This window comes from Rheinheimera soli, assembly GCF_021290985.1.
GTDB lineage: Bacteria > Pseudomonadota > Gammaproteobacteria > Enterobacterales > Alteromonadaceae > Pararheinheimera > Pararheinheimera soli.
Window position 1 is genome coordinate 57,672 of the sequence record NZ_JAJOYU010000005.1, and the last position, 115,343, is coordinate 173,014.

Here is a 115,343-nt window from a genome sequence, read left to right on the forward strand (position 1 = left end):
TTTACCCAATACACAACAGGCCAGATTTTCTGACGAGTCATAGTGACAGGCTGACAGAGATTTATTTCCCAGCCAGATACTGACCCTGTCGGGTTCTGTCTGATAATTGACTGCAGGTTTGGGCAACTGAATATCGTTATGTTGCCCTAAGGTCGGGAAATGGGTTTGCAGTAAATTAGAGGCTATATAAACAGAAGGGGGCTGTTCCAACTGTTGCCACTGCAAAATTTGTTTCAGCACCTGATCGACCTGGCCCATTCGGGTGTCAAAATTGAGTTTGCTGCAGCTTTCATCATAAAAATAGCGGCCGTTCAACGCAGGCTCGCCATAAAAAACCTGGGTGGCTTTGCCGTTGTAGTGGCTACAGAGATAATCCACCACAGCAGCAGAACCTTGTTGACCCAGTTGCACCAAAGGCCAGTGACTGACCAGACCTTTGAGGATCACAGGTTCAGCGCCTGACAATACTTCAGGCGGGATCACGCCGCTTTGGCAGTAGACAGTTTTGGTCTGACGGGTAATTTGCTGCATAGCGTTATCCGTCATTGCTGGCTCTGCAGGCTATTTTTGCGCTCGATTAAATGGCGAATATTGCCCATTGAAAACACCATGGCGTAAATCAGCGCTAAAAAACCGGACTGCTGCAGCTTGGCAAGGGCATCCGCAGGTAAAGTTGCCAGCCGTTGTTCATTAATACAGTAGTTCCCCAGCAGACGGATTTTGTCGCCGTTCTGCAGAGCAAATTCAATAGTCACGCTCTCCACCAGCTCCAGTTGTTCCAGAGCAGAATAAAAAATGGCAGCTAAAGCTGTACCTTGGTGGATAGTTTGCAGCCGGGCGGAAATATGTTCCAGATAAGGGCTGTTGCCACCTTGGGATAAAAATAATTGCTGGCCTTGTGCTGTGCTGACTTTTGGGTGACTCATATCAATATGCACCACAGCATTGGGTTCTTCGTCCTGCATCCCCATGGATCGCTGGAAGCCAATCAAAAATGGACCTTTCTCAATACTGGCCGGAATATAACGGGCATCCCAACCTATAGGGTGCTGCTCGTTCAGGTAGAGGTTTTCTTCTCTGGAAAAACCTAACAACGCTATGGCCTGGTAGGCCCCTTGTGGGTCATCTTTGCGAAGCAGTATGGGATATTCTTTTTGCAGTTCAATAAATTCAGTGGGAAACACCAGAGCGCTGGGTAAATTGTCGCCAAACTCAGGCCCAAAGTAGTGGATAACGCGGCTATTTTGATGATCGATATTATTCAGTAACACATGCCTGGTCATATTATTAATCCTGTGACTTCTTAGGTATCAGCATGTACAGCAGAGCAGGGAAAAGCTGCATAAGCAACTTTTCCCTGTAAAACAACATAAGTTTATGACAGGTTAAAAGTCATAACGCATACCAATCTGGTAGCGCGCACCTAAGTCAGTCAGATACCACAACATAGCTTCGTTGCGGGCATGAGAGCGACTGTTTTCACCTGTCAGGTTCAGACCTTCAACAAAGACGGTCAGTTGCTCATTCACATCATAGGCGAGGTTGACGTCCAGTTGCCAGTAAGCTTCTTCAAAGCGTGGGTTGTTAGAGCCACCTTTGTTCACTTCAGCCAGGTATTTGTCGCGCCAGTTCCACGCTACCCGGGCAGTCCAGCCTTCTTTCTCATAGATACCAATCAGGTTGGCTGTATCGCTCAGACCTAACAATGCAAACTGAGATTCGCCTGGGTCAGCCGCGACGTTAAAGCCGATATCACCTCGTACTAAGGTATAGTTAGCCTGCACACCAAAACCTGTTTCACCGAAGAAATGCTGAATAGCTAACTCGGCACCATGTATTTTGGCAGCCCTGTTGTTATCAGGTGTACTGGTACGAAATTCCATTTCCGGATCATCAGGATTGGCAATTAAATCAAAACCTGCATTGTTGGCCAGGAAGTCTATTTGTTCAGGTGTACCGGTAAACTGAGGATTTGCGCCAAACTCGGCAATCATATCCGGATGGTTACGGTATTCAGTGAAGACCATCATCGCATAAAGATGAGTGTCATCCACCGGGAAACCAGCATCGCGAATAGCCTGCAGTGCGGCAATAGCGCGTGGGCCTCCAGTCACGTCAAGAATGCCAAGCAATGGCTGATCAACCTGACGGCTACCGATAAAGTTCACTACATCCTTTTGGAACAAACCAGCGGACATATAGCTGCCATTGTCGTAATACCATTCCAGCGATAAATCGTAGTTAGACGATTCCAGCGGCAACAGCCCAGGGTTAGAAGCGTTGGCTGTAGGTTGAGCACCCAAAAGTGTTGAACCACCACCGCCACCAAAGTTCGAAGCGGATACACCTAAACTACCTAAACCGGCACGGGCAATAGTTTTACTAAAGGAGAAACGGCTGATGACATCATCACTCAGATGTAAGGTAAAATCTAAGCTTGGCAACAGGTAGTCATAGCTATTTTCGGCATTGAAAGGTTGTGCCGGAGTAGTGCTGTCTGCATAAGCAACAATATCATTGTTGTCTTCCCAGCGGAAAAAGGTTCTGCTGACCAGCGAGCTGGACTCAGACTCAGTTTTTTCATATCGCAAACCCGTTAACACATCAAAAGGCATCTTGCCGATTTCACCGGCCAAAGCCACCTGGAAATAAGCCGCCATAGTGTCTTCTTTGACAATATTGTCAGCAGAATAAGTTGTTTCAGAGGCTGTTGGAATACCAGGGTATAAAGCCAAAGCTGCAGTGTACAAAGCGCGTGGGTCGGCAATAAAACCGTAACCACCCGGTAAGGTGTTGTAGTCATCAAATTCACCCGGTAAATCAAAGGGTTGGATCAGATCACCAAACTCACCTGGATTGCCAACGTTCCAGTTACCTAAGGTTATATTATTACCAGCGGTTTGCAGAGTGCGGGATTCCATATTACGGATTTCCACACCAAAGTCGAAATGGCCATCGTCCAGCGCATATTTTGCATCCAGCTTAAATTGCTGAATATCGCTTTCCTGACTGGCGTTACGAATACGGCCAATAGAAGAACCTACATCACCCGCATCGACCATACCGTTGGCATTGGCACCTTTACCCGGAGCTGCATCGTTATATACGTTCAGATAAGTAGGTAAATCCATACCCCAAAACCATTCACGGGATTCGACGATAGGAGCACCCAAACCTACGGCTAATTCACCAGAATTACGTGGGCCAGTGCCGCGGCTGTGCATCTTGGAGTCGTGAGCATCAAATTCCAGAGTCAGGTCATCACTAACCAGATACTCAAAATTTACACCCACAGATTTCAAGGTATTGGTTTGTTCACGCCATTGCTGCTCGTAACCTTCATCGACAGTACTTGCATACTCTTCTTTAATGTAAGTAGGGGTTTTAACAACATTGTTATCAAATTCAACTTCTTTGATATTGCTGCCAGTTTGCACCCAGTTGGTGATCTCACCACGGTGTTCAACTATGTTATTTTCGGCGAAAGTATAGTCGCCAGTTGCGGTGAATCGTTCTGAAGGTCTGAATTGTAAAGTCAGTTGTGCATTGTCACGTTCCCGTTGTGAATCTGAAAATGCATAACGAATGTCATTGGGACGTGTATACAGTTGGCCTTGAGCCGGCGCGTTTGTCACCTCTGTATCGGCATTGTTCCAGAGTCGGCCTGGAGCATTGAGATCGTCCCAGTAGCCAACCTGCCAGTCATTGACTGTAGCACCAGTGTAACCTGAGTCCCGTTTCTGATGGCTGGCAGAGACACTGACACCAAATTTATCGTCTGCAGTGACATGGCTGAAAATACCTGATACTTCAGGGGTAATATCGTCGCCCGCTCTGTTGGTGGTGTCATGTGCTGCTTTGACACCTATGCTGGCTGCACCACCCGGATTCTCTAGTGGGCGGGCCGTTTTGATATTCAGAGTGGCACCTATACCACCTGTGGCTATATTGGCTTTGCCAGTTTTATAAACTTCAACGCCACTGATACTTTCAGAAGCCAGATTGGAAAAGTCAAAAGCGCGGGAACTACCACCACGGCTGGTGCCGTCAGCACCTGAACCTGCAGCATAAGTATTGGCAGCAGGCATAGTACGGCCATTCAGAGTGACCATATTATTGTCAGCACCAAAACCCCGTACTGTTACTTCAGAACCTTCACCGTTGGTGCGGCTGATGGACACACCTGAGATCCGCTGCAGAGATTCTGCCAGGTTAGTATCCGGGAACTTACCTATATCCTCAGCAGAGATGGCGTCTACCACCCCCATCGAATTCCGTTTAATTTCCGCTGCTTGTTGCAGACTGGAACGTACGCCATAGACAGCAATGATTTCCACCGGTGCTGTCTCTGAAGCTTTAGTTTCTTGTGCTTGTTGCGTTTCCTGCGCATAAAGTGGCAGAACTACGCTGCCACTCAGTAGCAGGGTGACAGCCCTTGCTACTGCGGTTCTGGTAAATATCTTATTATTGTTCATCTATCCATACCCTCTTGATTTATATTAGTCACCTGAATCAAGGATCTGGCCAGCTATACAGCCAAAAAGCTGTAGTCACTGAAAACCGCCAAATTCTCTTTTTGTTAAGGTGCTGAACTTACCGGCTTCCTCCACGTCAATGCCGAATTGCCAACTCCCCCAAAATTCATTGTAGTGATACAGTCAGAAGCTTGATTTTGCCAAAATGCGTTACCCTCTTGCTTTTTTTTATATTTTTTCTTGAACAGAAAATAGCCAGCACTTTTTTTCAGATAAAAAGCAGCTGGCATAGTGGCTGTATTTGATTGCTTCCTGTTTGAACTTAACCCGATTGAAGTATTCTTAGAAGTAACTCTATGAATTAAATTACTTTTGTGAGGATGTCATTTGAAACTTGTACAGATATCTCTGTTGTTAGGCTTAGTCAGCGCAGCGCTGCCTGCCGCGGCAACAGCTGCTGTGTATGGCCCACGACTGGAAGGTTTTGACTATCCTTACCCTGTGCAGCAATTTGGTGTGAACAGCCAGCAACAACAGCTGGAGATGGCTTATCTGGATGTTCCCGCCGCAAAACCCAATGGCAAAGTGGCGTTACTGCTGCATGGCAAAAACTTTTGTGCCGCCACCTGGCAAGGCAGTATTGAAGCCTTAACTGCAGCGGGTTACAGAGTGATAGCGCCGGACCAGATTGGTTTTTGTAAGTCCAGCAAACCAAAGCAGTACCAGTTTAGTTTTCAGCAACTGGCGGTTAATACCAAAGCTTTGCTGGACAAGCTTAATATCAAACAAGTGACAGTGATGGGCCACTCAATGGGCGGCATGCTGGCGACTCGTTTTGCCTTGTTATACCCAAACGAGACAGAGCAGCTGGTGCTGGTGAATCCTATAGGGCTGGAAGACTGGAAAGCTTTAGGTGTGCCTTATCGTACTGTGGATCAGTGGTATCAGCGTGAGTTAAACACCTCTGCTGCTGGTATCAAACAGTATCAGCTAAGTACTTATTATGCTGGCAAGTGGCGACCAGAGTTTGACCGCTGGGTGGAGATGCAGGCCGGTATGTACAATGGGGAGGGCAAAGAGCAGGTGGCCTGGAATTCAGCTTTAACGGCAGAGATGATTTTCACCCAGCCGGTGTTGTACGAATTTGGTCAATTGAAGATGCCTGTGCTACTGATGATTGGCGAGTTGGATAATACCGCCATCGCCAAAGATATAGCGCCAGCTGAACTTAAGCCCAAGCTTGGCAATTACGCCACACTTGGTCCTGCGGCAGTAAAAGCTATGCCGAATGCGTCTTTGATTACTTTTGCTGATTTAGGCCATTCGCCGCATATTCAGCACCCGGAGCGTTTTCATCAGCAGTTGATTAAGCAGCTACAACCTAAGTAGCTGCTGGTGTTGCTATTGGTTTTACTGCATAAGTTTATTCGGCAGCTAAGTGGTCCTTTGGTTTAGCTTCGGTGGTTTTGCCGCTGCTATAGATAAAATACAGCGCTATACCCAAACATAAAATAGCGCCCAGCCGCTGCTCTGAAAGTGGCATGGCGCTGTTGTCCAGCCAGCCAAAATGATCAATCAACATACTCATGGTCAATTGACCAAAAATCACCGCAACTGTGGCTATAGCTGTGCCAATACGTTGTACTGCCAGCACCATAATCACTATGTAAGGCACACCCAGCAGTGCTCCGAGCAATTGCCATTTAGGCACATCCAGCAAAGTGACACTGTATTTAGGTTCAAAGAAAAAGATTAATAAAGCCGTGATTAATGCGCCTAAAGCAAAAGTCAGAAAAGCACAGCGAAACACACCTACCTGAGCGCCCAAGCGGCCATTAATAGCGGCCTGAATACTTAATACTGCACCTGCAAGCGCAGCCAGAATAATCATTAAAATCGTCATGGTTTTTCCTTAGAACTTGTTTATTAGCTGCTGGCCATCAATACCAATGCAATCACTATGAAAAATAGTGCGAGCAGACGTTTGGTATCCATTCTGCGGTGCGGCACCCCAAACCAGCCATAGTGATCAATGATCAGGCTTTTAAATACCTGACCGGCCAAAATGCCGACCATGGTCATAGCTATGCCAATAATGGGCGCAGCCAGAGTCAGAATAACCACATAAACAGGCCCTAATACGCCACCGAGCAGTTGCCATGAAGGCTGGCTAAAAAAGGATGGGCTGTTGCGTGGGCTAAAAAACAGCATCAGCATAAAAGTGATGGCAGCACCCACAGCAAAAATACTGAAGGTGGCCCATAACTTACCCACTGCAAGCCCCAATGGCCCTAGTAAACCGGCCTCTACCGACAACCCCATTCCACCTGCTACCACCAGTAGCAATAACAACATCTGCATAACTTTTCTCCACTGCTGCAGGGCTGATTCAAGCGGCGCAGCATATAGCAGTGCTTGGTTGCGAAAAACGCTATAATTCAGAAATCACCTTTGCAGGATTTGCACGAATGAATGACTTAAATGCAATTAGTATCAGAAATCTGCTGTTTTTTATCAGCGTGTTTGATGCACAGAGTTTTTCAATAGTGGCGCGAAGGGAAGAAGTGTCAGCTTCTATGGTGTCGCGTTCTGTGCAGCAGTTAGAAGACGCACTGGGTCAACAACTGTTTTATCGCAATACAAGGGCTGTGATCCCTACTGAAGCGGGGCGGATTTTTGCGGACTATGCGCGCGCCATGGCTGAGCAGTTGAGCGAAGCGCAAAAAGAGTTACAGGATAAAACACTGCAGCCAGCCGGTGTGGTTCGGGTCAATGCGCCAGTGTTTTTTGGCCAAAAACATATAGCGCCCTGGTTAGCCGAATTAAGCAACAGATACCCAAAACTACAAATAGAACTTAGTCTAACCGACGATTTTATTTACCCTCACCGTGAAGCGGCCGACCTGATTTTCCGTATTGGTGCTTTGGCTGATTCCTCTTTTCATGCGCGGGTGATTGGAACGCAAACTTATTATCTGGCGGCTTCTCCTGACTATATAAACAAACACGGCGAGCCAAAAACACCTGCCGATCTTCCTCAGCATCAGGCTTTGGTGTATCGCGGCTCTTCAGGGCCAAATCGATGGCTGTTCAAAGAAAAACATGATGGAGAAAAACAAGCCAGTTGGGTTCATTCGCCAGTCAAGGCTGTTTTAACCTCCAACAATGCCGACAGCTTATTTACAGCAGCATTAACAGGTATGGGGCTGGTGCTGTTTCCCGACTGGCTGATTGGCGACAGCCTGAAACAAGGTAAGCTGGTTCTATTATTACCCGACTATGAAGCTGCCATTAAAACGGAGCCACAATGTATAGCTGCTATTTACCCTCATGTTCGGCATCCACCGCTGAATGTGCGAGTGCTGATTGATTATTTTATTGAAGTCTATGGTTCGCCGCTGTATTGGCAGTTGGAATAAATGGGCAACTGGAATAAACGGGCAGTTGGAGCCATAAAGGCAGAATATAAAGATACAACAATCCATAGGTCTATCCTGATTGCCCGAATAAACGCAGTGCTTTATGGTACTAGCAGAAGCAGATAAAAATGATGGATAAAAGATGCTGAATGTCGTTGCTAAACCGCTGGTTAAACTGGTGGAACGTTACCTGCCTGACCCTTATATTTTTGTGTTGTTATTGAGTCTGTTGGTGTTTGTTGCCGCCATAGTTTTTGAGCAACAAAGCCCTTTGGCTGTGGCGCAGCAATGGGGTGACGGCTTTTGGGGCTTGCTGAGTTTTTCAATGCAAATGCTGTTGGTGCTGGTGACAGGTTTTATGCTGGCCAGCACCCCTTTAGTCAGCAAACTGCTGGACAGGCTGGCAATGCTTGCTAAAAGTGCAGGTCAGGCCATAGTGTTGGTGACGCTAGTGTCTTTAGCTGCGAGTTGGCTGAACTGGGGTTTTGGTTTAGTGGTTGGCGCTTTGTTTGCTAAAGCTTTGGCGCGGCGCATTCAGGTCGATTACCCCTTGCTGATTGCCAGCGCCTATTCAGGTTTTGTTATTTGGCATGGTGGCTTGTCGGGTTCAGTGCCTTTAACTATTGCCACGTCCGGCCATTTTGCTGAAGCCCAAATCGGCATTATTCCAACATCCGACACTATTTTTTCGTTGTTTAATCTGCTGTTGCTGGCTGCTTTATTTATCTCTGTGCCGCTGCTGAATTACCTGATGCGACCTAAAGCTGAAGATGCAGTTTATATAGACCCCGCTAAGTTAAAGCCTGAAAGCCTGCCTGATTTAACCACCGAACGTCCTGCCGATAAGCTGGAAAATAGCTTTGTCATCACAGCTTTAATTGCTGTGGCCGCCGGAGCTTATTTGCTGCAGTATTTTGCCAAAGCAGGTGGGCTGAATCTGAATATAGTGAACTTCTTGTTTTTATTTCTGGCGATTTTGCTGCACGGCACACCAAGGCGTTTATTGCATAGCTTGCAGCAGGCTATTCAGGGCGGAGCTGGCATTATTATTCAGTTTCCGTTTTATGCCGGTATTATGGCCGTGATGATGCAGTCGGGTTTAGCTCAGTCTTTATCACAGTGGTTTGTTAGCTTTGCCACGGCAGAAAGTCTGGCGTTCTGGACCTTTTTGAGTGCTGGTTTAGTCAATATTTTTATTCCATCCGGTGGTGGTCAGTGGGCCGTGCAAGCTCCAGTGATGATACCTGCGGCTTTGGAATTAGGAGCTGAAGTCAATCGTATAGCTATGGCTGTGGCCTGGGGCGATGCTTGGACTAACTTAATCCAGCCGTTTTGGGCTTTGCCTGTTTTGGCGATAGCTGGCCTTAAAGCCAAAGATGTAATGGGGTATTGCTTGCTGCAGTTGCTGGCGACAGGTGTCATTATCAGTCTGGTTTTGAGTTTTATCTGAGTCAGGCCTTCGCTGCCGACAGGAAGGACGCGATAGTAAAACGGCCGGAAAATGGGTTCAGATCGTAGCTGTAATCAGGCTTGATATCGCCTGAGTGCAAAGATGAGCAGCGGTACAACACCAGACGGTTAAAACGGGCTGGTACAGTAGCAATCACCTCAAAGAGTGGCGTGTTACCACAAATGTAACCCTTTGGCACACCATGCTTTTGAAAATCAGCCTGCAAAGCGTGCTGATAATTGACCTGACACTCTGGCGTAATAGCCTCATAGCCTGTGCTGCGGTGGCGATAAAAACTGGTGCCGCCGTGGCGTTCATCACATAAGTAATAGATGGCCGCCAGTTCGTCAGGGTAAGGCCGGTCAAAGTGGGGAATAGACTGCATAGGCGACAATGTTGCCGCCGGGGTACTGACCAGGGAAAAATAGCTTTCAATCTGCCGCAGTTGTGTTGGCGCCAGGCCAAAACAGTCCTGAACAGCTTGTGCTAACTGCTGTAGCAGGAAAGTACCAAAGGCGGCTGGCGCAGCAGAGCGTAAGCCAGGATACAAACCCCCAGCTTGTTTCACCTCTCCTTGTTGCAAGGCATACTGGAGCAGTTGCTCTGGCTGTGGAATAAAATCATCCACCACCAGCAGCGGCTGTTGCTGCTGGCCTATCCGGCTAAACCTTACTACAGGCTGCCTCATTAATAGACTTTTCCGGCTTTGCAATGCAGGTCGATAAAGCTTTGATGAGACGGCATATGGTCGACAGATTTGCGGATCACGCTGCGAATTCCCTCCAGCCGCTTTGCCAGCTCAGCTTCAGGGAACAAATCGGCCATAGGGTGATAGCCTTGTGGTGTTATGCCTTGCCCCAGCATGACTTCAAACCAGCTCAGATCGCTGAACATTTCATTGTTAAAACGGAATATGCGGCCATTGGCTTTAAATTGTTGGATTTTTTGGCTCAGTTCATCCGGCACTGGCATAGTGCGGCAATAATTCCAGAACTCTGAATCAGTGCGATCTGTGGCATGGTAATGCAGGATCAGAAAATCCCTGATCTTGTCATAGTCAAAGTGCATCTGACGGTTGAATTCGTCTATGTCACTTTGGGCAAAGTTACGGTCGGGGAAAAAACTAAAGAGTTTAGAAATAGTGGCCTGTACCAAATGCAAACTGGTGGATTCCAGCGGTTCCATAAAGCCACCAGCCAAGCCAACAGCCAGACAGTTTTTATTCCAGAATTGTTTACGTTTGCCAGTAACAAAGCGGATGGGCCTTGGTTCTGCCAGCGCTTCACCATCCAGATTCTTCAGCAAAATAGCCGTAGCTTCATCTTCTGACATAAAACGGCTGCAGTAGACATGGCCATTACCCACTCTGTGTTGCAGTGGAATACGCCACTGCCAGCCAGCTCTCTGGGCTGTGGCTCTGGTAAAAGGCCAGGGTTCAGAGGTGGTTGCGCTTGGCACTGCAATAGCTCTGTCGCACGGCAACCAGTGGCTCCAGTCTTCATAGCCGGTTTTCAGGGTTTGCTCAATCAGCAGTCCACGAAAACCGGAGCAGTCGATAAAAAAGTCAGCTTCGTGTTCAGTGCCATCGGCCAGACGTAAAGAGCGAATAAAGCCATTATCCAGCTGACGTACTTCAACTACTTCACCTTCGGTGCGCTGCACGCCCCATTGTTCGGCTAATTCACGTAAATACTTGGCAAAAAGCCCTGCATCAAAATGAAAGGCGTAGGCGATATTCGACAGAGGCGAGTTGCCTGCATCCATGGATCGCATAAAGCGCTGTTCAAGGCAGGCCATTGAACTCAGGGTATATTCATCCAGCGGTGCGGCTTTGCCCAAAGCGCGCATTTTTAACCAGTAGTGATAAAACTGCAGTCCTTCCATATTTTTGCCGACATCGCCAAAAGCATGGAAGTAGCTACTGCCCTGTTTTTGCCAGTCCACAAACTGAATACCCAGTTTAAAGGTGGCCTGAGTGCGGCGCATAAAGTCGTTTTCGTCCAGCCCAATCAATTCGTTGTAGAGCATAATCTGCGGTATGGTGGCTTCACCTACACCGACAGTGCCTATCTGTTCTGATTCTATGACCTGGATCTGACAATACTGGTTTTTTAATACTTTCCCTAAAGCAGCTGCTGTCATCCAGCCGGCAGAGCCTCCACCTAATACGATGATTTTTCTTATTTTTTCTATCATAACAACCTCAATGTGAAAGCTGCTGCAGGCAGCGATTCAGGGTATCAATCTGAGAGGGCATAGCGGCAACTAATCTGGCTATCTGTTGCTGTACTTGCCTTAATCCTTGTTGTATTTCTGTTTCTGTCCGCTTTGCCAGCAACATACTGCGAAGTTCGGGTGTGAGACCAAGACCTTGCATCAAACCAAACCATTGGCCCGCTTTAATGGCATCGGTTTCTGTACTCAAAACGCGGCCTAAGCGGGCAAAAGCCTGGCCAGTTTTAGTCGCCAGCGGTTGCTGATGCAAGTGCAAAAAGTCCTGCACCTCAGACTGATACTGTTGCCAGTGCTGGTTATACATCAGCGCAGTGGCCGGGCAACTGCTTTGGTTTGGCAACAAATCCAGCCAACGTATCAGCAGATACTGCAAGGCGGTCAGGCCGTTGTACAGAGGGCAATCCAAAGCCGCTGCTGCTTGTCCAAAACGCAAATGATTATGCTGCCAGGGTTGGCATTCTACAGGCTGCTGTTTGGTGTAGTTTTGCCAGTCGGTTTGGCCTGTCAGCTGTTGCAGTTCGTGCTTGATCTTTGGTAAATCAGCAGTCGGATCTGTGCATTGGCTAAACCAATGACTACCTTGCTGCAAGGGCAGCCGCACTAACCAGCCCCATGAGGTCTGGATCACAGAGCTGTAAGGCTGCTGCAATAGCACAGTTGTGTCCTGAGCAGAGAAAAGCTGTACAGTGCGGCTTGCCTCGTCTGCTGTGGGTTCTGCTCTGCAATCCAGGCAATAACCCACAGGGATAACAGCGCCATTGTCCAGCTGCAGGCTGCTGATCTGGCCTTGAGCGCTGTAGTCAATCTCCACTGTTTGACTGCTGAGGAAGGTCACACCAAGCTGTTGGTTAAAGTGCTTCAGGCAAGCTGCGAATTCAGCGCTCTGTAGATGCAGGCCATAACTTAATGCTTCGGCCAGATCGGGTCTGTTTGCAGGGGCCAGAGCAAATTTACCCTGATGGGCTGCCTGGGCCGCTATGCTAAACAGCTCAGCCTTGCTGTCTGGCTCCTGTTGCAACAGCTGCAGTATAGCTTGCTCAAATTCAACTGCTGAGCCGTTCAGGCCATAGTGACCAAAAGGCACAAACCAGCGGTTTTCGCCGCTTTGATACTGACTGCCCAAAGAAAAAGTAGCTTGGGCTTTAGCCAGCACCAGTTGCAGCGGTAAACCTAACATCTGACAGAGTGTTGCGAGTTCAGGTCCGCATGCTACAGCAGCAGGTTCTTTGATCTTTGCTGGTAACTCCAGCGCTATACAGCGATAACCAAAAGGCTGTAGATGCCTGGCTACTATGGCTGTTGCCATCTGTAACCAGAGGCCATGGCCTATTAACACCAGAGGTTGTTGCATCCTTTTACCCCCTGTGTCCGTACAAACTAAAGGCGGGGGCAACTGCGGCACCTACCAGTTCAGTATGCTGTAATACCTGATGGTGGTCTGGCATAGCGTTCACCATCTGTTGCAGCTGGTGCTGATAGCTGCTGAACCAGGACTGCAACTGGTTTGGATCCAAAGCGCCAAGGCGGGCATCCAGTTGTTGTGGCTGTAGGCCGTGGCCCAGATAAAGTGCCAGCCAACTGGCAGGCTGAAACAGCCCTTGCCGGTATTCCAGCAGATGGCCAGTTTCCTTAAACATCTCCAGTCGCTGCGCCAGACTGTCAGGTATCGCCATCTGGGCGCAATACTGCCAAAAAGGTTCTGGTCTGGAATTTAGCTTGTAATGCAGTATTAATAAGTCGCGTACCCGCAGGTATTCAAGCTGCATTTTTTGGTTAAACAGCTCACGCTCTATATCTCCTACCGGGTTGGATGGGAAATACTGCAGCAGACTTTCAATGGCAATTTGCACCAGATATAAACTGGTGGACTCCAGCGGTTCCAGGAAACCAGAGGATAAGCCTATCGCAATACAATTTTTAACCCAGCTTTGTTTACGTCGCCCTGTAACAAACCGCAATGCTCTGGCTGGGGCTAAAGCTTTTTCCTCTAAGCCTGCCATTAATTCCTGCTCTGCGGCGCTGTCAGTCAGATAAGAGCTGCAATACACCACGCCATTGCCGGTGCGGTGCTGCAATGGAATACGCCATTGCCAACCTGCAGCTATAGCTTTTGAGCTGGTGTAAGAAGGTGGGGTTGGGTCTTTTTCGCTGGGTACAGCCAAAGCCTTGTCGCAAGGTAGCCAATGCTGCCAGTTGTCATAACCAGTCTGGAGCGTTTTATCTATAAGCAAAGCGCTGAAACCTGAACAATCAATAAAAAGATCGCCATCTATCTGCCGGCCATCTTCCAATATCAGTTGAGCAATATCGCCGTTGTTATGTTGTGCCACAGCCGTAACTTTGCCATCCAGCCATTCGACGCCCTGAGTGATTGAATGCTGACGTAACAAAGCGGCATACAGAGTTGCATCCAGATGATAGGCGTAGTTAAAAGCCGAGGCGGGGTCTTTCAGATCAGCCACTGGACGGCTGAACTTGCCTTGTTGGGCCATCAGTACGGCGAGCGAGTACTGACCATAGTCTTCTAGCCTGGCTGCTTTTTGCTGCTGTAACCAAAGCCAGTGTTGATGAAAAGGCAGGCCATATAAATCCTCACCACTTAAACCAAAAGGGTGGTAATAATCGCTGTTTGCCTGGCCCCAGCCACGAAAACGAATAGCCAGTTTATAACTAGCCCCTGTGGCCTGCATAAACTCAGTCTCGTCCAGGCCAACCCACTGGTTAAACTGGCGGATATGCGGAATAGTGGCTTCACCCACACCAACAGTACCTATCTGAGCCGATTCAATCAGTTGAATATTGTAACCATGTTGGGGTAAATATCTGGATAATGCCGCTGCTGTCATCCAACCCGCAGTGCCACCACCCAAAATAACAATACGTTGTTTAGCTTCCATAATGACTAATGTATAGCTCCTGCATAACAAGGTGCACTTTGGCGTTAGCCACCAAAGTGCACTTTGAATACTACAACCTCATAGCTCTACTGAGTAGCAACTTTAGAAGTTGCCACGCATCACTAAAGCGATACGACGGTCAGCAACAAACCATGAACGACCCGCTTCCAGACCTTCATCATTCAGCAGCATCAGAGTTTCTGATTGTGAGTTTGTCAGGTTAGTCGCCTGCAAACCTATGCTGAAATTATCTGTCATGTTGTAAAACACTGAGCCATCCAACTGACCGCTGTCGTCATACCAAAGTGGTGCTTTACTGATCACATCTCTGGTGGTTAACAGGTACTTGGAACGCCAGTTATAAGCCAGGCGCGAGCTCCATTTGCCTTTTTCATACATAGCAACCAGGTTAAAGGTGCGATCAGACTGCCCCTGTAAAGGCACATTGTCTAAGTTGACCCGTATACCTGTATCTGAGTTTTCATCTCCGTTCCAACTTTCATCTTCAACGTCTACGGTGTTATTGGGGACACCACTGGCATCTATATAAGTAAAGCTGGCTTGCATACCTAAACCATTCCAGGGTTCAGGCAACATGTCATAAAACTGTTGATAAGACAGTTCTAAACCATCCATTTTGCCATCGCCACCATTGGTTGTGGTGCTAATGAGTGAGGTTTGGGTTACCCCAGTGTCAGGGTTCGTCATGGATTGCGGAAATGCACCTTGCACAAAGTAATTTTTCAAATCTTTGTGGAACAAAGTGGCACTTAACTGACCCACATCAGCGAAATACCATTCCAGAGAAATGTCGTACTGTATAGACTCCATAGGTTTCAGGTAGGGATTGCCACCACTGCCTGTCCAAGCCGGAACAAAGGCGCGCTCTATCATATTATCCTGTGGTGGAGGCGGATTATCCGGGTCAATAACGCTAATAGGCCGCACCGACTGCACAGATTCATTGCCTAAAGTCACTCTGTTTTGTACATCACCCATATCAGGTAAAGCTACAGCTTTAGAAAAGGCAAAACGTGATACCAATTCGTCAGTCAGCTCCACTTTAATGTTGAAGCTGGGCAACAGCATGGTGAACTTAGTTTCTGCTGTCAGGCGCTGTTCGCTGTCATTACCAAAGGCTCTGTCGTTGTCTGGCAGGTAGTTGATCGGATCGCCCGCCCAGCGATTTTCAGGAGCTTCCAGTGCAGCTTCCAGATCAGCATAAGTACCTGCTGCTATCTGCTGATTCAGGTAATCCAGCACCACAGGTTGAGTCAGCTGTTGGTTTCGCAGTGATTCTGGTGGCAGAAAATCCGGTAGCAGATCCGGGAAAGTGACAAAACCATTGGCCTCACGGTCCAGTACCACATAACGTAAACCAATGTTACCACCATAACGCAGTTCGCCATCTCCTTCGAAATTCAGTCGGAAATACACGGCTTTGTTGGTTTCAGTGGTGTCATTGACTTCACCTGGTGTGAAAATGCCAAATTCTGAATCCACACCAGCGCGTTGTGGATAAGGAGTCCAACTGCCGCCAGCGGATTGGAATGGCTGTCGGGCTGGATTTGCTCCCATAATAGAACGGACATAAGCTTCAGTGGCATGTATGGTCTGGTTACCCGGTATATTGGCGATGCCGCCACCATGGAAATCTGACCAATCAACCAATTCAAAATCAGTCTCTGAGCCTTCCAGTGTATCCAGCCAGCCAGCGGGAGCAGCGCTACTGAACTCTGGTGCTAAAGCGCCCCAGTTCCAGCTGGTAGTCCGCACTGTTTGCTCACGTTTGGCATAACGAATACCAGCCTGAATGGAGGTCATAATGCCTTTGTTTTCCAGATGGTAAGTCGCGTCCAAACGAGTGGCAAAAGAATCGCCCTCTGAGCGTTCATAGTGATCCATGGCACTGCGCAGCAAATAGGAGCTTGGATCCTGGAAGTAATTACTATCTCCCGCCGGGTCACCGCTAAAGCCAGGATAACCATTGGCAAATAATTCCGGATTGGCATCACGATAACCAAACCAGGGGTCAATTAACGACATAGTAGGAGTGCTGCCTGTAACATCATAAGACTGACCAGCAAAAGCGCCGGTATGGACTACCACGTCATCGTCACTGGTTTCAGCCTTCACCACCTGGAAGTCGCTGGTTAATTCCAGGCGCTCATTCGGTTTCCATTTGAAATTCAGCGAGAAATCTTCAACCAGAGTTTCGGTATCTTTGACCCTGCTATCAAACTGCGTCATATAACCAAACTGGCTTCGGGCATTATCTCCCCAGGCTCTTGGGACTCTGTCAGCGTTGCCGTCGGCGGCGCGCCAGCCGTCTACACCCTGAGTGATAATACCTGATTCAAACAAGCCCTTGTCGTCGAACTCAAACTCTGTACCTTCAAGCGGACGGGTACGACGATTGTCTATGTTGTAGTAGCCCCCTTGATATTTCACCGCCTGCTCATGCCAGGATAAACGTGAATCAGAGCGGATATATTGAAAAGTACCAAGGAAGCTGTCATCGCTGTTTTGCCACTGCAAAGCCGTTGACATACCAGTACGTTCACGGTCATCAAATTTTTTCAGTAAGTTGGATGCATTGGGTAACCAGACTGTACCCTTGCCATCTGTTCCAACAAAATCTTCCGCACCTGGCAGAGTATTGGCGTAGAACGGCACATAAGCATCAGACTGAATACCGTGAGACTCGCCATACTGCTGAGAATGTGCGGCGTTTATCAAAAAGCCAAATTCGCTGCCACCATCAAGCTGATATCTGTCGCTAAAAATAGCGGACAGGGTGGGGCTGCCTTTTTCTGCCAAATCGCCATAAGAATAGTCGCCGCTAATGGAAAACAAGCGGCTGCTTGCGTCAAAAGGCTTTCTGGTTCTCAAACTGACTGTGCCACCAATACCGCCTTCAATCATATCGGCAGTCTGGTTTTTATAGATATCCACGCCACCCATTAACTCAGGTGATACGTCCTGAAAGGATAAGCCACGTCCAGAGTTGGCGGTAAATGAATCACGACCATTAAACTCACTGCGGGTTTGCGTCATACCCCGAATAATGGCGCCGCTACCTTCCACACTGAAGTGATCCGGGTCGTCTGGGCCGGCGAAACGCTCTATCGACACGCCTGGAACCCTCTGTATGGCTTCCAGCACGCTACGATCCGGCAGTACGCCAATATCTTCAGCGGAAATACCATCTACTACCGTATCAGCCAGGCGTTTGACATTCTGAGCGCTTTGCAGGTTCGCTCTGGTGCCTTTCACCTCTATGATCTCTACACCTTCTTTGACTGCTTCCTGCTCAGCTGTTTTGTCTGTTTCCTGCGCCTGAACAGAAACCGACATTCCCACTATGGCCATCGCCAGCAGCGACTTTCTGAATATGGGCCTGTCAGACCTTTTGTGTATTGCACTTCTTGTCGGTGCCATCAGCACTCTCCCCTTTTTGTTTTTGTCTTGCCACTCAACAGCAGTCAGTTGCCTCCCCCGTCTGTCCCTGTGGCGCTGTTTGCCAGCTATTATTATTTCCTGCACTTCTAGGCTAACGTACCGCTTTTTATACCGTTATTCATCGTCATAGCTGCCCATGTTGATACTGAGTCGTGTGAGTCTGGACGTCAAACCGTCTCAGAAAAAACGAAATAGCGAAAACAGAATTCGCACCTTTTTTGAGCGGTGATGCATTAACCTGGTGCAGATGGAATTTAACGAGATGAGAGGGAATACTGGCAGGGTGAAGAACCCATTGAGCGATCAGTTTGACTGTGAGTTCAGAATGGAGTTTGTAACATAGAACAGTGCTGATGATGCACGGTAGGCAAGGCAGCCAGACTGCGATGATGAAACCTATAGTTATAGATATTTATCTGTTTTACCTACAACCGACAGTCTTTGTAAGCAGCCTGATCCCTGTATTGATCGGACAGACCAGACGAATGTCCGGCCTGTCCGTATGAAATTACTGCACTTTGTAGCTGTGCAGCTGATCTTTGGCAAAATAATGCACCCCAAATAACAAGCCGCCGGAATGGGCATCTTCTGTGGGTTTACCTGAGCAGCGCAAAATCACGTGGTCTGCTTTTTCTTCCACCAGATCTTCGTTTGGGAACACCATAAAGTCTGGTGAAACTAAACCCGCCATTTTGCTGCCTACTATGTAATAACTGCCAAAGTTGACCTTTTTGCCGCTGGACTCCAGTTGTCCTGCTTTATCCCGCTCAATTAATCCAAGCAAAATTTGCGCACCTGCTGTCAGTTCAGCTTTGAATTTTTCAAGCTCAGCCTGGGATGGTTTTTTAATATCCTTTACCGGGATTTTGGTTGGTAAATGGTATAAATAACGACCTGTCCAGCTTGGCTCTTCCAACTGGAATATCAAGGACATACGATACACATCATCTGCCCCTTCCTGGATCACTACATAAGGATAAAGTGATACCGCTTTGCCATTGCTGCTACTTGAACTATTGAACAGAGGCCTGCTTTTGCTAAGGTCTGCAGTGATCTGATAGGGGTCTATGCCAATAAACTCATCTTTGTAATGTGAGGTGGTGGACTGGTTGTAAGCATCCACAGCCAGCTCACCGACAAAAGGAATAGGGTTCAGCATCAGCGCCGCACTTTCTGCCTGGACAAAAATATACTGTGAACCGGCAAAGCTGCTGCCTTCAGACGGAATAGCTTTAGGTAATGCATGCACCACTGTAATTTGACCAACAGGAGTGGCTTTTGCCAGCGACGTGCTGGCCGTTGGACTGCTGCAACCCTGTAGCAACAGAGCACAAGTACCGAGCATCAACACCAGAGTTTTACTTTTTATCTTCAGTGAATTCATAACCTTCCTTAGCTGTTTTGAGAACAACACAATTTGTAGCAAATTTTCAGACTGACGACTACAGCTTGCCCTGAAAACGAGCCCGGAATTCGTCTTTAAAACGCCTGGATAAATTCAGCCGCTCGCCGCTGTTGAGTAAAATTTCACCATCACCGCTGGGCTCGTAACTGATGCTGTTAATGGCATGGTGATTGACAGCAAAACTGCGGTGAATACGGCTGAAACCTTTGTGTTGCAGGGTTTCAACTGTTTTGGCAAGGGTAGCTCGCAGCGGGTAAATCCGCCCTTTGCTGTGTAAATTGACATAGTTACCGGATGACTCCAGCCAGTCGATATCGTCCACTTTCACCAGAAATTCTTTATCCAGTTTACGCACCAGAAAATGTTCGGGTGAGGAGTTGTTGTGGTTGGCTGCTGTGCTGTCTTCGTTTTGCTCAGCACCAATCAGCATAGCGTCACCTTTTAACCGCCGATAGATAAAATCTGCACTATGGAACACCGCAAGCAAAAACAGATAACCCCAAACATCTTTGCGGTATTCATAAAAGAACTCACGGGCTAAAGGCCCAAAATCATAGCCTCTGCCGAGTAGCCCATACACCAGCTTCCGCAGCGCTACCATCAGGCTGACATGGCCAATACAAAACAACAAACTGGCGACAAAATGCTGCAACAATTGCCAGCGCAGCGCACTAAAGCGGGGCGGTACCAGTCTGAAAAACCAGACTAAAACCGGCAGCATGATTAAAGTGCCAATAGCGCTGCTGTATTCCCACAGCAATGGCTCCCACCATTGCAGGGTAGAAAGGGCATCCCTCTGGTGCTCCATCCAGACTGAACTGGCGTTAATACCGTTATTTAATAGCAGGTAAAAGGCAAAGGCCAGATAGCTATACAGCACTTTGTGTTGGTCAAAACGTTCAAACCAGTTTTTAGTCACAGCATTGGTCCCCACAAGCCACCTTTTATCCCTGAAATCCACCACAAACCTATTCAGCGCTGTGCGCTCGCGTTCGCAGCGGACAGAATCAAATACAACACCCTACCAAAGAGGATTATTAGCATGACACGAACTGACACTGGCCGTCGATATGAACTCGATTGGTTACGCACCCTGGCTTTTGCGTTACTGATTTTGTACCACATTGGTATGTATTATGTCGCCGACTGGGGTTGGCACATTAAAAGTGAGCAAACCTTTGAGGGCTTGCAGGAACTGATGATTTTGACCAACCCATGGCGTATGTCCTTGTTATTTTTACTGGCAGGTATGGCGCTGAGTTTAGTTTTGCCGCGTATCAGTCGATTGAAACTATTAGGGCTACGTTCCAAGCGTTTATTGATCCCTTTGCTATTCACCATGTTTGTGGTGGTGGTACCACAAGTCTATTACGAGGCCTTAAGCCAGCAACTGATCCAGCCGGGTTATCTGCAGTTCTGGTGGCAGTATGTCAATCCTGTTACTGACTTATTGCCCGATCATCATAGCCCTATTGGTTTACTCACCTGGAACCATGCCTGGTTTATTCCGTATTTATGGTGTTACAGCCTGCTGGTGTTGTTGTGTTACCCGCTGCTGAATGCAGTATCAGAAGCAGGCTGGTTGCAACAGCTGCAGGGCCGGTATGCTTTGGCACTGGTTTTTGGCTTGATGTTATGGGCCTGGTGGATGTTAAAGGCGGATTTTCCAAGCACTCATGCCTTAGTCGATGATTGGTATAACCATGCTAAATATTTTCTGGTGTTTATTGCGGGTTTTTTATTGGCGCGACAGGATCTGTGGTGGCAACAACTGGTAGCGAACAGAAGGGTATGGTTGGTGATAGCACTGTGCTGTTACTGCCTGATTATTGCTGAACGCAATGATGTGTTTGATTATTACTCAGGCCCGACAAATAGTGAAACGTTGCACAATATGCTGTTTGGTTCTGTACTGGTGATCAATCACTGGGTGTGGTTACTGGCCGTATTGGGTTATGCCGGAGCTTATCTGGCAAAAACAAATAGCCCGTTGTTAAGGTACTGCAACGATGCTGTGTTGCCCTGGTATATTTTGCACCAAACATTAATTATTCTGTTTGCAGCCTGGTTAAAACCTTTGGCTATACCTGCAATTGCAGAGTTTCCATTATTGTTGGCTTTGACTATTGCAGGCTGTTATCTGGGCTATGAACTAATACGCCGTGTTGCATTGTTAGGTTGGTGTTTTGGGTTGGGCAAAGCCCATCAGAGCATTCAGAATTCAAACTCCACTGAGCCATTATCGGTGACAAGGCCTGTAAGTTGAGAAAAAGGCCTAAGCAGCTAGAGTATTTGCAATCGGCCTGTTTTGCCTTTACCACTTATCGAATCAATAACACCAAGTATGAAGGGGATGATACCCTGATGCGGCTTGTTTAGATTGAGCTGACAGGTCGGATAGTTAAGTCTGACAAGACGGCCAGTAAACGACTGGCCATTTTTTATAAAAATAACCTGATTAGGCTGTTTCAGCCCTGAACTCAGAAGGAACACACATAACATGACTGATAGAGTTGCATCCACCGAACAGACAGCAAGCAAGACCTGGTATCTGGGTATAGACGGTGGGGGCAGCCATTGCCGCGTGATGTTACAGGACCATACCGGCCTTTTACTTGGCGAGGGTTTTGGCGGACCGGCTAATCCTGTTTACGGCACAGAACAAGCTATCCAGTCTATTCTCACTGCAACAGACGAAGCTTTGTTACGGGCGGGCTTGACTCCTGCGGATAAAAACCAACTGATAGTTGGAGCTGGCCTGGCTGGTTTACATTTGCCCTTGATGCAACAGGCAATGCAACAGTGGCAACATCCGTTCAAAGCCTTGTACCTGACCACAGATTTGCATGTAGCTGCAACAGGAGCCCATCAGGGGCTGGATGGGGCAGTGATTATTCTGGGGACTGGTTTTAGCTCTTTAGCTGCCCATCAGGGTCAACTCACCCAAATTGGCGGTTATGGTTTTCCTATTAATGCAACTTGCAGCGGTGCATGGTTTGGCCTTGAAGCTGTTAAAGCCGTATTACTTGATGCTGATGGCGTAGGTTTGTCCACCAAGCTAACCTCTATTTTGCTAAAAGATAAAACGGCCACAGCATTAGCAGAGCAGTATATGAATGCTTCTGCCACTGATTATGCCAAGCTGGCACCACTGGTGTTTGAGCTGGCCGATCTGGGAGACAACGTTTGTCTGTCTTTTATTCAGCATGGCGCTGCTTTTATCAATCAGGTGATCCGCAAACTTCTCACCACTCAGGTGTCCAGAGTCTCGATGATAGGGAGCATCTCTGAACGTATTAAGCCCTGGCTGGATCCGCAATTATCTGTATGTATCAATCCTGCATTTTCTTCACCGGAGCAGGGTGCCATTTTATTTGCCAGACAGTCGCATCAGGCGGCTCTGCGTGTTGCTAAGGAAAACTAATGCGCTCAAGACGTGATTTTCTGAAATTATCTGCACTCTTAGGTATCGCAGGCCTGACAAAAACAAAACCAGCTTTTGCGGCAGCTAAAAAACAACCCGAAGCCATAGTGGTTTCTACCTGGGAACATGGTTTGGCAGCGAATGAGGCCGCCTGGCAAGTACTGGCCAAAGGTGGCCGTGCTTTAGATGCGGTGGAAACCGGAGTTCGGGTGCCTGAAGCCGACCCTAAAGTGCGGACTGTAGGTTATGGCGGTTATCCGGATCGGGACGGAATAGTCACACTGGATGCCTGCATTATGGACGAGCATATGAACTGTGGTTCAGTGGCCTTTTTGCAAAATATTAAACACCCGATTTCGGTAGCCCGGCTGGTGATGGAAAAAACACCTCATGTGATGCTGGTCGGCGAAGGCGCAAAACAGTTTGCCTTGCAGCAGGGTTTTAAAGAAGAAAATCTGCTGACCGCTGAATCCGAAGCCGACTGGAAAGCCTGGTTAAAGGATCAAAAAATCCAGCAAATTAATATCGAAAATCACGACACCATCGGCATGCTGGCGATGGACGCTGCCGGCAATTTAAGCGGAGCTTGTACCACTAGTGGTGCTGCTTACAAAATGCATGGCCGGGTTGGAGATTCACCGTTGATTGGGGCGGTTCTGATGTTTTTGTGTCGATGATTACACAAAACAGCTACATCGCTAGCAATCAGGGTGGCTCTGAATTGGATGTCAAAGCGAACTCAGGCGATACAGTACGCTGGACTGCCAGCACTTTTGACGGTGATACAGACTACACAGCCTTTTTATACAGTGGCAGCTTTAATCCTTCTTCTGGTATTACAGCTTTAAGTTATTTTAATATGCACACCAGTGTTTATCTGCCAAGCGGCTCAGATCCGGTGAATGGCACGCCAGCCTTATTCCACAACAACGCCTATGCCACTCAGGGTACTGTGATTGAAGCTGGTCAGAAAATTCAGTACACCTTAAGCTTCAAACTGGTGAACAACAGTACTGGTGCTGTTATTGGTTACTTCAGCTGGGATCCGTTTATCAGCATTGCTAACTAAGATAATTCTCCATCCAAAACAGGCCTGAAATTCAGGCCTGTTTTTTTGGTCTCTATTTAGTGTCAGTTTGGTGTCAGGTTAATCATTTGTAAAATCCACACTGGACTAAAAAGACAGCGGCGTTCATAATTTTGTCTCTTTTTTGAAAACAAAGCCTTTTACAATGTGGTCTGGCTTTGGTTCTGCCATTTCTCTTTTCTGGTCCATGGAGTGAACGCCTTATGCAAGAAGCTCTGGTATTAAAAGTTGAGTTACTTAAATCATTAAGACAACAACGCTTTTTAAGTCAGGAGGATTTGTTTAACGCTTGTCAGCAGCGGTCATTAAGAGTGTCGCTGGCGACAATCAAAAGAGCGGAGACAGGTAAAAAAGTGAGTTATCGTACAGTGAGGGAGTTGTCCGCCTTTTATGCAGTGCCTGCGGCGTCTTTGGTGGTGCCGGAGTCGGTAAACTCCGGTGTATGACGCACTGAGCTGTAACTATTTTTCAGGAAAACGCTGTTTCTCAGCTATGCATTTTGCTTTGGTCAGTACAAAAACCTGATCTGATTTATTGTGTCTCAACTGGCATTGTCCCTGGTCAATTTGCAGCACAAAGAGGTTGGCTAAATCTATATGGCGGCCGTCCAAAGGGCGGCCTTTATCGTCTTTTAGTACAACAGATTCAATCCAGATTTGGCTTTCAAACAAATAAGCATTATCGGCCAGCCGGACTAAAGGCCCACCTATGGCTTTTTGGATCTGTTGTTGTAACTCCAGCTTTACCTCTGGTGATGTCTGTGTCAGCACAGCAGGTTCGGCCACCGCCTGAACCTGCTGACAGGCGCTGATCCCCAGCAACAGACCACTTAACAGGCTGTACTTTAAAAACATCAATTTGGTCACTCTTGTTGATCCTTCACTGGTAAACGAATGCTGTTGGTTAAAGGTTTCTCTGCTGGATTTCTGACCGCTGGGCCAGAACCTGCAGTAGCGTCAGACAACGCTGCGCCTCTAGCAGACAGAGAGCCGACAGCAGTACTGACTCCTGAACCTGTTGAGCTCAGGCAGCTGTCAGTTTCGATGTAATGCAAGGCTGTCTCCAGCATTCCCTCTTCAGGATCTCCAAGCTGTTTGGAAAAGTCGTCCGTTGCCGTACAACCTTTGATATCTGCAGCAAATACAGGCGCAGTGGTTGGTTTAAAACCATCAGCATAGTCACCAAAGCCTTTGGAGTTTATGCCGCTGAACTGGATCGTGAAGTAGGTGGTACCACAGTTATCTGTAGGATAAAAACCATATGGTTTACCACAGGTTTTTCCGCCTATCTGGATCACTTCGACATCTATACCACGCAGACCATTCATAAAAGCTTCGCTGGCAGAGCAGGTGTTTTCTGTCGTTAGAACATAGATACGGCTTAAATTTAAATTAGGCAATACTGCGCTGGTTAAGGTGCCGGATTCATAGTTAATTTCGCGGTTATAAAAAGGCGTTGGGCTTAAACTGTCGCCTGTGACCGGATTGGTATTGGGGTATTTATCGTTGAACTGTAAGCGTTCAAAAAACCTGTTCTGAATAATATCAGGGCCTGTCACCATATAACCCAGCTGACCAGCCAACGCCAACAAGCCTCCACCGTTATAACGTAAATCCACTACCAGTTCAGAGATAGCTGTATCGCGGAATAGTTTCACTGCATCAATCAACTGGCGCTGTGCCGGCACTATATAGCTATTAAACTGAAAATAACCTACAGGACCAGTGCTTGTGTTGATAACCTTGGCATTTTGCACCGGACTTGAGGCGACATCTGCAGAGCGCAGCTGATAGCTGACTTCCGTATTTTCCACAGTGCGGAATCTAAAACTGTGCTGTTCTCCGGTATTGGCAGGGAACAGGCCCGCATTGATAGTGTTGACCCCTGAGCTGCTGCTGTCATTGACAAAATCAACGCCGTTCACTTCCAGCAGGAAGTCGCCCCTTTTCACGCCAGCCAAAGCTGCCGGCGAGTTTGGTTCAGTGTAGGCCACAATAAAAGAGCGGGGAGCCCGGGTAGAAGCTACAGACCATTCTATGCCATAACCTGAACTAACACCGGATTGAGATTGCTGCAGATAATCCGCAGTATTTTGGGTGAAATGGAACTGATCTTTGGCTACGCCTGAATCAGTGACGGCTGTAGTTTTTAATAAATTAAAGTACGCTGAAGTGCTGTAGCTGGTTGGGTCTATATCTGCAACTTCCCGGTACCACAAATAAGTTCTGTTGTTCCAGGAACGTAACCACATTTTCTCGTGCATGGCGGTTCCGGCTTTATCCGGATAAAAGCCGCCATTAAATGGATCGGCTCCTGAACGGGGAGAAACGCAAAAGTTTTTAAATTGAGATTCGTCACGGAACTGGCCTGCAGTCCAGGTCGGAGCTGCTGAGCCGCCACTATTTCCGCCACCACCTGAGCCACCAGTGTCAGAGCCGCCTCCGCCTCCACCTCCGCCGCATGCGGAGAGCAACGTGAGGCTGGCGAATAGTGTGAAGCTTGATTTTAAGTTCAATTGCATCGAGTTTCTCCATTTTACTGCGTTGCCGGTCTTGTCTGACGGGCCAGATAGCTTAAAAATTGGCGGGCAGTGTCCCCGGGTAATTATTGAAGAACTTCATAAAGTTTAGTTTTTGTTAGCCTCTGTGCAACCTTTCGGCGCTGTAGCTATGAACTCAGGTTAGCCCCTAGAGCGCACAGCGAAGGAGCAAACTTAACGCTCAGAGCCAGAGTATTTACGTTTTGCCGCACAAACAAAAGCAAAATTGCCTGGCATCACTAATTCCGGATGTCGGATTTTATTAAACAAGGCCCAGCCGCCTTTGTAACGTCCAGGCTCAATACGATGCATGTACTGGCCACCTTTTTGGCCATCAAGCATCGCAATCACTCTGTTTCCTTCGACTACAAAACCATCACCAAAACTATCGATGAAGTTTCCTTTTGTCAGCAACACTCTGTCATTACACAACTGAGCAGTAAATTGTAGCCTACGCTGAAGGTCTCTGATTTTTAGAGTGTTAATTTCATAGGTATAGTCCCATAGCTCCGGGCTTTGTATCAACTCTCCCCGCTCCACCCGGATCAAGGGCTGGCCTGTGTTATCGGACAAACTAAAAGAAAAACAAAGCCAACCCGATTCCGCATGCAAAGTAAAAAATTCCTGCCCATTGACCCAGATGCAATACTGCTCTTCGCTATCTGCTACAAAGTCAGCATAGACCGTATTCATCCCAACAGAGACTTGTACTCTGCGGTTTGGGTCAAAACTAAAACCTGGTTTATTAATGCGTTGTTGGTTAAAAGGCTGACGGATGCGTTCAAGCAATGTGCTGGGGCTTAGCAAAGTGGTACGCAGTTGTTTGGCATGTAAATGACAGATCAACACAGCGCCAGCGCTATCGGGCTGAAAATAGTAGCGAAACACCGGAGAGCCGCAAAATACGCAGCCATAAAAACAGTGCTGACGCGCGTTTAGCTTTTGCTGTTCGGTCAGATCTGTTGCTAGACTGAAGTCTGGTTTATGTGCCTCAATTGGCTGCATATCGATAAAACCTGCATAAAATGCGTTGTAAATCCGAAGTCTCTAAATTAACTGAGGAGCACAGCTTTTCACAATGGCTGAAAAGCGAAAAAGTGAAGAAAGTCCAACCAGTACGTATTGGTTCTGGTGGTTAGACTACTGCTATTGAAAAAATCTGCCGTCAGAATTAAAACGAAGTACCAAATACCTGATTGTAAAGCCGGGTCAGCTGTTCTTTGTCTGCAGTGTCGACCCAGCCTAAATGGGCATCCAGATAGCGCCTTTGTTGGCTGATATGCTGCAGGCGTTGTTCAAAAAATTTAGTGAGTTGTTGCCCTTCCGCTGTTTTACTACAGAGGATGTAGCCCAGCATGTAAGGTTCAGCTTCTTCAATGCTAAAACTGGTTAACTCTGTGGTAGCACTGTATTGCGCCAGATAATGTTGCATGACATTAGGGTATTCAATCAGCAGATCGACCCGGTCTTGCACCAGCATATCAATCAGACCTGCGGACATATCCAGAGAGCGGCGTTGCCATAATTTATGCTGCCACTCTGGCCGTTGCAGCAGCGTATCCAGTTGCACACCATAAGAACGACCTCCCCCTACCGCAAAATGCAATTTGTTGTCGCCTTGAAGCAATTGCATTAGGCTAATTTGCTGCTGGCTGTTCAGTTGTTGTTTGAGCCATGCTGTGGTTTGGGAGTTGGTTTTACTGTAAAGCCTTAATCCCGGGAATACGGTGTGGGGAATGGCTGTGGCATAGCTAAAGGTTAAACGTTCAGTATTTTTTAGTCTGTTGCCTGCACAAGCTGAGGGTTTGGCCTTCAGCATCGCCATAGCGCGTTCTGTGGTCGTTTGTATGGGTTCAGCCCGGAAGTCTGTGACATCCTGCATCAATAACTTTAAGGTTAAACCATTGACATCCAGTGCCTGACGGTACTGCTGTGGTTTTGTCTGGCTGCTGTTATCTGTCAGCCAGACAAAGGTTTGCACTGCAGCGCAAGGCAAAGCCAGTAGTGCACCAACCAATGTAACCATCAAGGATTTAAGCATGCGCATCGGGGTCCTGCTGCGTATCTTCAGGATCTCAGCATAGAGCAGTCGTATCCGGAATCAAAAGCTATTTTATGAAACCATCTCAGGTGCCGGTGTTTTTCGGGCTGTCAGGCTGCTCCCCAAAGAGGCTGCGATCACCGAAAAAATAGCCAGCCATTGCAACAAACTCAATTGTTCGGTCAGAATAATTAAACCTGCCAAAGCCGCTATAGCAGGTTCCAGGCTCATCAGAATACTGAAGCTCTGCGCGGGTAAACGTTTTAACGCGACCATCTCAAGGCTATAAGGAATGGCGCTGGATAACAGGGCCACCGCAAAAGCAAAAGGAATTACAGCCCAACTGAATAAAGTGCTTCCTGCTGAGGCTAAACCTATAGGAAATAAAAATAAAGCGGCCACAGCCATACCTAAGGCCACGGCTGTACCACCATGCACAGCACTGCCAGTTTTTTGGCCAAAGATAATGTAACCAGCCCAGCAGGCTCCGGCACCAAGAGCCAAAGCTACGCCTGCCGGGTCTAAAGCCGTTGCTTCGGTTTGCCATGGTAATAATAATGCGATGCCAGCCATCGCCAAAGCGACCCAAAGTAAATCCAGCTTACGTTTAGACGATAACAAAGCGACGGCTAAGGGACCTGTGAATTCTAATGCGACAGCTATACCCAGAGGAATACGCTCAATCGCCAGATAAAACATCAGGTTCATACCGCCTAAGCTGATACCGTAAAACCACAAGGCTTTTTGATCCTGTTTGGCTGGCCATTTTTTCCAGGGTTGAAACACTAAAGATAAAATCAAAGCTGCAAAACCAACCCGCAATGCTGTAGTGCCTTCAGGACCAATGATGGGGAATAGAGTTTTAGCTAACGACGCACCCGACTGGATCACCACCATAGCAACCAACACAGAGGCAATGGCCCACCAAAACGTGGCGTTACGGCTTTGTGGCATAAGATTCTCACAACAGGACTAAATAAAACGCATTTTACCACTCAAGTTCAGTGCCGGGCGACAGGAAATATCAGATCTTTCGTGGTCTTTATCTGGTGAGCTTATGCAGTTTGCGATAGTCTGCTGCATTACCTCAAACCGCTTGTCAGGATTTTTATGAAGTTATTCCGTATTCCACTTTGGCTTTGGTTGGTCTTGATTGTTGCAGGCCTTGGTTACGCTTTTCATCCTCATTTGCTGGAAAAGCTGAATCAACTGGAACAAAAACGCTTGCTGTCTCAGCCCTTGCCTACGGTCAGTGCGATGCCACAGCGGCTGGATTTTCAGCAGCAAATGGCTGATTTAACTTACCTGGCCTCTGATGAGCTGGCGGGTCGTGGAACAGGTCAACCAGGCGGCTTAAAAGCCCAGCAATGGCTAGTGACTCAGTTCACCGCTATTGGGGTGGTCGCAGCGGGTACAGAAGGTTATTTACAGCCTTATCAGCCGAGATCTGGCAAAGCCCAGTTGATGAAAGGGTCTGCTAATGTGTTGGGCCGGATTGAAGGCTCGGATCCCACCTTACCTTTGCTGGTGCTGACAGCTCATTATGATCATTTAGGTTTGCATCAAGGTAAGATTTATTATGGAGCTGACGATAATGCGTCCGGTGTGGCAGCTTTGCTGGCCATAGCGCGTTATTTTAAACAGCATCCACCTCGTCACCCTATGCTGTTTGCTGCGTTGGATAACGAAGAAAGTGGTATGTGGGGCGCTCGTATGCTATTTGAGCAAGAGCTGCTGAATCCTGAAAAAATACGGCTGAATATTAATATGGATATGCTTAGTCACGACACCAATAAGCAACTCATAGCGGTCGGCTCTTATCATTATCCGCAGTTGGAACAACCTCTGCTGCAACTGCAGCAACAAAGTTCAGTACGCTTGTTACTTGGGTATGACAGACCAGCATGGCGGGTAGGCACTCATCAGGACTGGACCTTAAGTTCAGACCATAGAGAATTCCACAAACGACAAGTACCTTTTGTGTATTTTGGTGTGCCGGATCATGCGCATTATCACCAGCCAACAGATACCATAGACAATGTTGATCAGGAGTTTTATCGGGAAGTCAGTGAAACAGTGCTGGATGCAGTGCTGTTATTTGATGCCAGTTGATACCAGCTTCTGAGCAACTTATGAAAGTGATAGCCCTGTGCTATGCTGGCCTTATTCCGGCATAGCGCAGCGTATCCAAGTTTTTATGCGTATTCTTCATAGCTCCGACTGGCATTTAGGCCAGCATTTTATTGGCAAAAGCAGAGCCGACGAGCACAAGGCTTTGTTTGGCTGGCTAAAGCAACAAATTGAATTGCATCAGGTCGATGCCTTAATAGTGGCTGGAGATATTTTTGATACCACTACTCCTGCCAGTTATGCCCGCGAGTTGTATCATCAACTGATTGTTGACTTACAACCCACTGGCTGCCAGTTGGTGATGCTGGGTGGCAATCACGATTCAGTCGCTGTATTGCAGGAAAGCAAAGAGTTACTGGCTTGTTTGCACACCCAAGTGGTACCAGGTTGGCTGGGCGCTGCAGAATCTCATCTTCTGGTACTGAATAACAAAGCGGGCGAACCAGGCGCTATTCTGGCGGCTTTGCCTTTTTTGCGTTCCCGCGATTTACTGCAAAGCCAAAGTGGTCAGCAGGCCAGTGATAAACAGCAGCAATTGCAGCAAGCCATAGCCGACTGTTATCAGCAGTGTTTCAGTCAGGCTCTAGCACTGCGCTCTGAACTGGCTTTGGAATTGCCTTTGCTCGCGACAGGGCATCTGACTACAGTAGGCGCCAGCAGCAGCGAGTCGGTACGGGAAATTTATATAGGCTCTTTGGAGGCCTTTCCGGCCAGCGCTTTTCCGGATTTTGACTACATAGCTTTGGGCCATATTCATCAGCCTCAGTTGGTTGCAGGCAAAGAGCATATCCGTTATAGCGGCTCACCTATTCCTTTGAGTTTTGATGAAGCAAAACAGCAAAAATCCATGGTCTTGCTGGATTTCAGCAGCGCTGAAGCCAGGATTGAGCTGCTGCCCATTCCTTGTTTTCAGCCACTGTTAAGCCTGAAATGCAGCTTAACTGAACTCCATACTTTATTGCAGCAGCCACTGGCAAGGCTACAACCCGGACAAAAACTCTGGCTGGAGCTGGTGTTGACGGGCAGCGACGGTTATCTGAGTGATTTGCAAAGCCAGGTGCAACAGCATCTCGAGACTTTACCGGTAGAATTGTTAAAACTACGTCGGGCACGCCAGGCCGCTGTTGGTGTTTTGCAGGTTGATCAGCAAGAGTCTTTGCATGAAATGACACCGGATCTGGTATTGCAGCGACGGCTTGCCGCTGAAGAGTTAACCGACAGCGAACAAGCAGAATTTCAGCAGATGTTGCAGCAAGTGCTGACACAGCTGCAGCAACCAGAACCGCAGGTGTTGCCATGAAAATTCTATCGGTGCGGCTGCAAAATTTAAATTCACTAAAAGGCGAGTGGAAAATTGATTTTACTCAGCCGCCTTTTGATCAAAGTAACCTTTTTGCTATTACAGGCCCGACTGGCGCGGGTAAAAGCACCATTTTGGATGCCATTTGTTTAGCTTTGTATCACCAGACGCCGCGCTTAAAACTCTTGTCGCAAAGCAGCAACGAGCTGATGACCCGCCATACCAGCGAGTGTCTGGCTGAGGTAGAGTTTCAGGTGCGCGACCAGCGGTATCGTGCCTTTTGGAGTCAACGTCGTTCCCGTGGTGCAGTGGATGGCAATTTACAGGCCGCCAAAGTAGAACTGGCCAAAGCAGATGGCGAAATACTGACAGATAAAAGCAATGAAAAGCTAAAGCTGACGGAGCAGATCACAGGTTTAGATTTTGGTCGCTTTACCAAATCGATGCTGTTGGCTCAGGGTGGTTTTGCTGCCTTTTTAAATGCGCCTGCTAACGAGCGTGCTGAACTGCTGGAAGAGCTGACGGGCACTGAAATTTATGGCCAGATTTCGATGCAGGTGTATGAGCAAAACCGCCAGCACAAAACGGCGTTGGAGTTATTACAGGCCAAAGCCTCAGGTGTAGTCTTGCTGGATTTAGAGCAACGCCAGCTGTTACAGCAGCAGTTAGCTGATTTGGAACAGCAACAGCAGCAACTGAAAACGAAACAGCAGCAACAAGCGCCGTTATTAGCCTGGCGTCAGCAGCAACAGCAGACAGCGGTGCAGCTGCAACACGCAGAGCTGAAGCAGCAACAATTTGAGCAAGAGCAGGCCATGCAACAAAGTGCATTGGTCAAATTGCAAAGTTATCAAAAAGCCGCAGTGTTGTTGCCATTGTACAAAGAGCTGCAGCAGCAACGTTCGGCTGTGACTGAAAAACAAGAACAGCAGCAACTTCAGTGCCGTCAGTTGCATGATTTAAACTATCAGCAACAGCTGCAGTTACAGCAAGGTCAAAGCTTAGCCCTGCAAATACAACAGCAGGTGGAGCAACAGGTTCAGCAACTGCAGCAACAGGGTCAGACTTTAACAGCGCAACTGGCACAGCAACCTCGGGGTGCAGATCTGGCTGCAGCAGTCGCAGGCTGGAAACCTTTATTGCAGCAACGTCAGCAGGGGTTAGATCAACAAAAAGCTCTGCGAAACCAGCTTGCTCAGGCTGACACTCAGCAAATAGAGCAGCAGTTGCAGCAGGTAAGCGTCGAATTACAGCAACTGGATCTTCAATTGCAACAGAGCACTCCGGCTTTCGCCATTGAACTGCCACAATTGCAACAGCAAGTACAAGATTGCAAAAATCAGCTGCACACTTACCCGTTATTGCTGAGGGTTGCCGCCGGGTTACAACAAAAACAGCAACAACAGCAAAAAGAACAGCAGGAACTGCAACAAAAACAAAGCGACAGCCAGCAGTTGCAGCAACAAGTCTCGGCTCTACGTGAGCAGTTCAGGTTGTATAGCGACAGAGTAGCTGATAAACAAAAACTGGTGCAGCAAGAGCGGCTGATTGCACAACTCAGCAGTCACAGAGCCAAGCTGCAACCAGGCGACGAATGCCCGCTTTGTGGCAGCACCACACATCCTGCTATCACTAGTTATCAGGCACTGGATTTAAGCCAGACCGAAACAGAATTGGCGGCTTTAACGGCTGAACTGAAGCATGTTGAAGAGCAGGGCAAAGCCTTACGTGAGAAGCAGCTACAACTGGAAGAGCAACAAAAAGCCCGGCACTATCAGTTGGAACAACTTGCCGCAGATATTAAGCAGCAAAGTGAACAATGGACTGAATTATTGCACAACCTGCCAGAGACAGAGCAGCAGCAATTGCAGCAGGCCAGCTTAAAAAAAGCCTTACTGCAGCAGTTCCAGCAGCAGGCTCAGCAGGGACTGGAGCAACAGCTGCAGACAGAGCAACAGCTGCTGCAACGTCAACTCTGGCAACAGCAGCAGCATGAACTGGCACATCAGCAGCAACTGCTGCAACAACAACTGACGCAGCAACAACAACAACAGCAGCAGTTCACTGCAGCGCTGCGGCAAAACCAGTTGCAGTTACAGCAACTGGAACAGCAGTGGCAGCAAGAGTTGCTACCTTTTGGTTTTGCTCTGCCAGCCGCAGAGCAACAACAGCAGATCTGGCAGCAGTGGGCAGAGCAAGCGAAGCAATGGCAGCAGTGGCAACAAGAGTTGCAACGACAGAGTCAGCAACTGGATAAAGCGCTGATGCAGCAGCAACAGGCTGAGCAGCAGTACCAAAGCTGGTTAGATAAATTGCAACAAGCGGATTTAGCGCACCTATCGGCCAGTCAGAGTGCAACACCACAGCAAGAACTTGAAGTTGTGTTGCAACGGCTCAGTGTATTAAGCAATGAACTGCAGCAAAAAACCGGGCAGCAGCAACAAAGTGAAACTCAGCTACAGCAACTGCAATTGAAGTTAACGGCATTGCAGCAAGAATGGCAAAAACAACTGGAACAACAGCAGTTTGGCAGCGAAACCAGCTTCTTAGCCATGTTACTGACAGAGCAACAAGTGCAGCAACTGACAGAACTGAAAGAAAAGCTGGCAGCAGAACGCATTCGTTGTCAAAGCCAGTTAGAGCAAGTGCAGCAGCACATCGAGGCCTTGGCAAAGCAGCAACTGACAGAACAAAGTCTGGAACAATTACAGCAGCAAAGCACAGAGCTGGAACAGCAGTTATTTGCTGTACTGGAACAGGCAGGTCAATGCCGACAACAGCTGCACAGCGATCAGCAACATCAGCAGCAGCAGCAAGAGCTGTACAACCAGATTGAACAACAGCAACAACTGGTGCAGCAATGGCATAAATTTAACAGCTTAATAGGCTCAGCCGATGGTGCTAAATTCCGTCGTTTTGCGCAGGGTTTAACTTTACTGCAACTGGTGGGGCTGGCCAATCAGCAACTGGATAAACTGCACAGCCGTTATCAACTCGCTCGTAAAGCCGATGCTGAACTGGAGCTGCAAGTGCTGGATAGCTGGCAGGCTGATACTGCCAGAGATACTAAAACCTTATCTGGTGGCGAAAGCTTTTTGGTCAGTCTGGCATTGGCCTTAGCACTGTCGGATTTAGTCAGCCACAAAACCCGCATCGAATCCTTATTTTTGGATGAAGGTTTTGGCACTTTGGATCCAGACACGCTGGAAACCGCGTTAGCCGCTTTGGATCAACTCAATGCCAGTGGCAAGATGATCGGTATTATTAGCCATGTTGAAGCCTTAAAAGAGCGTATTCCGGTGCAAATTAAGCTGGAAAAACAGCAGGGTCTGGGGTACAGCAGTTTAAGTTACTGAGGTTGGATTGATGACAAAAGTCATGCTCAAGTCATGACTTTTGTGCCTGATGTTTTTCTATGGATTTTCCGATACTGGCTTCACACCAATAAGGTGAAACAGCAAAAGGACTATCAAGATGAAAACTTTACTCATTGCTTTAAGCACTTTAACTTTTACCCTGGCTCAGGCCGCTACTATTGAACAAATTGATGCTGCGTCTAACATCATGGACGTAAAACAACTGGCTGCTTACGCTGCTGAAAATCCGGCAGATTACAACAAAGCTTATGCCAGCTACCGTTTGTCTATTGTAGCGGGCTTAACAGGTCAAAAAGATCAGGCAGAACAAGCCTTAGACTCAGCTCAGTCTGTGTTGGAGCAGTTAACAACAGCGCAACCACAGGCCGATAGTCTGGCTTTGTTATCCAGCGTTTATGGTATGCAGATTGGCAATAACCCGGTAAAAGGCGCGTTGTACGGCCCCAAAGCTGGTAAAGCTATCGAGAAAGCGACAGAGCTGGAACCTTCGAATCCACGCGTGTCTTTGATTAAGGCTATCACCGCCTACAATACGCCAGCGGTCTTTGGTGGCAGTAAACAAAGTGCGGTTGACCTGAGCAGCAAAGCCATTGAACTTTATGCTCAGCCTTGTCAGCAGATTTGCTGGGGTCATGCAGAAGCGTACACCTGGCGAGGTTTAGCCAAGCAGGAACTGGGTGATAAAGCTGGTGCTATTGCCGACTGGACTAAAGCTATGGAAGTGGATCCTTCCTACGGCTGGGCTAAGTTCTTGCTGGATCAGCAACAAAGTTACAGTCAGAATCGTTAATAATTTTATGGCCAGGGGCTCTTTTGAGCCCCTGTTGCTGCTGAGGGAGTAGGTGATGTTAGAGCTGGAAAAACGTCTGTCCTGGGTTTACCTGGTCAATTTGGTGTTCTACATAGCCCCATTTTTTTATATCAATTACAACCTGATCCAGTATTTCTGGATGACACTGGCTTTAGCGGCTTTTATTGGCTGTTACTACTGGATTGGCCGCAGCCATACCACAGAGATGTTGTTACCTATAGTGCTGATGGCTTTGATTGCGAGCGCCATTACTCCGCTGAATTATGGCTCCATTTCGATGTTTGCTTATGTCAGCTTCTTTATCGGTTTTGCTTATAACTTCCGCCAGTTTTTAGCTGGTGTTGTTGTATTGGTCGCAGTGCTGGCGCTGCTGGACCATTTCTTTATCAAAGGTGCGCCTTATTTCTTGTTGTATGGTTCAGCTCTGGTATGTGCTATCGGAGTGCTCGGAGTGCTCGACCGGATCCGGCGCTTAACTATGCTGAAAGAGCAGCGTAGTGCCGAAGAAATTAAACAGCTGGCCACTATGGTAGAACGGGAGCGTATAGCGCGGGACTTACACGATATTATGGGACACAGTTTATCTGGCATAGTGCTTAAAGCAGATTTAGCCGATAAGTTGGTGCAACAGCAGCAATATCAGGCGGCCAGTCAGCAATTGCAGGAGCTGGCGTTTATTGCCCGTGAAAGTTTAAGTCAGGTGCGCCAGACAGTCTCAGGCTATAAGCATAAAGGGTTAACAGGTGAAGTGCAGTCATTAAGTAGCAAACTGCGTGAAGCGGGTTTTGCTGTGGAGGTTCAGGGGGAAGTTCCTGTTCTTTCTGCCCGGGAGGAAACAGCAGTAGTGCTGATCCTGACGGAATTGGTGACCAATGTGTTAAAACATAGCAATGGGGATGAAGTGCAGATCCGTTTTAGCGAAACTGAGCAGGGAAATCAGCTGATGGTGTCGGATAATGGCAAGGTCAGTGAATTGGCTCAGGGTAATGGTTTAACAGGTATACAAGAGCGTTTAGCTGCGCTGAACAGCACTCTGGAATGGCAACTGTCGCCCAGTAGTTTTAGTTTTACTTTGCCAAAGGAGTCCTGATGCGTATTTTACTGGCAGAAGATCAGGCCATGGTCAGAGGGGCTTTGGCTGCCTTATTGGGGTTAAACAAAGACTTTCATATTACTCAGGCTGCAGACGGCGATCAGGCACTGCAGCTGTTAAAGCAGCAGAGCTTTGATGTGCTATTGACCGATATTGAGATGCCAGGCCGCAGTGGACTGGAATTAGCGCTTTCTCTGCAACAGCAGCAAAGCAAAATCAAAGTGATAGTGATCACTACTTTTGGTCGGGCTGGTTATATTCAACGCGCTATCGCCGCTGGGGTGCAGGGCTTTTTACTCAAAGACGCACCTTCTGAACAACTGGTACAGGCTATTTATCAGGTGATGGCCGGTAAAAGAGTGATAGATGCTGAACTGGCATTATCAGCTTTGGGAGAGCACGACCCTTTAAGTGATAAGGAGCGCAGGGCTTTACGATTAGCGTCCGAAGGAAAAAGCACGGCCGAAATTGCTGCTGCACTTTATATAGCGGAGGGCACAGCCCGGAATTATTTGTCGGAAGCTATTAGCAAGTTAAACGCAGCCAATAGAGTGGATGCTGCGCGCATAGCCCGACAAAAAGGCTGGTTGTAATAGTCGTACTTGAAGCTGTAGCTTTGTTGCTGGCGGCGCGGTTAAACCGCGCCCCGCAGTATTAAAAACAGGCTGATTAAAACGAATACACAAAAGTTAAAGAGGTTTGGGTATCGGTTTTCTTCTTACCTACTGGTACTTTGGAGTCGTTTTGTACTAAAAAAGCGGCTTTCATTTGCATCCGGCCGTTAATTTTTGCGGTCAGCGAAGACTCAGCAATAGAACGCCTGTTGTCTTCACCGTACTCCAGACTGACGGTTTGTTTAAAGCGGGCAGACTCACTGATTTGCCAGCGATAGGTGGCAGCACCACGCACTATCATGCCATTTTCAGTTGCTTCCAGATCGGTTTTGCCTCTGTAATAACCAGGACCTACTTCACCTTCCAGCGACATAGTCTCGGTTTTAAATAGTTCATCGCCATAACCTATAGCCACTGTAGTGTATTCGGTGTAAGCACCAAAACGGTCGCTCACATGTGAGCCATAGACGAATAATCGGGCAGACTCTTTATCCAGCTTATAACCGCCTTTGGCTGAAGCCGCGTATTTTTCAGCTGAGGTTTCCACCAGTGTCTGACCGTCGTCTGCTGTAGTTTCGTCACGCTTAAAAAAGGCGCTGAAAGTGTAGTCGTTCGACCACTGTTCCAATTCTTGTTTGGCATCTACTTTCCCTGTGATAGAAGTACCTTTGGTGTTACCAGAGGTCGTAATAGCACCGAGTTCCGCAGAGGTACTCCAGCCCAACTTTGCCGTATTGGACGAGCTTTCGTCGGCCTGTACTGTCAAAAGGCCACTCAAAACCAACAGACTGCCCAGAGCTGACAGGGAGCAGAGAGTTTTTTTCATACCTTACTTTTCCTTTTTGAGGTGCAGGTCCATTTGTGGAAAGGGGATCACAATCTGATGTTCATCAAAGGTCAGCTTGATTTTTTCCAGAGTGCCCCAGTACACAGGCCAATAATCGGCTGCATTTACCCATGGACGTACTAAAATATTGACTGAACTGTCGGCTAAAGCACCAACAGCAATGACTGGGGCTGGCTCAGCGAGAATACGACTGTCTGATTTCAGGATTTGTTCCAGCAGTTCTTTGGCCTTTTTCAAATCTGAGTCGTAACTGATGCCGACAGTTAAATCCACTCTGCGGGTTGTTTCGGCAGAGTAGTTGATAATGGCTGAGCCGGTAATTTGAGAGTTGGGCACAATAATGCGTTTGTTGTCTGCACTTTTTAGTACAGTCTGGAAAATCTCAATTTTTTCTACCACGCCAGAAACCCCGGCGGCATCGACAAAATCTCCAGCACGGAAAGGCCGGAATAAAATGATCAGTACACCAGATGCAAAGTTAGATAAAGAACCTTGCAAGGCCAAAGCTATAGCTAAACCTGCAGCACCCAAAATGGCGATAAAAGAGGCGGTTTGAATGCCCACTTGTGACAGGGCAATCAGAACAGTGGCGACCATAATGGCGGCCTGAATAATGCCACTTAAAAAAGACACGACAGCTCGGTCTACTTTTTTGTGCAGTAAGGCTTTTTCCAGCATGCGGGTCAGGCTTTTAGCCAGCCAGCGACCCAGATATAAAATGACTAAAGCAACCAGTACTTTGACGCTGTAACTTAAAATCAATTGCTGATTTTTTTCCAAAAAATCCAGAAATTGTTGCATATCCTTCTCCATTTTCGAGCCACTGCTTAGATAACTGTCAGCTGGTCTGACGGCCATACCCTAGCACAGCCAGTGCTCCGACCCAAGCCAAACAAGGCTTAGGGCTTTGTTTTGTAAAAATAGCTTTGCTTCAATCAGGAATTTCGCTAGAATTCGCGCCGCTTGTGGTGACTGTAGCTCAGTTGGTAGAGTCCCGGATTGTGATTCCGGTTGTCGTGGGTTCGAGCCCCATCAGTCACCCCAATTTCTAAATCTCAATTTCCCACTTTCCTCCGGAACCTCGGGTTCGAGCTTCATCGTTAGTCACCCCAATTTCCTACTTTCCTCCGGAACCTCGGGTTCGAGCCCCATCAGTCACCCCACTTTTCCAATTTCCTCTGGAAGCTTGGGTTCGAGCTTCATCAGCAGTCACTCCAATTTCCTCTGTCGCCATTCTGTTGTTATGCTTTGTTTGTCTTTCCCTTGTTAGTTGCAACATTATGGATTTGAAACAACTGCAGTTGTCTTTACAACAGCCTCATTTAGCCCCTGTTGAACTTTGGGATCCAGCTTTTTGCGGTGATATCCCTATTCGTATCGATCGACACGGTTTTTGGTTCTATCTGGATTCTAAAATCCTGCGGCCAGAACTTATTCAACTTTTTGCTTCTGTGCTCACCCGACAACAACAAGAGTATTTCCTGCTGACTCCTGTTGAAAAAGTCCGTATTCAGGTGGAGGATGCTGCCTTTGTCATAGTGGCTATAGAGCCGCAAACCGATGATACACCTGTGCTTATTGCGACCACTAATTTAGGCGAACAAGTATTAATTACCGCTGAATATCCGTTGTTTTTGCAGGCTCAGCCTGATGGTCAGTGTTTGCCTTATGTGCAGTTGTGGCGAGGTTTAACGGCGAAATTCAGCAGAGCGGCTTATTATCAGTTGGTTGATTTGGCTTTGCCTGTCCAGGTAGAAGGAAAAACTACACTGCAGATCGATTCCGCTGGTATGAGTTTTGTGCTCGGAACTCTGGATTAGCCGTTAATCTCGGATCTAAGGCTCTGTATCGCATTCATTTTTTCTGCTCTTGCTGCTTTAGCATTCCTGTTTCATAGTCGTTGCACAAGCAGCTGGAAAAAGCTGTGTTTATCCAACAGGAGAGCGAATGAAATTCCAATTGACCCTCGTTGCCAGCGCGTTACTGATCGCTGGAACAGCCCAGAGTGCCACCCTGATCCACGCCGGCAAACTGATCACAGCAGACACTGATAAAGTATTGACACAACAGACAGTCATCATTGAAAACGACAAAATTATCGCCGTGGAGTCAGGTTATAAAACCCCGGCAGCCGATGATCAGGTCATAGATTTGAAAAGTCATACGCTGATGCCTGGCTTAATGGATATGCATACTCATTTTTCCACTCAGATGAACCCCGGTACTTATACTGAAGCTTTTTTGTTGAATGAAGCTGATGTTGCCTTACGTGGTGCTACTTATGCCGAAAAGACTTTATTGTCAGGCTTTACTACAGTGAGAGAGCTGGGGACCAGTCATCACACCAGCACAGCTCTGCGTAAAGCTATCACAGCGGGCTATGTCATAGGCCCTCGTATTTATACCGCGGGTAAATCTATTGCCACTACAGGGGGGCATGCAGATCCAAGCAACGGCATAGCTTATGAGCTGATGGGCGATCCAGGTCCAAAAGACGGCGTGGTGAATGGCCCGGATGAAGCACGTAAAGCGGTGCGTCAGCGCTACAAAGAAGGTGCAGATCTGATCAAAATCACTGCTACAGGTGGCGTACTGAGTGTGGCAAAAAGTGGCTCGAATCCACAGTTTAACAGAGAAGAGCTGAAAGCTATTGTCGAGACAGCCAAAGATTATGGCATGACAGTGGCAGTGCATGCGCATGGTAAAGAAGGCATGGACAGAGCCATCGAAGCCGGTGTGGACTCGATAGAACACGGTACTTTAATGGATAAAGCCACCATGAAACTGATGAAAAAACATGGCACTTATTATGTGCCAACCATCAGTGCAGGTAAGTGGGCCGCAGAAAAGGCTGCGATTCCGGGCTTTTTCCCAGAGCTGGTTCGGCCAAAAGCTGCAGCTATAGGTCCAAAAATCCAGCAAACCTTTGCTACAGCTTACAAAGAAGGGGTTAAAATTGCCTTTGGTACTGATGCCGGAGTGGGAGCTCATGGTGATAATTGGCGTGAATTTGTCTTTATGACAGAGGCTGGTATGCCTGCTTTGGAAGCTATTCAGTCGGCTACTATTACAGCGGCTCGTCTGTTAAAGGTGGACCAGGAGCTGGGTTCTGTCACTGTAGGTAAAATTGCTGATTTAGTGGCTGTACCAGGTGACCCGCTGCAGGATATTCAACTGATGGGGAAAGTCAGTTTTGTGATGAAAGCAGGTGTGGTCTACAAGCAATAGCCATTGATTTAAAACAGTAAGGCAGCCAGGGGCTGCCTTTTCTCGTTTTATTTTTGGTTCTGGAAAAACGCCAGTAGTTTATGCACGTCAGCCAGTATATCGGCTTTTAAGTCAATTTCAGCCTGTTCACGAATATGATCCAGATGCCGGATTTCTTTTTTATCACGCTCTTTGCGAGCCTGATGGGTCGGCATGTCTTTGACTACATCATACATTTTAAACAAACCAGGGTAGGTTTGAACCGCGTCAGGCTTTTCAGGCAGTTGCAGATGGTCCAACAACACCCAAAGGCGCAACGCACCTTCGGACAGCTCGCACTGTTCTTCCCGCATGGCTTTGGCGATTAACACTATACTTTCAGTGAGGTTGGCATTTTTTGCCTCAACCACTTGTTGCTGTTTCAACTGTTGTTGTTTGATCAACCACAACAAGCGGCCAAGATAAAAACTAAGACCACCAAGAATCAAAACAGCCGCTAAAGTGGCCAGTATCCAGCTTAAGGTCAAACCATATCCCCTATTCGCCTAAAAACTCTTTACGCCAGTCAGTACGTTCTAACTTGGCTAATGGATCCAAATCTTCCTCGTCATCCTGATCAAGGCCTAACAGAGCAACCAGCTCTGCATGACGTGCCGTTTTGGCATTAAAGTACTTAGCGTCTTTACCTGTCAGTATTTCGCCTTTATCCACTTGATCCAGCAATTCCAGCAGCTTCTCATCATTCTCGAGCAATGCTAATTCCTGCTCTGGAGGCATTTCCGGCTCTTTGGCTTTGCTCAGCTGAACCACAGGCTTGAACTGCTTCGGCTGAGCCATCAGCTTTTGTTCTGCTTCTGTTACTACTAAAGCAATAGGCTTTTTGCTGCCGTGGCGTGGATCTTTAGAGCTTTTGCCTGATTGTTTTTGCTTGTCTTCTGCTGAAGGAGAATGGCGACTACCGGATTTTAAGCCTGCACCTTTCTTTTTGGTTTCAGGCGCGCGTGTGCGATCCTGACGGGCTTCTTCAGCCGGTCTGTGCCTGGTACCAAGTGGGCCTGAGGTGCGTGTTTTTTTAATCCGGGTCATATTTGTTACCTACAAAAAAGGGCGCGTATTTTAACCAGTTTATCTTAGAAAACCTAGGTATTTCGTTTTTTAAATATCACCACATCATCGGCCGGAAAATGTAGTGCAAAATTATCCCGGTTCGCCAAAAACTCAAAAGTACGCTGGTGGAAAAAACTGATATGGGTTGGATCGTTTTTATAATGCCAGTTGTTAAAGCTGCTCTGCTCTGTATAGCGTTTGGTCATCAAAGCCAGCACACCTTCGGGCAAGAGTAAATCCAGCCATAAGGACCATTCTTTCGCTGGGTTGATAAAATGTTCTATGGCTTCAGTACAACTGACAAAATGGTATTTTTGCTGCAGAGCATGAGGCTCCGGCGCATAAAATGGATCCCAAACCTGCATTTGTTTACCCGCTTCGCTGAGCATTTGTGCCAATAAGGGCCCAGGGCCACAGCCAAAATCCAATCCGGTATGTTGCTCAGGTTTAAGACTATTGATCAGAGGCAAAGATAAACGGGATAAAAACTGACGGTAGCCTGGATCATCCAATTGGTTTTGGTGTAAATCGTATTGGGCTTTTTCCTGTTCGGCAGTCAGCAAGGTGGAACGGTCAGCAAATACCAGAAAACACTGCTGACATTGAAAGTAAGCACGTCTTTTATCGCTGCAAAAAGGCTGTATTTCTGATGCTGAACAAAGTGGGCACGCTGAATTCATGGTAAGGATAAATAAAAAGGGCGGTGTAAGATGTTACCGCCCTCTATATAAGGTGTCTAGCGCGACACATAATCTGCTTGAAGTCGTCCTGACGGGAGTTCAACACCCTGTCTGCACAAATTCCCTATATTTTTACGCAAATTCCCTATGAGAATAATTATTCGCGATCATCCTGATACTTAGTGGTCCGTCCTTGCGCTGTGTAAAATACACACTGTCATCATGGTGATGCTGTAAAAAACGTACTGATGCACTGCTGCTTTCCGTGCCTGCTTTCCGTGTTTTTAATCGTTACTAAATGTAACGGACTTCAATCTACTCCAATTTTTCAGAATGGCAATACAGCCGTATAAAAAAACTACAAAAAAAATGAACTTTTTTGTAATGTACATATTAATCAATAAGTTAAGCGCTGCTTTATGCTGTTGCAGCACTTTGTAAGCGATGTCTTACAGCGATGTGAGATATATCTCACAAAAAATTTGATGACTTCAATTTTTAACAATGCCCGGCGTTGACTTGAGAGGGGAGCGCCATGGAAGGTAGCGAATAAAACAAAAAACCAGGCATAAAGCCTGGTTTTCCTGCAGAGAAAAAAGAGCTGTTAGTGTAAACCACCCACATATTTAGACAGCACTTCAATATCTTCGTCAGTCAGCTTTTTCGCGATGTCGCGCATCATGCCGTTCATATCATTGGCACGTGCACCACTGCGGAAGGCTTCCAATTGAGCTTTGGTATAAGCTGCGTGCTGGAACGAAATTTTTGGGAAACCTGCTAAGCTGTGACCTACGCCACGTGGACCATGACAAGCGATACAGGCGGCTATACCACGTTCCATATCGCCACCACGAAACAATTTTTCGCCTTTAGCAATCACATCTTCAGGTGTGCTGCCTTCTTTCATGGTCTGGCTTGCATAAAAAGCCGCCAAATCTTTCATATCCTGTTCAGATAAAGCAGCGACCATTGGTGCCATCAGGGCGTTGTAACGACCTTCTTTACCACCGGTTTTGCCACCTAATTGAAACTCTTTTAACTGCTTAAATAAATAACCAGCATGTTGACCAGCAATTTTTGGATATAAGTCGGTAGGGCTATTCCCGTCCATGCCGTGGCAGGCAGCACAAGTAGCGGATTTAGCTTTACCTGCTTCAGCATCCCCATCGAATGCATAAGCTGTACTGATTAACCCTAAAAAGAGCGTGAGTGGAAGTGCGAATTTTTTCATTTTTTTCCGTCTCTGTCCGCGTTGAACCGCCAGAAATCTGGCAACCAAGTTGAATAACCCTATATTTTATGTCTATTTTACACGAATCTTGCACAGATAGAATCCCATAAATCACAGTAAAGCTTCTGTGGATCTTCAGGATCCGTTACACTATAGCCAAATTTACAGCCGGAGCTGACAGTGTACAAAGCGATCATCAATTATCAGAAAGCAACTTTTCTGACCAGTGCCCCTGATATTAAGGCTCTGCCCGCAGATACAGGTATCGAAGTTGCCTTTGCTGGTCGTTCTAACGCCGGCAAGTCTAGTGCATTAAATACGCTGACACGGCAAAATGGTTTAGCACGTACCAGTAAAACACCTGGCCGTACTCAGTTAATTAATACGTTTTCTTTAGCTGAGAATCAACGCCTGATCGATTTACCTGGTTATGGCTTTGCCAAAGTGCCTTTAGCGGTCAAAGAAAAATGGCAAAAAGCCCTGAGCGAATATCTGATGAAACGCGAAAGCCTAAAAGGCATAGTGATTCTAATGGATATCCGCCATCCGTTAAAAGATTTGGATCAGGATTTAATTCATTGGGCAGTGCAAAGTAATCTGCAGGTTTTATTGCTGTTGACTAAAGCTGATAAGTTAAGCCCTGGCCCGCGCAAAAAAGTATTGATGGAAGTCACAGAAGCTTCTATGGCGTTTATGGGTGATGTGACAGTACAAGTTTTCAGTTCACTGACTAAATTGGGTTTGTCTGAGTTAGAACAAAAACTGGACCAATGGTACAGCGCAGAACAAGAATAAGTTTTTGTATAGTCTTTAAATTCTGAAAAGCAGAGCATTGAAGTGACCCCATAAAGTTGGACTCATTTTTAAGCGGCTATCAAGGCCTGATTTCGATACTCAATCGGACTCAGGCCTTTTAATTTCAACTTTATCCGTTTGTGGTTGTAATAGTCGATGTACTCTTTGATGGTCTCAATGAGTTCATCTGCATTTTTAAACACTTCGTTGTGGTACATCTCTGTTTTTAATAGGCCAAAGAAGTTTTCAGCCATGGCGTTATCTAAGCAGTTTCCTTTCCTCGACATGCTTTGCTTTAAACCTTTCTCTTTCAGCTGCTGCTGATACTTCCTGTTTTGATACTGCCAGCCTTGGTCAGAGTGAACAATCGGAGTTTCATGTCGCCCAAGTTTAGCCGTCGCCTTTTTGAGCATGTCGGTGACCAATGATAATCTGACCGACGTACCGACTTCGTAGCTCACGACTTCCTGATTAAAGAGGTCTATCACAGGAGATAGGTAAACTTTCTGCTCACCCACTTTGAACTCTGTCACATCGGTGACCCACTTTTGGTTTGGCTTGTCTGCAGTGAATTTTCTTTGGACTAAATCGGGGGCTATCCTGCCCACATCACCTTTATATGATGTGTACCGCTTGGGCCTTACCTTTGATTTTAAGCCAAGCTCACTCATCAGTCGTTGAACGCGTTTATGGTTAATGCTCATCCCCGATAACCGCAACGACATGGTTATCCTGCGGTAGCCATAACGCCCTTTATGCTCGTGATAGAGCTGTGCTATTTGCGACTGTAGTGCCTCATCAGAGGCCGTCAGCCTTAACACCTTACAATGGTAGTAGTAGACACTTTTTGCTAATCCAGTCGCTTTGAGTCGATGCTGTAAGTTAAATATCGCCTTGAGCTCATTGACCACTAGGGCCTTTTCTTTGCTTTGTTCTTTTTTGCCTGAGCCAAGGCTTCTAACTTTTTTAAAACAGCATTCTCTGCTCGTAAGTAATCCAACTCTTCTCTCAATTCTTGTTCTGTCATCTGCGATGACGGTTTGGGTTCAGAAGAGTGGTGGTTCATACAAGGTCTGCCTTTGTTCTTTGGGGTAAGTCTGGATAGACCCTCGCAAGAATAAAGCTTTAGCCACTGAAATAATATACCTGGAGTCGATAAGTCAAAGTAGGCGCTGGTAAACCCAAGCGACCACTTATTCTCACGCATCGCGGTGATGACCTGAAGTTTGAAATCAGAGGTATAAGGATAGTCTTTGTGGAGAAAACTATCTGAGCCATGAAGTTGATAAACGGATGACCAGTAGCGGATTTGCCCGCCTGATATATCGAATCTGCGACTGAGTTCACGTGAACTTTCGTACTGAGCACATTTTGCTAATTCAAGCTTAAATGCTCTTGGATGTTTGGACATAAAAAGACCCCCAGTAATTGGAATGTCCAACTATTGGGGGTCACTTCACATCGGCTCTGCTTTTTTTGGGCTGTTAATCAGGACAGCAAACTTGAGTCTCCTAAAACAGCCAGTTCAGTTGTTCATCAGCCAGAAAAAAGAAAACCGGCCCTTTTTGAGGAGGCCGGTCATAGCAAACGGGGAGAAGCTATTCAATAATTTCAAATCAACAGGGTGTCTTGGATTAACAAGACACCGCCATTATACATAGAATTATGAATGTTTGAAGTATTTGCTCTAAAAAATCTAGTTTTATTTCAGTTTTTCTGATCAACAGACAAAAAAAACGCCCCACTGCAAGCAGTGGGGCGGCTAAATAAGCCTTTCTTTCTGGCCACTAAATAAGCGGTTAAGCTCATTAGTGCTGAAAGATAGAACATCTTACCTCTGTACCCTACGAATTTGATTCTACAAGTGTTGATTAAAAATGCAAGCAGAGAGCTGTAATTAAACTACAAATATTTAGTTAAACTGTCATTATTCTGAAAAAATGTAGCTTTATTACCAATGCAAGTTGCGGGTTTTGTCGGTTAATTCTACAATTCAGCGATAAAATAGCTGCTCATATATAAAAAAGCCCCAAACAAGTTGGGGCGAAAAATCAAACTACCAGGAATGGGCATATACACACTTGGTAAGACTGGGTGTTTTTTACAAAGTTCAGCCTTATTGCATTTTTTTTAATGCGCCTGATCCCAGTTTGGGCCTGAACCTGCTTCAGCCAGTAAAGGCACGTCCAGCGAAGCAGCAGATTGCATAATGTCGACCAGCTCTGCACTGACCCTCGCCAGCTCTTCAGTTTTCACTTCAAACACTAGTTCATCGTGCACCTGCATAATCATGGCGACAATGCCTGCTGGTTGTTTTTCCTGCCAGGCTGCTACCTTAATCATGGCCATTTTGATGATATCGGCGGCAGTACCTTGCATCGGAGCATTGATTGCTGCGCGTTCAGCGCCTTTTTTCCGAGCCATGTTTTTGGCGTTAATTTCTGGCAGGTACAAACGACGACCAAACAGAGTTTCCACATAGCCCTGCTCATGCGCCTGAGTGCGGGTGCGTTCCATATAATCCAATACGCCCGGGAAACGTTCAAAATATAAATCGACATATTGTTGAGCTTCAGAGCGGCTGATGCCCAGTTGGCGTGCCAAACCAAAAGCCGACATTCCATAAATCAGACCAAAGTTTACCGCTTTAGCGCGGCGGCGTTGTTCTGAACTGACCTCGTCCAGCTTTACACCAAAGACTTCAGCTGCTGTGGCTCTGTGAATATCTTTGCCCTGCGCAAAAGCGTTGAGCAGAGCCGGATCGCGCGACAAGTGCGCCATAATGCGCAGTTCAATTTGTGAATAGTCGATCGCCAGTATGGTTTTGCCTGTCTCAGCAATAAAAGCCTGACGAATGCGACGGCCTTCCTCACTGCGAATTGGAATATTTTGCAGGTTAGGTTCAGTGGAACTTAACCGGCCCGTGGCGGCAACAGCCTGATGATAAGACGTATGTACGCGGCCTGTAGCCGGATTGACCGACAACGGCAGTTTATCGGTGTAAGTGGATTTCAGCTTACTTAAACCCCGGTGCTCCGTAATAAGTTTTGGAAACTCATAATCAAGCGCCAGCTCGGCTAATACTTCTTCAGCGGTGGATGGTGTGCCTGTAGGTGTTTTTTTAAGTACAGGCAAGCCCATCTGTTCGAATAGGATTTCCTGCAGTTGCTTTGGAGATGACAGGTTAAATTCTTTACCCGCCATCTGATAGGCTTCCTGCTCAATCTCACCTATACGTTTGGCTAAATCCATGCTTTGTTGCGCTAACAAATTGCCATCAATTTTAACGCCAGTACGTTCCATTTTGGACAAAATAGGCACCAGCGGCATTTCGATATCGCGGAACACTTTTTGTAAGCCTGAATGTTGCGCAAGCATCGGCCATAAGGTTTGATGCAAACGTAAAGTCACGTCAGCGTCTTCAGCCGCGTAAGGCGAAGCTTGCTCCAGCGCTATTTGGTTAAAGGTGATTTGTTTCGCCCCTTTACCTGCAATATCTTCAAAAGCTATGGCTTTATGCCCAAGGTACTTCAGTGATAAAGAATCCATATCGTGGCGTGAGGCCACGCTGTTGACGATGTAAGACTCCAGCATAGTGTCAAAACGAATGCCACGCAGTGCAATACCGTGACGCGCCAAAACACTTTGGTCATACTTCAGGTTTTGGCCAACTTTGGCTTTAGTTTCATCTTCCAGCCAGTCTTTCAACTGAGCTAACACCCATTCACGATTAAGCTGTTCAGGTGCGCCAACATAATCATGCGCCAACGGAATATAGCAGGCATCGCCAGCAGCTAACGCCAGCGAAATACCAACAATATCGGCCTGCATATAGTCCAGGCTGGTGGTTTCAGTATCAAAAGCCACCAGTTCAACCTCAAGCAAGCGTTCCAGCAATTGCAGAAAATCAGCTTCGGTTAAAATGCAGGGGTAGCTACTGGTGTCAATGCCACTGGCTGGAACTTCAGCTTCTTGTTGTTCATTCTGTTTTGCTGCTTCTGTCGCTACAGCTGTCGCAGCATCTTTGCCTGCTAAAACTTCGTTTAACCAGCGTCTGAATTCGCAAGCGGCAAATAGCTCTGCCAATTTGGTCTGATCAGGGGTTTTGATATCTAAGCTATCTGGCTGTAACGATAATTCCACATCTGTTTTGATGGTGGCGAGCTGATAAGACAGCATCAACTGATCTTTAAATTCTTCCATTTTGGCGGCTATGGTTTTGCTACCACGAAAGTTCAGCGCCGCAATTTGATCCAACTGCTGGTACAGCTTTTCTATTGAACCAATGCCTTGCAGTAAGGCCATCGCCGTTTTTTCACCCACACCTGGCAGGCCCGGAATATTGTCGGCTTTATCACCCATCAGCGCTAAATAATCGACAATCAGCTCTGGGCCGACGCCAAACTTTTCGGCAACTCCTGCAGGGTCCAAAATGGTATCAGTCATGGTGTTAATTAAGGTGACATGTTGATCAACCAGCTGGGCCATGTCTTTATCGCCTGTGGATATCAACACATAGCGGCCCTGTTGGCTGGCCTGCACAGCCAAAGTACCAATCACATCGTCCGCTTCGACACCGCTGATACAAATCAGTGGTAAACCCATAGCCTCAATGATTTGATGCAAAGGTGCAATCTGGCTACGCAAATCATCCGGCATAGGAGGGCGATGCGCTTTGTATTCGCTGTACATTTCATTACGGAATGTCGGACCTTTGGCATCAAACACCACTACCATCTGGCTGGGTTTATACTGGCGTAACAAACTTTTCAGCATGTTGACCACACCATAAATAGCGCCGGTTGCTTCTCCTTTGGAATTGGTCAGGTGTGGGGGCGAATGATAAGCACGAAATAAATAAGAAGAACCGTCGACCAGAATAAGAGGATTGTCCGGTATAACAACCATGATAAGGATCCCTAAATGTTTTGCTTAAGCATGCCACAACAGGCCTGTTTCAGCCAGCTGTAGCTGCATTTCCGAAGTGTTCGGATGATACTTTTTTATACGAAAAAGCTGTGGATAACTTTGTGGACAGACAATAGATAACGACCAGATAATCTCTGCGAAGAGTCCGGTGGCGTGAGTATAAGTTGCTGTATTTAAAAGAAAAAGAAGGGTAATGCTAGAGGTTCCCTTATTGTTTTTCTTATTATTCCATTTTGTGGAAAATTATCTCACTTTGGTTTCCTGTCAAATAGGCGACAGCGTAAGACAATCAAAGTGGGGGAAACAGACTACCACAAAGATTTTCTTTGCACAGTGCTGATTTCAATTTTTTTTGACTCAAAAAAAAGTCATTAAGATTGATCAGTTATAAGGCATTATTTCCTGCAAATTTGACTGAACTTAGTCTGGATTATGGGCTAAGTTAAAAGCCAACAAATACAGGGGCTTCCACTATGAAGGATCCCAGCGTTATAATACCCTAACTTTTGTATGGCTTATTGACAGGATTATCCAGATGAAAAAACTCACTCTCGCCTTAGTGCTGATGACAACTGCCGCAATAGCCAACGTTGCTGCACAGGACACAGACAACGAAGCAATTAAAAAACGTCTTGAGCCTGTAGGTCAGGTTTACCTGGCTGGCGCTGAGGTTGCAGCAGATACCGGTCCTAAAGGTCCACGCACTGGCGAGCAGGTGTATCAAAGTTCCTGTTTTGCCTGTCATGGTACAGGTGCTTTAGATGCCCCTAAAAAAGGCGATGCAGCCTGGAAGCCTCGTATAGGACAAGGTGCTGATATCTTGTTAAAACACGCCATAGAAGGTATCCGTGCCATGCCTCCTCGTGGTACGTGCATGGACTGTTCTGATGATGAAATTGCTGCAGCTATCGAATTTATGATTGAAGGTGTGTAAAATTTTTGTAAGTCAAAACGCTGCTTTGGCAGCGTTTTTTGTCCCTGAAGATTTATAGATCTAATAGTTATTTACATAGTTCAATTGCTTATAAGAAGATCTGACCAGCTACCTCATTTGACCTTCCATCTGCTCAAGCTTTGTGCATAATAGAGGTGCTTAAACATCAACCAGCTTTGGTTGCCTTGCCTCAGATAAGAATAAGAGAAAAAGTTGAAGGATATAACGACTCTGGATAAAGCCTACCACGTTGCGGTTAGTCAGCTACGCCGTTTGCGTAAGCTGGCTGCAGGCTATAAACAGGCTTATATCATTCAAGGCGCCTTACTCAAATTGTCAGAATTAGCATCTGGCATCAAAGATATGCGTGAGTTTTATCCTGCTATTCACCGTTTATTAAACCAGCAGCTCAAAGCTGATAATTTTTATGTGGTGCTTTGTGATCAGGATCAGCAGTTTTCGCTGGAATACTTCGCAGACGAAAAAGACCAACAAGTTCTGTTAGACGCGCCTTCAGACGCTTTTGCTTCAGGCCTGACAGGTTATGTGGCCCGCACTAAACAAGCACTGTTGTGTGATCAGGATGGGTATCGCCGACTTGTGGAAACAGGCGATATTACGGCTCAGGGTACAGCGTGCCAGTATTGGTTAGGTGTGCCTTTATGCCGTGGTGAAAAAGTTATAGGTGTGATGGCACTTCAAAGCTACGATCCGGACTGTCACTATAACCAGCATGATTTGGCCTTGATCAGCAATATTGCCATTCATACTGTGACTGCCATAGATAGAGTCAGAAGTCGTGAACTGCTGGAGCAAACAGTACGAGAGCGCACTCAGCAGTTACGAAATACCAATCAATCCTTGCAAAAGGAGATCCGCGAGCGCTCCAATGCGGAGCAACTGCAATCAGCTTTGTATAAGATTTCTGAGATGACAGCCAAAAGCACCGACATGATGAGTTTTTATCATGAGGTGTATCAGATCCTGGCCGAATTGATGAAAGCAGACAACTGCTACATTGCCTTGTTGAACGAAGCTGGTGATCGATTACATTTCCCTTTCTATTTAGATCAATACACGCCAACCCCGAGAGAACGTGCCCTGCAAAGCGGTTTAACTGAATATGTGATCCGTTCTGGCGAAGCTAAATTGATCAGTCAGGCAAAGTTGCTGGATTTGGTCAAAGCAGGTGTGGTGGACCGTGTTCAATCCAGTTTAGGCCACAATGCTATTTCGACCAGTTGGTTAGGCGCACCTTTATTAGTTGGAGAGCAGGTACTTGGTGTAATTGCGCTGCAGTGTTACGACAATACCTACAGTTACAGCGAGCAAGAACTAAATTTATTGCGTTTTGTGTCCCAGCATATAGCGGTGGCCATTTCCCGCAAACTGAGCACAGAACAACAAAAACAACAGCACGAAGAGCTGGAAAAACGTATTTTTGAGCGTACCCGCGAGTTAAGACAAACCAATTTATTCCTGCGTTTACAGGTAGAAGAGCGGAAAAAAGCCGAAGAAAAACTCTTTCACGAAGCCAATCATGATGCATTAACAGGTTTGGCAAATCGCCAGATGTTTTTGATGCAGTTACGCCAGCGTTTTTCCTACCGTAACCGTGAAGCCACTCCACGTTTTGCTTTGCTTTTTATCGATTTAGACCGCTTTAAACTGATCAACGACACATTAGGCCACCATATCGGCGACCTGTTTTTAATTGAAGTCAGTCAGCGGTTACAGCAAACAGTACGAGAGCATGATTTAGTCGCCCGTTTGGGTGGTGATGAGTTTGTGATTTTATTAGGTCAAATTCAAAGTGATGTGGATGCTGAAGAAGTCGCAGAACGCTTGATTGAGTCGTTACGTCAGCCGATGATACTTGAGGGGCAGCAGGTCTGTTCAGGTGCCAGTCTGGGCATCGCTTGTTATCAGCCTGAATACCAGAATGCTGATGAATTACTGCGTGACGCGGATGCCGCTATGTATCAGGCTAAGTCCTTTGGCCGCAATCGTTTTGTTATTTTTAATGATTCGATGCGCCAACAAATGCTGCAAGAACTGGGGCAGGAACAAGCCTTGCAACAAGCTGTTGATCAACAACAATTTGTGCCTGCTTTCCGGCCCTTATTACAAGCTGATGCTGAAGTTCTGGGTTATCAGGTTGTGCTGGACTGGCAGCAGGGAGACGCAGAGCACAAAGCTGAGTTAAGTCGCCAGGCTGCTCAGGCGGGTTTGATGCCTGATATTGAACTGGAACTGGTGCGTCAGCTTTGCCAGAAAAATGCCAGCACAGAAGTGTTCAGTATTACGCTAAGCAGTGGCCATTTGAACAACACTGTACTTTTTGACAAGCTTTGCGGTGTATTGCGTCATTCGGTACTGCCTTTACATCAGCTTTGTCTCGGTTTTAACGAAGCGGATTTGTTGCGTTTAACCAGTACTCAGTTGGCTAATTTACATCAGTTAAAACGGCTTGGGATCCGGTTGCTGCTGGATCAGTTTGCGGCTGAAGTGGCTGCTTTAGGTTTAGTTGTGCAGTACCCGTTTGATTTTGTTGTGTTAGATAAGGCTTTTAGTCGCAGTTTACAGCGCAGTGATCAGCGTAAACAGCTGTTACAGGTGTTATTAAGTCTGGCGCAAACCCATAAATACCGCTTGGTTGCTGCAGTGGCTGAAAATGATGAAAGCCGCTCTTACCTGACTCAACTGGGATGCTGTTATTTTGCTGACAGCAGCCCACTGAGTGAAACCCAATCAGGGCTTTTTCAACAACTGGCGTAATCGGTCTATATGCGCTAAGCCTGTTTCCTGGCGTTGCTGTTCAGTTTTCACCGGAGCCGCTTTACTCCATTCCAAATCATCAGACGGTAATTCATATAAAAACCGGCTCGGTTCAGGTTTAATCACTTCACCATACTGACGGCGCTCACGGGCATAAGTGAAAATCAGCTCACGTTGTGCTCTGGTGATACCTACATAAGCCAGACGGCGTTCTTCTTCCACATTGTCTTCATCTATGCTGCTTTGATGTGGCAATAAACCTTCTTCCATACCCACCATAAAGACATAAGGGAACTCCAAACCTTTAGAAGCGTGTAAGGTGAGAAGTTGCACCTGGTCGGCATCATCTTCCTGCTCCTGCCGCTCCATCATATCGCGCAATGTCAGTTTGGTGACCACTTCATTTAAACTCAGTGGCTCCTCATCGTCTTTGCCTTCAAGCATTTCACTGATCCAGCGGTACAGCTCATTGATATTCTTCAGTGCCATTTCAGCCGCTTTGGGGCTGGCGCTGCTTTCAAATAACCAGGCTTCATACTGGCTTTGCCGGATCAAGTCTTTTACTGCTTCCTTGGGATCAGCACGTAGCGCATTGTCTGCGACATGATTAATCCAATTGGCAAAATTCTGCACCGACTGCAGGCCACGGGCGGGCAAACGTTCTGTCAGTTCTGGTTCAAAACAGGCTGCAAATAAACTGATATGTTTTTCGTTGGCCAGGCTGCCGACTTTTTCTAAAGTAGCTGCACCTATTTCACGTTTAGGCGTGTTGATAATACGCAAGAACGCATTGTCATCGTCCTGATTCACCAATAAGCGTAAATACGCCATGATGTCTTTGATTTCAGCCCGGGAAAAAAACGAGGTGCCGCCTGAAACTTTATACGGAATTCTGTTAGTGATCAGCGCCTTTTCAAATACCCGCGCCTGATGGTTGCCGCGATACAGCAGCGCATATTCTTTGTATTGAGTGCGGTTAATAAAGCGGTGCGAAATAATTTCAGCCACCACTTTTTCTGCTTCATCTTCTTCGTTACGGGTCGGTAATACCCGCAAAGGCACGCCGTAACCCAGTTCACTGAATAGCCGTTTATCGTATTCATGGGGATTATTGGCGATCAGAATATTGGCCGCTTTCAAAATTCGTTCGGCCGAGCGGTAGTTTTGCTCCAGCTTTATCACTTTTAAATTCGGAAAATCTTTGCCCAACAACACCAGATTTTGCGGTTTTGCACCCCGCCAGGAGTAAATCGACTGGTCGTCGTCTCCTACCACAGTAAAACGCTGGCGCTCACCGACCAGCCATTTCACCAGTTCGTACTGACTGGTGTTGGTGTCCTGATATTCATCCACCAACAGGTATTGGATTTTTTGCTGCCACTTCTGCCGCACTTGCTCATTCGAGGCAAATAATAAGGTAGGCACCATAATTAAATCGTCAAAATCCAACGCATTGTAGGCTCGTAATTGCTGAGCATATTGTTGGTAGAAGTTGGCAAAGCTGATACTTTGGGCATCCGTAGCTCGGGACAAGGCTTGACCTGGCAAGGTTAAATCGTTTTTCCACGACGATATTTTGCTTTGTAGCGCTTTGAGTAAATCTTTATCGCCTTGCAGCTCGTCATCGGTCAGCTCTTTTAACAGCGCCATGCTGTCCTGATCATCAAACAAGGTGAAATTCGGCTTATAGCCGATAGCACGGTATTCCTTTTTCAGGATTTCTAAACCTAAAGTGTGAAAGGTAGAAACAGTTAAACCCCTAAGCAAAGGGCGCTCCAGCTGATGTTTAATCCGCTCTTTCATTTCGCGGGCGGCTTTATTGGTAAAGGTCACAGCCGCTATATGTTTGGCAGGCACCCCACATTGCTGAATTAAATAGGCAATTTTATTGGTGATCACCCGGGTTTTGCCGCTGCCAGCGCCAGCCAGCACCAGGCAGGGCCCGCTGATATAATGCACAGCATCGTTTTGTTGAGAGTTAAGTTTCATCAGACACCTTTCACAGAAGGAGCTTAGTTTAACTCAAATTTACCGGGCAGAGGCGCGCTGATTTCTGCACAAAACGAGCAAGTCCGGTAAATATGCGGCAGAATAGATCCAGCCAGAGTCTAAAGGCTCGTAGAATAAAATAACTCTAAAGGAGCTCCATCATGATAGATCCAAAAAAGATTGAAGAAATTGCTAAACAGATTGGCGCCGCTATCCCACCTAAAATGCGTGAGATGGCTGATGACGTCGAAAACAAAGTAAAACAAGTGCTGCAGCAAAAGCTGAGTCAGCTGGAGTTTGTTTCGCGTGAAGAGTTTGATGTGCAAACTCAGGTGCTGGCGAAAACCCGCGCCAAATTGGATGAACTGGAACGTCGTGTCGCTGAATTATCCGTTAAAGGCGATTCCGCAAACTAACAAGTGATGCAGATAAGGAAGGGTATGAAGTTAACTCAGGTATCGGTACTGCTGGCCGGGCTATTCAGCACTGTAGTTGTGGCTCAGGTGGAACAGGTGATTCAGGTGGGGCATCTGCTGGATGTTCGCACGGGCAACTATCAGAAAAATAAGGCTATTCTGGTTGAGGCTGGCCGGATTAGCGCTATTGTTGATGCAGATCAGGCACCAAAAGGTGTGCAGCTGGTTGATTTATCACAACACTATGTTGTGCCCGGTCTGATTGATATGCACGTGCATTTAACTTCAGATCCACAAAAACATGGTTACCGTGGTTTAGTAGAAACGCCCACCCGCGAAGCCATATTTGGTGTCAGTGCCGCCAAAGCGACCTTAAACGCCGGTTTTACTACAGTGCGAAACTTAGGTGCTGCAGGTTACGCCGATGTGTCTTTACGTGACGCTATTAATGATGGCGAAATTCAGGGGCCACGGATGCGGGTGGCGGCCAATACCATTTGTATCACTGGCGGACATTGCGATAATAATCTGCTGCCTCATATCTACAATTCCAGAAGCGCTGGTGTGGCCAATGGTCCGGATGAGGTTCGGTCAAAAGTGCGGGAAAACATCAAATACGGTGCTGATGTGATTAAGTTTGCTGCAACTGGTGGTGTCATGTCCAAAAACACTGATGTGAATGCCAGTCAGTATAATTTTGATGAAATGAAAGCTTTAATAGATGAAGCACACGACAGAGGCCGCATAGTAGCGGCTCATGCTCATGGTTTGCAGGGCATTAAGCGCGCTATTGCAGCTGGTGTGGACTCGATTGAACATGGCAGCTTTATCGACGATGAGGCCATTAAACTAGCGAAAAAACACGGCACTTATTTAGTGATGGATGTGTATGTCAGTGACTTCATCTTAAGTGAAGGTGAAAAAGCCGGTATCCTGCCTGAGTCCTTAGCCAAAGAAAAAACCGTAGGTTTATTGCAGCGACAAAACTTCCAAAAAGCGGTCAAAGCCGGAGTAAAGATGGCCTATGGCACTGATGCCGGAGTTTACACTCATGGTTTAAATGGTCGTCAGCTGGCTTATATGGTGCAGTGGGGCATGACTCCTTTACAAGCGATTCAGGCTGCAACAGTCAATGCTGGCACTTTATTAAACTGGAAAAATGAGCAAGGCCAACAAAATGTCGGCGTGCTTGAAGTGGGAGCTTATGCCGATTTGGTGGCAGTGCCAGTGGATCCGCTGACTCAAATAAAAACACTGGAGCAACCTGCTATGGTGGTGAAATCCGGTCTGCCGGTGTTATAACCTCTTTTACATAAGCATTAGATTTTCTAATGCTTATGTTCTGCTTTTTCTCGTCTTTCTTACACAGAGTTGTCATGGCTTTGCTGAATAATTGCCCGCAGTTAATCAACTTAAAGCCGAGGAAGACTCAATGAAACTTATTACTGCTGCTGTATTTGCTACTGTTACTCTACTGGCAAGCCAGGCTCAGGCCGCTTCAACCTATACCTATTCAAATGTTGAATACTGTGAGCTTGCGACACAAAATGCGCAAGATAACTTATTAAAAGCTTATGCGAAAAAATTAGGTTTCACACCTGTTCGCAGCGCTTGTGTACAGTTACTGAATCCGATGACTGCGCAGTTAACACAAGATGCGGACGCGCAAATTCGTGCCTATTCACGTGGCTCAGCCCGTAAATTACCAGCTTCTTTAATTCAGCAATTAAAGGCTATGCCTGAACAGCAACGTCTGGCAGCTTTAGCTGAAATCTACGGTTAATTCACCGCTTATCCCTGTGCTCCGGCTTGAAAATTGCGTAGAGTAACCCAAGTAAAGGGCAATACTCAGCAATACGGAGCACAGTTATGAGCGAATTTGACTTTGATTTAGACCATCTTGATTTTGATGGTGCCGAGAAAAAAACAGCGCAAAAACAATTGGCTGCAGATCAGTTAGCAGCAGAACAAGCCGCTATGCAGGATGATGAATCAGACGATTGTGCTGGTGGCGCTTGTAAAATCTAATTTGTTTTTTAGATTGATGTGATAGTTTTATTTCGTTTTTTTAAATGACCTTTGGAGTCTACTCTGTGTTGGCAGGATAGAGCACACTCCAAGAGGGTCATAATAATGTTTAATAAATCAGCCTTAGTTTTAGCTTTAGGTCTGTCTTTAGCCGTACAAGCGAATACTTTAACCAGAGACAACGGTGCTCCGGTAGGTGATAACCAGAATTCCACTACAGCAGGAGCCAACGGCAGTGTTTTACTGCAAGACGTGCACCTGATCCAAAAGTTACAACGTTTTGCCCGTGAACGTATTCCTGAGCGTGTTGTGCATGCCCGTGGTACTGGTGCTCATGGCGAATTTGTTGCTACTGACGATTTATCCGATTTAACCATAGCTGCGCCTTTTGCGAACCAAGGCAAAACAACACCTGTTTTTGTGCGTTTCTCCACTGTGATCCACGGCAATCATAGCCCTGAAACATTGCGCGATCCTCGTGGTTTTGCGGTGAAGTTTTATTCTGATCAAGGCAACTGGGATTTAGTAGGGAACAACCTGCCGGTATTTTTTATTCGTGACGCGATTAAATTCCCGGATATGGTGCACTCGTTAAAACCGTCACCAGTTGACAATATGCAAGACCCAAATCGCGTGTTTGACTTTATGTCACATGAACCGGGTTCTACCCAAATGCTGACCTTTGTGTATTCAGATTTAGGCACGCCAGCCAGCTACCGTGAAATGGATGGTTTTGGTGTACATGCTTATAAATTCATCAATGGCCAAGGTCAGGTGCATTACGTCAAGTTCAACTGGAAGAGTCAACAGGGCGTGAAATCTCTGGATGCTGAGGCTGCGACTAAAACTCAGGGCATGGATTTTAATCACTTGACCCGTGATTTGTATCAGAACATCAATGCCGGCAATAACCCGAAATGGGATCTGTATGTGCAGGTGATCACACCGGATCAACTGGATGACTTTGACTTTAACCCTCTGGATGCCACTAAAACCTGGCCTGGAGTGAAAGAGCGTAAAGTCGGCACTATGACGTTAAACCGTATGCCAGATAACTTCTTTGAAGAAACTGAGCAATCGGCTTTTGCGCCAGCCAACCTGATCCCAGGTATAGAACCGTCTGAAGACCGGTTGTTGCAAGGCCGGATTTTCTCTTATTCCGATACCCAGCTGTATCGCTTAGGCGCAAATCACAGCCAGTTGCCAATCAATAAAGCCAAAGTGATGGTGGATAACCACAATCAGGATGGCGCTATGAACTTTGGTAATAGCACATCCAATGTGAATTACGAGCCAAGCCGGGTTGAACCTAAAACTGTAGTGGCTGCAGCCCGAGCTGTGGAAACACAACTGGATGGTACTGTGATGCAAAAAGCCATCAGCAAGCAGGATAACTTCAGTCAGGCCGGTGCTTTGTACCGCAGTTTTGATAAGCAGCAACAAGCCAATCTGATCCGCAATTTGTCTGGTGATTTAGGCGCAGTAAAAGACAGTGCCATCAAACACAAAATGCTGGCGCACTTCTACAAAGCCGATACGGACTATGGCAGTCGTTTAACTAAAGCCGTCAATGGCGATATTAAACAAGTGCAGCAAATAGCGAAATCTTTGTAATACCTTTCTCTGGTGCAGGCCAGCTGGCAATGGCTGTCAGCTGACCTTTTTTTAAAGCCCTGCGAAACTCGTATGCTCTGTCCTGCACCCAGGGTGAGTTTCGCAGGCACCAATTCCCCTGCGTACTTGAAGCCGCAGCTTTGTTGACTACGCGCTCTCATTCCGGTACCGGATTGAACACGAGACGGGCAGGGTAAACCCTGCCCCTACAACATCGCCTCGCTGCAACTCCAATTACTTTGGGGAACCCATAACTCTATATTTGAGGCATTTATCTGATGCGATTACTACTACTGAGTTTGATGTTATTAAGCGCTCTGGTGCACTCTGAAGAACAAGCCGCTGCTCCATTGGAACAACTCACGTCTTACTTTTTTGCTGCTGCCCGCACTGGTGATGTTGTCGTTTTGAATGAGTTTTTACAGCAGGGGTATCCTGTGGACCAGCGTAATAACCAAAGTTATACCGCTCTGATGGTGGCCACTTATGCAGGGCAGCAGGCCGCTGTTGAATTACTACTGAAACAAGGTGCTGACGCTTGTCTGCGTGATAAAAGAGGTCATACCGCCATGATGGGGGCCATAGTCAAAGCCGAGTGGAGTATAGGTAAGATTCTCTATCCAATTGATTGCAATGAAGACAGTTCAGTGGATGCAAAAGCGCCAGTAACAGATAAAGAGAAAATGACAGTAGCGCAGTTTGCTGAAGTTTTTGGTCAAAGCGAAAAGCTGCAACAACTGGCAAAGGCCGTTGCAGCGAAACAAAGCACCAGAACAGACTCAGCTCAAGATTAAAGCGCAGCTGTGACTTTAATTTCTACTTTCCAAAGCGGATTCGCCAGGCGAGCTTCCACCGTAGCACGGGCAGGAGCCTGGCCTTCTTCAACCCATAAATCCCAGGCTGTATTCATAGCGTTATAGTCCGCCATATCCGCCAGATAAATAGTGGTATCGACAATACGACTCTTGTTAATACCCGCTTCCGCTAGTATTGCATCAATTTGTGCCAGCACATGAGCGGTTTGAGCTGTCGCATCATCATCCAGATTGTCCGGCACCATACCGGATAAAAACACTAAACCATTGGCTATCACTGCTTCGCTATATCTTTTGCTTGGTTGTATACGTTGGATCATTGGGTTTCCCTTTGTCAGATCACAGGTTTAAAGCCTTCGCTCTGGCCATCGATCAGATCATAAGGCGACATGGCCGGGATCTGTTGCTGAATTTGTTGTTCCAGCTGATCCAGCGTTTTTAACTGCTGACAAATCTGCTGGCCTCGTTGTTGTAAGTTTGTACTGTTTTTTTGCATATCAGTTTTTAGCTGACTGCCAAAGTTTTGCATTTTAGTACGAAAGCTTTGCATTTTTTCTGTGGCAGAGCCCGGGCTTTGCAGTACATTCTGGCCTAAGGTCAACATCATTTGGCCACTGATTTTAGCCACAGCCTGCTGAATGCGTTGCTCTGCTTCTTTGGCTAAATTTTTATCAGCTGAACGCAGCTGACTGCCATAGACATAAATCGTATCGCCCTGGCGCTGAACCAGTTGATTCAGTTGCTGCTCGAGCTGGTCCACAGGTTGTTGCAATTCAGGGTTGTCCTGCAGGCTTTGGCCTGTGGTGGCCTGAACATTTTGATCAAGCACTGTACGTGCCAGTTGCAGACTATCATCCATTAAGGCGGCAGAGGCTGTAACCTGACTACGAATCCCTTGCTGATAGGCTTTGAGGTGCTGCCGGGTTTCCGGTGTGCTGTTGTTTTTTTGCTGAGCCAGCCACAGCTGACCTGTAGTATCAATGCGCCACAGTTCCTGATCATCCCTCAGAATACTGACCACAGAAGGGCTGACTTTTAAATCGTCTTGCAAGGTCAAAGCACACTGATCACTGGCGTAACTCAGGCCACTTAACAGCAGCAATGTACTGACACAGATATACTTCATAACAACCCCAATAAAGTGAAAACAACCATGCTGCCGGAAAAGTAATGAATCACCACTGAATTCCCCTTCAAACTATTTATTGCTTGAGCCGCTTTGGTTATAGCGTTCTAACAATAGCATAAGAGCCTGTTGGCTTTGTTGTATACAGAGGTGCAGTTGGTTGTTTAACCATGGCTCTGGCTTGTTATCCTGATGCAGCTGTTGCTCCATTAGTCGGCATAACTGGCTTAAGCGCATTAGTCCCAGTTGTCCCATGCTGCCGATCAGACGATGAAATACTTTAGGATCTGGTGTTGCCTGTGTTAGTTCGTGCTGCAAAGCGCTCAGTTGCTGCTGCACATTAGTACAGAGTGCCTGACGTTGTGCCGGGTTTAACGCCAGCAAAGCCTGCTGCAAATAGTCGGTTTGATACAAAGGGCTTAGCGGCGGCAACTGTGCCAATTGGGCGATTAGAGCCTGCAATTGTTCACGCCGCCAGGGCTTAGACAAAACGGCGCTGACCGCAGCTATGGTTTGGTTTGGCGCTGAACCACTCACCAGTACAAAACGGCTTTGTTCATTCACCTGACGCTGCTGTTGTAACTGCTGTATGGTTTGCAAAGCATCAGCGTCTTCTAACTGGCCATCTAAGAACACCCAGGACCAAAGCTGTGCAGGTAATTGTCGGACCTGCTGCAGGCTGGACGCCGTGGTCACTACAAAGCCTAACTCTGTCAGCACTTGTTCCAGGCTGACACGACATAACTCATCATCTTCAACGACCAGGGCATGATGTTGTTCTGCCGCAACTGATGCTGTTGCCGGCAATAAAGTGGACGCCTGACACTTAAGACTAAAACTGACTTCGGTACCAATACCTGGCACGGATTGAATGTTCAGTTCTGAGCCCAGTTGTTGCAACAATCTTTGGCACACCAGCATGCCAAGGCCTGGCCCGGCCTGCAAAGTGCGTTGCTGATTCAGGCGCTCGCCCCGTAATAGCTGGCTTATTTGCAATGTTGTTAAACCTATACCTGTATCCCGCACTTTAAATAACAGCTGTAGCGAGGAGTCAGTTTGGTTTAACAACTCCACTCTGACTTCAATTTCCCCTTGTTTGGTGTATTTCACTGCATTAGAAATCAGATTGGTCAGCAACTGGGTTAACAGATTCTCATCCAACAACAAAAGAGCTGGCAGATTAGAGGCCAGTGAATAGCTTAATTTCAGCCCTTTGTTAGTGGCCAGAGGTTCGAGTAAGTCGTGCAGGCGGCCCAACAACTCGATCAACACCACTGGCTGATCGACGGGCTGGTAGACGCCATAATCCAACCTGCTGCTGGTCAGAATATTGTTAATAATATTATCCAAAGACCAGACAGAGCGGCGCGCCAGTTGTATTTTCTGTTGGCTGCCAGGGTGTTCAATTTCTGGCAACACCTGTGCCAGCACTGCATCTATACCTTGTAATGGCGTGCGGATTTCATGGCCTAAAGTGGCAATAAACTCATTTTTTACCGCGATTTTCTGCTGCGCCATTTCCTGCTGTTTTTGCAGCAGCAGGCGGTTACGCCGTGATTTGTGATAAAACAGCGACAACAACAAAGCCAAGGCTAAGCAAGCACCTACGGACAACAACATCAGCATATTTTTCTGATGCTGATGCGTCAGTTGATCCAGTTGGTTTTGTTGAGAGGCTTGCTGCAGATTACGCTCCAGTAAGCTTTTGTGTTGCTCACTGGCAATCACCAGCGCCTGTTTATGGCTTTTATCATCAAATAAAGATTGTTGTAACTGGCGTACCTGCTCCAAAGCGCTGTAAGCCTGTTGGTATTGTTGCTTAAAGTTTGCAACCTGTGCTGTCACCTGCCAATAGTCCAGCAATTGCTGGGGCTCGGTAAAATGGGAAGCTTTCAAATTCAGCTTTGTATACAAAGCTGCAGCTTGTTGCTGTAAAGAAAACTCAAGCAAATCGCTCAGATGCCGCAAGCTGAAACGTCTGAAACTGGCTTGATAGTCCTCTGTTTGCAGTAGTTGGGTTATCTGCTGATATCTGTTATTGGCTTGATCAACACGGCCAAAATGTAAATCCAACCAGGCTAAGCTTTGCAGTGCATCGGCTTGTTCAATGTTATTACTCACTTGTTGGGCGGCAAGTAATGCCAGCTGCAACTGTTGCTCACTTTCCTGATATTTCTGCTGAGGCAATAAACTGCGGGCCAGACTTAAATGATACAAGGCAACTAACGCTTGCTCTTGCCGGCTCAAACGTAATTCCAACGCGTTACGGGCAAAATCTTCAGCAGCCTGATACTGTTGATACAAGCGGCTGGCTTCAGCCAGCAGATGTAAAAAGTTAGCCTGACGGTTGCTGTCATCTCCTGTCATCGCCAGATTCAGGCCATCGCTGGCAATCTGAATAGCTTGTGGGTAGGCATACAGGTTCAAATAGATAAAGGCCAGATCATAACGGATGATTTGCAATGGCACGGCGTTATTGGCATCTACAGCAATTTGCATAGCTTCCAGCGCTTTGGGCAGGGCTTTGTCGGTCTGGCCTAAACGGTTCAGGTTATCCGCTTGTCGTCGGAGTGCATTAAATAATTGTCTGGTATCGTTTTGGAGCCGGGCTAAACGTTCGGTTTCAAGACTGGTTTGGTAAGCTTGTTGATAATTACCCAACAGCATATAAGCTGTGGTTTGCTGCAGCAGTACTCTGTGATAATCGGCGCTTTCCCTGTCTGTGCTGAGTTCCAGCCACTCTGTGGCGTAGCTCAGGCTGAGTGTTGGGTCTTGGGTAACAAATACTTCGGTTAGCCGAACCAACAGAGTCAGTCGCTGGGTGGGGTCTGTACTTTGTGCAAGTTGTTGCACTAATTGCTGACGCTCAGCCGCAGTAGCCACTTCCACCTGCTGTTGGCTTTGTGCCATCAGAGGTAAAAGCAGCAGAAGCAGATTCAACCAGAAAAAAAGCCACTTCACAGACACTGCACCACTCCCTGAACAGATTCAAGCCATGCTAACAACCAGTTCTGATAAGGGCAAGAAGTCATATGATTTTGTGGTTATTAATGAAAAACTTATTTTAATAACTAAAAAGCATAAAGCAGAGAGAAGGGTTATTTACTTTTTATCCATTTAGACGGCTAAAATGGCGATAACTTAGCTTATTTGTGGTGTTTTTATGCTATTCGCGTCTTTAGCTGCTCAGGCCAGTCCTTTGTCCGCTCAACAAATCAAGGATTTACAGTCGCTAGTCAGCCAGCTTAATCCTATTCAGCAGGCCTGGGTGAGTGGTTATCTGGTCGCAGCTGCTCAGTTAGCGGGCAGCCAGTTGCCAGCAACTGCGCAACAGAGCCATGAAAGTGCGGTGCTGACTATTTTATATGGCTCACAAACCGGCAATGCCAAAACTGTGGCGAACAAAATTAAAGCGGCTGCTGAGCAACAAGGCATAGCTGTGAAGCTAACAGATATTGGCAGCTACAAAACCACTCAATTAGCCAAAGAAAAATACCTGCTGATTGTCACCTCGACTTATGGCGAAGGGGAGCCACCAGAAAGTGCTGTGGCTTTCCATAAATTCTTATTCAGTAAAAAAGCACCTAAGCTGGATGGCCTGCAGTTTGCTGTGCTGGGTTTGGGTGATACCAGTTATGAATTTTTCTGTAAAACAGCCATAGATTTTGATGAGCAACTGGCTGCTTTAGGTGGCAAAAGATTACACGCCCGTGCCGATCTGGACGTAGATTATGCCGCTCAGGCGGCCAGTTGGATTGAAACCGCAGTGCAGGCTTTTGCACCAGAGTTAAAGCAGGCTGCAGGTTCTGCCCAGGTCATTGCCTGGCCTGGCGCTACAGCCACTGCGAGCCACGACAGTGCTTTTACCAAAGAAGCGCCTTATAGCGCAGAGTTATCCGTGAATCAGAAGATCACTGGCCGCGATTCGACTAAAGATGTGCGTCATATCGAAATTTCCTTAGCAGATTCAGGCATCGTCTATCAGCCGGGTGACTCGCTTGGGGTGTATTTCCTTAATGACAACAACGCAGTGGATGCTATTTTGGCGGCAACAGGGCTTGATGGCGCTACTGAAGTGCAGTTAGCGGGTCAGACTTACAGCTTAAAAACTGCGTTAACTGAACAACTGGAGTTAACTCAGTCTTACCCGAGTTTTGTCGAAAAATATGCACAAGCCACAGCCAACAGTGAATTGCTGGAGCTGGTCAAAGATAAAACCGCTTTGCGTCAGTATCTGGACAACCGTCAGACACTGGATGTGATTTTACAAAACCCTGCGCCTTTAACAGCTCAGCAATTAGTGGATGCGCTGCGTAAACAGCAACCGCGTTTGTATTCTATTGCCTCTTCACAGGCTGAAGTAGGTGATGAAGTGCACTTAACTTTGGGCGTAGTGCGTTACGACGCTTTTGGCAGTACGCATTTAGGTGGCGCTTCGGGCTTTTTGGCGGAACGACTGGAAGAAGGCGCTGCGCTTAAAGTTTTTGTTGAACACAACGATAACTTCCGTCTGCCGGACCATGAAACGCCAGTCATTATGATAGGGCCAGGTACAGGTATAGCGCCGTTCCGTGCTTTCCTGCAAGAGCGTGATCAAGCCGGTGCTACAGGTCAGAACTGGTTGTTTTTTGGTAACCCACATTTTACTCAGGACTTCTTGTATCAGGTGGAACTGCAGGATTATTTAAAACGTGGCGTGCTGAGCAAGCTGGATGTGGCTTTTAGCCGTGATCAGGCACAGAAAGTTTATGTGCAGGACAAGCTGCGGTTAAAAGCAGAAGAAATATGGGCCTGGTTGCAACAAGGCGCTTATCTCTACATTTGTGGTGATGGCAATAAAATGGCCAAAGATGTGCATCAGGCGCTGCTCGATATAGCGCAACAACAAGCTGGCTTCAGTGCAGAAGAAGCAGAACAGTATTTTGACGACTTACGTCAGGCCAAACGTTATCAGAAGGATGTTTATTAATGACTCAGCCAATTAACCCGGATTTACAGGTGCAAGGTCAGCTGTCTGATAACGAACGACTGAAAAAGGACAGTCATTTATTACGTGGCACTATCACCAAAGATTTAAAAGACGAAATCACCGGCGGCTTTAACGGCGACAATTTTATGTTGATCCGTTTCCACGGTATGTACCAGCAGGATGACCGTGATATCCGTGCTGAACGTGCAGAACAAAAACTGGAACCTCTGCATAACGTCATGTTACGTGCCCGTATGCCGGGCGGTATTATCACGCCACAACAATGGCTGGCGATTGATGAGTTTGCTGCAGATAATACGATTTACGGCAGTATTAGGTTAACCACCCGTCAGACTTTTCAGTTCCACGGTGTGTTAAAACCGAAAATTAAAAGCATGCATCAGATGCTGAACAGCATCGGCATTGACTCCATAGCGACAGCTGGTGATGTCAACCGTAACGTGTTGTGTACTTCCAACCCAGTCGAGTCTGTACTGCATCAGCAAGCCTATCAGTGGGCGGCAAAAATTTCTGAGCACTTACTGCCAAAAACCAAAGCCTACGCAGAGATTTGGCTGGACGAGCAAAAAGTAGAGACCACAGAAGTCGAACCTATTCTGGGCGAAACTTATTTACCACGGAAGTTTAAAACTACTGTGGTGATACCGCCGCAAAACGACGTCGACGTGCATGCCAACGACTTAAACTTTGTCGCTATTGCCGAAAATGGCCAGTTGGTGGGCTTTAACGTCTTAGTCGGTGGTGGTCTTGCTATGACTCATGGCGATAAAGGCACTTACCCACGTAAAGCCGAAGACTTCGGTTTTATCGCTCTGGAACATGTATTGGCTGTGGCTGAACACGTAGTCACAGTGCAGCGTGATTATGGCGACAGGGTGAATCGTAAAAACGCCAAAACCAAATACACCATAGACCGCATTGGGGTGGACGTATTTAAAGCCGAAGTGGAAAAACGTGTTGGCGTGAAGTTCCAGCCAAGCCGTGCCTATGAGTTCACTGGCCGTGGCGATCGTTTTGGTTGGGTTGAAGGCATAGATGGTAAACATCACCTCACTGTATTTATCGAAAACGGCCGCATTCTGGATTATCCAGGTAAAACCTTAAAAACAGGTGTGGCTGAAATCGCCCGTATTCATAAAGGCGACTTCCGCATGACAGCGAATCAAAACCTGATTATTGCTGGTGTGGCCGCCGAAGACAAAGCTGATATTGAAGCTTTAGCCCGTTTGCATGGCTTGATTAACGACAGCGTGACAGAGCAGCGTAAAAACTCTATGGCCTGTGTGTCTTTACCTACTTGTCCACTGGCTATGGCAGAAGCAGAGCGCTATTTGCCGACTTTAGTCACTCATGTTGAAGAGTTGCTGACCAAACACGGTGTACCTGATGACCACATTATTTTACGTGTGGTGGGCTGCCCTAATGGCTGTGGTCGCGCCATGCTGGCCGAAGCTGGTTTAGTGGGTCGTGGTCCTGGTAAATACAACCTGTATTTAGGTGGTAATACTCAGGGCACTCGTATACCTAAGCTGTATTTAGATAACGTGGCGGAAGCCGACATTCTGCAAGCGCTGGACGGCCTGATTGGACGCTGGGTTGCTGAACGTAATAACAACGAATGTTTTGGTGATTTTGTCGTGCGTGTAGGTGTTGTCGCCGAAGTGAAAGTATCAAAAACCGACTTTCATGCCTGAGTTCAGTCCATTAAGGGGCATATCATGAGTCAGTATAAACAGCTGTTGCAGCTGGATACAGAGCAGCAACAACAACTGCTGGCGGAAGCCAATCAGCTGTTGTTGCCTTTAACGCCAGCCGAACGGGTGAAATGGGCACTGGATCATTTGCCGGATCAGCAGATCTTAAGCTCCAGCTTTGGTATTCAATCTGCTGTGATGTTGCATCTGGTGACCAGTGAGCGGCCTGATATTCCGGTGTTGTTAACAGACACTGGCTATCTGTTTCCTGAAACTTATCAGTTTATTGATGAGCTGAAAGATCGGTTGCAACTGAATCTGAAAGTGTACCGCGCCCATTTAAGCCCGGCCTGGCAGGAAGCACGTTTTGGTAAGTTATGGGAAAACGAAGCTGGTATTAAACAATACAACCATATGAATAAAGTGGAGCCTTTACAGCGCGCTTTAAAAGAGCTGAATGTAGGCACCTGGTTCAGTGGTTTACGTCGCAGTCAGTCCAGCACCCGAGCTGATAAAGATATTATCGAAATCAGCCGAGGCACTGTGAAAGTGCAACCTATTATCGAATGGTCAAATAAAGACGTGTTTTATTATCTAAAAGAACACAACTTACCTTACCACCCTTTGTGGGAGCAAGGTTATGTCTCTGTGGGAGACGTGCATTCTACCCGTAAACTCGAACTGGGCATGACAGAAGAAGACACCCGTTTTAACGGCTTTGGCCGCGAATGCGGCATTCACCTGGATGGCGACGGCATCTAGTCCGCCGCCATTGAACGGCCAAATAATACCAATTATCGACTTTGTCCCTTAAGTGAATAAAAATAACTTGTAGTTAACAAGCCTAGCCATTACATTCGTCCGGTTGAAAAGCCTGCTACAGGCCGGTGACATCAGAGCCTGAGCAGGCCTGATCAATGGAATGGGGGAGCGGCATGTGGAGTGGTTAGGTCGTTTTTTGCGGCTGAGGGCTCAGGATTTAGGCAGCGCTGATAGTGCGTTCTGGCAACAAAGTGTGCTGCGTATTATTGTGCTTTCAGGGCTTTGTCTGGTGTTTGCGATAGTGCTGCACAGCTCCTGGCAGGCCTGGCAAATGGGTGCCTATCATGTGATAGCTATCACCTTTTCTTTTTACCTGGCATTAGTTTCAACCCTGTTTATTTCCAGCCGTTATGTCAAACTCAGCGCCGCTGCTTTGCTGGCCATAGTAGTACTGGCCGGGCTCTGTATTTTAGTACTGGTGGATAACTTTGAGCTGGGCAAACTTGGCATCATTTTTATATACACCTTGCCGATGATCAGTCTGATGTTTTTTGGCTTCAGAACTGCTTTAGTTTTTATGGCGCTGAATTTTATTCCTTTTATTTATCTGCTACAAAATCAGGCTCCGGGTAATCTTGCGGGTTGGTCTATTACCTTGCCTGCCAGTCACAGTTATTTGCATGGCTTATTGTTTTTGTTTTTTAATTTGTGCCTGCCTTTGGCTGCCGCCCGGGTGTTCAGCACCTTAAAACGTAGTGCTGTGCAACTGACAGAGCTGAATCAACATCTGGCACAAAGCCATGATTATTACGAAGAATTGTTTGAGCATAATGGTTCTGCCACTGTGCTGGTGACAGCTTCAGGCGACATCATTAAATGCAATAGCCTGGCGTCCCAGCTGTTGGGGCTGGAGGCTGAACAACAAGCTAATTTATTGTCTTTGCTGAACTTTGTGCAGGACAGTCAGTTGCAGGGACATTGGCTGAAAGGCAAAGTGGAATGTAATTTAAAAAGTCGGCCTGAGTCCAGTCTGGTCTTGAAGCATGTCATGTTGACCCGATCGGGCCACCATGTGGTGAGCCTGCAGGAAATCAGCGCTCTACGCCAGTTACAGCAGCAATTAAAACAAAGCCAGAAAGCGCAGGACAGCTGGCTGCATTATGACGGTTTAACCTGTTTACCTAATGTGGCTGGTTTTACTGAACTGGTGAACTACAAGCAAGAGAAGTTAGCGCCTCATGAGTTTGCACTGGTGGCTATTATCCGCTTGCGTCATGTCAAAACCCTGAATCAGCAGTATGGTTATGAATTTGGCAGCCAGTTATTACAACATTTCTCCAAAGTAGCGAAAGCCGCTTTGCCCTCTGATGCAGTCTTGGCCAGAGTAAGGGGCGTGAAGTTTGCGCTCTGGTTAAAAGGCGATCTCAATGTGCTGGATCCAAAGCAGCTGGCAGAAGCTATTGCCAGTCAATTGCCAGTTGAGCTGACAGTGGGACCTTACACTGCTCGTATGAGTTATCAGTTTGGTGTTAGTTTTACTGAACTGCGTGACAACCAGAATGCGCAGCAGTTAATTGAACAATGTGAACTGGCTTTAGAGTTATCCAGCCCAGGCCAGGCCGTTAGTTTTTATGATCAGCAACAAGCCCGGCAACTGGAACAGGATTATCAACTGCTGAATGCGTTTCGCGACGCGATACGGCAAAAGCAGCTGGAACTTTGGTTACAACCTAAGGTTGACCCGCAAGGAAAAATTCAGAGTTTTGAAGCCTTAAGCCGCTGGTTTATTGATGGAGAGGCCATAGCACCTGATTGTTTTGTGCTGATGGCAGAACGCCATGGTCTGATGACGATGTTTTCCCGTTTAGTGCTGCAACAAAGTGTCAGCATTTTGCAAAGCTGGCAACAGCAAGGCTTGTTATACCCTATTGCTATTAATCTGGGTGGGCCTGAGCTTTTGGACGACAGCTTTTTTGCTGAACTGATGAGCCTGAGTGCCGATCATCCCTGGTTAACCCGCTACCTGCAGTTAGAGATCACTGAAACCAATATAGCGGTGCAACAACCTTTATTGCATAAACGTTTAAAAGCGCTTCATCAGTATGGTTTTAGTATTTCCATCGACGATTTTGGTACTGGCCATTCGTCTTTAAGTCAGTTGGTGGATTGTCCTGCCGATACCATCAAAATAGACCGGCGTTTTGTCAGCTGTATTCCTCAGGATGGCCGCACTGTGCGTATTTTGCATACTACTATTCAACTGGCCAAAGCCTTAAATCTGAATATAGTGGCCGAAGGGGTAGAAAACGATATACAACGTCGTTTCCTGCAAAGCCTGGGCTGCCAGCTGATGCAAGGCTATTTATTTGGCCGCCCGGCTCCTGCTTTGTATTGGCAAAACTTGTTATTGCCCAGGCTGCCAGAGCTGGAGTTTAGTTCTAAACATGCATAAGGATATGCTATTCAGTTTCTGTCCATTTTTGTTCGATAGACTGGCTAAAACATTAAATTAGGGACGATACTTATGTTAAGCAAATGGCTGGTGTTACCTACTTTGCTCGGTACGCTGATGTTTTTTACTTTAACCGGCTGTACTGAATCGACAAGCTCCGCTGAACCTCAGGTTACTGTAAAGACACCAAATGAATCCGGTGTTTATCCCCCAGTTTTGACTGAAAACACCGAAGCTACACTGATCCTATGGGTGGCAGCTGAAAAACGTGAATGTATGGCGGTAGGGCCTACCGAATGTTTGCAAGTTCGTTACAACCCCAATGAAGACTGGCAACTGCTGTATGGCGATATTGTTGGCTTTGACTACCAACCTGGTCAGGTGTATCAGTTGGAAGTCAGCGAAGTGATTATCGCAGAACCTCCGGCGGACGCACCGGACCGGCAATGGATATTGCGGCAAATTATCAGCAGTCATGCTGAGTAATACCCTTGTTAAGGCGTTTGCTGCATGGTCTTCCTGTGCTGCTTTAATGCGGCCAGCTTGGTGTTATACAACTTCAGCCGCTCTGGTTCGTAAGCATAGTTTATCGCCTGCTCTACCAGTTTTTGTGCCGCTCTGAAGTTTTGCTCCTGCACGTACAGCCGAATAAGCGCCAGGTTAGCATTGTGCAGATAAGGTGCTTTTTCCAGTAATTTTTTATAGTAGAGTTTGGCATGGCTGAACTGCTGGTTACGCTCTGCGTCTATGGCTAAAGCCAGCCAGGCATAAGGATTGTCATCGTCGTGACTCATAATTTGCTGATTAATTTTTTCCAGTAACTGCTGGTTGTCTGTTTTCGCGGCCAAGTCGCGGTAATTAGTCAGTAAGGTGATCTGGTTGTCCTGAAGTTGCATGCCATAATCAAACCACTGCAGTGCTTCAGCAAAGGCTTTTTTCCGGTGATACATCAATGCAACCATATTCACTGCCGGGGTGTAGGTCTGATCCTGTTGCAGTGCTTTTTGACTCAGAAAAAAAGCTTTGTCACTGTCGCCTTGCAGCAGAGCATCAGCAGCAAGATTGTTGTATAGCATGGCGTGAAAACGCGCTGAGCTGATGTTTTCTCCAACGAAATCAGAGTTTTCCGGGAAATAGTCTATAACCAGAGCAGCTCTTTGCAGCACCATTTTTCCTTTTTGTGGCTGGGCAGCTTCTTTGTATAAATAGGTGCGGATATGATTGGAACTGATAAAGATATTATCTTTGTAGTCAATAAGAGGTTCTTGATAAATGACTTTGTAACCCACCTCTATGTTCGCCAACTGTGCCAGCGCAGAAGTCAGTAGTGCCAGCGTCATGCAATTGCCTCTGAACTGCTCCATGGCAATCTGAGCCGGGTAATTGGCCCCTTCGTAATTAAAGTACATCAGTTTATTTTGCAGAAAGTTGTACAGTCTTTGCTCTGCCGGGTGAGCCGCTTGTGCTGCACTGTGGAAATAACTCAAAAAATCCTGCTGCTGTTTATCATTCAGATAAAAAAGCTGCTCCAGTTCTGGCAGATCGGCTGGTTGCTGAAACAGCTCAATAGATGTAGTTGGCGGCTGTAAGCTGGCCTTGATCTGTGGCTCTGTTTGCATCACACAGCTTTGGGTTGTTATCGCAACTAACAGCAAGGCAATTCTGGTCAAATGCATAGTGTTTGAATCTATTGAGTGTTTTTAACAAACTAACATCTGTTTATACGAATTTAAAGCCAGATGTTACACAAAAGTGAATATATGTGGTGACTGTTCAGACTTGCTCCGCCAGCAGATTCAGGGCAAAATCGGGCACTTATTCCTATAACTGTGGCGCGCACCACAGCAAAGCAACAGAGAATCCGAATGACATCCACCGCATCCCGTCCATGGCAAAAACTTCTGCAACTAGGCTTAGTGCCACAAATTATTATTGGTATTTTATTAGGTGTGCTGGTGGCTGTCGTGTCGCCAGAGCTGGCAAAAAATTTATCTTTGTTAGGCACTTTATTCGTCAACGCTCTAAAAGCTATAGCGCCTTTGCTGGTTTTTGTGTTGGTGGCTTCTGCCATAGCCAATAAACAAGCATCTGAAGGCAGTAGCATCAAACCTGTGTTGGTGTTGTATCTGTTTGGCACTTTTTTAGCGGCAGTGGTGGCTGTATTACTGAGTTTTATGTTCCCAACGACCTTGGTGCTGACCGCCGTGCCTGAAGTCATTGCGGCCCCTGAAGGTATCAGCGAAGTATTAAAAGCTTTGCTGCTGAAAGTAGTAGATAACCCTATTAACGCCTTAATTACCGGTAACTATATTGGCGTTTTAGCCTGGGCCGTAGGTTTAGGTTTGGCGTTGCAGCATGCCAGCAAAAGCACCAAGCTGGTGTTTTTTGATTTGTCGCATGGTGTGTCGTCTTTAGTGCGTTTTATTATCCGTCTGGCGCCTTTTGGTATTTTAGGTTTGGTGGCCGATACCATAGCGACCACAGGTTTTGCTGCTTTAGCCAGTTATGGTCAGCTGATTGCTGTGCTGTTAGGCGCTATGGCGATCATCGCTTTTGTAGTGAACCCGCTGCTGGTATTTGCTAAAACCGGCTCCAATCCTTATCCACTGGTCTTTACCTGCTTACGCGAAAGTGGCGTGACAGCCTTTTTTACCCGCAGTTCGGCCGCTAATATTCCGGTCAATTTACAGTTGTGTGAAAAGCTGAAACTCAACGAAGAAATCTACGGTGTGTCTATTCCGCTGGGCGCCACCATCAATATGGCAGGCGCCGCTATTACCATCACAGTGCTGACATTGGCGACTGTAAATACGCTGGGTATAGAAGTTGATTTTGCCAGCGCTATTTTATTAAGTGTGCTGGCTGCGGTTTCTGCTTGTGGTGCTTCTGGTGTCGCTGGTGGGTCTTTATTGCTGATCCCGCTCGCTTGTAGCTTATTTGGCATTCCAAATGAAGTGGCGATGCAGGTCGTGGCGACTGGTTTTATTATTGGTGTCATTCAGGACAGTGCTGAAACTGCTCTGAATAGTTCGACTGACGTGGTCTTTACTGCGGCTGTGTGTCAAAGCCAGAAAGTCTGATATTTAAATGGGCAGATAGTAGTTATCTATAACTACAAAAAGGGGTGGATCAAATTCATTTGACCCACCCCTTTTTATTGCTCCTCATTCCATTTAGTTATAAGAGATCGATATCCATTCTTGATAAAAAGACGTTTAGACGTCTAATATGCAGGCTCAAACGAAAAAGCTTTGATTGAGGTCGCCACTCTAACCAAATCAGAGCATAGTTGTATCAAAGTGCTGTCCATACAGCAGGAGCCTGAAGTGCAGTATTTGCCTATTTTTGCCCAATTGAAAAATCGCCCGGTTTTGCTGGTGGGCGCTGGTCATGTGGCATTGCGCAAGGCCGGTACTTTACTCAAAGCTGGTGCTCGTTTAACAGTAGTAGCCACTTACTTTTCAGATGAGTTTAAAGAATGGCAGCAACAAGGCAAAGCCACCTTAATTGAAAGCCGTTTTACACCTGAACATATAGACGGTCACGTCTTGGTGATAGCTGCCACAGATGATGATGCTGTTAATCAGTCGGTGTTTGAGGCCGCCGATGCGCGCAATATTTTGGTCAATACTGTGGATGACCAGCCGAACTGCAGTTTTATTTTCCCTGCCATTATCGACCGTAGCCCTATTTTGATCGCTATTTCCAGCGCTGGCACTGCGCCTGTGCTGGCAAGGCGTTTGCGCGAAAAACTCGAAGCTATTTTACCTGCGCATTTAGGCCCATTGGCTCAGTTGGTGGGTTCCTTTCGCGAAAAAGTAAAACAAAAGATTTCAGGTTTTGCTGGTCGCCGCCAGTTTTGGGAGCGGGTATTTGACTCCTCCATTGTGCGTGAAGTACAGGCTAACCGGCTGGATCTAGCTCAGCAGCAATTAGACGCTTTATTAGAACGGGAAATCCCAACTCAGGGCGAAGTCTATTTAGTGGGCTCTGGCCCTGGCGATCCGGAACTTCTGACCTTAAAAGCATTGCAACTGATGCAGCAGGCTGATGTGGTGGTGTACGACTATTTAGTCTCAGATCCTATTCTACAACTGGTGCGCCGTGATGCTGAATTGGTCTGTGTAGGGAAAAAAGCCGGTGCGCATTCGGTAGCACAGGAAGAAACAAATAACTTATTGGTTTCTTTAGCTTTATCAGGTAAAAAAGTCTGCAGGCTCAAAGGCGGTGACCCTTTTATTTTTGGCCGTGGTGCTGAAGAAATAGAAGTGCTGTTACCTCACAAGATCCCGTTTCAGGTGGTGCCTGGTATTACGGCGGCCGCAGGTTGCGCCGCTTATGCCGGTATTGCTTTAACTCACAGGGATTATGCCCAGGCCGTGCAGTTTGTCACTGGTCATTGCCGTAAAGACGGCGTGGAGCCGGACTGGCAAAGTTTAAGCCGGCCAAACCAGACTCTGGTGATTTATATGGGCCTGATGAAAGTAGAGCACATTCAGCAGCAGTTATTAGCCGCTGGTCGTGCTGCAGATATTCCTGTGGCAGTGATTGAAAACGGCACCAGAGTCGATCAGCGGGTTTTTACCGGACAGCTCAATCAACTGGCCCATTTAGTCACAGAGCATCAGGTGCAGTCACCGGCTTTGCTGATTATTGGTGAAGTGGTTGCCTTACAGCAAAAATTAAACTGGTTTGGTGACAGACCTGATCAGCAGGCTCAACAGCCTTTAACCAACAGAATTTGATTTAATTGATAGATCTTTTTACAGACTTTAAGGGAGCAGACCCTATGGGCCAGCCAGTCAAACCTCTGACACATTTACAACAACTGGAAGCTGAAAGTATCCAGATTTTTCGCGAAGTAGCGGCCGAATTTGATAATCCGGTGATGTTGTATTCCATAGGTAAAGATTCCTCTGTGCTGCTGCATTTAGCGCGCAAAGCTTTTTATCCGGGCAAAATTCCGTTTCCACTGTTGCATGTTGATACCCGCTGGAAATTCCGCGAGATGATCGAGTTCCGTGACAAAGTGGCGAAACAATATGGCTTTGATTTGCTGGTGCATATCAATCCGGAAGGCATTGCCATGGATATGAATCCATTTACCTACGGCAGCTCCAAACACACTGACGTGATGAAAACCCAGGGCTTAAAACAAGCGCTGGATCAGTACGGTTTTGATGCAGCTTTTGGTGGCGCGCGCCGTGACGAAGAAAAATCCCGTGCTAAAGAGCGGGTCTATTCATTCCGTGATCAACACCACAGATGGGACCCGAAAAATCAACGTCCTGAGCTGTGGCATACCTACAATGGTCAGGTGAATAAAGGCGAAAGTATCCGCGTATTCCCTCTGTCGAACTGGACTGAGCTGGATATCTGGCAATACATCTATCAGGAAAAAATCGACATAGTGCCGCTGTATTTTGCTGCTGTGCGCCCTGTGGTCGAGCGTAACGGTACTCTGATTATGGTGGATGACGAACGTATGCCACTGAATCCGGGTGAAGTACCAGAACAAAAGCTGGTGCGTTTCCGTACTTTAGGTTGTTATCCGCTGACGGGTGCTATCGAATCCTCTGCAGACAGCCTGACCGGTATTATTGAAGAGATGCTGTTGTCGACTTCCAGTGAACGACAAGGCCGGGTGATTGACCACGATTCCAGTGGTTCTATGGAAAAGAAAAAACGTGAGGGGTATTTCTGATGTCAGTCGCCAATGAATTAGCCCAAGTAGGCATTGAGCAGTATTTAGAGCAGCAACAGCACAAATCGCTGCTGAAGTTTTTAACCTGCGGCTCAGTCGACGACGGTAAAAGTACGCTGATCGGTCGTTTATTGCATGACAGTATGCAGATTTATGAAGACCAACTGGCTGCTTTGCATAAAGACAGCAAAACCCATGGCACCACAGGTGAAACCATAGATTTAGCCTTGCTGGTGGACGGTTTACAGGCGGAACGCGAGCAGGGCATTACCATAGACGTGGCCTACCGCTATTTCTCCACCGACAAACGTAAGTTTATTATTGCCGACACCCCAGGCCATGAGCAGTACACCCGCAATATGGCGACAGGTGCCTCGAATTGCGACCTGGCTATTATTCTGGTCGACGCCCGTTATGGCGTGCAAACCCAGACTCGTCGTCACAGCTTTATCTGTTCATTGCTGGGCATAAAGCAGTTTGTGGTTGCTATCAATAAAATGGATTTATTAGGTTTTGATCAGCAGCGTTTTGAGCAAATTAAACAGGATTACCTGCAATTTGCCGCGCAGCTCAACGTGCCTTCTATTCAGTTTGTGCCCTTGTCAGCCCTGAATGGCGACAACGTAGTACACAGCTCCACCCAAACGCCCTGGTATCAGGACGGTCCTTTACTGAGCTTATTAGAAAAGGCTCCTGTCACAGGTTTTAACTGGCAAGCCGAAGCCCGTTTACCGGTGCAGTATGTCAGCCGCCCTAATCTGGATTTCCGTGGTTTTGCCGGTACTATCGCCAGCGGTAGTTTTAAAGTGGGTGACGCCATAGTGGCTTTACCTTCAGGCAAAGGTTCCACTATTAAGTCTATTGTTACTTTTGATGGCGAATGGCAAGAGGCTGTGGCAGGTCAGGCAGTTACTATCACCATCAATGATGAAATAGATATCAGCCGGGGTGATGTGCTAGTGCCTGCAGTGCATCATGCAGCGGTATCGAACCGTATTCTGGCCAAAGTGGTCTGGATGCATGAAGAGCCACTGCTGATTGGCAAAAGCTACAACATCAAACTGGCGACAAAAAAGGTCAGCGGAAAAGTCACAGCTATTGCTCACAGCATCGATGTAAATACTTTGGCGGAACATCAGGCCGATAAGCTGGAACTCAACAGCATAGCGCTGGTCGAGTTGGAACTGACCGAAGCTGTGGTGTTTGACCCTTATGCGCAAAACCGCGATACAGGTGGTTTTATCTTTATCGACCGCATCAGCAATATCACTGTTGGTGCTGGTATGGTCGACAGCGCTTTGGCCAGTGTTAGTAGCAAAGCTGAATTCTCAGAATTTGAGCTGGAACTGAATGCCTTAGTGCGTAAACATTTCCCACACTGGCAGGCACTGGATTTAAGCCAGTTGAACAAAGGCTGAGCATGAGTCTGGAGCAGTACGGCGTATTCGCTATTTTGGCAGGGTTGATTGCCCTGCTGACCCTGACACGGCTGTCGGCCGCCTGGGTTTTTGGCGCAGTGGCCGTACTGACTTATCTGACGGATTTGCTCAACGTACAACAATTTTCCGCCAGTTTTACCGACTCTTCGTTATTAACCCTGGTGTTGTTATTGCTGGTGTCCATAGCACTGGAGAAAACCCGCTTAATCAGCTGGGTGGGCCAGCAGCTTAACAACGGCGGCTTACGTACTGTGCTTGGCCGCTTGTGGATTTCAACTGCAGTTTTGTCGTCTTTTACCGCCAATACCGCAGTAGTCGCCAGCTTAATTGGTGCTATTAAACGCAGCCAGAAGTTTGCCCCCAGTAAGCTGATGTTGCCTATGGCTTTTGCTGCCACTTTTGGTGGCACTCTCACCCTGATAGGAACCTCTACCAACCTGGTGGTGAACAGCTTTTTAGACAAAGCTGAATTGCCTTTATTGCAGTTTTTCACCACCACGGCCGTAGGTGCTGGCGTGGTGCTGTCCGGTATGCTGATGATGTGGCTGATTGCCGATCGCTTGCCAGTGACTGAAAAAGCGGTGGAAGAAGCCGACTTGCCCTATTTCCTTGAAGCGCGTTTAAGTGAAGATTCAGTGCTGATTGGGAAAACCATAGGTGAAGCCGGGCTTCGGCATTTACGTAAGTTGTTTTTAGCTGAAATAGTGCGGGGTGAGCAGAATATAGCGCCTGTTTGCCCGGACGATCGCTTGCAGCAAGGTGATGTATTGCTGTTTGCCGGTGATATGGAATCTGTCGCTTTATTGCAGGAAATTCAGGGCCTGACTTTGTATGGCCATCACAGCATGAATGGTCAGGCGTTGGTGGAGGCTATTATCAGTCACTCATCAAGTCTCAATGGCGTGTCACTGAAAGACGCCAAATTTCGTGAGGAGTTTGATGCTGTGGTTGTTGCTGTCAAACGTGGTCAGGAACGTTTGCAGGGCGGTTTAGGCTCTATAGTGCTGCAAACCGGCGATACTTTACTGCTGGTGCCGGGCAAAAGCTTTCATCAGAACAGCAAACTCAATAAAGAATTTTTATTGGTCAACGGTGTTGATTCCGCTACCCGTTTATCTTTGCGCCGCAGTTGGGGCGTGTTGTCCGCTTTTGTGGCAGTGGTAGGCTTGTCGATGACAGGTGAATTGCCCTTACTCAAAGGTTTAGTCTTGCTTCTGATCGGCTTAATGGCGACTGGTATTATCAGCTTGCAGGAAATCAGACGACGTTTTCCACTGGATATAGTGCTGATTGTCGGTGGCGCTTTGGTACTGTCGCAAGCGATGGAAAATACCGGTGTGTCTGAATTGCTGGGGCAAGGTTTGTTACAGGTGTTCAGCGGTTATCACCTGTTTTGGGCTTTAGCTGCTTTGTACTTTTTTACTTTGATCTTAACCGAGCTGATGTCCAATAACGCGGCCGCTGCTTTAGCCTGCCCTTTGGCTATCAGTCTGGCGAAAGCCTTCGGTATAGATCCTATGCCGCTGATTATGGCGGTATTGTTTGGTGCTAGTGCCAGCTTTATTTCTCCATGGGGTTATCAGACCAATCTGCTGGTATTTACTGTCGGTAACTACAAGCTCAGCCAGTATATTAAGGTGGGTTTACCTATGGCATTAGCTTATTCAATAGCTGTGCTGACGTTAATCCCACTGTTTTTCCCTTTTCAGTCGCTCTAAGGAATATTTATGAGTCAGGTCGTTTGGCAAAACTATCAAATCAGCCGCGCCGATCGTGAGCAACAAAACGGTCATCAAGGCGTTGTATTGTGGTTTACAGGCTTAAGCGGCGCGGGAAAATCCACAGTGGCCAATGCGTTAGAGCAGGAACTGGTAAAACGTAAGGTGCACAGCTATTTGCTGGACGGCGATAATGTGCGTCATGGCTTATGTGCTGATTTAGGCTTCAGCGAAGCGGATCGGACCGAAAACATCCGCCGGGTAGGTGCAGTGGCAGGTTTAATGCTGGACGCCGGTCTGGTGGTGCTCAGCGCCTTTATTTCACCTTACCGCGCTCAGCGCCAGGCAATAAAAAGCAGCCTGCCGGAAGGTAAGTTTTTAGAAATTTATATCGCCACTTCGTTAGATGTGTGTGAGCAGCGTGACGTGAAAGGTTTGTATCAAAAAGCCAGACGTGGTGAAATCAGTCACTTCACTGGTATTTCTGATCCTTATGAAGCACCACAACAACCGGACTTGACCATAGACACAGCACAGCAGAGTCTGGATCAGAGTGTTGATCAACTGATTGCCTTACTGACGGAAAAAGGAGTGTTGAGCTAATGCTGCAACTGACACAGGATTTACTGGAGCAAGTACGACGTATAGCTGTTGCTGCAGGGGATGCCATTTTAACTGTGTATCAGCGTGACTTTGCCGTTGAGCAAAAAGACGATGACTCGCCTTTAACCGAAGCCGATTTAGCGGCCCATCATTTAATTCTGGCCGAACTGACTAAGTTAACACCCCATGTGCCTGTGTTATCCGAAGAAGCGGCAGATATTCCCTGGTCAGCACGGCAGCAGTGGACCCAATACTGGCTGGTTGACCCTTTAGATGGCACCAAAGAGTTTATTAAACGTAACGGCGAATTCACCGTTAACATCGCCCTTATTCAACAAGGCGAACCTGTGCTTGGGGTTATTCATGCACCGGTGCTGGATAAAACCTATGCCGCAGCTGATGGTTTAGGCGCAACCCGACAACAGCATGGCTTAACTGAAACTATTAGAGTGGCTTTAACGCCATCAGCAGGTGAGGTGGTCAAAGTCGTGGGCAGCCGCAGTCATTACAGCGCTGATGTGGAAGACTATTTAAGCCGCTTTCCCCATCATGAGCTGATAGCGGTTGGCAGCTCGCTGAAGTTTTGTTTAGTGGCTGAAGGCAGCGCGCATTTGTACCCTCGTTTTGGCCCTACCATGTTGTGGGATACAGGTGCAGGTCATGTCATCGCCAAAGTGGCAGGTGCACAAGTGGAGTACCAGGGCATAGCCAATCCTGCTTATCACAGAGAAAACCTGAAAAACCCTAATTTTTTAGTCAGTGCCTTATAGTAATTACTACAAAATAACACTGTCTTGTCTCATCAAAGCAGCCGATAATGTTTATGCCAGTCATCTGAACCGCTGTGTCAATAGAAGGGCGGGTACAAGACCTGCCCCTGCAATCTTTGCATTGCTGGTTCTGCGGGTTGATTGGGTATATAGGCATCTGAGGTGGGTATGAATCTGTTAAGTCGGTTGCACAAAGCGCCGATCCGGGTATTGCGGTTACAACGACGTAAAAGTATGTCGCGTATTCGCTTCAGCATGATCCGGCTTCGAATGGCCTTGTCGCAGGAAACCGATGAAACCAAACGTATGCTGATTATTTATCAGCGTTCGTTGCAGGGTAAAGCCACTCAAGCGGAAATGCGTTTTGCCAATCACCAGTTAGTGGATGTGTTACGCGCCACAGGATTAAGTATTTTTGCTGTCTTGCCTTTTGCCCCCATCACTATTCCAATACTGATCAAAGTAGGCCGTAAGCTCGGTATTGAAGTCTTGCCAAGCTCTTTTCAGCCCAAAGCAGAGAAACCGAAAAAGCTACCGGATTACGGATCCTAAGTTCAGCTTTAGCTTCAAGTACTAAGGGTTAACTTTTGCTGCTTTTAAACTTCTTCAGTAACTGATCATGCTCAAACCAGACGACAAAAATCAGCGAAATGGCAAATGGGATCAGCAGATAAAACAAGCGGAATACTAATAACGCGGCTATCACATCTGCCGGGTCTACATTGGGCAGGGCCAATAAAAACATCACTTCCAGCACACCTAAACCACCAGGCGCATGCGACAACAAAGCCGCTGAAAAAGACGCCAGAAAAATACCCAACACCATAAAATACCCTGGGTTACTTTGCTCAGGTAAGGCGTAATAAATAATGGCCGCAGCGGCTAATAACTCCAATGGAGCCACGACCAGTTGTTTGCAGATCAGTGAAAAACGAGGGTACTCCAGTTTGATGGTCCACAAATCGATGCAACGCTTTTTCATAAAGCTGCCCCATAAATACAGGACGACCAGAAATAGCATAGCGCCACCAAGCAATAAGGCGACCCACTCTGGCAAGGCACTGTGAAACAGCGCAGGTAAACCCGGCTCAATCAACAACACAATACCAGCCAATACAATAGTGCCCAAAGCAAAAGTAAAAGAGCAAAATGCAACCAGAATGCCTACTTCGGCAGGCGTTAAACCTTGCGAACGATAAGCTCTGTAGCGCACTACAGCCCCTGAAAATACCGAGGCACCGAGGTTGTGACCTATGGCATAAGCAGTAAAAGAGGCAACGGAAATAAAGGTCCAGGATACTTTTTTACGCAGATGGGATAACGCCAATCTGTCGTAGCCGGCCAGAGCTACATAAGCAAATACAGTGGCTAAGCCGGCCATCAACCAGCCATGTAACGAAATGGCTTCTAAACTGCGGACTACGTCTTCGTAAGAAATACCTTTGAGCTGTTCTATCAGTACGTAGACGGAAAATGCTACAGCGGCCAATCCTATCAGTGGCCATACGTAGTCTTTTTTAATCATGGTCTTCAATCCTTGCCTGGTTACTGCTTTAGCCAGAATAGGCCGGGCAACAACATGACGGGTCTTGTTATTGTCTGGAATTCTGCAAACAAAATTCCAGACTTTATAGTGATCACTCCGGCTTAGTTTTTACTGTCACAGCGGCTTTGGCAAGTAAAACCGCTGTGATGGTGCTTAACTGCCTTTAATGGTCATAATGGCTACTATAGCGATCAGGACCGGAGAAACCACAGCGGCCAGTAACCAGTAAATCTTTTGCACAGCAACTGGTACTTCACCTGCCAGAATAGTTTTAATTTGTGGCCATACCCGCCAGCCAACAAAGGTCGCAGCAAACATACCACCTAAAGGCATCAACACATTAGATGCCATAAAGTCCATTGCATCAAATGGGGTTTTTCCGAAAATAGTAAAGCTTTCCATGCCACCACCAAAAGACAATGCAGCCGGAATGCCCAGCACCACATAGTTCACCACAGCAACTACTATAGTCGCTGTTTTACGCTGCATTCCATATTCGTCAATCAGGAATGCCACTACAGGTTCCAGAATAGAAATGGACGAAGTCACGGCAGCAAAGAGTAACAAGCTAAAGAAAATTAAGGCTAACACCTGACCACCTGCCATTTGTGCGAACAGCGCTGGCATGGTGATAAAGGTTAAACCAGGACCTGCGGCCGGGTCGACGTTAAAGGCAAATACAGCAGGTAAAATCATTAAACCAGCCATAACAGAAGCCAGAGTGGCTAAACCTGCAATCCATAAGCCTGCATTCACCACTTTGGTTTCAGGGCTTAAATAAGAGCCATAAGCCACCATTAAGCCAGCACCCACAGACAATGAAAATACGGCTAAGCCTAAAGCGTCTAATACCATTTTAACGCTCAGTTTGCTCCAGTCAGGGGTGATAAAGTACATCACACCTTCAATGGCTCCAGGCAAGGTCAGGCTGCGCCACACCATCACCAGCATCAAGGCAAACAGGGCTGGCATCAGAATTTTACAAATACGTTCAATACCAGACTGTACCCCTGCAATAACAATCACAGCTGTGATGATCATAAACAAAGCGGTATAAATTAACGAAGAGGTCGGGTTCGCAATAAAGTGAGTGAAAGTATCACTCAATACTTTGGCGTCTGTGGTCAGCACTGTGCCCTGTATGGTTTGTACTATGTAGGCTATGGTCCAGCCGCCTACCACACAGTAGAAGCCCAGAATTAAAAACACCCCAAGTACAGACAGCCAGCCTGCGACATGCCAGTAGCCTTTGCCCATAGCGCGATAGGCTGAAGTGGCTGATTTTTTGGCGGTACGGCCAATCATCATCTCTGCCAGCAGCATCACCACACCTACAGAAAAAACACAGGCCAGGTACACCAGTAAAAAAACGCCGCCGCCATTGGCACCAGCAACATAAGGGAATTTCCAGATTGCGCCAAGGCCCACTGCAGAGCCAGCTGCCGCTAAAATAAATCCGATACGCGAACCCCAGCTGCCGCGTGTTGTAGAGTTAGTCATGCTTATCTCTTATTTAGTTATATTTTTTGGACTTGGTTGCTCTGCTGACTCATTGGTAAGACAAAATGAGCCTGGAAGTCGCAGAAGTTACACCTTGGTGCAGCAGCAAGATAGAGGAATTCCGTGGCAAAAAGCAACCAAAAATCCGCCGCTGTCATCAATCTATCGTTAAACTCAGGTTAATCAGTGCCTGTTTAATTAAAACAATGAACGAAATTGATGTTAAGACCGTTCTATATAAAGCAGTAACAGTTTGCTTAGGGAGTCACGAATGCGTTTTAAACTAATCATCTGGATTTTAGTCATGACCTGTAGTTTAACCTTTGGCCTGGCTAAAGCTTCGGCCCGCACTAATAGCGTTGAGTTTCCAGCTGGCTTGCCCTGGCTGAATGTGACTGAACCTTTAACCATGCAACAACTGAAAGGCAAGGTGGTGTTGCTGGACTTCTGGACCTATGGTTGCGTGAACTGTATTCATGTGATCCCCGACTTACACAAGCTGGAACAGAAGTATGGCAATAAGCTGGCTGTGATCTCGGTGCATTCGCCTAAATTTGAAAACGAAAAGCAACTAAGCACTTTAACCTCCATAGTGCGGCGTTACGGTATGCAGCATGCGGTGGTGAATGATGTCGAATTTCAGTTATGGCGCTCTTATGCCGTGCGCGCCTGGCCCACTTTTGTCTTGATAGGGCCTGATGGCAAGTATGTGGGACAAACCTCAGGTGAAGGCCGTTATGATGTATTGGACCAAGCGATTGAACAGTTGCTGGCTGAATTTAAAGGTGAGCCTAACCTCACACCTTTGCCGATTAAATTAGTAGACCCCTTAACTACTATCCTGGCAGCGCCCGGCAGTGTCACTGTGGATGAACGCTATATCGCTATCAGCGATACCTTGCACAACCAAATAGTGCTGATGGACCATGAAGGCAAATTGGTGAAGCGCTTAGGCTCTGGTATAGCTGAACTCAAAGATGGCCATAGCGACAGCAGCGCTTTTTCTTCGCCTCAGGGCTTAGTGCTGACTAACAATGCACTGTATGTCGCTGATACTGGCAACCATGCCATTCGCCGTATCGATTTAACTACCTTTCAGGTCACCACCATTGCAGGCAATGGCGAACTGGCGCCAGGTCGTTTGGTGCCGGGCTCAACACCCACTGAAGTATCGCTGCGTTCTCCATGGGATTTAGCCTTGGATAAAACCACCTTGTATATCGCTATGGCGGGCAGCCATCAAATCTGGACTCTGGATTTAAAAAGTTCAGAGCTGAAAGCTTTTGCAGGCACAGGGCAGGAAGCTTTGCTGGATGGTAAACGTCAGGATGCTGCATTTAACCAGCCAAGCGGTTTAGCTTTAAGAGGCAATAAGCTGTGGATCGCCGACGCTGAAGCCAGTGCAGTGCGGCAAATAGATTTAAGTTCAGGCAAAGTCGATACCTTAGTAGGTCAGGGGTTGTTTGAATTTGGTTTAAAAGACGGTTCTTTTAAACGGGCCTTGCTGCAACACAATAAAGATGTGGTGGTGCTGGATAAAAACACCCTGGCTGTGGCTGATACTTACAACCATAAAATCAGACTGCTGGACTTAGACGAACAGCAGGTGATGACGCTTAGTTTGGGAACTGAACTGAATGAACCTGGTGGTTTGGCGGTGTTTAATGGTGAGCTCTATATAGCCGACACCAATAACAACAGAGTTTTACGCTGGCATTTAAAAGACCAGAAACTGTCTGAAGTGCAGGTGCCTGCTTCGGCTAAGGCAGATACAACGCCAAAGTAAGTGGAGTCTGTACGCTGATGTGGTTACACTAAAAGCATAACAGTTGGGAAACTCAAAATGCGTTTAGATAAGTTTATTTGTGATTGTACCGGTTTGACCCGTAGTCAGGCCGGTAAAGTAATACGCCAGAAGCTGGTGACAGTGAATGGTGAAATGGCCAAACAACCTGCCTTGCAACTCAAAGCATCTGATCAGGTGTTTTTAGAAGGCGAACAACTGCAGTTGATTGGTCTGCGTTATATAGTTCTGCACAAACCTGCAGGTTATATCTGCTCGACTGAAGATCCAGACCACAACACTGTGTTCACTTTAATGGAAGAACCTTTGATGGAGCGTCTGCACACAGTAGGTCGTCTGGATTTAGATACGACAGGTATGGTGCTGATCACAGACGATGGTCAATGGTCACATAAAATCAGTTCGCCTAAACATCACTGCCCTAAAACCTATAGGGTATGGCTGGCCGACCCTGTGCCTGAAGCCGTGATTGCAGAATTTGCTGCAGGTATTATGTTGCGTGGTGAAAAAGACTTAACTAAACCTGCGAAGCTGGAAATCATCGATCCACATCAGGTCTTGCTGACGATCAGTGAAGGTCGTTATCACCAGGTGAAACGTATGTTTGGCGCTATTGGCAATAAAGTCGAAAAGCTGCACCGCGAACAAATTGGCGCTTTGCCACTGGACCCGGATTTAGCTGAAGGTGAATACCGCTATTTAACACCTGAAGAAGTGGCGTTGTTTCGCTAGATAAAATTGGGGTCAGATCCTGAGGGATCCCCACGAATTTCTCATTAAGCAGCCCATCGGACAGCATACTCCGCAGTATGCTGTCTGAATCGTTCTATTAGTTCAAACTCGTTTTCAACCGCCATATCTTCCACCCTCGTTGCCAGAATTCTAGCCCCTAAAAACACACAGCTGAGCACATGACGACGCTTTTCTGTATTGGCCTGGAATCGTCGAGCCAACCCTGCATCTCTAGCCAGCAAACCCAGCTGATGTAGATAGAGACAGGATAAAGTGCCTATCATTACCAACACCATAAGCCGTTGAGTACTCTTTGTTTTATGCATATTCATCCCAAGCCCAAACCGCTCGGATTTATGGTCCCTGAAGCTTTCTTCTATCTGCATACGGGCGCCATAGCGTTTGACAACAGCACTTGCCTGAGCCGATGTTTCAACCTCAAGTGAAGTGGCCAACAACCAGGGTTCCTTCCAGCCCTCTGCTGCATTTAAACTGGTCCCGCTGCGTTTAGGCTTACCTTTACGATTCAAGGCGTGACGACCCTTGGATGAGCCTTTATACAACACCAGAGTCGTTTCGAATGGGTTACTTTTTGCCACACTCACGTCATTGAACCACATGACTTTTTCACTGGCCTGCTCATACAATGACTTACAGGGCTGCCAGTTATCCGGCTCTGCTTCATACTGGGTTTGATGCCGTACTCTGCCGACATAGTCCCACCCGGTTTCAAGGATTTGCCTGAACCACGGCCCTCTAAAGCCTGCATCTGTCACCACAATAGGTTTACACGATGCGGGAACTATGGTCTTGAGGTTATCCAGAAACTGGCGGTGCGTCGCTGGTTTGTCTTTTCGTTCAAGCGGATGCACTTCTTCATACACTGTAATAGAACGCCCCTGACACACCAACGCAGCACGAAGCAGGAAGTTCTTTTGTTCAGGTTCCATATCTGACCAATCCACCAGCAGCACAGGTTGAGCAAGACCACTTAAGAATAAGCGACTGATTTCACAATAAATATCAGGGATTTCTCGGTGCAAATTCAGATTGGAAAGCAGACGGTCTGCACTTTTGATCCGATGTTTTTCATAGGCTTTTGTGCCCAGACCACGCCCTAGCGAAGTGACTGTCAGATGGTTCTTCATCGCAGCGCTGAGGATACAATTTTCCAGAGATTGCCGGCGGATTTTGTGCATTGAGGGTGTGACAGAGTAGAGGAAATTGGTTAGCATGTGACGAACATTCATGGTGTTTCCTTGGTAGGTTTGTTTGGCGATAGATCTGATCACCGAACACCATGAATGTTCCCACTTACTTATTTTTTTGTATCACCTCTATGATTTTACTCATATTTTTGTGGGGATACCTCAGGATCTGACCCCAATTTCAGTTACCACCAGGTGACATACAAAGCCGCCAGAATGAAGAATACAGCTACAGCAGACCAGTTAAATTCAGTTGCAGTTTTAAAGTTTACATCCGACAACTCCACTGCATTGGCTTGTTCACCCTGACCTTGCCACAATGACACCAGAACAGCACAAGTCAGGCATAACACAAACACCAAACCTACTCTGTCGATAAATGGCAGGGCAGGCCAGAACCACCAGAACAGCAGGCTGAATACTGCAGAACCTAAAGCCGCAACCAGGCCTGCAGTAGCTGTGGTTTTTTTCCAGAACATGCCCAGCAAAAACAACACCACTATGCCAGGCGTAAAGAAGCCGGTGAACTCCTGAATATACTGAAAGGCTTGCTCAAACTCACCCAATAATGGCTTAGCCGTTACCATAGCCAGCACTAAAGCCAGTACGCTGACCACACGGCCTACCCGCACATAATGCTGCTGGCTTTTGTTTGTGTATTTATTGGCATACAGGTCCATGGTGAAAATAGTAGCGACACTGTTGCACATGGACGCTAACGAGGAGACAACAGCCGCAATCAGAGCAGCAAAAATTAAGCCTTTTAAACCTTCCGGCATCATGGTCATTAATGAAGGATAAGCCTGATCCGCTTTACTCAGGTCGGGTACTAACAACACTGCGGCTATTCCGGGTAAGACTACGATGATCGGCATCAGTAATTTCAGAAAGGCGGCAAAAGCTATGCCTTTTTGCGCTTCCCTCAGGTTTTTAGCAGCCAGAGCACGCTGAATAATGTATTGGTTAAAACCCCAGTACGACAGGTTCATGATCCACATACCGCCGATCAACACAGACAAGCCGGGTAAATCCGCATAATAGGGGTTATCTGCCGTCAAAATCATGTCAAACTTTTCCGGCAATTCAGTGGTCATGCGTTCAAAACCGGCCAGTACGCCCTGACCCTGACCTATCAGGTCCATAGCTATCCAGGATAACATCAGGCCACCAAACACCAGCAAAACCACCTGTACTACGTCTGTTAAAGCCACGGCTTTTAATCCGCCATAAAGCGAATAGACTATAGAAAACAACGCCAGAAATAACATGCTCCATTCCATGCTGACACCGGTAATGGTATTTAGCGCCAAAGCACCCAGCCATAACACGGCTGTCAGATTCACAAATACATAAACCCCAAGCCAAAACAGCGCCATGATCTTACGTACTCTGTGATCGTAACGTTGTTCCAGAAACTGCGGCATGGTGTAGATTTGTTTTTGCAGAAACACAGGTAAAAAGTATTTGCCCACAACAATTAAGGTCAGAGCCGCCATCCATTCGTAGGAGGCAATGGCCAGGCCAATTTTATAACCTGAGCCTGTCATACCAATAATTTGTTCTGCCGAGATATTGGCCGCTATCAGTGAAGCGCCAATAGCCCACCATGGCAGTGAGTTACCCGCCAAAAAGTAGTCGCTGGTATTTTTCTGATGACCGGCTTTTTCTCTCGACACCCAATACGCCAGCGCTGTGATGCCAACTACATAACAGATAAAAATGGCGATATCTAAGCCAGATAAGTTCATTGAATGCCCTTGCTTTGAGGTTGTGTTATCGCCATAGCAGATTGCAACTGCACGCTGTCTGTCAGCCAGAATGCTGCCTTATTGCTGGTGCTGGAGTCGTTACCAATAAATAGATTAAATTCACCTGCTTCAGCTACGTAATCCATGCCTAAGTTATAAAAGGCTAAATCTGTGGCTTTAATCCGGAACTGTACTGTTTTGCTTTCGCCTTTGCCCAGCATGATTTTCTGAAAACCTTTCAGCTCACGCACAGGCCGGGTGACAGAAGCAGTTTTATCCTGAATATACAGCTGCACTACTTCTTCGCCAGCCCTGTCACCAGTATTGGTTAAAGTGACTGATGCAGTGATTTCCCCTTCAGGCTTTAATTGTGTCGAACTCAGAGTCACTGCCGAATAAGCAAAGCTGGTGTAACTCAGGCCATATCCAAAGGGATAAAGCGGCTGATTGGATGAATCCAGATAACGTGAGCGGTATTTTTGCTCTGGACCTTCTGGCTCATAAGGCCGCCCGGTGTTTTTCATATTGTAATAAATGGGAATTTGCCCTACATGACGCGGGAAAGTCACAGGCAGCTTACCTGCAGGGTTGTAGTCGCCATACAAGACGTCAGCTATCGCATGGCCACCTTGAGTGCCGGCATACCAGGTATGAAGTATCGAATCGAGGTGTTCATCTGCCCAGTTGATGGTCATAGGGCGACCACTCATCAGTACCAGTACCATAGGTTTATCGAGCTTTTTCAGCTCCTGCATCAGCGCGTCCTGAGTGCCGGGAAACCCCAAATCAACCCTGCTGGCTGCTTCGCCTGTCATATCCCATTTTTCACCCATTGCCAGCAGGATCACATCGGCTTTTTTCGCCGCTGCTATGGCTTCGGCAAAACCAGACTGGTCGGTATCGGTAAATTCATAACCAGCTCCTTTGGCATAGTGGATCTGAGTGTCAGCACCTAATCGGGCAACCAGCGCCTCACGTAAAGTCACAGGTTTGCTGCTGCGATCACCAGCAGCAGACCAGGAGCCAATCATGTCGGCTTTTGAATCCGCCAGCGGGCCTATCAAAGCTATAGATTGTGTTGGCGACAGCGGCAGTACTTTATTGTCGTTTTTCAGCAATACAAAAGACTTACGGGCACCATCGCGGGCTGCAGCCAGATGTTCTGCTTTATACACCTGCTCTGCCTGACGCTGCTCATCAGAATAACGGTATGGGTCTTCAAACAACCCCAGTTTGTATTTCATTTCCAGAATACGTCGTACGGCCTTGTCTATTTGTGCTTCTGAAACTTTGCCTGCCTTCAATAACTCTGGCAGGTGTTTACTGTACACAGCACCTTGCATATCCATATCCACGCCTGCATTCAGTGCCAATTGGCCAGCATGAGGTAAATCCTCTGCCAGACCGTGAGGTACCAGTTCGTTGATGGAGGTGTAGTCTGTCACCACAAAACCGGAAAACCCCCAACGCTGTCTCAATATGTCCTGCAGCAGGTAGTTGTTGGCCGTCGCAGGCACCCCATTTAAATCGTTAAAGGCCGTCATAAAGCTGGCCACTCCTGCATCTACTGAGGCTTTAAATGGCGGCAGGTAGGTTTCCCAGAGTTCACGTTCTGACATATCGGTGGAGTGATAATCGCGCCCCGCCTGCGCCTGACCATAAGCAGCGTAATGTTTGGCACAGGCCAGCACAGTGTCTGTTGCCGTCAAATCATCGCCCTGAAAGCCATGCACTCTGGCTTTGGCTATTTCGATGGACAGATACACATCTTCGCCTGAGCCCTCAGAGATGCGGCCCCAGCGTGGATCACGGCTAATGTCGACCATAGGGGCAAAGGTCCAGTGAATCCCTTCGGCTGAGGCTTCTGTGGCTGCAACTCTTGCTCCGGCTTGGATTGACTGCAGATCCCAGGACGCAGCTTCACCTAAAGAAATAGGGAAAATAGTGCGATGGCCATGGATCACGTCATAACCAAACAGCAGTGGAATACCCAAACGGGTTTGTTCCACTGCTAACTTTTGCAGCTCACGGGTAAAGTTTGCTGTGTAAGCGTTAAATACCGCACCTACTTTACCTGCTTTAATTTGCTGCTGATAATCGACCGATAACGTAGGGCCAGTTTTGTCCCAGTCGCTGCTGAGCAGATGCAACTGGCCGACTTTTTCTTCAAGGGTCATTTTGCTGATCAAGCCACTGATAAACTGATCCATCCCGGTATTTTGTGGCGGTAAAGTTACTATCTGTTGTTGGCCTGTAGCTGTTGTTTCCACTGGTGCTGTTGGGTTGCAGGCGCCAAGAGCGCAGGCCATAGCCACACTACAGGCTATTTTTGAATACTTTGTAAATGTCATTTTGTGGTTCCTTAACTTTTCCGGCCGCTACGACTTGGGGCTGAGTGGCTGAAGGGGTTGTCCATGCACAGTAAAACCAAGTTTATGCAGACCCTGACGTACATCTGGATCCTGCATAAAGTAGTTCCATAACAGAGCTGTCCTGTGGTTTTCAATCATGCCTACAACAGGCCCCTGATCGATGGCCAGATAAGTGCGGCGTATTTGTTTAGCCGGATCTGAACTTGCACTGAGGTTGATAGCATCATAAAAGCCTGCAGGGCCAAACAGGTTTTTGCCATGGTTGTAGTACAGGTTTTTTAACACCAACATGGAATGTTGTGGGGTGTAAGGCATAGAAGACAAAGCTGCAGTCGGCACTATCGTGCCTCTGTCGGTGTACATACCAGGTGCATGAGCACTGTAGCCATCCGGGACATGGTCGCCAGCAGTCAGCCCCCATAAATCTGCGGCATAACCTTTCCAGCCAAAAGGGTTGTCTATGCTATAGGCTCTGTTAATCAGGGTATGACGTACATTCTGTTGCCAATAATTGGCGTATCTGTCTTGCAAACCCCGTGGGTCCAACCCCATAAAAGAATAGTGTGCAAAAAACAACGGGCCGCCTTTTTGGTTTTTGTCACCTAAAGGCAAGCTGATGCCGTAATAGTCTTCACCATTACGAAAGGTTTTTACTGAACTGGCAGCCCAGCCTTTATGGTAAGGCGCGTCGCTGATCGGGTGAGTTGGGGAGGCGGCTGCTAAGACATACACAATCAGGGCTTCGTTGTAGCCTTTAATTGGATGGTTCATGGTCCAGCCATGGCGTTTTGACCAATGCCAATACAAAATGTTTTCGCCTTTGGTATACCAGCTCCACTCCATCTCCTGCCAGAGACGGCTGATGTCCTGTCGAAGTTGCTGCTCTTTAGCGTTGTTTTTGTTGAAATACTGTCGGGCTGTCAATAAACCTTGCGCCAGAAAGGCCGATTCAACGATATCACCGCCATCGTCGTACTTGCTGAAATTATGTACTTTACCCGTCGCCGGGTTATACCAGTGCGCCCACATACCGTGAAAACGCTCAAGCTGCTGCGACGCTGCAGTAATTTTCAGCATACGCTCCACTATAGCTTCCCGACTGACCCAGCCGCGTTCTGCTGCTGTGATCAGTGCTGCTATCCCAAAACCTGTACCTCCACTGGTGATAATGTCGCCATCACGTGGGTTTGGCATCCGCTCTCTGGCCCAGCCAGTGATGGGGTCAGCATGATCCCAGAAATACCTGAAGGTATAACGTTGCACCATCTCCAGTAATTCATCATCAGAAAAATCTCTGGTCTGTACGTTTGCGCTTGCCAGAACTTTTTTCTGGTCGGCCGACAATAGCTGATAACGCAGTTTTAAATTACGGCCCAAATCACCGGTAAAGTCTAACTGCGATTTGCCTTGTAACTGGCCGCGGTTTTGCCAGGCTCCATCATTCACCGACACCTGAAGTGGGTAGCTCTGGTCTGTTTTACATAATTCTGCACACTGCAGTTCAACATGACGATCATAGCCTGTAGCTGTTAAAGCTGAGGCCCAGCAGACAACACTGAACAGCAAGATTGCTGAGCTTAGCATTACGGTTTTCACGAACTTGACTAACAACATCAGATCCTCCATCCCAACAAAAAAACTGTGCCTGAAAACAGACAGGCACAGTCACATCAACAGAGAGCTAGAAGCTCCAGCCAGCAGACAGTTTCAACTGACGCTTGCCGCCATTGGTTGCGGTAAAGGCATTCGGCATAGCAAATTCTGTTGAGTCCGGGTTTAAGTTGAAGTTGTTGTAATTGTTTTGGTTAAACAGATTCTGGATGTCAAAACGGATGCGGAATTTAGATCCGTCGACCAGATAACTGCTGCCAAACTCTTTACTGAGTGACAAATCAAAACGTTGGTACTGGCTTTCGGCCGGCGCTGTGCGGTCGAAGTAGCAGGCCGTACCGCCTTGTCTGCAGTCCAGATATTCATAGGTGGTTTTCGACGCCCAGGTGTATTTAAAGGCTGCGAACATTTCCCATGGCAAATCGTAACTGCCTGACAACACAATGCGGTGCTCCGGCACGCCTACAGACTTTTTCCAGCCGTAGTCGGCGACACTTTCATAGTCCAAAGCAAAAACTTCACTGAATACCCGGTTTTCCTCGGCATCGCTGAAAGTGTAAGCCAGGTTGACTCCCCAGAAGTCTCTGTGTGGACGGTCAACTTTAACGAAGAGGTTATTGATACGGGTTTGGCCGTCATTGGAAGACAGTATTAAGTTACCCCAGCCTGGAACACCAAAAGCCCATGGTTGACCCCAGCTTGTGCCTTGTTCCAGAAACTGACCATCAGGTCTTCTGTTACCCAGCAGCCAGTTAAAGCCATCTTTGGATTCAGTACGAGCAACACTGACTTCGGTATTCCATTCATCCCAATTACTGCGCATACCTACACTGAATTGATCAGAGTAGGGGGTTTTCAGATCGTTATGCAGAAGGAAACGTTCACCCTTCACATCTATACTCGACAGCAGCCCATCCAGGCCTGCCTGAGTTAAGTAAGCCGGATCCCAACTGGTGCAGTTGGATGCTGTTGGATCACAGGGGTTATCCGGATCACCGCTGAATAAATAACTGACCTGAGCAAAGGAACCTTTGCTTTCTTCCAACTGCACAAAATCAAATTGCTGACGGTCGTAAGAACGGCCATAACCACCAAAGAGTGTATGGCTGCGGCTATCATCTATTACATAACTAAAGCCAAATCGGGGTTGCCAGGCGCCTTTAAAGTAACTGCGTTCTTTACCTGTGCTGATGTAGTTTTCAATGTTGTAATTGGCATTGTCCAGATTCGACCAGCCACGTAATGCAGCTACCAGTTCTGTGGGGGTCTGGTAGTTTTTATAGCTTGGAGTTTCTTCATAATCCCAGCGTACGCCAGCGTTCAGTGTTAGCTTATCTGTTGCTTCCCAGTCGTCCTGAATAAAAAATCCAAGCTGGGTATTTTCAGATTCGACATTACCGCCCACTGAGTTTGTGGCCGCTACTCCCCATTCCACCATATAGGGCTGATCAATAGCAAAAGTGCCAGCGCCATTTCTTTCTACGTTATAGAAATACTGTGGGTTATAAGGCTGTTGTTGCAGAGTATTGAGCGTGATTTCTTTATATTTAACACCTGCTTTGATCACATGATTTCCATGCCATTCAATATCCAGCAGAGTGTAATCGTTTTGTACTGCCCAGCCTTTTTGTCCTTTATCCTGAAAGTTACGGCCACCACCCATATTTAAAATGGATTGGCGGGTCGCTGTTTGCAGCACAATACCTGGGCCATCAGTGTAAGGTTTCGGGTTCCAGCTGGCATCTTCATAAGTCAGGCGGAATTCATTCTGACCATGTTCCATGTAATACACATGTTTCAGATTGTATCTGTGATCTTTCACTTCACGGTTTACGCCATAGCTTAAGGTATTAGCGCCACCGAAATCAGCGACATCGCTTTCATCCCTCAGCTTCACAGAAGCTTCCAGCGAATGGTCATCGTTGATCGCCCAGTCCAGTTTGCCGAAGAACAAATTCTCATCAAAACCTGAGGTCTCTCTGCCCAGCATGGCCTGAAGATCGGCTGGAAGAGTGACCAGATTTACTCCTGCGCCGCCAGGGATATCCACAGGTTCCTGAATTTCCTTACGTTCATACGACATCAGGAAATGCAGTTCATCCTTGATAATAGGGCCGGACAACAGCATGCCTGCATGGCGGGTCAGTGATTCAGTTTTGCCATTTTGTTCGTTTGGTTCAGCCTCACGTAAACCTTCATTAGTGTAGTCAACAAATACATCACCTTCAAATTCGTTAGTACCAGAGCGGGTCACTGCGGTAATAGCCACACTGCCAACCTGATCAAATTCGGCTTTATAATTCTGGGTGATCACTTTGTATTCGCCGATAGCGTTTTGTGGGAAAGGATTGCCACGGCTGGAATCCTGACCTGTGATGCCGCCTTTAAGTACATAGTCTTTTTGACTAACACCATCGAGAAAAACGTTCACATTACGCTGATGCTGAGCGCCACCGCGGATGCTGACATTGCCCTGACCATCGGTGTTGAGTTGTACACCAGGCGCAAGATCAGCAAAAGATAAGAAGTTTCTGTTGTTTTGCGGTAGGCGGGCAATCATTTCAGGGGTAATGTTAGTGCCTACTTCACCTCCGGAAAAACTTTCAATACGCACACCACTAATGGCTATTCGCTCGATATTGTCATCGCTCGGGGCCTCTAATGTGATATCAACAGTTGCCTTCTGACCAATCCGTAGTTCCACAGGTTCTGTCGAGTTGTCGCCTACTTTAATCAGGTAAATACCAGGTTTGAGACCTATAAAGACATAAGAGCCATCATCGCGGGTTTGGGTTGTTTTACTGTAGCCTCTGTCCTGATCTGTCGCAGTGACTGTCACTCCGCCAGCTTTACGTTCGGTTTGTTGGATCACTTTGCCCGCTATAGTGGCGCCCTCTAACTGCCCGAAAGCTGCAGGTACCACGCCGCCGAATAAAGTGCTGGCAACAGCAAAAGACAGCGCATTGCGCCGGAACCAGTGTGTTTTATTTTTCATCGTCTTATCCCTGTTGATCGCGTATTTGCGCGCCCGCTACTGCTTTTGTTTTATTTTGTTCTTGTGATGGAAATCGATTTCCATTTGGTGCCAAAAAAATATCCTGAACGGACATTTTTGTAATCTTGCAACGCAGTGCAGCACCCTGCTGGATTTTTATTGTTTAAAAAATAACTTTTTGTTTTCAAGGTGTCAAGCCCGTATTTTTGGAGTGAAAAAAGTAAAATTATATAAATAACAATTGGTTATGCTTCTGCTGTGGTTTTTCATATAAAATGAAAATAGCTTTTTGTTATTTGTTACAGATAAAGTTTGGTGTACAGATAAGGCTGCGGTAAATTTCAAAAGCATATTGTTCTAGGATGTCGTGTCGCAATGAGTTACATTCCTGAAACAAAAATTGGTCATGGAACAAGAGATTTTGGAGTGAAAACTGGGTTGTTTTGTCCTTAAATCTCTTTTAATCTGCAAGCTAGGAAAACGATTTCCATTTAAGTGTGGTTCATCATAAAATTATAAAAATCATCCATTTACGTAAACTTGCCATCAGGCTTTGGCGCTGCAAATACTGTTGATGCAGTCAATATGATCAAGGGGTTGTTACTATATGTCGCAAAATCAATTTAAACATCTGGCTATGGGTGACATTGCCAAAAAAGCTGGCGTTTGCATGGCGACAGTGTCCCGAACCTTAAACAACCCTGATCGGGTGTCGGAAAAAACCCGCAATCTGGTGATGAAAGTGGTTGAAGATATGGGCTATATCCCTAATCGTCTGGCAGCCAGCTTGAGGCAAGGGCGTTCACGTAATATCGCCATTATGTTGCCGGATATTACCAACCCGTATTTCTCACCTATAGTCCGCACCATAGAACAAATTTCGCTGGCCAGAGGCTATTCAGTTATTCTGAAAGATACTCAGGACGACCCTGCGCTGGAGCGCTCTTTTGCCGAAATGGTGAAAACCCGCCAGGTGGACGGCATTATTACCAACTCACAGCGTATCCCTTTTGATGTGGACCCAACGCAGCCATTGCACGAGCAATTACCTCCTATAGTCAATGCTTCAGAATTTTGTGATTTGGAAGGGATCCCTAAAGTAGGGGTCGACAATGTGGCTATTGGCAAAGATGCGGCAGAGCATTTATTAGGTTTTGGCCACAGCCGTATTGCAGTGATCACTGGTACATCGCATATCTTAAGCAGTCAGCAACGTGAAAAAGGTTTCAGAACAGCTTTGTTGCAGGCAAAGGTTAATTTTGATGAGAAGTTGCTGTATCAGGGCGACTATTCCTGTGAGTCAGGTGTGGCTGGCGTCAGAGCTATTATGCAACTCAAGGATCGGCCCACCGCCTTTTTCTGTTTTGGTGATCAGGTTGCCATAGGTGCGTTGCATGCACTGCGGGAACTGGGTTACAGAGTGCCGGAAGATGTGTCAGTGATAGGAGTAGATGGCATAGCATTGTCGCAATACAGCGCTCCACCTTTAACCACAGTAGCACAGCCTTTAACACTGATTGGCGAGCATTGCGCTACTTTGTTAATCGACTTAATCGAAGGTAAGCAGCCGGAAAAACTGGTGCATATTTTGCCACATCAGTTACTGGTGCGTGCCAGCACCGGGCCTGCGCCTAAGCTTTAGCGACAAAGAGGGCAGATACAATGTCGCTATAACCAGCATTGCCGCAGTGCACGCAGCAAAAGCAGCAACAACAAAGCTGGTGATGGGGCTGAATTGCCATAACCATCCACTGATCAAAGCACCACTCGCCTGTCCTGTACCAACACAAAGCGCGTAATACAACGCCTGACCACGGCCTTGATAGTCGCTGCCAAAGTAGCGATAAATCAACTCAATAGCACAAGCATGCACAGCGCTGAAACTCAAGCCATGCAACAACTGACAGAAGACTAAAACAACCAGCCAGTCGGCGCCATAAGCCAAACCCAGCCAGCGTAGTGCAGTGGCAAGCAGGCTGATAATCAAAATGGCAGCCACCGAAAATCGTTTCAGCAAGCTGGGCATCAGCGCAAACACCAGTAATTCAGCTATTACAGCTAAAGACCAGAGTAAGCCCATAGTGGTCTTATCGTAACTTAATTGTTCCAGATAAATACTGTAAAAGCTGTAATAGCTACCATGACTGAAATAAACCAGAGTCAGAGCCAGCAGAAGAGCCATCAGCCCTGGTTGGCAAAGCAATTGCGACATTTTTTGCGGCAGGTCTTTCGTTTTTTTGCTCTGAACAGGTTGTTTTATTGTCAGGGTACTACCCCACATCAAAGCTAATGCGCCCGCTATCAACACTGGCAGCAAAGTGAGTTGTACTTGATCAAATAACCATCCGCCTCCACTGACAGCACAAACAAAACCCACAGAACCCCAGAGCCTGATCCTGCTGTAGTCAGTGCTATTGTTGGGCAGATAATCCAAAGTCACAGCTTCAAACTGGGCGTTAATACCTTGCCAGCAAATACCACAGGCAATAATTGACAGCACCATCCATATCAAACCACGGTCATGCAATAGCAATGCAAAACATAAAGCGCTTGCAGCAGCGCCCCAGCGGATCAATTTCAGGCGCTTGCCGGTTTTATCGGCCCACCAGCCCCAAAGCGGTGGAGAAAAAATATTGGTCACCATTAACAGTGCGCTGACAAAACCTATTTCAGTCGCCTGATAACCCAGTGACTGCATATAAAGCCCCCAGAACGGCAGCATAAAACCCAATGCGACACAGTTAAAAAAGTAGAAGCTGGATAGGCGCCAATAGGGGCGGTTAGTTGGTGTCACTTATGAAGCTCGTGGCTGATCGGCAGTTGCTTTACTTTAACAAAGATTGACTTCCATAGTTCATCTACAATTCATTCAGCCGTCCTATACTTACGGCTAACACGGCAGCAAAAGCAAAAAACGGCATAATCTGTTACATCTTTTATCATGATGGATGAACACTTCGCTTTGGTCTGTAACGCGCTGTCCGTTAAACTATGCAGGTCTAATTTTACTTGGTGTTATGGAGTTTTCTATGTCGAAAATGAAAATCGCTGTTGCCGCTTTAGCCATAAGTGTTCTGGTGTTGTCAGGCTGTTCTGCCACTCATACAGCAATCAGCAAACGTAATCTGGAAGTTCAAACCAAGATGAGTGACACCATCTTTTTGGACCCGGTAGCAGATGATAAACGTACAGTCTTTATTCAGGTGCGCAACACCTCGGATCAACAAGGTTTGTCTATCGAACCTCAGATCATCGAAGCGGTACAAGCCAAAGGCTACCGTGTAGTACGTGATCCAGATCAAGCCAATTTCTTATTACAAGCCAACGTGTTACAGGCTGGTAAAACTGATTTACGCGCCCAGAATGAAGCCTTTGGTGGCGGTTTTGGTGGTGCTTTGGTTGGTGGTGCTATAGGTAACCAGTTTGGCAGTGGCAGTGGCCGTGCCGGTGCGACAGTGGCGGGCGCTTTAATTGGTTTAGCAGCTGACGCTATGGTGAAAGATGTGCATTACAGCATAGTCACCGACCTGCAAATTTCTGAGCGGGCGAAAAAAGGTGTAGTGGTACTGGAAGAAAACCGAGCCAGCTTAAAACAAGGCAATAGCGGTTATAAAAACGTTTCGTCCACAGAAGAAACGGAATGGAAACGTTACCAGACCCGCATTATGTCTTCAGCCAATCAGGTGAATATGGAATACGCTGAAGCTGAGCCTGAACTGGTTAAAGGTTTGATGCGTTCTATTTCAGGCATTTTATAACCCGTCGTCCTTGCAGCCGCAGCGGCGTTGACTGCGTCTGCTTTTAAGGCAAGAGTATCGCCCCAGTCACATAGGCAACTATGCTCCTGGGGTCTCGAAGCCTTGCCGCCTTGCTGCAACAGCAATGACTTAGGGTTTGGGTAAGGCGTTTTTAGTGCAAGTTTTGATTTCCCAGTGGCCGCTGTTTTGTTGTCCTCGGCGGCCATTTTTTATGCTCTACTGTCCTGCAGAGCACCCTCCGGGCCATCGTCGCTGTGCTCCTATGTTCAAAATCGTTCCTGACGATTTTGTATTCGCACCATCCCTGGCGCTCCCCCTTCGGGCCAGCTAAAGCTGTTCAAAAAACGGCAGGATAGTCGTTTTTCACAGCGTGAGCTGCCGTAGGCGAACATCATGGACGATGTGAGTGAAAATCGTTCCTGACGATTTTGTACTCGGGCTATCCTGCCTTGCTCTTCTCTGAAAGTTTTTCACTGATCGTCCTGTCTCTGTTGGCTGTATGTAGTACAGAGATTCAAGAGGATGATCGATGAACAAAGTGACTTTATCTTTATTGCTGGCTTTAAGTCCGGCTTTGCACGCTGCTGAACAAGCTACTCCGAACCAGTTTATTGACGTCTTCGCCAAAATTTTTGGTGAACATAAAGGCGAACGTAAAGGCCATGCCAAAGGTTTTTGTGCTGTTGGCAGTTTTCAGGCTTTACCTGAGGCTAAAAACTTCAGCTCGGTGTTTTGGTTATCTGGTGAAAAAGTGCCAGTGACTGCCCGTTTTTCTATGGCAGGGGGCAGCCCTAACGCGCCGGAAAATGCCCGTTCTCCGCGTGGTTTAGGTTTGCAGTTGAAAAGCTCAAAGGGTGAGCTTCAGCATTTTGCCATGTTAACTACCCCTGTTTTTGGCGCTAAAGACCCGGAAAACTTTTTAGGCTTGTTACAAACTCTCATTCCAGACCCTGCGACTGGCAAAGCTGATCTGGCCAAAGTTCAGGCCTTTCGTGCAGCTCATCCTGACACCCAGCCTCAGACCGAGTATTTAGCAAAAAACTCGCCACCATGGAGTTACGCCACTACGGCTTATTTTGGTATTCACACCTTTTTTATCAAAGACAACAGCGGCGTGGAGCATAAAGTGCGTTGGCATTTTGTGCCTGAAGATGGCGTCAAAGGTTTAACGCAAGCTGAAATCAAAGCACCACCGACAGACTTTTTGCAAAAGCGTCTCTCTGAACGCTTAGCCAAAGGCCCAACCCACTGGACTATGCAGCTGGTGCTGGGTGAAGCGGGCGATACCGAAACCGACCCTTCAGTCTTATGGCCAACACAGCGCACAACTCTGGATATAGGACGTTTGTCTATTGAGGAGCAAGGTGGCGAGGCCTGTACTGTGGTTAACTTCGACCCCAATGTACTTAGCCCTGGCGTAAGGGCCAGTGCAGACAGAGTATTGCAAATGCGGTCTCCGGCTTATGCTATTTCCTTTGGCAAGAGATTAACCAACCAGTAGGTGATTTAACGCTAAATCGAATGCACCAGTCGGGTGCATTCGTATGCAGTCTGGCCCTGTGGCCTGAATTTGACTAAGCTGGGTCAAACTCAAAAAACAGGGATCTTCGAATGCTGAATAAATCATTACTGGCGCTGGCTTTAGTCGTCGCTTTAACGGGCTGCGGCAAAGCGCCTGAACAAACCAGCTCTGCTGCTGTTGAAACTCCGGTTGTAGCGACCCAAACCGCAGAAGCAGCCACCCCTTGGTGGCAAGACGCAGTGTTTTACCAAATCTGGCCCCGCAGTTTTTACGATACAGATGGCGATGGCACAGGCGACTTTAAAGGCATAGAAGCCAAGCTGCCGTACCTGCAGGATTTGGGCATCAACGCCATCTGGTTAACCCCTATCTTTGAAGCGCCTTCTTACCATGGCTACGACTTCACCGAATTTTACGAAGTAGAACAAGACTATGGTTCTATGCAGGATTTTGAACAGCTGGTGCAGGCCGCCAAAGCGAAAAACATTAATATTATCCTCGATTTAGTCATCAACCATATTTCCGATAAACATGATTGGTTTCAGCGCTCTGCCAAAGGTGAAGCGCCTTATGCTGACTATTTTGTCTGGCGTGATGAAATGCCAACAGATGGCTGGGGCCCGGCCTGGAGCACTGAAGTCAAACCAGAAACCGTCTGGCACTACAACGAAGAACGCAAAGCCTATTATTACGCCGCTTTTGGTGCTTCGCAGCCTGATCTGAACTTAAAGCACCCTGATGTGGTTGCCGAAATGAAAAAGATGGCCAAATTCTGGCTGGATAAAGGTGTGGCGGGTTTCCGTTTAGATGCAGTGCGTTATGTACACGAAGATGGCCCACAACAAAGAGCTGATACCCAAGGTACTATAGATTACTGGGTCGACTTTACTCAGTACGTTAAAAGTGTCAGACCAGACGCTTATCTGGTAGCTGAAGCCTGGGTGGATTTACCTATAGCAGCCAAATATTGGGGCGATGGCAAAGGTCTGGACGCTGGTTTTGATTTTGAGTTTGGCTACAAAGTGCTGGAGCTTCTGAATGCAGGCAAACAAAATGCCGAATTTGGCACTATGAAGCAGGAAAACACCACGCAAGCGGACAACCTGCTGATGGCGAACTTACAGCAACGTAAAACCACATCAGCGCCAATGGAGTTTTTCAGTCCTTTCCTGACCAACCACGATCAGCCACGTTTAAGCTGGCAGTTAGAGCAGGACTTTAACAAAGCCAAGCTGGCAGCAGCTGTCTTATTCAGCTCTCCTGGCACCACTTATATCTACTACGGTGAAGAAATTGCGTTAACTCAGGCGTCCGACAAAGAGCATATACACCGCCGCTCGCCAATGTTCTGGGATAACAGCCCTCAGGCCGGTTTCAGTACAGCAGAAAAAATCTGGGTGCAACGCGATGATTTATTCCCGCCTCAGGCTGAAAGCAGCTGGTGGACGCCATTCCTGACGGCTCAGCAACAAGGCCCAAACAATGTGGCTGCACAGCAGGCTGATGAAAAGTCGGTCTGGTCTTTGTATAAATTCCTGATCAAACAAAAAGCCGAACGCGCCGAGTTTGGCATAGCAGGAGACTACAAAGCAGAGTTTTTAGCTGATGGTAAGTTGCTGAAAATTGTCCGGTCTTTAGGTGATAAACAAAGCCTGATGCTGCTGAACTTATCCACTGAAACTATGGCGGTACCAGCTGACTTAGTGCCAGCAGGTATGAAGGTCAGCTGGCAGGAAGATGAAACACCAGAGCTAAACGCTCACCAACTGCAAATCTGGCAAAACTAAAGGCTAGGAAACAGGGGCGGAGTTAAGTTCTGCCCCTGCTTTCAAATCTATATAAAAACTGCTGCCCTGGCCTGTGGTACTTTCAAAGGACAGAGTACCGCCATGTTGTTCAATAATAGATTTACTGATACTCAGGCCTAAACCTGTGCCACCGAAGTTACGTACATCTGAGGTATCAGACTGACTAAAAGGCCGGAAGATAAAAGCTTTAAATTCTTCGTCTATACCTTGCCCCTGATCAATGATCGCAATACGGACCTGTTCATTCAGTTGCTGTACTTTGATTTGAACTGTCGAATGAGCAAAAGAAAACTTCGCAGCATTAGATAACAAATTCGCCAGCACCTGCATCAGACGGTTGCTGTCAGCCCATAACCATAGATCATCGGGCACAGCGCCTAATTCTATCGTCACTTGATGCTGCTCGGCATAACCAGCCATTTGATCGACAGCGCAGTGCAGTAATGGCTGCAACTGCACTTTGGCGAAATGGAAATTCATCTGGCCTGCTTCAATTTTTTGCATATCCAGAATGTCATTAATCAGCCGGATCAGGCGCTGACTATTTTGTTCAGCCAGTTCCAGCATAGCGCGGATCTTAGGATCAGGTTCACCCAAGGCATTGCCCAAAATTAAACCCAAAGCACCATGGATGGAGGTTAAAGGAGTACGAAGTTCATGGCTGACAGTAGAAACAAAACGGTTCTTGAGTAAATCCAGCTGCTTTCGTGCGCTGATATCTTCATACACAGCTATACCAAAGGTCAAATCACCGTGTTCGTTGTAACCGGGGCGGCCCCAAGCCTGCATATGGCGGCGAATACCGTCCTGTTCAATTTCCATATCTTCAGTCTGGCTCACTTCACCTGCTAACGCTTTGGCTGCAGGCATCTGCTCTGCCGGATAAAGTTTGTCTGTGCCCGCCATAAAAGCCAAAGGCTGTTCAGGTTTCGGGCCTAATAGTTCTTTGGCTGCTTTATTGTTGTAGTAAGGCTGCTGATCTTTACCCAACACCACTATGCCCATAGGTAAATCATCAATCCACTGTCGAAACTGATGCTGAGTTGTGGCCTGTAAGGATTGTGTGTACGTCATGAAGGTGCGCACCACCACAAAAAAGACAATGCAGTTCACTATGATGTAAGTGGCCCAGGACGCCGAGTCGGCCACATAACGGTTGATACTGATAGGAATAGACAAATAGCCCGACATAAAACCAAAGGCAGTGCCAATCATACTCAGAAAAGTGGCCAAAGCTAAAAGCAGCGCTACTTTTTTTTGATAAAGCACATGGCCCACCAGACAACTTAATACCAGCCACCAGACCCCAGGCGAAGCAAAACCAAAAGTTAAAGCGCCAGGCAATCCGACTGCCCAAAACACCAGGATCAGTAAGCCACCTTTCAACCGCAACGACATTCTGTTGCACAACCAGGCACCGGAAAGCAGCAGCATGCCGACAGCGACATGCACTGTATATACAGGCAACCAACCGGTATTAAAGGAGCGTAATATTGAAAGAGGTACAGCAACCATCGCAATCAGCGCAAAGCTACGCCATAAAGAGTTCGTAAACTGATGGCGAATTTCGCTGAGCTTTTGTTGCAGCTCTGTAGTCGAAGCGCTCTGGGACTGACTCAATAATCCATGTCTCTGCAGGTAGAAGAGCTTCACTCTAACCAGCAGTGCATCAAGGTGCAATCTATCCTTTTGTCTGAATGCGAAATAAAAAACAGGGCCATTGAAGTAACGGCCCTGTAATAAATAACTTTACAGGTGAATACCGCCTGAAACTTCAATACGCTGGCCGTTAATCCAGCCACTTTGTTCTGACAATAACATCTGCACTACACCACCAATATCATCAGGCAAACCAACGCGGCCAAGAGCAGTTTGTGAGGCAATATAATGGTTAATATCAGCGTTATCCCGCACTGCGCCACCGCCAAAATCGGTTTCAATAGCACCAGGCGCCAGTGTATTAACTCTGATGCCACGCGCACCGGATTCCAGCGCCAGATAACGGCTTAATACTTCAACAGCACCTTTCATCGCGGCATAAGCGCCATAACCAGGCAAAGAAAAGCGGGTTAAGCCAGAGGAATAGTTCAGAATACGGCCGCCATCTGCAATCTGAGGTAACAGCTGCTGAGTTAAGAAAAATACACCTTTTAAATGCACATTCATCAACGCATCAAACTGCTGCTCTGTGGTCTCAGCCAGTGCAGCATAAATACCAAAACCTGCGTTATTGACTAAAAAATCAAACTGGTCACGTTGCCATACTTGCTGTAAATGAGTGGTTAACTGTGTTGAAAACTCAGCAAAAGACGACACATTGCTGGTATCCAGTTGGATGGCTACTGCTTTGCGGCCTAACCACTGAACTTCGGCCACCACTGCTGCAGCTTCATCAGCTTTGCTGTGGTAGGTAAGCACTAAATCCACACCTGCTTTGGCTAAAGCTAAAGCTGCATTTTTACCTAAACCACGGCTGGCACCTGTAATTAAAGCAATTTTCTGACTCATAGTATTTCCCCTTTGGTTAAGCTTGGCTAATTCAACAACTGCAGTGTATTGTTAGATTTAATTCGGATAAATAATGTAAAAACGGAATCACTGTCCGTATTTTGATGATAGTGATTCAAAGCGGAAAGCAGGAGCGGGCATGGACAGAATTCAGCAGATGCAAATTTTCCAGCGGGTGGCAGAACTGGGGAGTTTTATCCGCACCGCTGAACAGTTGGGTTTACCCAAAACTTCAGTCTCAGAAGCAGTGCAGCAGCTGGAAACTCAACTGAATGTGCGGCTGTTGAACCGCACCACCAGAAGAGTAGAGCTCACACAGGACGGCATGAGTTATTACCAGCGTTGTGTTGAGTTTCTGGCCGATTTTGATGATCTGCAGCAGTTATTTCAGCAACAACCTGAACAGCTCAAAGGTGTATTACGCATTGATATGCCAACAAACCTTGCTAAAGAAGCCGTGATCCCAGCCCTGCCAGAGTTTTTAGCCCAGCATCCGCAGTTACATATTCAATTGAGCAGCACGGACAGGCGGGTGGATTTAATAGCTGAAGGGTTTGATGCTGTGATCCGCATTGGGCAACTGACCAGCAGTAGCCTGATCGCCAGGCCTTTGGCGTTACTGGCTCAGGTGAATTGTGTCAGCCCTGCCTATTTGGAAAAGTTTGGTTTACCTGAAACTCTGGACGATTTAAACAGTCACAACTTAGTGTTTTATAGTCAGCAACTGGCGGGCAAGCCTGATGGCTTTGAATATATTCAGGATGGAAAAACCAGGTTTTGGCCTATGTCAGGTGCCATCACTGTCAATAATGCTGAGGCTTACACAGCGGCTTGTCTGGCGGGTTTAGGCATTGTTCAGTTGCCAGAGGTGGCAGTACGCCATTTGATAATGCAAGGCAAGCTGGTGAAGGTGTTACCACAGTATCAGCCCGCTGCTATGCCAATTTCTGTGTTGTATGCACACCGTCGGCAATTGAGCCGCAGGCTAAAAGTTTTTATTGACTGGTTGCAAGGACTCATCAATTCGGGCTACAACTAAAGAGTGCTAACACACTAAACAAAAGGTGTTAGTCTGCTTTTCCAGCACCGATCTTAACTAACCATAACTAAGGAGCTTCAATGCGTTATTTGTGCATCAGTCTGTTGTTGTGGTTCAGCACTTTCGCTTTTGCTGCTATCCCTGTGCCTGATCAATTTATTGTGGATGGTGTGCCGCATGAAGTGGACAGCAGCCCCTTGGATAAGCTGCATCAGTCCGATGAAGTCCGGCTGAAACTGCAAAATCAGCTGGCCTGTGCCGCCGATCAGCGTGGTTATAAAGGGGTTTGGGAATTAAAAGGCCAGCAGTTGTTTTTAAATAGGTTGTTGCAAAATGACTGCAAAAACACTGCATCTGCCAGCATAGATCCGCAGTTACTATTCAGCGAAAAACAGTACCCGCTGAAAGCGAACTGGTTTACCGGTGCTATCAAAGTGCCGTTAACCGACAAAGACTATAAACATTGCCTGACCGACGAAGGCTCAGACGAAACCATAGGTTATGCCTATTTGGCGATGGTGTATGAGTTTATTGCGGGTGAACTGGTAAAACAGTCGGAGCAGATTGTCACTGAAAACTGGCAAAGACCTCGCAGCAACTGCGCCAACGTGCCAACAGCCAGGGTTTAAATCAACGACTCTATCGGGCGGGGGGTTATCCCCACCCGTTCAGAATTCCAATCCAATGTCAGAGTTCTAAGTCCCAGATTATCGGAATACTGTCATCAACAGCTGGGGTTTCGCCCAAATCCAGCTTTTGCTGAGCAGCTTTTTCAGCAGCAAGTTGAGCCAGTTTGGCATCACGGCGGGCTCTGCGTTGTTCCAGTAATTTCAGAATATGTGAGCGTTCAGCCACAGGTTTATTGTGCCAATTAAAGCGTTCGTCACGCGAACGCAAGCAGCCGAGGCAATAACCTCTACTGTTGTTTTCGCAAATCCCAATACAAGGATTGGGTAAGTCAAACAGCTCTAATTGATCCATCACACTCAATGAATAACAGCACTATGAAATAGGATTCTGGCTTATTCTGCCTAAAAATGCAGCTTTTGTAATTTTTTTACAAAAATCAGTCAAAAGCAAAAATATCTGTTGACTTAAGATGGTTAGACGGCTATTTCTATAGGCATAAATTTTCGGCACCTAACGTAAAAACACCGCCGAAGTAAAATACTTAACCAAAGAGTTAAAATTAAAAAATGCGTTTAGCTTCTATTCTGAACATTATTGTGGTCCTCGTAATCGTGGTGATTAGTCACTGCGGGGGCTCGCGTTTGGAATTTTAAGCAGCAAAAAAATTCTCAACAAAACCCCCGCACCGAAAGGTCCGGGGGTTTTGTGTTTTAAGGTCCCCGGAAATTTCGAAAAAGGTTTTGTTGTACTGACAACAACACGATAAATGCCCAAAGCAACTGACATTGCAGGGCGAATGAAAACGAAAACTGTAGGGGCGGGGCTTGTCCCCGCCCGTCCGGCAGGTAAGTCGGAGCCGGATGGGGTTTATCCCCGCCCGTCCAGCAACCGAGCCGGAGCCGGATAGTTTTCATCAGTCAAAGCAATGTCGGTAACCTAGGGTGCAATGAAATAAGGACGGGAAGATGAAAGGCGCAGAACTGGTAATCAAGCTGCTAGAGCAAAAGGGAGTCGAACATATCTTCGGCTATCCCGGCGGAGCTATTATGCCAATCTACGACGCGCTGTATCAGAGCAAAGTCAAACACTACCTGTGCCGTCATGAACAGGGTGGGGCTTTTTCTGCCATAGGTTATGCCCGCAGTTCAGGCAAAGTTGGCGTTTGTATGGCCACTTCTGGCCCAGGCGCTACTAACCTGATCACCTCCTTAGCCGACGCTTTATTAGATTCAGTGCCTTTAGTGGCCATCACAGGTCAGGTATCACAAGCTGTGATGGGCACAGATGCTTTTCAGGAAGTAGACGTTTTAGGTTTAAGCCTGGCAGTGACCAAACACAGCTTTATGGTGACAGACGTAACCGAACTGGAACACACCTTAAACGAAGCTTTTGAACTGGCAATGTCAGGCCGTCCAGGCCCGGTGTTGGTCGATATTCCTAAAGATATCCAACTGGCCGAAGTGCAGTTTAAACCACGTTTAGTTGAAGATGCCGCTAGCGCCCAGCAAGAGTTTTTACCAACTGCGGCTTTAGAGCAGGCTCGCTTATTAATCCAAAACGCCAAAAGACCTATCGCCTACATTGGCGGTGGTGTGCATATGGCCGATGCAGTAGCGCAGTTGCAAGACTTTTTAGCCCAAAGCCCTATGCCTTCGGTCACCACTTTAAAAGCCATGGGTACAGTGCCGCCTTCTAATGCCTATTACCTGGGTATGTTAGGTATGCACGGCACTCAGGCTGCCAATCATGCGGTGCAGCAATGCGATTTATTGATCTGTTTAGGCGCTCGTTTTGATGACCGCGTCACAGGCAAGCTGGCGGCTTTTGCGCCGGACGCCAAGGTTATTCATATAGATATAGACCCGGCCGAGCTGCACAAATTACGCCGCGCTGAGTGCGCCATGCTAGGTGATTTACGCGAGTTACTGCCTGCGATGTCAGTACCCACTCACTGCGAAGACTGGTTAAAACATTGTTTGGCGATGAAACAACAACACGGCTGGCGTTATGACCATCCGGGTGAGCGTATCTTCGCGCCTTTAATGCTGAAACAGTTAAGCGAACGTATGCCAGACAACGCCGTAGTGTGCTGCGACGTAGGCCAACATCAAATGTGGGTGGCGCAGCATATGAGCTTCAGCCATCCACGTAATCACTTAAGCAGTGGCGGTTTAGGCACTATGGGTTTTGGTTTACCTGCCGCCATAGGTGCGCAGTTGGCCAGGCCAAAAGATACAGTAGTCACCGTCAGCGGCGACGGCTCTTTTATGATGAATGTGCAGGAACTGGGCACCATCAAACGATTCCGTCTGCCGGTGAAGATTGTGATTGTCGATAACCAGCGTTTAGGCATGGTGAAACAATGGCAGGAGCTGTTTTTTAACGAACGTTACAGCGAAACCGATTTATCTGACAACCCGGATTTTGTTTCTTTAGCTGCTGCTTTTGCCATACCAGGCCACAGCATCAGCCGCAAAGACGAAGTATTACCAGCGCTGGAAGCCATGTTTACCTGGCCAGGCCCTTACTTATTGCACGTTCGAATAGATGAAACAGACAACGTCTGGCCATTAGTACCGCCAGGATCAGCCAATCAGGATATGTTAACGGAGAAAGCACAATGAACCATGTATTAACCATCCAGACTAAAAACCAACCTGTGGTATTAGAGCGGTTATTGCAGGTCACCCGTTACCGTGGCTTTGAAGTGGCCGGTATGGAAATGAAACCAATGGCCGATTTCAGCGGCTTGCTGGTGACTTTGTCTATCGTCAGCGACAAACCTATCAGCCTGCTGACCAATCAGTTAAACAAGTTATACGATATCGAATATCTGGATTGTGTTGAGTCTGAACTAACACAAGCCGAAGCAGGATCAATGCGGGCTTAAGCCGCTAAACTTAAGAAAAATTAATAGGGCTCGGTGTTGAACGGAGCCAAAATCAAACAAACTATATGCACCCCAAAGTACGCAGGGGAACACACTAAATTGGAGTAATAAAGAGATGCCGAAGCTTAGATCCGCCACTACCACCGAAGGCCGCAATATGGCGGGAGCCCGTGCTTTATGGCGTGCCACAGGGGTAAAAGATACCGACTTTGGTAAACCTATTATTGCCGTTGTGAACTCCTTCACTCAGTTTGTGCCTGGCCATGTGCATTTACGCGATTTAGGCAAATTGGTGGCTGAAGCTATTGAAGAAGCAGGTGGTATCGCCAAAGAATTCAACACCATCGCCATAGACGACGGCATCGCCATGGGCCACGGCGGTATGTTGTACAGCCTGCCGTCACGCGAAATCATCGCCGATTCAGTGGAATATATGGTTAACGGCCACTGCGCCGACGCTATGGTTTGTATTTCCAATTGCGACAAAATCACCCCGGGCATGTTAATGGCCGCTTTGCGCCTGAATATCCCGGCCATTTTTGTCTCGGGTGGCCCTATGGAAGCAGGCAAAACCAAACTGTCGGACCAAATTATCAAGCTGGATTTAGTTGACGCTATGGTCTCCGCCGCTAACCCAAATGTCAGCGATGAAGACAGCGAAAAAATTGAAAAAAGCGCCTGCCCAACCTGTGGCTCTTGCTCTGGTATGTTTACTGCTAACTCGATGAACTGTTTAGTCGAAGCCTTGGGTTTAGGCCAACCGGGCAATGGCTCTATGCTGGCGACCCATAGCGACCGTAAAGCGCTGTTTATCAGTGCCGGTGCGCGCATTATGGACTTATGCAACCGCTGGTATAAACAAGATGACGCCAGCGCTTTGCCCCGTAATATCGCCAATAAAACCGCCTTTGAAAACGCTATGATGCTGGATATCGCCATGGGCGGTTCTACCAACACAGTGCTGCATTTATTGGCCGCTGCTATTGAAGCCGAAGTCGATTTTGGCATGAGCGATATCGACCGTTTATCACGTATGGTGCCGCATTTATCCAAAGTGGCACCGAGTACGCAAAAATACCATATGGAAGACGTACACCGCGCCGGTGGTGTAATCGCCATTTTAGGCGAATTGCTGCGCGCAGGTTTACTCAACCCAGACACACCTCATGTGGCAGGTAGCTCTTTAGGTGATGTGATCAACCGCTTTGATATCACCTTAACCAAAGATCAGCAGGTGTTGGATTTCTTCCGCGCTGGTCCTGCAGGTATCCGTACCACTAAAGCTTTTTCGCAGAGTTGCCGTTACCCAACGCTGGACGACGACCGCGCTGAAGGTTGTATCCGCAGCAAAGAAAACGCCTATTCACAAGACGGCGGTTTGGCTGTGCTGTACGGCAACATAGCGCCAAACGGCTGTATTGTGAAAACCGCTGGTGTGGAAAAAGAAAACCTGGTGTTTAACGGCCGCGCCCGTATTTTTGAAAGCCAGGACAGTTCAGTAGAAGCCATTCTGGCAGGTAAAATTGTCGCAGGCGATGTGGTAATCATCCGCTACGAAGGGCCAAAAGGTGGCCCTGGTATGCAGGAAATGTTGTATCCAACCAGCTACTTAAAATCGATGGGCTTAGGTAAAGCCTGCGCCTTAATCACGGATGGCCGTTTCTCTGGTGGTACTTCGGGTTTATCCATAGGCCATGTATCGCCTGAAGCCGCCAGCGGCGGCGCTATTGGCCTGGTTGAAGAAGGCGACGCCATTGCCATTGATATTCCAAACCGCAGCATCGCTATTGGGGTTAGCGATGCAGTATTAGCAGAGCGCCGTGCTGCTATGGAAGCCAAAGGCAAACTGGCCTGGAAACCTGTGGATCGCGTGCGCTCCGTCAGCCCGGCGTTAAAAGCTTATGCCATGCTGGCAAGCTCGGCTGATAAAGGTGCGGTGCGTGATCTGAGTAAATTGGAAGACCTATGAATGCCGTGAATAAAGAGCTGAGTGCTGTGCAAAACTCTGTAAAAGACGCTGTGAAAGACGCGGTAAAACAGCAAGGCAAAACTGCAGCTGACTGGCAGCGCCCTGCGCCTAACCCAGCTTTAATGCAGCAGTATTTACGGGAAATTTTATTGTCGCCTGTGTATCAGGCGGCGATAGAAACCCCGCTGCAGGCTATGCCAAAACTCAGCCAGCGTATTGGTCAGCATGTGCTGTTAAAACGTGAAGATATGCAGCCTGTGTATTCTTTTAAGCTGCGTGGTGCTTTTCATAAATTACATAAAGTGCGTGAACAAAACCCAGGTGGAAACGTGGTTTGCGCTTCGGCAGGCAATCATGCGCAAGGCGTGGCTTTATCCGCCAGCAAACTGGGCCTGAATGCCACTATTGTGATGCCTATCACCACGCCGGAAATTAAAGTAGCAGCAGTCAAAGCCCTTGGCGGCAAAGTGCTGCTGCACGGCACCGCCTTTGACGAAGCCAATAAGTTTGCCATTGAGTTATCCCAAACTCAGGGCGCCACTTATATTCCACCTTTTGACGATGCCGACGTAATAGCAGGCCAGGGCACTGTGGCTAAAGAGCTATTAAGCCAACATAACAAACTGGACGCAGTATTTATTCCGGTCGGCGGCGGTGGCTTATTGGCAGGTATGGCGGTGTATATCAAAGCCGTGATGCCGGGCGTGAAAGTTATAGGGGTAGAGCCAGACGACGCCGCCTGCTTAAAAGCAGCTATGGACGCGGGCGAGCCTGTTACTTTAGATAGAGTAGGGCTATTTGCCGACGGTGTGGCAGTAAAACGCATAGGCACCGAGAACTTCAAACTGGCGCATTTATACTGCGACGATGTGATCACAGTCTCCAGCGACGAAATTTGTGCCGCCATCAAAGACATCTTCGACGACTTACGCGCAGTTGCAGAACCTGCTGGTGCTTTGGCCTTAGCTGGCCTGAAAAAATATGCGGCTACTGCTGCCAAAGCCGAGCGCAGCGGAAATCAGCCACAGAATTTAAGTGCAGTACTCAGCGGCGCTAACCTGAACTTCGATACTTTGCGTTATGTGTCGGAGCGCTGCGAACTGGGCGAGAAAAAAGAAGCTGTATTTGCCGTCACTATTCCGGAAGAAAAAGGCAGCTTCCGCCGTTTCTGTCAAACCTTAGGCGGTCGCGCCATCACCGAATTTAACTACCGTTACGCCAGCGACAACAAAGCCCATATTTTTGTTGGTATCAAACTACGGCACGGCGCAGAAGAACTGCAACAGGTCAATCAGGCCTTATCTGCAGCAGGCTAC

At 47.2% G+C, this 115,343-nt stretch carries 92 protein-coding genes and 1 tRNA gene (2 of these 93 cut by a window edge); 51 read left to right on the forward strand and 42 right to left on the reverse strand.

The annotated features are described in order from the left end of the window. The 3 genes from LSG37_RS05415 to LSG37_RS05425 form a co-directional block, all read right to left on the reverse strand. A protein-coding gene (locus LSG37_RS05415) for a cupin-like domain-containing protein (RefSeq protein WP_233078911.1) crosses the window boundary here: on the reverse strand, positions 1-546 show its 5' portion. 501 nt of this gene lie to the left of the window's left edge; the window shows 546 of its 1,047 coding nt (coding positions 1-546); it begins with the start codon at positions 544-546; the stop codon falls past the left edge of the window. Continuing rightward, the gene (locus LSG37_RS05420) at positions 543-1,283 is read right to left on the reverse strand and encodes a SapC family protein (protein ID WP_233078912.1); all 741 of its coding nucleotides are present in this window, start codon (positions 1,281-1,283) and stop codon (positions 543-545) included. Before LSG37_RS05420 ends, LSG37_RS05415 begins: the two co-directional genes overlap by 4 nt. Positions 1,284-1,385: 102 nt before the next feature. Beyond that, complete coding sequence (locus tag LSG37_RS05425) at positions 1,386-4,475, reverse strand: TonB-dependent receptor (protein ID WP_233078913.1); 3,090 nt, start codon at positions 4,473-4,475, stop codon at positions 1,386-1,388. Between the two features lie 387 nt (positions 4,476-4,862). Between LSG37_RS05425 and LSG37_RS05430 the strand changes: the two genes are divergently transcribed. Next, on the forward strand, positions 4,863-5,864 hold the full coding sequence (locus LSG37_RS05430) for an alpha/beta fold hydrolase (RefSeq protein WP_233078914.1): 1,002 nt from the start codon (positions 4,863-4,865) through the stop codon (positions 5,862-5,864). A gap of 34 nt (positions 5,865-5,898) precedes the next feature. Here LSG37_RS05430 and LSG37_RS05435 read toward each other — a convergent pair whose 3' ends face one another. Both LSG37_RS05435 and LSG37_RS05440 read right to left on the reverse strand, forming a co-directional pair. Next, the gene (locus tag LSG37_RS05435; RefSeq protein ID WP_233078915.1) at positions 5,899-6,378 is read right to left on the reverse strand and encodes a DMT family transporter; all 480 of its coding nucleotides are present in this window, start codon (positions 6,376-6,378) and stop codon (positions 5,899-5,901) included. Between the two features lie 23 nt (positions 6,379-6,401). Continuing rightward, complete coding sequence (locus tag LSG37_RS05440; protein WP_233078916.1) at positions 6,402-6,836, reverse strand: DMT family transporter; 435 nt, start codon at positions 6,834-6,836, stop codon at positions 6,402-6,404. A 107-nt stretch (positions 6,837-6,943) separates the two neighbouring features. Here LSG37_RS05440 and LSG37_RS05445 point away from each other — a divergent pair, with 107 nt between their 5' ends. Both LSG37_RS05445 and LSG37_RS05450 read left to right on the forward strand, forming a co-directional pair. Then, on the forward strand, positions 6,944-7,894 hold the full coding sequence (locus LSG37_RS05445; protein ID WP_233078917.1) for a LysR family transcriptional regulator: 951 nt from the start codon (positions 6,944-6,946) through the stop codon (positions 7,892-7,894). A 142-nt stretch (positions 7,895-8,036) separates the two neighbouring features. Next, positions 8,037-9,344, forward strand: coding sequence for a short-chain fatty acid transporter (locus LSG37_RS05450; protein WP_233078918.1), 1,308 nt, complete (start codon positions 8,037-8,039; stop codon positions 9,342-9,344). 1 nt (position 9,345) lies between these two features. Here the strand turns inward: LSG37_RS05450 and LSG37_RS05455 are convergent, their stop codons facing one another. From LSG37_RS05455 to LSG37_RS05485, 7 genes are all read right to left on the reverse strand, one after another. Next, entirely contained in the window at positions 9,346-10,032 is a 687-nt protein-coding gene (locus LSG37_RS05455) for a DUF6445 family protein (RefSeq protein WP_233078919.1), read from the reverse strand. After that, on the reverse strand, positions 10,032-11,540 hold the full coding sequence (locus tag LSG37_RS05460; RefSeq protein ID WP_233078920.1) for a tryptophan halogenase family protein: 1,509 nt from the start codon (positions 11,538-11,540) through the stop codon (positions 10,032-10,034). Before LSG37_RS05460 ends, LSG37_RS05455 begins: the two co-directional genes overlap by 1 nt. Before the next feature lie 7 nt (positions 11,541-11,547). Continuing rightward, a complete protein-coding gene (locus LSG37_RS05465) occupies positions 11,548-12,930 on the reverse strand; it encodes a tryptophan 7-halogenase (protein WP_233078921.1) in 1,383 nt (460 codons plus the stop codon). A gap of 4 nt (positions 12,931-12,934) precedes the next feature. Continuing rightward, a complete protein-coding gene (locus LSG37_RS05470; protein ID WP_233078922.1) occupies positions 12,935-14,476 on the reverse strand; it encodes a tryptophan halogenase family protein in 1,542 nt (513 codons plus the stop codon). A 102-nt stretch (positions 14,477-14,578) separates the two neighbouring features. Further along, complete coding sequence (locus LSG37_RS05475) at positions 14,579-17,917, reverse strand: TonB-dependent receptor (protein WP_233078923.1); 3,339 nt, start codon at positions 17,915-17,917, stop codon at positions 14,579-14,581. Positions 17,918-18,446: 529 nt separating this feature from the next. Next, entirely contained in the window at positions 18,447-19,322 is an 876-nt protein-coding gene (locus tag LSG37_RS05480; protein ID WP_233078924.1) for a hypothetical protein, read from the reverse strand. Between the two features lie 58 nt (positions 19,323-19,380). Continuing rightward, positions 19,381-20,262 (reverse strand): LytR/AlgR family response regulator transcription factor, encoded by an 882-nt coding sequence (locus LSG37_RS05485; RefSeq protein WP_233078925.1) that lies wholly within the window; start codon positions 20,260-20,262, stop codon positions 19,381-19,383. Between the two features lie 123 nt (positions 20,263-20,385). Here LSG37_RS05485 and LSG37_RS05490 point away from each other — a divergent pair, with 123 nt between their 5' ends. The 5 genes from LSG37_RS05490 to LSG37_RS05510 all read left to right on the forward strand — a co-directional run bounded on the left by LSG37_RS05490 (position 20,386) and on the right by LSG37_RS05510 (position 24,300). After that, positions 20,386-21,609 (forward strand): acyltransferase family protein, encoded by a 1,224-nt coding sequence (locus LSG37_RS05490; protein WP_233078926.1) that lies wholly within the window; start codon positions 20,386-20,388, stop codon positions 21,607-21,609. A gap of 234 nt (positions 21,610-21,843) precedes the next feature. Beyond that, positions 21,844-22,767, forward strand: coding sequence for a glucosamine kinase nucleotide-binding domain-containing protein (locus tag LSG37_RS05495; RefSeq protein ID WP_233078927.1), 924 nt, complete (start codon positions 21,844-21,846; stop codon positions 22,765-22,767). Further along, on the forward strand, positions 22,767-23,444 hold the full coding sequence (locus LSG37_RS05500) for an isoaspartyl peptidase/L-asparaginase family protein (RefSeq protein WP_233078928.1): 678 nt from the start codon (positions 22,767-22,769) through the stop codon (positions 23,442-23,444). Before LSG37_RS05495 ends, LSG37_RS05500 begins: the two co-directional genes overlap by 1 nt. Next, positions 23,441-23,836, forward strand: coding sequence for an AidA/PixA family protein (locus tag LSG37_RS05505; RefSeq protein WP_233078998.1), 396 nt, complete (start codon positions 23,441-23,443; stop codon positions 23,834-23,836). Before LSG37_RS05500 ends, LSG37_RS05505 begins: the two co-directional genes overlap by 4 nt. A 221-nt stretch (positions 23,837-24,057) precedes the next feature. Continuing rightward, entirely contained in the window at positions 24,058-24,300 is a 243-nt protein-coding gene (locus LSG37_RS05510; RefSeq protein ID WP_233078929.1) for a helix-turn-helix domain-containing protein, read from the forward strand. A 15-nt stretch (positions 24,301-24,315) separates the two neighbouring features. Here LSG37_RS05510 and LSG37_RS05515 read toward each other — a convergent pair whose 3' ends face one another. The 5 genes from LSG37_RS05515 to rhtA form a co-directional block, all read right to left on the reverse strand. Beyond that, complete coding sequence (locus LSG37_RS05515; protein WP_233078930.1) at positions 24,316-24,720, reverse strand: hypothetical protein; 405 nt, start codon at positions 24,718-24,720, stop codon at positions 24,316-24,318. Then, complete coding sequence (locus LSG37_RS05520) at positions 24,717-26,375, reverse strand: S41 family peptidase (RefSeq protein ID WP_233078931.1); 1,659 nt, start codon at positions 26,373-26,375, stop codon at positions 24,717-24,719. The genes LSG37_RS05515 and LSG37_RS05520 overlap by 4 nt, the downstream gene beginning before the upstream one ends. A 192-nt stretch (positions 26,376-26,567) precedes the next feature. Then, a complete protein-coding gene (locus LSG37_RS05525) occupies positions 26,568-27,398 on the reverse strand; it encodes a PH domain-containing protein (RefSeq protein WP_233078932.1) in 831 nt (276 codons plus the stop codon). Positions 27,399-27,564: 166 nt separating this feature from the next. Beyond that, positions 27,565-28,440: a hypothetical protein gene (locus tag LSG37_RS05530; protein ID WP_233078933.1), complete on the reverse strand. Its 876-nt coding sequence runs from the start codon at positions 28,438-28,440 to the stop codon at positions 27,565-27,567. Positions 28,441-28,506: 66 nt separating this feature from the next. Then, positions 28,507-29,388: a threonine/homoserine exporter RhtA gene (gene rhtA, locus LSG37_RS05535; RefSeq protein WP_233078934.1), complete on the reverse strand. Its 882-nt coding sequence runs from the start codon at positions 29,386-29,388 to the stop codon at positions 28,507-28,509. 156 nt (positions 29,389-29,544) lie between these two features. On the opposite strand from rhtA, the gene LSG37_RS05540 reads away from it, so the two are divergent. The 6 genes from LSG37_RS05540 (at position 29,545) to LSG37_RS05565 (ending at position 37,738) form a co-directional block, all read left to right on the forward strand. Beyond that, positions 29,545-30,546 (forward strand): M20/M25/M40 family metallo-hydrolase, encoded by a 1,002-nt coding sequence (locus LSG37_RS05540; RefSeq protein WP_233078935.1) that lies wholly within the window; start codon positions 29,545-29,547, stop codon positions 30,544-30,546. An 85-nt stretch (positions 30,547-30,631) separates the two neighbouring features. Continuing rightward, complete coding sequence (gene sbcD / locus LSG37_RS05545; RefSeq protein ID WP_233078936.1) at positions 30,632-31,864, forward strand: exonuclease subunit SbcD; 1,233 nt, start codon at positions 30,632-30,634, stop codon at positions 31,862-31,864. After that, on the forward strand, positions 31,861-35,220 hold the full coding sequence (gene sbcC / locus LSG37_RS05550; RefSeq protein ID WP_233078937.1) for an exonuclease subunit SbcC: 3,360 nt from the start codon (positions 31,861-31,863) through the stop codon (positions 35,218-35,220). The genes sbcD and sbcC overlap by 4 nt, the downstream gene beginning before the upstream one ends. A gap of 118 nt (positions 35,221-35,338) precedes the next feature. Next, positions 35,339-36,031 (forward strand): tetratricopeptide repeat protein, encoded by a 693-nt coding sequence (locus LSG37_RS05555; RefSeq protein ID WP_233078938.1) that lies wholly within the window; start codon positions 35,339-35,341, stop codon positions 36,029-36,031. Positions 36,032-36,086: 55 nt separating this feature from the next. Continuing rightward, positions 36,087-37,142 (forward strand): sensor histidine kinase, encoded by a 1,056-nt coding sequence (locus LSG37_RS05560; protein ID WP_233078939.1) that lies wholly within the window; start codon positions 36,087-36,089, stop codon positions 37,140-37,142. Further along, entirely contained in the window at positions 37,142-37,738 is a 597-nt protein-coding gene (locus LSG37_RS05565; RefSeq protein WP_233078940.1) for a response regulator transcription factor, read from the forward strand. The genes LSG37_RS05560 and LSG37_RS05565 overlap by 1 nt, the downstream gene beginning before the upstream one ends. 76 nt (positions 37,739-37,814) lie before the next feature. Here LSG37_RS05565 and LSG37_RS05570 read toward each other — a convergent pair whose 3' ends face one another. Continuing rightward, on the reverse strand, positions 37,815-38,585 hold the full coding sequence (locus LSG37_RS05570; RefSeq protein ID WP_233078941.1) for a DUF481 domain-containing protein: 771 nt from the start codon (positions 38,583-38,585) through the stop codon (positions 37,815-37,817). 3 nt (positions 38,586-38,588) lie between these two features. Then, a complete protein-coding gene (locus tag LSG37_RS05575; RefSeq protein ID WP_233078942.1) occupies positions 38,589-39,407 on the reverse strand; it encodes a mechanosensitive ion channel family protein in 819 nt (272 codons plus the stop codon). A gap of 167 nt (positions 39,408-39,574) precedes the next feature. Here LSG37_RS05575 and LSG37_RS05580 point away from each other — a divergent pair. The 3 genes from LSG37_RS05580 (at position 39,575) to LSG37_RS05590 (ending at position 41,834) form a co-directional block, all read left to right on the forward strand. Next, positions 39,575-39,650, forward strand: a tRNA-His gene (locus LSG37_RS05580). 236 nt (positions 39,651-39,886) lie between these two features. Then, positions 39,887-40,426, forward strand: a complete 540-nt coding sequence (locus LSG37_RS05585) for a DUF1285 domain-containing protein (protein WP_233078943.1) — start codon at positions 39,887-39,889, stop codon at positions 40,424-40,426. A gap of 127 nt (positions 40,427-40,553) precedes the next feature. After that, the gene (locus LSG37_RS05590; RefSeq protein WP_233078944.1) at positions 40,554-41,834 is read left to right on the forward strand and encodes a metal-dependent hydrolase family protein; all 1,281 of its coding nucleotides are present in this window, start codon (positions 40,554-40,556) and stop codon (positions 41,832-41,834) included. Positions 41,835-41,881: 47 nt separating this feature from the next. Here the strand turns inward: LSG37_RS05590 and LSG37_RS05595 are convergent, their stop codons facing one another. From LSG37_RS05595 to LSG37_RS05610, 4 genes are all read right to left on the reverse strand, one after another. After that, entirely contained in the window at positions 41,882-42,340 is a 459-nt protein-coding gene (locus LSG37_RS05595; RefSeq protein ID WP_233078945.1) for a DUF2489 domain-containing protein, read from the reverse strand. A 10-nt stretch (positions 42,341-42,350) separates the two neighbouring features. Beyond that, positions 42,351-42,899, reverse strand: coding sequence for a Der GTPase-activating protein YihI (yihI, locus tag LSG37_RS05600; protein ID WP_233078946.1), 549 nt, complete (start codon positions 42,897-42,899; stop codon positions 42,351-42,353). A gap of 53 nt (positions 42,900-42,952) precedes the next feature. Next, positions 42,953-43,600, reverse strand: a complete 648-nt coding sequence (locus tag LSG37_RS05605; protein WP_233078947.1) for a class I SAM-dependent methyltransferase — start codon at positions 43,598-43,600, stop codon at positions 42,953-42,955. A 604-nt stretch (positions 43,601-44,204) separates the two neighbouring features. After that, positions 44,205-44,831: a c-type cytochrome gene (locus LSG37_RS05610; protein WP_233078948.1), complete on the reverse strand. Its 627-nt coding sequence runs from the start codon at positions 44,829-44,831 to the stop codon at positions 44,205-44,207. A 180-nt stretch (positions 44,832-45,011) separates the two neighbouring features. Between LSG37_RS05610 and yihA the strand changes: the two genes are divergently transcribed. Continuing rightward, positions 45,012-45,626, forward strand: coding sequence for a ribosome biogenesis GTP-binding protein YihA/YsxC (gene yihA / locus LSG37_RS05615; protein WP_206099247.1), 615 nt, complete (start codon positions 45,012-45,014; stop codon positions 45,624-45,626). A 68-nt stretch (positions 45,627-45,694) separates the two neighbouring features. Here yihA and LSG37_RS05620 read toward each other — a convergent pair whose 3' ends face one another. From LSG37_RS05620 to polA, 3 genes are all read right to left on the reverse strand, one after another. Beyond that, the gene (locus tag LSG37_RS05620) at positions 45,695-46,639 is read right to left on the reverse strand and encodes an IS3 family transposase (RefSeq protein WP_233078999.1); all 945 of its coding nucleotides are present in this window, start codon (positions 46,637-46,639) and stop codon (positions 45,695-45,697) included. After that, the gene (locus tag LSG37_RS05625) at positions 46,537-47,037 is read right to left on the reverse strand and encodes a hypothetical protein (RefSeq protein WP_233078949.1); all 501 of its coding nucleotides are present in this window, start codon (positions 47,035-47,037) and stop codon (positions 46,537-46,539) included. The genes LSG37_RS05620 and LSG37_RS05625 overlap by 103 nt, the downstream gene beginning before the upstream one ends. 719 nt (positions 47,038-47,756) lie before the next feature. Next, positions 47,757-50,534, reverse strand: a complete 2,778-nt coding sequence (gene polA, locus LSG37_RS05630; RefSeq protein WP_233078950.1) for a DNA polymerase I — start codon at positions 50,532-50,534, stop codon at positions 47,757-47,759. Positions 50,535-51,090: 556 nt separating this feature from the next. On the opposite strand from polA, the gene LSG37_RS05635 reads away from it, so the two are divergent. Together LSG37_RS05635 and LSG37_RS05640 are read left to right on the forward strand one after the other, a co-directional pair. Then, positions 51,091-51,489, forward strand: a complete 399-nt coding sequence (locus tag LSG37_RS05635) for a c-type cytochrome (RefSeq protein ID WP_233078951.1) — start codon at positions 51,091-51,093, stop codon at positions 51,487-51,489. Between the two features lie 213 nt (positions 51,490-51,702). Further along, entirely contained in the window at positions 51,703-54,267 is a 2,565-nt protein-coding gene (locus LSG37_RS05640; RefSeq protein WP_233078952.1) for a diguanylate cyclase domain-containing protein, read from the forward strand. On the opposite strand, the gene rep is transcribed toward LSG37_RS05640, so the two are convergent. Continuing rightward, the gene (rep, locus tag LSG37_RS05645) at positions 54,241-56,256 is read right to left on the reverse strand and encodes a DNA helicase Rep (protein WP_233078953.1); all 2,016 of its coding nucleotides are present in this window, start codon (positions 56,254-56,256) and stop codon (positions 54,241-54,243) included. The two genes, LSG37_RS05640 and rep, sit on opposite strands and share 27 nt — an antisense overlap. Before the next feature lie 161 nt (positions 56,257-56,417). On the opposite strand from rep, the gene ubiK reads away from it, so the two are divergent. From ubiK to LSG37_RS05675, 6 genes are all read left to right on the forward strand, one after another. Further along, on the forward strand, positions 56,418-56,672 hold the full coding sequence (gene ubiK, locus LSG37_RS05650; protein WP_233078954.1) for a ubiquinone biosynthesis accessory factor UbiK: 255 nt from the start codon (positions 56,418-56,420) through the stop codon (positions 56,670-56,672). Between the two features lie 24 nt (positions 56,673-56,696). Next, on the forward strand, positions 56,697-57,974 hold the full coding sequence (locus tag LSG37_RS05655) for a Xaa-Pro dipeptidase (RefSeq protein WP_233078955.1): 1,278 nt from the start codon (positions 56,697-56,699) through the stop codon (positions 57,972-57,974). Between the two features lie 130 nt (positions 57,975-58,104). Continuing rightward, positions 58,105-58,455 (forward strand): hypothetical protein, encoded by a 351-nt coding sequence (locus tag LSG37_RS05660; RefSeq protein ID WP_233078956.1) that lies wholly within the window; start codon positions 58,105-58,107, stop codon positions 58,453-58,455. Between the two features lie 86 nt (positions 58,456-58,541). Beyond that, positions 58,542-58,700, forward strand: a complete 159-nt coding sequence (locus LSG37_RS05665) for a hypothetical protein (protein ID WP_233078957.1) — start codon at positions 58,542-58,544, stop codon at positions 58,698-58,700. A 105-nt stretch (positions 58,701-58,805) separates the two neighbouring features. Beyond that, entirely contained in the window at positions 58,806-60,314 is a 1,509-nt protein-coding gene (locus LSG37_RS05670) for a catalase (protein WP_233078958.1), read from the forward strand. Between the two features lie 278 nt (positions 60,315-60,592). Then, a complete protein-coding gene (locus LSG37_RS05675; RefSeq protein ID WP_233078959.1) occupies positions 60,593-61,108 on the forward strand; it encodes an ankyrin repeat domain-containing protein in 516 nt (171 codons plus the stop codon). On the opposite strand, the gene LSG37_RS05680 is transcribed toward LSG37_RS05675, so the two are convergent. From LSG37_RS05680 to LSG37_RS21370, 3 genes are all read right to left on the reverse strand, one after another. Next, complete coding sequence (locus LSG37_RS05680; RefSeq protein ID WP_233078960.1) at positions 61,105-61,449, reverse strand: RidA family protein; 345 nt, start codon at positions 61,447-61,449, stop codon at positions 61,105-61,107. The genes LSG37_RS05675 and LSG37_RS05680 overlap by 4 nt on opposite strands. A gap of 14 nt (positions 61,450-61,463) precedes the next feature. Further along, positions 61,464-62,255: a DUF2884 family protein gene (locus LSG37_RS05685; RefSeq protein ID WP_233078961.1), complete on the reverse strand. Its 792-nt coding sequence runs from the start codon at positions 62,253-62,255 to the stop codon at positions 61,464-61,466. 72 nt (positions 62,256-62,327) lie between these two features. After that, positions 62,328-65,216, reverse strand: a complete 2,889-nt coding sequence (locus tag LSG37_RS21370; protein ID WP_233078962.1) for an ATP-binding protein — start codon at positions 65,214-65,216, stop codon at positions 62,328-62,330. 202 nt (positions 65,217-65,418) lie between these two features. Between LSG37_RS21370 and LSG37_RS05695 the strand changes: the two genes are divergently transcribed. From LSG37_RS05695 to LSG37_RS05715, 5 genes are all read left to right on the forward strand, one after another. Continuing rightward, positions 65,419-67,224, forward strand: a complete 1,806-nt coding sequence (locus LSG37_RS05695; protein ID WP_233078963.1) for an assimilatory sulfite reductase (NADPH) flavoprotein subunit — start codon at positions 65,419-65,421, stop codon at positions 67,222-67,224. Beyond that, entirely contained in the window at positions 67,224-68,939 is a 1,716-nt protein-coding gene (gene cysI / locus LSG37_RS05700; RefSeq protein WP_233078964.1) for an assimilatory sulfite reductase (NADPH) hemoprotein subunit, read from the forward strand. Before LSG37_RS05695 ends, cysI begins: the two co-directional genes overlap by 1 nt. Before the next feature lie 24 nt (positions 68,940-68,963). Further along, the gene (locus tag LSG37_RS05705) at positions 68,964-69,701 is read left to right on the forward strand and encodes a phosphoadenylyl-sulfate reductase (protein WP_233078965.1); all 738 of its coding nucleotides are present in this window, start codon (positions 68,964-68,966) and stop codon (positions 69,699-69,701) included. A 175-nt stretch (positions 69,702-69,876) separates the two neighbouring features. After that, entirely contained in the window at positions 69,877-72,153 is a 2,277-nt protein-coding gene (locus LSG37_RS21375; RefSeq protein ID WP_233078966.1) for an EAL domain-containing protein, read from the forward strand. A 72-nt stretch (positions 72,154-72,225) separates the two neighbouring features. Then, positions 72,226-72,639, forward strand: coding sequence for a DUF4377 domain-containing protein (locus LSG37_RS05715; RefSeq protein WP_233078967.1), 414 nt, complete (start codon positions 72,226-72,228; stop codon positions 72,637-72,639). An 8-nt stretch (positions 72,640-72,647) separates the two neighbouring features. Here the strand turns inward: LSG37_RS05715 and LSG37_RS05720 are convergent, their stop codons facing one another. Next, positions 72,648-73,829, reverse strand: coding sequence for a tetratricopeptide repeat protein (locus LSG37_RS05720; RefSeq protein WP_233078968.1), 1,182 nt, complete (start codon positions 73,827-73,829; stop codon positions 72,648-72,650). Positions 73,830-74,018: 189 nt separating this feature from the next. Between LSG37_RS05720 and sstT the strand changes: the two genes are divergently transcribed. The 8 genes from sstT (at position 74,019) to LSG37_RS05760 (ending at position 82,939) form a co-directional block, all read left to right on the forward strand. Further along, positions 74,019-75,233, forward strand: a complete 1,215-nt coding sequence (gene sstT, locus LSG37_RS05725) for a serine/threonine transporter SstT (protein WP_233078969.1) — start codon at positions 74,019-74,021, stop codon at positions 75,231-75,233. Between the two features lie 246 nt (positions 75,234-75,479). Further along, on the forward strand, positions 75,480-76,898 hold the full coding sequence (gene cysG / locus LSG37_RS05730; RefSeq protein WP_233078970.1) for a siroheme synthase CysG: 1,419 nt from the start codon (positions 75,480-75,482) through the stop codon (positions 76,896-76,898). Between the two features lie 44 nt (positions 76,899-76,942). Next, positions 76,943-77,857 carry a sulfate adenylyltransferase subunit CysD gene (cysD, locus tag LSG37_RS05735; RefSeq protein WP_233078971.1) on the forward strand — a complete coding sequence of 305 codons (915 nt, stop codon included), beginning with the start codon at positions 76,943-76,945 and terminating at the stop codon, positions 77,855-77,857. Then, positions 77,857-79,275, forward strand: a complete 1,419-nt coding sequence (gene cysN / locus LSG37_RS05740) for a sulfate adenylyltransferase subunit CysN (protein WP_233078972.1) — start codon at positions 77,857-77,859, stop codon at positions 79,273-79,275. The genes cysD and cysN overlap by 1 nt, the downstream gene beginning before the upstream one ends. A gap of 2 nt (positions 79,276-79,277) precedes the next feature. After that, positions 79,278-81,014, forward strand: a complete 1,737-nt coding sequence (locus LSG37_RS05745) for an SLC13 family permease (RefSeq protein ID WP_233078973.1) — start codon at positions 79,278-79,280, stop codon at positions 81,012-81,014. Between the two features lie 9 nt (positions 81,015-81,023). Continuing rightward, positions 81,024-81,617 carry an adenylyl-sulfate kinase gene (cysC, locus tag LSG37_RS05750; RefSeq protein WP_233078974.1) on the forward strand — a complete coding sequence of 198 codons (594 nt, stop codon included), beginning with the start codon at positions 81,024-81,026 and terminating at the stop codon, positions 81,615-81,617. After that, complete coding sequence (gene cysQ, locus LSG37_RS05755; protein ID WP_233078975.1) at positions 81,617-82,387, forward strand: 3'(2'),5'-bisphosphate nucleotidase CysQ; 771 nt, start codon at positions 81,617-81,619, stop codon at positions 82,385-82,387. The genes cysC and cysQ overlap by 1 nt, the downstream gene beginning before the upstream one ends. A 168-nt stretch (positions 82,388-82,555) precedes the next feature. Beyond that, complete coding sequence (locus LSG37_RS05760) at positions 82,556-82,939, forward strand: LETM1 domain-containing protein (RefSeq protein ID WP_233078976.1); 384 nt, start codon at positions 82,556-82,558, stop codon at positions 82,937-82,939. A 28-nt stretch (positions 82,940-82,967) separates the two neighbouring features. On the opposite strand, the gene LSG37_RS05765 is transcribed toward LSG37_RS05760, so the two are convergent. Both LSG37_RS05765 and LSG37_RS05770 read right to left on the reverse strand, forming a co-directional pair. After that, positions 82,968-83,912, reverse strand: a complete 945-nt coding sequence (locus LSG37_RS05765) for a lysylphosphatidylglycerol synthase domain-containing protein (RefSeq protein ID WP_233078977.1) — start codon at positions 83,910-83,912, stop codon at positions 82,968-82,970. 174 nt (positions 83,913-84,086) lie between these two features. Then, on the reverse strand, positions 84,087-85,433 hold the full coding sequence (locus tag LSG37_RS05770; RefSeq protein WP_233078978.1) for a sodium-dependent transporter: 1,347 nt from the start codon (positions 85,431-85,433) through the stop codon (positions 84,087-84,089). Between the two features lie 271 nt (positions 85,434-85,704). Here LSG37_RS05770 and LSG37_RS05775 point away from each other — a divergent pair, with 271 nt between their 5' ends. Continuing rightward, on the forward strand, positions 85,705-87,219 hold the full coding sequence (locus LSG37_RS05775; protein ID WP_233078979.1) for a thioredoxin-like domain-containing protein: 1,515 nt from the start codon (positions 85,705-85,707) through the stop codon (positions 87,217-87,219). A gap of 57 nt (positions 87,220-87,276) precedes the next feature. Continuing rightward, positions 87,277-87,969, forward strand: a complete 693-nt coding sequence (rsuA, locus tag LSG37_RS05780; protein WP_233078980.1) for a 16S rRNA pseudouridine(516) synthase RsuA — start codon at positions 87,277-87,279, stop codon at positions 87,967-87,969. Between the two features lie 44 nt (positions 87,970-88,013). On the opposite strand, the gene LSG37_RS05785 is transcribed toward rsuA, so the two are convergent. The 5 genes from LSG37_RS05785 to LSG37_RS05805 all read right to left on the reverse strand — a co-directional run bounded on the left by LSG37_RS05785 (position 88,014) and on the right by LSG37_RS05805 (position 97,903). After that, entirely contained in the window at positions 88,014-89,261 is a 1,248-nt protein-coding gene (locus LSG37_RS05785) for an IS4 family transposase (protein ID WP_233078981.1), read from the reverse strand. A gap of 101 nt (positions 89,262-89,362) precedes the next feature. After that, a complete protein-coding gene (locus LSG37_RS05790) occupies positions 89,363-90,925 on the reverse strand; it encodes a sodium/sugar symporter (protein WP_233078982.1) in 1,563 nt (520 codons plus the stop codon). Further along, the gene (gene bglX / locus LSG37_RS05795; RefSeq protein WP_233078983.1) at positions 90,922-93,276 is read right to left on the reverse strand and encodes a beta-glucosidase BglX; all 2,355 of its coding nucleotides are present in this window, start codon (positions 93,274-93,276) and stop codon (positions 90,922-90,924) included. The genes LSG37_RS05790 and bglX overlap by 4 nt, the downstream gene beginning before the upstream one ends. Positions 93,277-93,303: 27 nt before the next feature. Beyond that, on the reverse strand, positions 93,304-94,911 hold the full coding sequence (locus LSG37_RS05800; RefSeq protein ID WP_233078984.1) for a glucoamylase family protein: 1,608 nt from the start codon (positions 94,909-94,911) through the stop codon (positions 93,304-93,306). A gap of 67 nt (positions 94,912-94,978) precedes the next feature. Continuing rightward, the gene (locus LSG37_RS05805) at positions 94,979-97,903 is read right to left on the reverse strand and encodes a TonB-dependent receptor (protein ID WP_233078985.1); all 2,925 of its coding nucleotides are present in this window, start codon (positions 97,901-97,903) and stop codon (positions 94,979-94,981) included. A gap of 607 nt (positions 97,904-98,510) precedes the next feature. On the opposite strand from LSG37_RS05805, the gene LSG37_RS05810 reads away from it, so the two are divergent. Then, positions 98,511-99,545 (forward strand): LacI family DNA-binding transcriptional regulator, encoded by a 1,035-nt coding sequence (locus LSG37_RS05810; RefSeq protein WP_233078986.1) that lies wholly within the window; start codon positions 98,511-98,513, stop codon positions 99,543-99,545. Here LSG37_RS05810 and LSG37_RS05815 read toward each other — a convergent pair. Continuing rightward, positions 99,504-100,697, reverse strand: coding sequence for an MFS transporter (locus LSG37_RS05815; RefSeq protein WP_366515546.1), 1,194 nt, complete (start codon positions 100,695-100,697; stop codon positions 99,504-99,506). The genes LSG37_RS05810 and LSG37_RS05815 overlap by 42 nt on opposite strands. Positions 100,698-100,932: 235 nt before the next feature. Between LSG37_RS05815 and LSG37_RS05820 the strand changes: the two genes are divergently transcribed. The 3 genes from LSG37_RS05820 to LSG37_RS05830 all read left to right on the forward strand — a co-directional run bounded on the left by LSG37_RS05820 (position 100,933) and on the right by LSG37_RS05830 (position 104,970). Next, positions 100,933-101,661, forward strand: a complete 729-nt coding sequence (locus tag LSG37_RS05820) for a complement resistance protein TraT (RefSeq protein ID WP_233078987.1) — start codon at positions 100,933-100,935, stop codon at positions 101,659-101,661. Between the two features lie 529 nt (positions 101,662-102,190). Beyond that, complete coding sequence (locus LSG37_RS05825; RefSeq protein WP_233078988.1) at positions 102,191-103,162, forward strand: catalase family peroxidase; 972 nt, start codon at positions 102,191-102,193, stop codon at positions 103,160-103,162. A gap of 110 nt (positions 103,163-103,272) precedes the next feature. Next, the gene (locus tag LSG37_RS05830) at positions 103,273-104,970 is read left to right on the forward strand and encodes an alpha-amylase family glycosyl hydrolase (protein WP_233078989.1); all 1,698 of its coding nucleotides are present in this window, start codon (positions 103,273-103,275) and stop codon (positions 104,968-104,970) included. Between the two features lie 3 nt (positions 104,971-104,973). Here the strand turns inward: LSG37_RS05830 and LSG37_RS05835 are convergent, their stop codons facing one another. Next, on the reverse strand, positions 104,974-106,611 hold the full coding sequence (locus LSG37_RS05835) for a sensor histidine kinase (protein ID WP_233078990.1): 1,638 nt from the start codon (positions 106,609-106,611) through the stop codon (positions 104,974-104,976). Between the two features lie 129 nt (positions 106,612-106,740). Further along, the gene (locus LSG37_RS05840; protein ID WP_233078991.1) at positions 106,741-107,499 is read right to left on the reverse strand and encodes an SDR family oxidoreductase; all 759 of its coding nucleotides are present in this window, start codon (positions 107,497-107,499) and stop codon (positions 106,741-106,743) included. A 139-nt stretch (positions 107,500-107,638) separates the two neighbouring features. Between LSG37_RS05840 and LSG37_RS05845 the strand changes: the two genes are divergently transcribed. Beyond that, a complete protein-coding gene (locus tag LSG37_RS05845; protein WP_233078992.1) occupies positions 107,639-108,538 on the forward strand; it encodes a LysR family transcriptional regulator in 900 nt (299 codons plus the stop codon). An 80-nt stretch (positions 108,539-108,618) separates the two neighbouring features. Next, entirely contained in the window at positions 108,619-109,167 is a 549-nt protein-coding gene (locus tag LSG37_RS05850; RefSeq protein WP_233078993.1) for a hypothetical protein, read from the forward strand. Positions 109,168-109,225: 58 nt separating this feature from the next. Here the strand turns inward: LSG37_RS05850 and LSG37_RS05855 are convergent, their stop codons facing one another. Then, the gene (locus LSG37_RS05855; protein WP_269836482.1) at positions 109,226-109,519 is read right to left on the reverse strand and encodes a DUF1289 domain-containing protein; all 294 of its coding nucleotides are present in this window, start codon (positions 109,517-109,519) and stop codon (positions 109,226-109,228) included. 614 nt (positions 109,520-110,133) lie between these two features. Between LSG37_RS05855 and ilvG the strand changes: the two genes are divergently transcribed. The 4 genes from ilvG to ilvA form a co-directional block, all read left to right on the forward strand. Then, positions 110,134-111,792: an acetolactate synthase 2 catalytic subunit gene (gene ilvG / locus LSG37_RS05860; RefSeq protein ID WP_233078995.1), complete on the forward strand. Its 1,659-nt coding sequence runs from the start codon at positions 110,134-110,136 to the stop codon at positions 111,790-111,792. Continuing rightward, positions 111,789-112,058: an acetolactate synthase 2 small subunit gene (gene ilvM, locus LSG37_RS05865; RefSeq protein WP_127026158.1), complete on the forward strand. Its 270-nt coding sequence runs from the start codon at positions 111,789-111,791 to the stop codon at positions 112,056-112,058. The genes ilvG and ilvM overlap by 4 nt, the downstream gene beginning before the upstream one ends. A gap of 115 nt (positions 112,059-112,173) precedes the next feature. Continuing rightward, complete coding sequence (gene ilvD / locus LSG37_RS05870) at positions 112,174-114,027, forward strand: dihydroxy-acid dehydratase (RefSeq protein ID WP_233078996.1); 1,854 nt, start codon at positions 112,174-112,176, stop codon at positions 114,025-114,027. A gap of 122 nt (positions 114,028-114,149) precedes the next feature. Then, positions 114,150-115,343, forward strand: the 5' portion of a protein-coding gene (gene ilvA / locus LSG37_RS05875) for a threonine ammonia-lyase, biosynthetic (protein ID WP_233079001.1). The gene runs 333 nt beyond the window's last position; the window shows 1,194 of its 1,527 coding nt (coding positions 1-1,194); its start codon is at positions 114,150-114,152; the stop codon falls past the right edge of the window.

Excerpts from the sequence above, each read along its gene's own strand:
- LSG37_RS05825 (WP_233078988.1), top strand. The coding sequence starts at position 102,191 with ATGAACAAAGTGACTTTATCTTTATTGCTGGCTTTAAGTCCGGCTTTG.
- ilvG (WP_233078995.1), top strand. The coding sequence starts at position 110,134 with ATGAAAGGCGCAGAACTGGTAATCAAGCTGCTAGAGCAAAAGGGAGTC.
- rhtA (WP_233078934.1), bottom strand. The coding sequence starts at position 29,388 with ATGCCACAAAGCCGTAACGCCACGTTTTGGTGGGCCATTGCCTCTGTG.
- rep (WP_233078953.1), bottom strand. The coding sequence starts at position 56,256 with ATGAAACTTAACTCTCAACAAAACGATGCTGTGCATTATATCAGCGGG.
- LSG37_RS05715 (WP_233078967.1), top strand. The coding sequence starts at position 72,226 with ATGTTAAGCAAATGGCTGGTGTTACCTACTTTGCTCGGTACGCTGATG.
- cysC (WP_233078974.1), top strand. The coding sequence starts at position 81,024 with ATGAGTCAGGTCGTTTGGCAAAACTATCAAATCAGCCGCGCCGATCGT.
- LSG37_RS05655 (WP_233078955.1), top strand. The coding sequence starts at position 56,697 with ATGAAGTTAACTCAGGTATCGGTACTGCTGGCCGGGCTATTCAGCACT.
- LSG37_RS05425 (WP_233078913.1), bottom strand. The coding sequence starts at position 4,475 with ATGAACAATAATAAGATATTTACCAGAACCGCAGTAGCAAGGGCTGTC.
- LSG37_RS05775 (WP_233078979.1), top strand. The coding sequence starts at position 85,705 with ATGCGTTTTAAACTAATCATCTGGATTTTAGTCATGACCTGTAGTTTA.
- polA (WP_233078950.1), bottom strand. The coding sequence starts at position 50,534 with ATGGTTGTTATACCGGACAATCCTCTTATTCTGGTCGACGGTTCTTCT.
- LSG37_RS05660 (WP_233078956.1), top strand. The coding sequence starts at position 58,105 with ATGAAACTTATTACTGCTGCTGTATTTGCTACTGTTACTCTACTGGCA.
- LSG37_RS05675 (WP_233078959.1), top strand. The coding sequence starts at position 60,593 with ATGCGATTACTACTACTGAGTTTGATGTTATTAAGCGCTCTGGTGCAC.
- cysQ (WP_233078975.1), top strand. The coding sequence starts at position 81,617 with ATGCTGCAACTGACACAGGATTTACTGGAGCAAGTACGACGTATAGCT.
- LSG37_RS05450 (WP_233078918.1), top strand. The coding sequence starts at position 8,037 with ATGCTGAATGTCGTTGCTAAACCGCTGGTTAAACTGGTGGAACGTTAC.
- LSG37_RS05560 (WP_233078939.1), top strand. The coding sequence starts at position 36,087 with ATGTTAGAGCTGGAAAAACGTCTGTCCTGGGTTTACCTGGTCAATTTG.
- LSG37_RS05850 (WP_233078993.1), top strand. The coding sequence starts at position 108,619 with ATGCGTTATTTGTGCATCAGTCTGTTGTTGTGGTTCAGCACTTTCGCT.
- LSG37_RS05810 (WP_233078986.1), top strand. The coding sequence starts at position 98,511 with ATGTCGCAAAATCAATTTAAACATCTGGCTATGGGTGACATTGCCAAA.
- LSG37_RS05695 (WP_233078963.1), top strand. The coding sequence starts at position 65,419 with ATGCTATTCGCGTCTTTAGCTGCTCAGGCCAGTCCTTTGTCCGCTCAA.
- sbcD (WP_233078936.1), top strand. The coding sequence starts at position 30,632 with ATGCGTATTCTTCATAGCTCCGACTGGCATTTAGGCCAGCATTTTATT.
- cysN (WP_233078972.1), top strand. The coding sequence starts at position 77,857 with ATGTCAGTCGCCAATGAATTAGCCCAAGTAGGCATTGAGCAGTATTTA.
- LSG37_RS05460 (WP_233078920.1), bottom strand. The coding sequence starts at position 11,540 with ATGATAGAAAAAATAAGAAAAATCATCGTATTAGGTGGAGGCTCTGCC.
- LSG37_RS05855 (WP_269836482.1), bottom strand. The coding sequence starts at position 109,519 with ATGGATCAATTAGAGCTGTTTGACTTACCCAATCCTTGTATTGGGATT.
- LSG37_RS05570 (WP_233078941.1), bottom strand. The coding sequence starts at position 38,585 with ATGAAAAAAACTCTCTGCTCCCTGTCAGCTCTGGGCAGTCTGTTGGTT.
- LSG37_RS05670 (WP_233078958.1), top strand. The coding sequence starts at position 58,806 with ATGTTTAATAAATCAGCCTTAGTTTTAGCTTTAGGTCTGTCTTTAGCC.
- LSG37_RS05455 (WP_233078919.1), bottom strand. The coding sequence starts at position 10,032 with ATGAGGCAGCCTGTAGTAAGGTTTAGCCGGATAGGCCAGCAGCAACAG.
- LSG37_RS05490 (WP_233078926.1), top strand. The coding sequence starts at position 20,386 with ATGACACGAACTGACACTGGCCGTCGATATGAACTCGATTGGTTACGC.
- ubiK (WP_233078954.1), top strand. The coding sequence starts at position 56,418 with ATGATAGATCCAAAAAAGATTGAAGAAATTGCTAAACAGATTGGCGCC.
- LSG37_RS05680 (WP_233078960.1), bottom strand. The coding sequence starts at position 61,449 with ATGATCCAACGTATACAACCAAGCAAAAGATATAGCGAAGCAGTGATA.
- LSG37_RS05435 (WP_233078915.1), bottom strand. The coding sequence starts at position 6,378 with ATGACGATTTTAATGATTATTCTGGCTGCGCTTGCAGGTGCAGTATTA.
- LSG37_RS05565 (WP_233078940.1), top strand. The coding sequence starts at position 37,142 with ATGCGTATTTTACTGGCAGAAGATCAGGCCATGGTCAGAGGGGCTTTG.
- LSG37_RS05540 (WP_233078935.1), top strand. The coding sequence starts at position 29,545 with ATGAAGTTATTCCGTATTCCACTTTGGCTTTGGTTGGTCTTGATTGTT.
- LSG37_RS05845 (WP_233078992.1), top strand. The coding sequence starts at position 107,639 with ATGGACAGAATTCAGCAGATGCAAATTTTCCAGCGGGTGGCAGAACTG.
- LSG37_RS05765 (WP_233078977.1), bottom strand. The coding sequence starts at position 83,912 with ATGATTAAAAAAGACTACGTATGGCCACTGATAGGATTGGCCGCTGTA.
- ilvD (WP_233078996.1), top strand. The coding sequence starts at position 112,174 with ATGCCGAAGCTTAGATCCGCCACTACCACCGAAGGCCGCAATATGGCG.
- LSG37_RS05705 (WP_233078965.1), top strand. The coding sequence starts at position 68,964 with ATGAGTCAGTATAAACAGCTGTTGCAGCTGGATACAGAGCAGCAACAA.
- LSG37_RS05420 (WP_233078912.1), bottom strand. The coding sequence starts at position 1,283 with ATGACCAGGCATGTGTTACTGAATAATATCGATCATCAAAATAGCCGC.
- LSG37_RS05770 (WP_233078978.1), bottom strand. The coding sequence starts at position 85,433 with ATGACTAACTCTACAACACGCGGCAGCTGGGGTTCGCGTATCGGATTT.
- LSG37_RS05605 (WP_233078947.1), bottom strand. The coding sequence starts at position 43,600 with ATGAATTCAGCGTGCCCACTTTGTTCAGCATCAGAAATACAGCCTTTT.
- LSG37_RS05665 (WP_233078957.1), top strand. The coding sequence starts at position 58,542 with ATGAGCGAATTTGACTTTGATTTAGACCATCTTGATTTTGATGGTGCC.
- LSG37_RS05840 (WP_233078991.1), bottom strand. The coding sequence starts at position 107,499 with ATGAGTCAGAAAATTGCTTTAATTACAGGTGCCAGCCGTGGTTTAGGT.
- LSG37_RS05465 (WP_233078921.1), bottom strand. The coding sequence starts at position 12,930 with ATGCAACAACCTCTGGTGTTAATAGGCCATGGCCTCTGGTTACAGATG.
- sbcC (WP_233078937.1), top strand. The coding sequence starts at position 31,861 with ATGAAAATTCTATCGGTGCGGCTGCAAAATTTAAATTCACTAAAAGGC.
- LSG37_RS05820 (WP_233078987.1), top strand. The coding sequence starts at position 100,933 with ATGTCGAAAATGAAAATCGCTGTTGCCGCTTTAGCCATAAGTGTTCTG.
- LSG37_RS05505 (WP_233078998.1), top strand. The coding sequence starts at position 23,441 with ATGATTACACAAAACAGCTACATCGCTAGCAATCAGGGTGGCTCTGAA.
- LSG37_RS05610 (WP_233078948.1), bottom strand. The coding sequence starts at position 44,831 with ATGAAAAAATTCGCACTTCCACTCACGCTCTTTTTAGGGTTAATCAGT.
- LSG37_RS05475 (WP_233078923.1), bottom strand. The coding sequence starts at position 17,917 with ATGGCACCGACAAGAAGTGCAATACACAAAAGGTCTGACAGGCCCATA.
- LSG37_RS05500 (WP_233078928.1), top strand. The coding sequence starts at position 22,767 with ATGCGCTCAAGACGTGATTTTCTGAAATTATCTGCACTCTTAGGTATC.
- rsuA (WP_233078980.1), top strand. The coding sequence starts at position 87,277 with ATGCGTTTAGATAAGTTTATTTGTGATTGTACCGGTTTGACCCGTAGT.
- LSG37_RS05830 (WP_233078989.1), top strand. The coding sequence starts at position 103,273 with ATGCTGAATAAATCATTACTGGCGCTGGCTTTAGTCGTCGCTTTAACG.
- LSG37_RS05480 (WP_233078924.1), bottom strand. The coding sequence starts at position 19,322 with ATGAATTCACTGAAGATAAAAAGTAAAACTCTGGTGTTGATGCTCGGT.
- LSG37_RS05440 (WP_233078916.1), bottom strand. The coding sequence starts at position 6,836 with ATGCAGATGTTGTTATTGCTACTGGTGGTAGCAGGTGGAATGGGGTTG.
- LSG37_RS05575 (WP_233078942.1), bottom strand. The coding sequence starts at position 39,407 with ATGCAACAATTTCTGGATTTTTTGGAAAAAAATCAGCAATTGATTTTA.
- LSG37_RS05530 (WP_233078933.1), bottom strand. The coding sequence starts at position 28,440 with ATGCGCATGCTTAAATCCTTGATGGTTACATTGGTTGGTGCACTACTG.
- LSG37_RS05790 (WP_233078982.1), bottom strand. The coding sequence starts at position 90,925 with ATGAACTTATCTGGCTTAGATATCGCCATTTTTATCTGTTATGTAGTT.
- LSG37_RS05470 (WP_233078922.1), bottom strand. The coding sequence starts at position 14,476 with ATGGAAGCTAAACAACGTATTGTTATTTTGGGTGGTGGCACTGCGGGT.
- LSG37_RS05800 (WP_233078984.1), bottom strand. The coding sequence starts at position 94,911 with ATGTTGTTAGTCAAGTTCGTGAAAACCGTAATGCTAAGCTCAGCAATC.
- ilvM (WP_127026158.1), top strand. The coding sequence starts at position 111,789 with ATGAACCATGTATTAACCATCCAGACTAAAAACCAACCTGTGGTATTA.
- LSG37_RS05625 (WP_233078949.1), bottom strand. The coding sequence starts at position 47,037 with ATGTCCAAACATCCAAGAGCATTTAAGCTTGAATTAGCAAAATGTGCT.
- LSG37_RS05760 (WP_233078976.1), top strand. The coding sequence starts at position 82,556 with ATGAATCTGTTAAGTCGGTTGCACAAAGCGCCGATCCGGGTATTGCGG.
- LSG37_RS05445 (WP_233078917.1), top strand. The coding sequence starts at position 6,944 with ATGAATGACTTAAATGCAATTAGTATCAGAAATCTGCTGTTTTTTATC.
- cysD (WP_233078971.1), top strand. The coding sequence starts at position 76,943 with ATGGGCCAGCCAGTCAAACCTCTGACACATTTACAACAACTGGAAGCT.
- yihI (WP_233078946.1), bottom strand. The coding sequence starts at position 42,899 with ATGACCCGGATTAAAAAAACACGCACCTCAGGCCCACTTGGTACCAGG.
- LSG37_RS05585 (WP_233078943.1), top strand. The coding sequence starts at position 39,887 with ATGGATTTGAAACAACTGCAGTTGTCTTTACAACAGCCTCATTTAGCC.
- LSG37_RS05590 (WP_233078944.1), top strand. The coding sequence starts at position 40,554 with ATGAAATTCCAATTGACCCTCGTTGCCAGCGCGTTACTGATCGCTGGA.
- bglX (WP_233078983.1), bottom strand. The coding sequence starts at position 93,276 with ATGACATTTACAAAGTATTCAAAAATAGCCTGTAGTGTGGCTATGGCC.
- LSG37_RS05525 (WP_233078932.1), bottom strand. The coding sequence starts at position 27,398 with ATGCAGCCAATTGAGGCACATAAACCAGACTTCAGTCTAGCAACAGAT.
- LSG37_RS05720 (WP_233078968.1), bottom strand. The coding sequence starts at position 73,829 with ATGCATTTGACCAGAATTGCCTTGCTGTTAGTTGCGATAACAACCCAA.
- LSG37_RS05745 (WP_233078973.1), top strand. The coding sequence starts at position 79,278 with ATGAGTCTGGAGCAGTACGGCGTATTCGCTATTTTGGCAGGGTTGATT.
- LSG37_RS05805 (WP_233078985.1), bottom strand. The coding sequence starts at position 97,903 with ATGAAAAATAAAACACACTGGTTCCGGCGCAATGCGCTGTCTTTTGCT.
- LSG37_RS05495 (WP_233078927.1), top strand. The coding sequence starts at position 21,844 with ATGACTGATAGAGTTGCATCCACCGAACAGACAGCAAGCAAGACCTGG.
- LSG37_RS05555 (WP_233078938.1), top strand. The coding sequence starts at position 35,339 with ATGAAAACTTTACTCATTGCTTTAAGCACTTTAACTTTTACCCTGGCT.
- cysI (WP_233078964.1), top strand. The coding sequence starts at position 67,224 with ATGACTCAGCCAATTAACCCGGATTTACAGGTGCAAGGTCAGCTGTCT.
- LSG37_RS05510 (WP_233078929.1), top strand. The coding sequence starts at position 24,058 with ATGCAAGAAGCTCTGGTATTAAAAGTTGAGTTACTTAAATCATTAAGA.
- LSG37_RS05685 (WP_233078961.1), bottom strand. The coding sequence starts at position 62,255 with ATGAAGTATATCTGTGTCAGTACATTGCTGCTGTTAAGTGGCCTGAGT.
- sstT (WP_233078969.1), top strand. The coding sequence starts at position 74,019 with ATGACATCCACCGCATCCCGTCCATGGCAAAAACTTCTGCAACTAGGC.
- LSG37_RS05635 (WP_233078951.1), top strand. The coding sequence starts at position 51,091 with ATGAAAAAACTCACTCTCGCCTTAGTGCTGATGACAACTGCCGCAATA.
- LSG37_RS05520 (WP_233078931.1), bottom strand. The coding sequence starts at position 26,375 with ATGCAATTGAACTTAAAATCAAGCTTCACACTATTCGCCAGCCTCACG.